115 protein-coding genes and 2 pseudogenes (1 of these 117 running past the window's edge) are annotated in these 111,698 nt (G+C 66.6%); 46 read left to right on the plus strand and 71 right to left on the minus strand.

Annotated features, from left to right (window positions below):
• Positions 1-93 (minus strand): GTP-binding protein (locus tag EV216_RS02250; RefSeq protein WP_132693438.1); only part of this gene is annotated, 93 nt, incomplete at its 3' end.
• A gap of 118 nt (positions 94-211) precedes the next feature.
• On the minus strand, positions 212-832 hold the full coding sequence (locus tag EV216_RS02255) for a hypothetical protein (RefSeq protein ID WP_132693439.1): 621 nt from the start codon (positions 830-832) through the stop codon (positions 212-214).
• A gap of 172 nt (positions 833-1,004) precedes the next feature.
• Between EV216_RS02255 and EV216_RS02260 the strand changes: the two genes are divergently transcribed.
• Positions 1,005-1,364 carry a hypothetical protein gene (locus EV216_RS02260; protein WP_132693440.1) on the plus strand — a complete coding sequence of 120 codons (360 nt, stop codon included), beginning with the start codon at positions 1,005-1,007 and terminating at the stop codon, positions 1,362-1,364.
• A complete protein-coding gene (locus tag EV216_RS02265; RefSeq protein WP_132693441.1) occupies positions 1,351-1,689 on the plus strand; it encodes a type II toxin-antitoxin system PemK/MazF family toxin in 339 nt (112 codons plus the stop codon). Before EV216_RS02260 ends, EV216_RS02265 begins: the two co-directional genes overlap by 14 nt.
• 6 nt (positions 1,690-1,695) lie before the next feature.
• On the opposite strand, the gene EV216_RS02270 is transcribed toward EV216_RS02265, so the two are convergent.
• On the minus strand, positions 1,696-4,005 hold the full coding sequence (locus EV216_RS02270; protein ID WP_132693442.1) for a DNA topoisomerase IV subunit A: 2,310 nt from the start codon (positions 4,003-4,005) through the stop codon (positions 1,696-1,698).
• A gap of 53 nt (positions 4,006-4,058) precedes the next feature.
• On the opposite strand from EV216_RS02270, the gene EV216_RS02275 reads away from it, so the two are divergent.
• The 4 genes from EV216_RS02275 (at position 4,059) to EV216_RS02290 (ending at position 7,388) form a co-directional block, all read left to right on the plus strand.
• On the plus strand, positions 4,059-4,889 hold the full coding sequence (locus EV216_RS02275; protein WP_132693443.1) for an SDR family oxidoreductase: 831 nt from the start codon (positions 4,059-4,061) through the stop codon (positions 4,887-4,889).
• Between the two features lie 78 nt (positions 4,890-4,967).
• On the plus strand, positions 4,968-5,540 hold the full coding sequence (locus EV216_RS02280; RefSeq protein ID WP_132693653.1) for a cob(I)yrinic acid a,c-diamide adenosyltransferase: 573 nt from the start codon (positions 4,968-4,970) through the stop codon (positions 5,538-5,540).
• A gap of 158 nt (positions 5,541-5,698) precedes the next feature.
• On the plus strand, positions 5,699-6,460 hold the full coding sequence (locus EV216_RS02285; RefSeq protein ID WP_132693444.1) for an electron transfer flavoprotein subunit beta/FixA family protein: 762 nt from the start codon (positions 5,699-5,701) through the stop codon (positions 6,458-6,460).
• A 1-nt stretch (position 6,461) separates the two neighbouring features.
• Entirely contained in the window at positions 6,462-7,388 is a 927-nt protein-coding gene (locus tag EV216_RS02290; protein ID WP_132693445.1) for an electron transfer flavoprotein subunit alpha/FixB family protein, read from the plus strand.
• Positions 7,389-7,445: 57 nt separating this feature from the next.
• Here EV216_RS02290 and EV216_RS02295 read toward each other — a convergent pair whose 3' ends face one another.
• A complete protein-coding gene (locus EV216_RS02295; RefSeq protein WP_132693446.1) occupies positions 7,446-8,279 on the minus strand; it encodes a DUF6473 family protein in 834 nt (277 codons plus the stop codon).
• A 150-nt stretch (positions 8,280-8,429) separates the two neighbouring features.
• On the opposite strand from EV216_RS02295, the gene EV216_RS02300 reads away from it, so the two are divergent.
• The gene (locus EV216_RS02300) at positions 8,430-9,305 is read left to right on the plus strand and encodes a 3-hydroxybutyryl-CoA dehydrogenase (protein WP_132693447.1); all 876 of its coding nucleotides are present in this window, start codon (positions 8,430-8,432) and stop codon (positions 9,303-9,305) included.
• A gap of 100 nt (positions 9,306-9,405) precedes the next feature.
• Here the strand turns inward: EV216_RS02300 and EV216_RS02305 are convergent, their stop codons facing one another.
• The 7 genes from EV216_RS02305 to EV216_RS02335 all read right to left on the minus strand — a co-directional run bounded on the left by EV216_RS02305 (position 9,406) and on the right by EV216_RS02335 (position 14,816).
• Positions 9,406-10,266 (minus strand): lysophospholipid acyltransferase family protein, encoded by an 861-nt coding sequence (locus tag EV216_RS02305; protein ID WP_132693448.1) that lies wholly within the window; start codon positions 10,264-10,266, stop codon positions 9,406-9,408.
• A gap of 71 nt (positions 10,267-10,337) precedes the next feature.
• The gene (locus EV216_RS02310; protein WP_132693449.1) at positions 10,338-10,616 is read right to left on the minus strand and encodes an HPr family phosphocarrier protein; all 279 of its coding nucleotides are present in this window, start codon (positions 10,614-10,616) and stop codon (positions 10,338-10,340) included.
• 9 nt (positions 10,617-10,625) lie between these two features.
• Positions 10,626-11,018, minus strand: a complete 393-nt coding sequence (locus EV216_RS02315) for a PTS sugar transporter subunit IIA (protein ID WP_132693450.1) — start codon at positions 11,016-11,018, stop codon at positions 10,626-10,628.
• A complete protein-coding gene (rapZ, locus tag EV216_RS02320) occupies positions 11,015-11,941 on the minus strand; it encodes an RNase adapter RapZ (RefSeq protein ID WP_132693451.1) in 927 nt (308 codons plus the stop codon). The genes EV216_RS02315 and rapZ overlap by 4 nt, the downstream gene beginning before the upstream one ends.
• On the minus strand, positions 11,941-12,372 hold the full coding sequence (locus EV216_RS02325; RefSeq protein ID WP_132693452.1) for an HPr kinase/phosphorylase: 432 nt from the start codon (positions 12,370-12,372) through the stop codon (positions 11,941-11,943). The genes rapZ and EV216_RS02325 overlap by 1 nt, the downstream gene beginning before the upstream one ends.
• A 9-nt stretch (positions 12,373-12,381) precedes the next feature.
• Entirely contained in the window at positions 12,382-14,085 is a 1,704-nt protein-coding gene (locus EV216_RS02330; RefSeq protein WP_132693453.1) for a sensor histidine kinase, read from the minus strand.
• Positions 14,086-14,114: 29 nt separating this feature from the next.
• A complete protein-coding gene (locus tag EV216_RS02335) occupies positions 14,115-14,816 on the minus strand; it encodes a response regulator transcription factor (protein WP_132693454.1) in 702 nt (233 codons plus the stop codon).
• A 335-nt stretch (positions 14,817-15,151) separates the two neighbouring features.
• Here EV216_RS02335 and EV216_RS02340 point away from each other — a divergent pair, with 335 nt between their 5' ends.
• Positions 15,152-16,750: a phosphoenolpyruvate carboxykinase gene (locus tag EV216_RS02340; protein WP_132693455.1), complete on the plus strand. Its 1,599-nt coding sequence runs from the start codon at positions 15,152-15,154 to the stop codon at positions 16,748-16,750.
• A gap of 66 nt (positions 16,751-16,816) precedes the next feature.
• On the opposite strand, the gene EV216_RS02345 is transcribed toward EV216_RS02340, so the two are convergent.
• The gene (locus EV216_RS02345; RefSeq protein ID WP_132693456.1) at positions 16,817-17,578 is read right to left on the minus strand and encodes a sulfite exporter TauE/SafE family protein; all 762 of its coding nucleotides are present in this window, start codon (positions 17,576-17,578) and stop codon (positions 16,817-16,819) included.
• 166 nt (positions 17,579-17,744) lie between these two features.
• Between EV216_RS02345 and EV216_RS02350 the strand changes: the two genes are divergently transcribed.
• Positions 17,745-19,430, plus strand: coding sequence for an acyl-CoA dehydrogenase family protein (locus EV216_RS02350; protein WP_132693457.1), 1,686 nt, complete (start codon positions 17,745-17,747; stop codon positions 19,428-19,430).
• Positions 19,431-19,489: 59 nt separating this feature from the next.
• On the opposite strand, the gene recO is transcribed toward EV216_RS02350, so the two are convergent.
• Both recO and EV216_RS02360 read right to left on the minus strand, forming a co-directional pair.
• Positions 19,490-20,215 (minus strand): DNA repair protein RecO, encoded by a 726-nt coding sequence (recO, locus tag EV216_RS02355; RefSeq protein ID WP_132693654.1) that lies wholly within the window; start codon positions 20,213-20,215, stop codon positions 19,490-19,492.
• 58 nt (positions 20,216-20,273) lie between these two features.
• A complete protein-coding gene (locus tag EV216_RS02360; RefSeq protein ID WP_132693458.1) occupies positions 20,274-20,606 on the minus strand; it encodes a DUF1491 family protein in 333 nt (110 codons plus the stop codon).
• Between the two features lie 69 nt (positions 20,607-20,675).
• Between EV216_RS02360 and EV216_RS02365 the strand changes: the two genes are divergently transcribed.
• Positions 20,676-20,909, plus strand: coding sequence for a hypothetical protein (locus tag EV216_RS02365; protein ID WP_132693459.1), 234 nt, complete (start codon positions 20,676-20,678; stop codon positions 20,907-20,909).
• On the opposite strand, the gene era is transcribed toward EV216_RS02365, so the two are convergent.
• Complete coding sequence (gene era, locus EV216_RS02370) at positions 20,870-21,778, minus strand: GTPase Era (RefSeq protein ID WP_132693460.1); 909 nt, start codon at positions 21,776-21,778, stop codon at positions 20,870-20,872. The genes EV216_RS02365 and era overlap by 40 nt on opposite strands.
• A gap of 220 nt (positions 21,779-21,998) precedes the next feature.
• On the opposite strand from era, the gene EV216_RS02375 reads away from it, so the two are divergent.
• Positions 21,999-23,447, plus strand: coding sequence for a tryptophanase (locus EV216_RS02375; RefSeq protein WP_132693461.1), 1,449 nt, complete (start codon positions 21,999-22,001; stop codon positions 23,445-23,447).
• Positions 23,448-23,499: 52 nt separating this feature from the next.
• On the opposite strand, the gene rnc is transcribed toward EV216_RS02375, so the two are convergent.
• The 9 genes from rnc to folK form a co-directional block, all read right to left on the minus strand.
• Positions 23,500-24,189, minus strand: a complete 690-nt coding sequence (rnc, locus tag EV216_RS02380; RefSeq protein ID WP_132693655.1) for a ribonuclease III — start codon at positions 24,187-24,189, stop codon at positions 23,500-23,502.
• Between the two features lie 5 nt (positions 24,190-24,194).
• Positions 24,195-24,986 (minus strand): signal peptidase I, encoded by a 792-nt coding sequence (gene lepB / locus EV216_RS02385; protein WP_132693462.1) that lies wholly within the window; start codon positions 24,984-24,986, stop codon positions 24,195-24,197.
• An 87-nt stretch (positions 24,987-25,073) separates the two neighbouring features.
• Positions 25,074-25,475 carry a holo-ACP synthase gene (gene acpS / locus EV216_RS02390; RefSeq protein WP_132693463.1) on the minus strand — a complete coding sequence of 134 codons (402 nt, stop codon included), beginning with the start codon at positions 25,473-25,475 and terminating at the stop codon, positions 25,074-25,076.
• Positions 25,472-26,164: a hypothetical protein gene (locus EV216_RS02395; RefSeq protein ID WP_132693464.1), complete on the minus strand. Its 693-nt coding sequence runs from the start codon at positions 26,162-26,164 to the stop codon at positions 25,472-25,474. Before EV216_RS02395 ends, acpS begins: the two co-directional genes overlap by 4 nt.
• 10 nt (positions 26,165-26,174) lie before the next feature.
• A complete protein-coding gene (locus tag EV216_RS02400; protein ID WP_132693465.1) occupies positions 26,175-26,936 on the minus strand; it encodes a pyridoxine 5'-phosphate synthase in 762 nt (253 codons plus the stop codon).
• Between the two features lie 29 nt (positions 26,937-26,965).
• Positions 26,966-27,607: a DUF2062 domain-containing protein gene (locus EV216_RS02405; protein WP_341539352.1), complete on the minus strand. Its 642-nt coding sequence runs from the start codon at positions 27,605-27,607 to the stop codon at positions 26,966-26,968.
• Between the two features lie 31 nt (positions 27,608-27,638).
• The gene (locus EV216_RS02410; RefSeq protein WP_132693467.1) at positions 27,639-29,759 is read right to left on the minus strand and encodes a RelA/SpoT family protein; all 2,121 of its coding nucleotides are present in this window, start codon (positions 29,757-29,759) and stop codon (positions 27,639-27,641) included.
• Positions 29,760-29,805: 46 nt separating this feature from the next.
• Positions 29,806-30,162: a DNA-directed RNA polymerase subunit omega gene (rpoZ, locus tag EV216_RS02415; protein WP_132693468.1), complete on the minus strand. Its 357-nt coding sequence runs from the start codon at positions 30,160-30,162 to the stop codon at positions 29,806-29,808.
• 36 nt (positions 30,163-30,198) lie between these two features.
• Complete coding sequence (gene folK / locus EV216_RS02420) at positions 30,199-30,786, minus strand: 2-amino-4-hydroxy-6-hydroxymethyldihydropteridine diphosphokinase (RefSeq protein ID WP_243641940.1); 588 nt, start codon at positions 30,784-30,786, stop codon at positions 30,199-30,201.
• 164 nt (positions 30,787-30,950) lie between these two features.
• On the opposite strand from folK, the gene EV216_RS02425 reads away from it, so the two are divergent.
• The 5 genes from EV216_RS02425 to rnhA all read left to right on the plus strand — a co-directional run bounded on the left by EV216_RS02425 (position 30,951) and on the right by rnhA (position 34,047).
• Positions 30,951-31,526 (plus strand): LabA-like NYN domain-containing protein, encoded by a 576-nt coding sequence (locus EV216_RS02425; RefSeq protein ID WP_132693470.1) that lies wholly within the window; start codon positions 30,951-30,953, stop codon positions 31,524-31,526.
• A 68-nt stretch (positions 31,527-31,594) separates the two neighbouring features.
• Positions 31,595-32,041, plus strand: coding sequence for a YqaA family protein (locus EV216_RS02430; protein ID WP_132693471.1), 447 nt, complete (start codon positions 31,595-31,597; stop codon positions 32,039-32,041).
• Between the two features lie 61 nt (positions 32,042-32,102).
• Positions 32,103-33,053 (plus strand): 4-hydroxy-3-methylbut-2-enyl diphosphate reductase, encoded by a 951-nt coding sequence (ispH, locus tag EV216_RS02435; RefSeq protein ID WP_132693472.1) that lies wholly within the window; start codon positions 32,103-32,105, stop codon positions 33,051-33,053.
• 25 nt (positions 33,054-33,078) lie between these two features.
• Positions 33,079-33,528 carry a DUF3429 domain-containing protein gene (locus EV216_RS02440; RefSeq protein WP_132693473.1) on the plus strand — a complete coding sequence of 150 codons (450 nt, stop codon included), beginning with the start codon at positions 33,079-33,081 and terminating at the stop codon, positions 33,526-33,528.
• Between the two features lie 66 nt (positions 33,529-33,594).
• Positions 33,595-34,047: a ribonuclease HI gene (gene rnhA / locus EV216_RS02445; RefSeq protein ID WP_132693474.1), complete on the plus strand. Its 453-nt coding sequence runs from the start codon at positions 33,595-33,597 to the stop codon at positions 34,045-34,047.
• A gap of 46 nt (positions 34,048-34,093) precedes the next feature.
• Here the strand turns inward: rnhA and EV216_RS02450 are convergent, their stop codons facing one another.
• Together EV216_RS02450 and EV216_RS02455 are read right to left on the minus strand one after the other, a co-directional pair.
• On the minus strand, positions 34,094-34,912 hold the full coding sequence (locus EV216_RS02450) for an HTD2 family dehydratase (RefSeq protein ID WP_132693475.1): 819 nt from the start codon (positions 34,910-34,912) through the stop codon (positions 34,094-34,096).
• 45 nt (positions 34,913-34,957) lie between these two features.
• Positions 34,958-35,500: an NADPH-dependent FMN reductase gene (locus EV216_RS02455; RefSeq protein ID WP_132693476.1), complete on the minus strand. Its 543-nt coding sequence runs from the start codon at positions 35,498-35,500 to the stop codon at positions 34,958-34,960.
• Between the two features lie 118 nt (positions 35,501-35,618).
• On the opposite strand from EV216_RS02455, the gene EV216_RS02460 reads away from it, so the two are divergent.
• Positions 35,619-37,274: a thiamine pyrophosphate-binding protein gene (locus EV216_RS02460; RefSeq protein ID WP_132693477.1), complete on the plus strand. Its 1,656-nt coding sequence runs from the start codon at positions 35,619-35,621 to the stop codon at positions 37,272-37,274.
• A gap of 20 nt (positions 37,275-37,294) precedes the next feature.
• On the opposite strand, the gene EV216_RS02465 is transcribed toward EV216_RS02460, so the two are convergent.
• From EV216_RS02465 to EV216_RS02475, 4 genes and pseudogenes are all read right to left on the minus strand, one after another.
• Entirely contained in the window at positions 37,295-37,768 is a 474-nt protein-coding gene (locus EV216_RS02465) for a PAN domain-containing protein (RefSeq protein WP_132693478.1), read from the minus strand.
• Positions 37,765-38,862: a GMC oxidoreductase gene (locus EV216_RS02470; RefSeq protein ID WP_243641941.1), complete on the minus strand. Its 1,098-nt coding sequence runs from the start codon at positions 38,860-38,862 to the stop codon at positions 37,765-37,767. The genes EV216_RS02465 and EV216_RS02470 overlap by 4 nt, the downstream gene beginning before the upstream one ends.
• A gap of 153 nt (positions 38,863-39,015) precedes the next feature.
• A pseudogene (locus tag EV216_RS18850) lies at positions 39,016-39,150 on the minus strand (FAD-dependent oxidoreductase); the annotation flags it as partial.
• Between the two features lie 86 nt (positions 39,151-39,236).
• Positions 39,237-39,929, minus strand: coding sequence for an aspartate/glutamate racemase family protein (locus EV216_RS02475; RefSeq protein WP_132693480.1), 693 nt, complete (start codon positions 39,927-39,929; stop codon positions 39,237-39,239).
• 143 nt (positions 39,930-40,072) lie between these two features.
• Here EV216_RS02475 and EV216_RS02480 point away from each other — a divergent pair, with 143 nt between their 5' ends.
• On the plus strand, positions 40,073-40,366 hold the full coding sequence (locus EV216_RS02480; protein ID WP_165899118.1) for a hypothetical protein: 294 nt from the start codon (positions 40,073-40,075) through the stop codon (positions 40,364-40,366).
• Here the strand turns inward: EV216_RS02480 and EV216_RS02485 are convergent.
• Complete coding sequence (locus EV216_RS02485; protein ID WP_132693482.1) at positions 40,336-40,836, minus strand: GNAT family N-acetyltransferase; 501 nt, start codon at positions 40,834-40,836, stop codon at positions 40,336-40,338. The two genes, EV216_RS02480 and EV216_RS02485, sit on opposite strands and share 31 nt — an antisense overlap.
• Positions 40,837-41,062: 226 nt before the next feature.
• Between EV216_RS02485 and smc the strand changes: the two genes are divergently transcribed.
• A complete protein-coding gene (gene smc, locus EV216_RS02490) occupies positions 41,063-44,521 on the plus strand; it encodes a chromosome segregation protein SMC (RefSeq protein ID WP_132693483.1) in 3,459 nt (1,152 codons plus the stop codon).
• Between the two features lie 6 nt (positions 44,522-44,527).
• Here smc and EV216_RS02495 read toward each other — a convergent pair whose 3' ends face one another.
• The 3 genes from EV216_RS02495 to EV216_RS02505 form a co-directional block, all read right to left on the minus strand.
• Complete coding sequence (locus EV216_RS02495) at positions 44,528-45,517, minus strand: glutathione S-transferase family protein (RefSeq protein ID WP_132693484.1); 990 nt, start codon at positions 45,515-45,517, stop codon at positions 44,528-44,530.
• A gap of 86 nt (positions 45,518-45,603) precedes the next feature.
• Positions 45,604-46,143, minus strand: a complete 540-nt coding sequence (locus tag EV216_RS02500; protein ID WP_132693485.1) for a L,D-transpeptidase family protein — start codon at positions 46,141-46,143, stop codon at positions 45,604-45,606.
• Entirely contained in the window at positions 46,140-47,309 is a 1,170-nt protein-coding gene (locus EV216_RS02505) for a MalY/PatB family protein (protein WP_132693486.1), read from the minus strand. The genes EV216_RS02500 and EV216_RS02505 overlap by 4 nt, the downstream gene beginning before the upstream one ends.
• A 102-nt stretch (positions 47,310-47,411) precedes the next feature.
• Here EV216_RS02505 and def (EV216_RS02510) point away from each other — a divergent pair, with 102 nt between their 5' ends.
• The 5 genes from def (EV216_RS02510) to EV216_RS02530 all read left to right on the plus strand — a co-directional run bounded on the left by def (EV216_RS02510) (position 47,412) and on the right by EV216_RS02530 (position 50,462).
• A complete protein-coding gene (def, locus tag EV216_RS02510; protein ID WP_132693487.1) occupies positions 47,412-47,933 on the plus strand; it encodes a peptide deformylase in 522 nt (173 codons plus the stop codon).
• Entirely contained in the window at positions 47,930-48,424 is a 495-nt protein-coding gene (gene def, locus EV216_RS02515) for a peptide deformylase (RefSeq protein WP_132693488.1), read from the plus strand. The genes def (EV216_RS02510) and def (EV216_RS02515) overlap by 4 nt, the downstream gene beginning before the upstream one ends.
• The gene (def, locus tag EV216_RS02520) at positions 48,421-48,924 is read left to right on the plus strand and encodes a peptide deformylase (protein ID WP_132693489.1); all 504 of its coding nucleotides are present in this window, start codon (positions 48,421-48,423) and stop codon (positions 48,922-48,924) included. Before def (EV216_RS02515) ends, def (EV216_RS02520) begins: the two co-directional genes overlap by 4 nt.
• On the plus strand, positions 48,924-49,823 hold the full coding sequence (gene fmt, locus EV216_RS02525; RefSeq protein WP_132693490.1) for a methionyl-tRNA formyltransferase: 900 nt from the start codon (positions 48,924-48,926) through the stop codon (positions 49,821-49,823). Before def (EV216_RS02520) ends, fmt begins: the two co-directional genes overlap by 1 nt.
• A gap of 111 nt (positions 49,824-49,934) precedes the next feature.
• On the plus strand, positions 49,935-50,462 hold the full coding sequence (locus EV216_RS02530; protein ID WP_132693491.1) for a DUF2478 domain-containing protein: 528 nt from the start codon (positions 49,935-49,937) through the stop codon (positions 50,460-50,462).
• A 23-nt stretch (positions 50,463-50,485) separates the two neighbouring features.
• On the opposite strand, the gene EV216_RS02535 is transcribed toward EV216_RS02530, so the two are convergent.
• Positions 50,486-51,241, minus strand: a complete 756-nt coding sequence (locus EV216_RS02535; RefSeq protein WP_132693492.1) for a M48 family metallopeptidase — start codon at positions 51,239-51,241, stop codon at positions 50,486-50,488.
• Positions 51,242-52,046: 805 nt separating this feature from the next.
• Here EV216_RS02535 and EV216_RS02540 point away from each other — a divergent pair.
• The gene (locus tag EV216_RS02540; protein WP_132693493.1) at positions 52,047-52,949 is read left to right on the plus strand and encodes a UTP--glucose-1-phosphate uridylyltransferase; all 903 of its coding nucleotides are present in this window, start codon (positions 52,047-52,049) and stop codon (positions 52,947-52,949) included.
• Positions 52,950-53,620: 671 nt separating this feature from the next.
• Here EV216_RS02540 and EV216_RS02545 read toward each other — a convergent pair.
• From EV216_RS02545 to serB, 9 genes are all read right to left on the minus strand, one after another.
• Positions 53,621-54,085 carry a PTS sugar transporter subunit IIA gene (locus EV216_RS02545; RefSeq protein ID WP_132693494.1) on the minus strand — a complete coding sequence of 155 codons (465 nt, stop codon included), beginning with the start codon at positions 54,083-54,085 and terminating at the stop codon, positions 53,621-53,623.
• Positions 54,086-54,143: 58 nt separating this feature from the next.
• Positions 54,144-54,707: a ribosome hibernation-promoting factor, HPF/YfiA family gene (hpf, locus tag EV216_RS02550; RefSeq protein ID WP_132693495.1), complete on the minus strand. Its 564-nt coding sequence runs from the start codon at positions 54,705-54,707 to the stop codon at positions 54,144-54,146.
• A gap of 86 nt (positions 54,708-54,793) precedes the next feature.
• Positions 54,794-56,056 (minus strand): RNA polymerase factor sigma-54, encoded by a 1,263-nt coding sequence (locus EV216_RS02555; protein ID WP_165899119.1) that lies wholly within the window; start codon positions 56,054-56,056, stop codon positions 54,794-54,796.
• A 10-nt stretch (positions 56,057-56,066) separates the two neighbouring features.
• A complete protein-coding gene (gene lptB / locus EV216_RS02560; RefSeq protein ID WP_132693497.1) occupies positions 56,067-56,828 on the minus strand; it encodes an LPS export ABC transporter ATP-binding protein in 762 nt (253 codons plus the stop codon).
• Positions 56,825-57,298, minus strand: a complete 474-nt coding sequence (gene lptA, locus EV216_RS02565; RefSeq protein ID WP_243641942.1) for a lipopolysaccharide transport periplasmic protein LptA — start codon at positions 57,296-57,298, stop codon at positions 56,825-56,827. Before lptA ends, lptB begins: the two co-directional genes overlap by 4 nt.
• Positions 57,299-57,341: 43 nt before the next feature.
• Positions 57,342-57,950 carry a hypothetical protein gene (locus EV216_RS02570; protein WP_132693499.1) on the minus strand — a complete coding sequence of 203 codons (609 nt, stop codon included), beginning with the start codon at positions 57,948-57,950 and terminating at the stop codon, positions 57,342-57,344.
• A 3-nt stretch (positions 57,951-57,953) separates the two neighbouring features.
• Complete coding sequence (locus EV216_RS02575; protein ID WP_132693500.1) at positions 57,954-58,913, minus strand: KpsF/GutQ family sugar-phosphate isomerase; 960 nt, start codon at positions 58,911-58,913, stop codon at positions 57,954-57,956.
• 9 nt (positions 58,914-58,922) lie between these two features.
• Positions 58,923-59,534: a ribonuclease D gene (locus tag EV216_RS02580; protein ID WP_132693501.1), complete on the minus strand. Its 612-nt coding sequence runs from the start codon at positions 59,532-59,534 to the stop codon at positions 58,923-58,925.
• A 196-nt stretch (positions 59,535-59,730) separates the two neighbouring features.
• A complete protein-coding gene (gene serB / locus EV216_RS02585; RefSeq protein ID WP_132693502.1) occupies positions 59,731-60,606 on the minus strand; it encodes a phosphoserine phosphatase SerB in 876 nt (291 codons plus the stop codon).
• A 153-nt stretch (positions 60,607-60,759) separates the two neighbouring features.
• Between serB and EV216_RS02590 the strand changes: the two genes are divergently transcribed.
• The 11 genes from EV216_RS02590 to EV216_RS02640 all read left to right on the plus strand — a co-directional run bounded on the left by EV216_RS02590 (position 60,760) and on the right by EV216_RS02640 (position 72,497).
• Positions 60,760-61,602 (plus strand): CPBP family intramembrane glutamic endopeptidase, encoded by an 843-nt coding sequence (locus tag EV216_RS02590; protein WP_132693503.1) that lies wholly within the window; start codon positions 60,760-60,762, stop codon positions 61,600-61,602.
• 130 nt (positions 61,603-61,732) lie between these two features.
• Entirely contained in the window at positions 61,733-62,884 is a 1,152-nt protein-coding gene (locus EV216_RS02595) for a phosphoserine transaminase (protein ID WP_132693504.1), read from the plus strand.
• A gap of 96 nt (positions 62,885-62,980) precedes the next feature.
• Positions 62,981-64,576, plus strand: a complete 1,596-nt coding sequence (gene serA / locus EV216_RS02600; protein ID WP_132693505.1) for a phosphoglycerate dehydrogenase — start codon at positions 62,981-62,983, stop codon at positions 64,574-64,576.
• Between the two features lie 79 nt (positions 64,577-64,655).
• A complete protein-coding gene (locus EV216_RS02605) occupies positions 64,656-65,399 on the plus strand; it encodes a metallophosphoesterase (protein ID WP_132693656.1) in 744 nt (247 codons plus the stop codon).
• A complete protein-coding gene (locus tag EV216_RS02610) occupies positions 65,396-65,902 on the plus strand; it encodes a DUF1643 domain-containing protein (protein ID WP_132693506.1) in 507 nt (168 codons plus the stop codon). The genes EV216_RS02605 and EV216_RS02610 overlap by 4 nt, the downstream gene beginning before the upstream one ends.
• A 39-nt stretch (positions 65,903-65,941) precedes the next feature.
• Positions 65,942-66,841, plus strand: a complete 900-nt coding sequence (locus EV216_RS02615) for an alpha/beta fold hydrolase (protein WP_132693507.1) — start codon at positions 65,942-65,944, stop codon at positions 66,839-66,841.
• A gap of 255 nt (positions 66,842-67,096) precedes the next feature.
• Positions 67,097-67,669, plus strand: coding sequence for a hypothetical protein (locus EV216_RS02620; protein WP_132693508.1), 573 nt, complete (start codon positions 67,097-67,099; stop codon positions 67,667-67,669).
• Between the two features lie 73 nt (positions 67,670-67,742).
• Positions 67,743-68,042: a DUF5665 domain-containing protein gene (locus EV216_RS02625; protein ID WP_132693509.1), complete on the plus strand. Its 300-nt coding sequence runs from the start codon at positions 67,743-67,745 to the stop codon at positions 68,040-68,042.
• A gap of 135 nt (positions 68,043-68,177) precedes the next feature.
• Entirely contained in the window at positions 68,178-68,447 is a 270-nt protein-coding gene (gene rpsO, locus EV216_RS02630) for a 30S ribosomal protein S15 (protein ID WP_132693510.1), read from the plus strand.
• 286 nt (positions 68,448-68,733) lie between these two features.
• Complete coding sequence (gene pnp / locus EV216_RS02635) at positions 68,734-70,872, plus strand: polyribonucleotide nucleotidyltransferase (RefSeq protein ID WP_132693511.1); 2,139 nt, start codon at positions 68,734-68,736, stop codon at positions 70,870-70,872.
• Between the two features lie 143 nt (positions 70,873-71,015).
• Entirely contained in the window at positions 71,016-72,497 is a 1,482-nt protein-coding gene (locus tag EV216_RS02640) for an aldehyde dehydrogenase family protein (RefSeq protein WP_132693512.1), read from the plus strand.
• Positions 72,498-72,641: 144 nt separating this feature from the next.
• On the opposite strand, the gene EV216_RS02645 is transcribed toward EV216_RS02640, so the two are convergent.
• The 5 genes from EV216_RS02645 to EV216_RS02665 are packed head-to-tail and all read right to left on the minus strand — an operon-like array spanning position 72,642 to position 76,939.
• Positions 72,642-73,289 carry a pseudouridine synthase gene (locus tag EV216_RS02645; RefSeq protein WP_132693513.1) on the minus strand — a complete coding sequence of 216 codons (648 nt, stop codon included), beginning with the start codon at positions 73,287-73,289 and terminating at the stop codon, positions 72,642-72,644.
• Positions 73,290-73,331: 42 nt separating this feature from the next.
• A complete protein-coding gene (locus EV216_RS02650; protein WP_132693514.1) occupies positions 73,332-73,784 on the minus strand; it encodes a GAF domain-containing protein in 453 nt (150 codons plus the stop codon).
• A 38-nt stretch (positions 73,785-73,822) separates the two neighbouring features.
• Positions 73,823-74,308, minus strand: a complete 486-nt coding sequence (tspO, locus tag EV216_RS02655) for a tryptophan-rich sensory protein TspO (protein WP_243641943.1) — start codon at positions 74,306-74,308, stop codon at positions 73,823-73,825.
• 5 nt (positions 74,309-74,313) lie between these two features.
• On the minus strand, positions 74,314-75,369 hold the full coding sequence (gene crtB, locus EV216_RS02660) for a 15-cis-phytoene synthase (protein ID WP_132693515.1): 1,056 nt from the start codon (positions 75,367-75,369) through the stop codon (positions 74,314-74,316).
• Position 75,370: 1 nt separating this feature from the next.
• On the minus strand, positions 75,371-76,939 hold the full coding sequence (locus EV216_RS02665) for a phytoene desaturase (protein ID WP_132693516.1): 1,569 nt from the start codon (positions 76,937-76,939) through the stop codon (positions 75,371-75,373).
• Between the two features lie 129 nt (positions 76,940-77,068).
• On the opposite strand from EV216_RS02665, the gene EV216_RS02670 reads away from it, so the two are divergent.
• Genes EV216_RS02670 through bchO form a run of 4 tightly spaced genes read left to right on the plus strand, consistent with a single transcriptional unit; the run spans position 77,069 to position 81,457 of the window.
• Entirely contained in the window at positions 77,069-77,878 is an 810-nt protein-coding gene (locus EV216_RS02670; protein WP_132693517.1) for a spheroidene monooxygenase, read from the plus strand.
• Complete coding sequence (gene bchI / locus EV216_RS02675; protein ID WP_132693518.1) at positions 77,875-78,888, plus strand: magnesium chelatase ATPase subunit I; 1,014 nt, start codon at positions 77,875-77,877, stop codon at positions 78,886-78,888. The genes EV216_RS02670 and bchI overlap by 4 nt, the downstream gene beginning before the upstream one ends.
• Positions 78,875-80,581 (plus strand): magnesium chelatase subunit D, encoded by a 1,707-nt coding sequence (locus tag EV216_RS02680; protein ID WP_165899117.1) that lies wholly within the window; start codon positions 78,875-78,877, stop codon positions 80,579-80,581. The genes bchI and EV216_RS02680 overlap by 14 nt, the downstream gene beginning before the upstream one ends.
• A gap of 9 nt (positions 80,582-80,590) precedes the next feature.
• Complete coding sequence (gene bchO, locus EV216_RS02685) at positions 80,591-81,457, plus strand: alpha/beta fold hydrolase BchO (RefSeq protein WP_132693520.1); 867 nt, start codon at positions 80,591-80,593, stop codon at positions 81,455-81,457.
• Positions 81,458-81,530: 73 nt separating this feature from the next.
• Here bchO and EV216_RS02690 read toward each other — a convergent pair whose 3' ends face one another.
• The 14 genes from EV216_RS02690 to bchF all read right to left on the minus strand — a co-directional run bounded on the left by EV216_RS02690 (position 81,531) and on the right by bchF (position 96,381).
• On the minus strand, positions 81,531-81,968 hold the full coding sequence (locus EV216_RS02690) for a c-type cytochrome (RefSeq protein ID WP_132693521.1): 438 nt from the start codon (positions 81,966-81,968) through the stop codon (positions 81,531-81,533).
• Between the two features lie 269 nt (positions 81,969-82,237).
• Positions 82,238-83,059: a putative photosynthetic complex assembly protein PuhE gene (puhE, locus tag EV216_RS02695; RefSeq protein ID WP_341539351.1), complete on the minus strand. Its 822-nt coding sequence runs from the start codon at positions 83,057-83,059 to the stop codon at positions 82,238-82,240.
• Positions 83,056-84,171, minus strand: coding sequence for a magnesium-protoporphyrin IX monomethyl ester (oxidative) cyclase (acsF, locus tag EV216_RS02700; protein WP_132693523.1), 1,116 nt, complete (start codon positions 84,169-84,171; stop codon positions 83,056-83,058). Before acsF ends, puhE begins: the two co-directional genes overlap by 4 nt.
• Positions 84,168-84,464 carry a hypothetical protein gene (locus EV216_RS02705; protein ID WP_132693524.1) on the minus strand — a complete coding sequence of 99 codons (297 nt, stop codon included), beginning with the start codon at positions 84,462-84,464 and terminating at the stop codon, positions 84,168-84,170. The genes acsF and EV216_RS02705 overlap by 4 nt, the downstream gene beginning before the upstream one ends.
• Positions 84,465-84,515: 51 nt before the next feature.
• Entirely contained in the window at positions 84,516-84,986 is a 471-nt protein-coding gene (puhC, locus tag EV216_RS02710) for a photosynthetic complex assembly protein PuhC (RefSeq protein ID WP_132693525.1), read from the minus strand.
• A gap of 3 nt (positions 84,987-84,989) precedes the next feature.
• Positions 84,990-85,622, minus strand: coding sequence for a photosynthetic complex putative assembly protein PuhB (puhB, locus tag EV216_RS02715; protein ID WP_132693526.1), 633 nt, complete (start codon positions 85,620-85,622; stop codon positions 84,990-84,992).
• A 15-nt stretch (positions 85,623-85,637) separates the two neighbouring features.
• Entirely contained in the window at positions 85,638-86,417 is a 780-nt protein-coding gene (gene puhA / locus EV216_RS02720) for a photosynthetic reaction center subunit H (RefSeq protein WP_132693527.1), read from the minus strand.
• 17 nt (positions 86,418-86,434) lie between these two features.
• Positions 86,435-87,874 carry a PucC family protein gene (locus tag EV216_RS02725; protein WP_424511164.1) on the minus strand — a complete coding sequence of 480 codons (1,440 nt, stop codon included), beginning with the start codon at positions 87,872-87,874 and terminating at the stop codon, positions 86,435-86,437.
• Positions 87,871-88,554 (minus strand): magnesium protoporphyrin IX methyltransferase, encoded by a 684-nt coding sequence (gene bchM / locus EV216_RS02730; protein ID WP_132693529.1) that lies wholly within the window; start codon positions 88,552-88,554, stop codon positions 87,871-87,873. Before bchM ends, EV216_RS02725 begins: the two co-directional genes overlap by 4 nt.
• Before the next feature lie 13 nt (positions 88,555-88,567).
• The gene (gene bchL, locus EV216_RS02735; protein ID WP_132693530.1) at positions 88,568-89,464 is read right to left on the minus strand and encodes a ferredoxin:protochlorophyllide reductase (ATP-dependent) iron-sulfur ATP-binding protein; all 897 of its coding nucleotides are present in this window, start codon (positions 89,462-89,464) and stop codon (positions 88,568-88,570) included.
• A 21-nt stretch (positions 89,465-89,485) separates the two neighbouring features.
• Positions 89,486-93,058, minus strand: coding sequence for a magnesium chelatase subunit H (locus EV216_RS02740; RefSeq protein WP_132693531.1), 3,573 nt, complete (start codon positions 93,056-93,058; stop codon positions 89,486-89,488).
• Positions 93,048-94,595 carry a ferredoxin:protochlorophyllide reductase (ATP-dependent) subunit B gene (gene bchB, locus EV216_RS02745; RefSeq protein ID WP_132693532.1) on the minus strand — a complete coding sequence of 516 codons (1,548 nt, stop codon included), beginning with the start codon at positions 94,593-94,595 and terminating at the stop codon, positions 93,048-93,050. Before bchB ends, EV216_RS02740 begins: the two co-directional genes overlap by 11 nt.
• Positions 94,592-95,881 carry a ferredoxin:protochlorophyllide reductase (ATP-dependent) subunit N gene (locus EV216_RS02750; protein WP_132693533.1) on the minus strand — a complete coding sequence of 430 codons (1,290 nt, stop codon included), beginning with the start codon at positions 95,879-95,881 and terminating at the stop codon, positions 94,592-94,594. The genes bchB and EV216_RS02750 overlap by 4 nt, the downstream gene beginning before the upstream one ends.
• On the minus strand, positions 95,878-96,381 hold the full coding sequence (bchF, locus tag EV216_RS02755; RefSeq protein WP_132693534.1) for a 2-vinyl bacteriochlorophyllide hydratase: 504 nt from the start codon (positions 96,379-96,381) through the stop codon (positions 95,878-95,880). Before bchF ends, EV216_RS02750 begins: the two co-directional genes overlap by 4 nt.
• Before the next feature lie 297 nt (positions 96,382-96,678).
• On the opposite strand from bchF, the gene EV216_RS02760 reads away from it, so the two are divergent.
• The 6 genes and pseudogenes from EV216_RS02760 to idi all read left to right on the plus strand — a co-directional run bounded on the left by EV216_RS02760 (position 96,679) and on the right by idi (position 102,902).
• Positions 96,679-97,476 (plus strand): cobalamin B12-binding domain-containing protein, encoded by a 798-nt coding sequence (locus tag EV216_RS02760; RefSeq protein ID WP_132693535.1) that lies wholly within the window; start codon positions 96,679-96,681, stop codon positions 97,474-97,476.
• A 37-nt stretch (positions 97,477-97,513) separates the two neighbouring features.
• Positions 97,514-98,938 (plus strand): transcriptional regulator PpsR, encoded by a 1,425-nt coding sequence (gene ppsR / locus EV216_RS02765; protein WP_132693536.1) that lies wholly within the window; start codon positions 97,514-97,516, stop codon positions 98,936-98,938.
• Between the two features lie 52 nt (positions 98,939-98,990).
• A pseudogene (gene chlG / locus EV216_RS02770) lies at positions 98,991-99,902 on the plus strand (chlorophyll synthase ChlG); the annotation flags it as partial.
• Entirely contained in the window at positions 99,899-101,188 is a 1,290-nt protein-coding gene (locus tag EV216_RS02775; protein WP_132693538.1) for a BCD family MFS transporter, read from the plus strand. The pseudogene chlG and the gene EV216_RS02775, both read left to right, overlap by 4 nt.
• A gap of 5 nt (positions 101,189-101,193) precedes the next feature.
• Positions 101,194-102,375: a geranylgeranyl diphosphate reductase gene (locus EV216_RS02780; RefSeq protein WP_132693539.1), complete on the plus strand. Its 1,182-nt coding sequence runs from the start codon at positions 101,194-101,196 to the stop codon at positions 102,373-102,375.
• A complete protein-coding gene (idi, locus tag EV216_RS02785; protein ID WP_132693540.1) occupies positions 102,372-102,902 on the plus strand; it encodes an isopentenyl-diphosphate Delta-isomerase in 531 nt (176 codons plus the stop codon). The genes EV216_RS02780 and idi overlap by 4 nt, the downstream gene beginning before the upstream one ends.
• Before the next feature lie 53 nt (positions 102,903-102,955).
• Here the strand turns inward: idi and EV216_RS02790 are convergent, their stop codons facing one another.
• The 8 genes from EV216_RS02790 to dnaA all read right to left on the minus strand — a co-directional run.
• Positions 102,956-103,381, minus strand: a complete 426-nt coding sequence (locus tag EV216_RS02790; RefSeq protein WP_243641944.1) for an NUDIX hydrolase — start codon at positions 103,379-103,381, stop codon at positions 102,956-102,958.
• A 196-nt stretch (positions 103,382-103,577) separates the two neighbouring features.
• Entirely contained in the window at positions 103,578-104,540 is a 963-nt protein-coding gene (locus EV216_RS02795) for a DUF808 domain-containing protein (protein ID WP_132693542.1), read from the minus strand.
• Between the two features lie 66 nt (positions 104,541-104,606).
• Positions 104,607-104,885, minus strand: coding sequence for a hypothetical protein (locus EV216_RS02800; protein ID WP_207893962.1), 279 nt, complete (start codon positions 104,883-104,885; stop codon positions 104,607-104,609).
• Positions 104,886-105,031: 146 nt separating this feature from the next.
• The gene (gene gyrB, locus EV216_RS02805) at positions 105,032-107,449 is read right to left on the minus strand and encodes a DNA topoisomerase (ATP-hydrolyzing) subunit B (RefSeq protein WP_132693543.1); all 2,418 of its coding nucleotides are present in this window, start codon (positions 107,447-107,449) and stop codon (positions 105,032-105,034) included.
• 78 nt (positions 107,450-107,527) lie between these two features.
• Positions 107,528-108,106 (minus strand): LysE family translocator, encoded by a 579-nt coding sequence (locus EV216_RS02810; RefSeq protein ID WP_424511165.1) that lies wholly within the window; start codon positions 108,104-108,106, stop codon positions 107,528-107,530.
• A 38-nt stretch (positions 108,107-108,144) separates the two neighbouring features.
• Positions 108,145-109,257 carry a DNA replication/repair protein RecF gene (gene recF, locus EV216_RS02815; protein ID WP_132693545.1) on the minus strand — a complete coding sequence of 371 codons (1,113 nt, stop codon included), beginning with the start codon at positions 109,255-109,257 and terminating at the stop codon, positions 108,145-108,147.
• Positions 109,258-109,315: 58 nt separating this feature from the next.
• Positions 109,316-110,434, minus strand: coding sequence for a DNA polymerase III subunit beta (gene dnaN / locus EV216_RS02820; RefSeq protein ID WP_132693546.1), 1,119 nt, complete (start codon positions 110,432-110,434; stop codon positions 109,316-109,318).
• Positions 110,435-110,550: 116 nt separating this feature from the next.
• Positions 110,551-111,698, minus strand: the 3' portion of a protein-coding gene (gene dnaA, locus EV216_RS02825; RefSeq protein ID WP_132693547.1) for a chromosomal replication initiator protein DnaA. It continues 199 nt past the right edge of the window; 1,148 of the gene's 1,347 nt are visible here — the last part of the coding sequence; its start codon lies beyond the right edge, outside the window; it ends in the stop codon at positions 110,551-110,553.

Genomic DNA, 111,698 nt, shown 5'->3' on the forward strand with positions numbered 1-111,698 from the left:
CGCCGCCGTCAGCGTCGTCTTGCCGTGGTCAACGTGACCAATCGTCCCGATGTTCACATGCGGTTTCGTACGTTCGAACTTTGCCTTACCCATGGCCGGGCGCCTCATTGATTAGGGGGCCGCCAACGGCCCGATTCAACATCGCGCGCTCTCTAGTCGCTGGCTTGCGAGAAATCAAGCGCCACTTGCCTTGCAGCCGGGTGCGCAGCGGTCACTCGAGGACCGCGGCCGACACCTCGTCGAGCGGGGCGGCGGCAGCTGTGGGCGCCTCGGCGGCCGGGTCGTAGCCGAACCAGGCCTCGCGGTTCTCGACCAGCCAGCGTTCGATCCGCCAGGCGGCGTTCGCGGCCAGAACCTGCATCTGCTGGTCCTTGCTGCGGGTCAGCCCGGAGCCGACGACGGTCTCGCCCGACATGCCCTCGAAGATGGTCATCTGCTCGGCCTCTTCGTTCAGCTTGGCCTTGGCCGCATCGTCCCAGACATTGGCCGAGATCACCAGCGCCGATTTCGGCGCGGCAACCACCGGCACGCCGGGCACGGCCAGCGCATAGCCGTCCACATTGATGCCGAAATGATAGAGCTTGTCGCCCTCGTAGCGCAAGAAGCGCCGTTCCAGCGCCTGTTTCAGCGCAGCCTGCCATTCCTCGGGGGTAGCGGAACGGCTGGGCGGCACCAGTTTGGCATTGTCGGCGACGACGATGGTGTAGCCGAGACTGAAATCGCCGAGCGGTTCGGCGGGGCTGTCCATCGGATCCTTGGCGGCACAGGCGGAAAGGACCCAAAGCCCACCGATCAGCAGCGCGGGACGGAAAACGGAAGCGGCGCGGAACATGATCCCCCCAATGTCGCAAACCCCGCCCGGGATAGCGCAGCGCAGGACGGCGCGCAACGCCCGGCTCAGCTGAAGCGGTTGTCGCGCGGGAAGCAAGCCAGCTTAAGCCGATGTTGACCTGTGGAGAGAGGGGGTCCACATAGGGTCTACATCATATCATGGAGACCCCATAATGACCCATATCGCACACACCAAAGTCGAAGATGTAACGATGTGGTTCAAGCACGTCGACAGTGCCGCCCTTCGCGCCCGGCTCGAAGCCCTCGACAGCGAGGAAGAGATCGCGCTCGAAGTCCAAAATGTGGTCGGACGCTGGCGCCGGATGCGGACCGGCCGGGACGGTCGCATGGTCAACGGTCTGAGGCCCGTCGGACCAATGAAGGACGTTTGGCTCGGATGGTTCGAGACAGAGAAGGGAAAAGTGGTCACTGTCCGCACGGTCACCATGGCGGACGACCTTTCGGGCGCCGCCTCGGCCTTGATGGTCGAGTGGACCAGCCCCGAGGACGAGGCCGCCTTTGCCGGTCTTTGAACGATTCGACACCGCCGTCGTCCCGTTCCCCTTCGCCGAAATCCCGGTCCTGAAACGGCGACCCGTCACCGTGTTGTCCGCCGCCTCGTTCAATTCCGAAAACGGCGCGACCCTGGTGGCCATGATCACCACCGCGAAGGCGACGGTGTGGCCCTCGGATATCGAGATTTCCGATCTTCAGTCGGCGGGGCTCGACACGCCCTGCATCCTCCGCTTCCGCCTCGTCACGATCCCGAACGATCTTTTCGTTCGGCCACTCGGGCGGCTCGCTGCTCTGGACCGGCTCAAGGCGGAGGGTCAGCTTGCCAGGATGCTGCTCGGCTGACCGCGCTCAGGTGAAACGGTTGTCGCGCGGGAAGCCGCGCGGGGCCATTCGGCCGGTTCCGGCGCGCTTGCCCAGCCATTCGGACAGGTCCGCCTCGGTGCGGGTGCGCCCGGCCGGGTCGCGCCAGGACAGGCCGTCGGCCAGCGTGAAGGTGGTGGCATCCGACAGGCCGCCATCCTTGTATTTCTGCAACCGCACACCCTTGCCGCGCGCCATTTCGGGCAGTTCGTCCAGCGCGAAGACCAGAACCTTTCGGTTCTCGCCGACGCAGGCGACGTGATCGCCCGCCACGATGCGGCAGATCCGTGCCGTTTCGGGCGCCTTGACGTTCAGCACCTGCTTGCCCGCGCGGGTCTGGGCCAGCACCTCGTCGGCAGGCACAAGGAATCCGTCGCCCGCGCTGGAGGCGACCAGCAGACGCTCGCCGGGGCGGTGGATCATCAGCGCGACGATCTCGGACTCGTTGGGCAGATCGACCATCAGGCGCACCGGTTCGCCCATGCCGCGCCCGCCGGGCAGTTGCGCCACCGGCAAGGTGTAGAACCGCCCGTTCGCGCCGAACAGGATCAGCTTGTCGGTGGTCTCGGCCGCGATCAGGAACCGGCCTTCGTCGCCATCCTTGAATTTCAGCGAGGTTCCATCCGCCAGATGCCCCTTCATCGCGCGGATCCAGCCCATCTTCGAGCAGACGACCGTCACCGGTTCGCGCTCGATCATCGCCTCGATGGGCATCTCGGGAGCCTCGGCGGCCTCGGACAGACGGGTGCGCCGCGCGCCGCCCGGGGATTTGCGACCGAATTTCTCGCGCACCTCGCGCAGTTCATCCGAGATCTTCGCCCATTGGACGGACTCGTTGCCAAGCAGATCCTGAAGCCCGGCGCGTTCGGCCATCAGCGCGTCGCGCTCGGCGTTCAGTTCCATTTCCTCCAGCCGCCGCAGCGAGCGCAGCCGCATGTTCAGGATCGCCTCGGCCTGCACCTCGGTCAGTTGCCCCGGACCCGTCGCGGGCAGCGGCGAGACGTAATCGCGCTCGTTGGTGGCGCGGGGGCGGCGCAGCGACCAGTCCTCGGCCATCAGGGCGGGCTTGGGCTCGTCGTCGTAGCGGATGATGTCGATCACCCGGTCAAGGTTGAGGAAGGCGATCAGCAGCCCTTCCAGCACCTCAAGCCGGTGGTCGATCCTTTCCAGCCGGTGCTGGCTGCGCCGGATCAGCACGTCGCGGCGGTGATCGAGGAAGGCGCGCAGCACCTCCTTGAGCGAACAGACCTTGGGCGTGCGCCCGTCGATCAGCACGTTCATGTTCAGGCTGAAGCGGATCTCCAGGTCCGAGCTGCGGAACAGCATCCCCATCAGAACCTCGGGGTCCACATTGCGCGACCGCGGCTCCAGGATCAGGCGCACGTCCTCGGCGCTTTCGTCGCGGATATCGGCCAGGATCGGCAGCTTCCGGGTCTGGATCAGGTCGGCGATCCGCTCGATCAGGCGGGATTTCTGCACCTGATAGGGGATCTCGGTCACGACGATCTGCCAGGTGCCGCGGCCCAGATCCTCGACCTGCCAATGCGCGCGCAGCCGGAACGACCCGCGCCCGGTCAGATAGGCCTGGGCGATGTTCTCCTTCGGCTCGACGATCACGCCGCCAGTGGGGAAATCGGGACCGGGGATGTAGGTCAGAAGCGTCTCGTCGCGGGCATCCGGCGTCTTGATCAGATGCAGGCAGGCGCCGACCAGTTCGTCGATATTGTGCGGCGGGATATTGGTGGCCATGCCGACCGCGATGCCCGACGATCCATTCGCCAGCAGGTTCGGGAAGGCCGCGGGCAGGACCACGGGCTCTTCGAGAGTGCCGTCATAGTTGGGGCGGAAATCGACCGCGTTCTCGGCCAGCCCCTCCATCAACGCCTCGGCGGCGGCGGTCAGGCGGGCCTCGGTATAGCGGGCGGCGGCGGCGTTGTCGCCGTCGATATTCCCGAAATTCCCCTGCCCGTCCACCAGCGGATAGCGGACGTTGAACTCCTGCGCGAGGCGCACCATTGCGTCGTAGATCGCGGCATCGCCATGGGGGTGATAGTTGCCCATCACATCGCCCGAAATCTTGGCCGACTTGCGGAAGCCCCCGGTCGCGCTGAGGCGCAATTCGCGCATCGCGTAAAGGATCCGCCGATGCACCGGCTTCAGCCCGTCGCGGGCGTCGGGCAGCGCCCGGTCCATGATGGTGGAGAGCGCATAGGTCAGGTAACGCTCGCCGATCGCGCGGCGCAGCGGCTCGGCCAAGGGCGGCACGTCCATCTTGGGGTCGTCGGTGGAATCCGTCATGGATGTTGTGTAAAGCGGCGCATAGGCGTGGTCCAGAGGCGAGTGGTTAACGCATGGCGCAGAGATCGGTCCTGATCACGGGATGCTCGTCGGGCATCGGGTATGACGCGGCTTACGCCCTGCACGCGCGCGGCTGGCGGGTCTTTGCCACCTGTCGGGCCGAAGCCGATTGCGACAGGCTGCGCGCCGAGGGGCTGGAAAGCTTCCGCCTCGATTATGCCGACGAGGCCAGCATCGCCGCGGCGGTGGACGAGGCGCTGGGGCGCACCGGCGGCACGCTTGACGCGCTGTTCAACAACGGGGCCTTCGCCTGCCCCGGCGCGGTCGAGGATCTGCCGCGCGGCGCGCTGCGCGAGATCTTCGAGGTGAACCTGTTCGGCGTGCATGACCTGACGCGGCGGGTGATTCCCGCGATGCGGGCGCAAGGCCATGGCCGGATCGTCAATTGTTCCTCGGTGCTGGGCTTCGTGCCGATGAAATGGCGCGGCGCCTATGTGGCGACGAAATTCGCGCTGGAAGGGCTGACCGACACGCTGCGGCTGGAGATGCGGGATACGGGCGTCAAGGTGATCCTGATCGAGCCGGGGCCGATCGCGACGCGCATCCGCGCCAATTCCATCCCGCATTTCGAACGCTGGGTGGACTGGCAGGCCAGCGCGCGCGCCGAGCAGTACCGCGCAACCCTGCTGAAGCGGCTTTACGAGAAACGCCCCCCCGACCGGTTCGAACTGCCGCCCGCAGCGGTCAGCGCCCGCCTGATCCACGCACTGGAACACCCCCGCCCCCGCGCGCGCTATTTCGTGACCACGCCGACCTGGATCATGGCCGCGCTGCGCCGGGCGCTGCCCACCGCGGCGCTGGACTGGATCGTGGCGAAAGGCTGACAGGGCGGGTTCGCTTTGCGGTCGGAACCCGCTATGTCGCGGGGGGCAAGAGACGGATGCATGAAGAAGGGGGGCGCGATGGTCGTTCTGAACAAGATCTATACCAAGACGGGCGATGACGGGGAAACCGCGCTGGGCGATGGCAGCCGGGTGGCCAAGCACGGGATGCGGGTGACCGCCTATGGCACCGTGGACGAGGCCAACGCGACCGTGGGTCTGGCGCGGATGCATGCGACAGGCGAGATGGATGCCCGCCTCGCCGCGATCCAGAACGATCTGTTCGATCTCGGCGCCGATCTCTGCCGACCCGACCTGCACAAGGACGCCGAAGCCACGCATCCGCCGCTGCGCATGATCGAAAGCCAGGTGGCCCGGCTGGAAGCCGAGATTGACGCGATGAACGCCGACCTCGCACCGCTGCGCAGCTTCATCCTGCCCGGCGGGTCGGCGCTGTCTGCGCATCTGCACCTGTGCCGGACGGTGGTCCGCCGGGCCGAACGCGAGACGGTGGAACTGGCCACGATGGAATCGGTGAACCCGATGGCAGTGAAATATCTGAACCGACTGTCGGACTGGTTCTTCGTCGCCGCACGCGTGGCAAACGACAAGGGGAGCGCCGACGTTCTCTGGGTGCCGGGGGCCAACCGCTGAACCCTGTGCAACAATCGAAAAGCCGGGGGACGCGACGTCGAAACATCCTGTCGCGTCGATTTTGGTCTGTTGTCCCGGTTTCAGACTCGCTAACACGTCGCGAAACGATTGAGCCGCCCCGGTTCCGGGGCCTGCGATAGCCAAGGAGACACACGCCGATGAAGGTACTCGTGCCTGTCAAGCGGGTGATCGACTACAACGTGAAGGTCCGCGTCAAGGCGGACGGCACGGGCGTCGATCTCGCCAACGTCAAGATGTCGATGAACCCCTTCGACGAAATCGCCGTCGAAGAGGCGATCCGGCTGAAGGAAAAGGGCCAGGCCGAAGAGATCGTTGCGGTCTCGATCGGCGTGAAGCAGGCGCAGGAAACGCTGCGCACCGCGCTGGCGATGGGCGCGGACCGCGCGATTCTGATCGTCGTCTCCGACGACATCCATCAGGACATCGAACCTCTCGCAGTCGCCAAGCTGCTGAAGGCGGTGGTCGACGAGGAACAGCCGGGCCTCGTGCTGGCCGGCAAGCAGGCGATCGACAACGACATGAACGCGACGGGCCAGATGCTGGCCGCGCTTCTGGGCTGGGCGCAGGGCACCTTTGCCTCGAAGCTGGAGATCGAGGGCGATCATGCCGTCGTCACCCGCGAGGTGGATGGCGGCCTGCAGACGATCAAGGTGAAGATGCCCGCCATCGTCACCGTCGACCTGCGCCTGAACGAGCCGCGCTATGCGAGCCTTCCCAACATCATGAAGGCCAAGAAGAAGCCGCTGGATGAAAAGACGCCCGCCGATTACGGCGTCGACATCACGCCGCGCCTGACCGTGGTCAAGACCGTCGAGCCGCGCGAGCGGCAGGCGGGCATCAAGGTGGGCTCGGTCGACGAGCTGATCGCGAAACTGAAAGACGAAGCGGGGGTGCTCTGACATGGCCGTTCTTCTTCTTGCCGAAGTGACCAATGGCGAGTTGCAGCGCGACGCGACCGCCAAGGCCGTGACCGCCGTCAAGGGCCTGGGCGAGGTGACCGTACTTTGCGTCGGGGCCCACGCCAAGGCCGCCGCCGAGGCCGCCGCGACCATCGACGGCGTGGCCAAGGTGCTCTGCGCCGAGGATCCGCGCTACGGCCACCGGCTGGCGGAACCCACCGCGGCGCTGATCGTCTCGCTGGCGGATGGCTACGAGCATATCGCGGCGCCCGCGACGACCGATGCCAAGAACGTCATGCCGCGGGTCGCCGCGCTGCTGGACGCGATGGTGATCACCGATGTCGTGGGCGTGGTCGATGCCGTCACCTTCGAGCGGCCGATCTATGCGGGCAACGCGATCCAGACCGTGCAGACGACGGATGCCAGGAAGGTGATGACGATCCGCACCTCGACCTTCGAGGCCGCAGGCGACGGCGCCGCCGCCCCGGTCGAGGCGGTGGCACCGGCGGACGATCCGGGCCTGTCGTCCTGGGTCGAGGACAGCGCGGCGGCCAGCGACCGGCCGGAGCTGACCTCGGCCGGGGTGATCGTGTCGGGCGGGCGCGGCGTCGGCTCGGAAGAGAATTTCCGCATGATCGAAAGCCTCGCCGACAAGCTGGGCGCCGCGGTCGGCGCCTCGCGCGCGGCGGTCGATTCGGGCTATGCGCCGAACGACTGGCAGGTCGGCCAGACCGGCAAGGTCGTGGCGCCCGAGCTTTACATCGCGGTGGGCATCTCGGGCGCGATCCAGCACCTTGCGGGGATGAAGGACAGCAAGGTGATCGTGGCGATCAACAAGGACGAAGAGGCGCCGATCTTCCAGGTCGCCGATTACGGCCTTGTCGCCGATCTGTTCGACGCGGTGCCGGAACTGATCGAAAAGCTCTGATCCCGCCATCCCGGCAGCAAAGGCCCGCCCCAGGCGGGCCTTTTCGCTGTCCGGGGGTCAGTCGGCAAGCAGGTCGCGCAGCACCGGCTGCAGCGCCTCGGCAACTTCGCCATGAACGGCAGGACCGGGCAGCATGGCGGCGGCCGGGGCGTCAAGCTCGCCGACCAACATGCCCGGCGCGCCGGAGGCCCGCGCCTCGGCGCAATCCGTGACCTCGACCACCTGGTTGAAATAAGGGCGCACCGTGTCCAGCATGTGCCGGGTCACGAAAAGCGGATCGTCGCCCAGCCCGCAGACATGCTGCTCGCCCTCGGGCGGGCGGGTCGAGAGCCACAGCAGCACCTTGGCCCCGGGAAGCCGCGTCGCCAGCATCCGCATCCGCGCCTGCCAGGCCATCTGCAATTCGGCAACGACGATCTCGAAGGCGGTGGGAGATTTCTCCCTCAGCGCGCCGAGAAGGTGGCGGGTGAAATGGTATTCGGTGAAGTCGATGCCGGGGTAGAGCGCCTTGAGCATCGCCGAGGCGCGCAGGAAGCGGTCGTTGCGGCGCGGATGCACAACGTAGAAGCGGTTCGACATGTTGTGCGCGCCCAGCGCCTGAATCACCGTCACCCGCGCCCCAGCCGCCACCTCCATCACTGTGGAATCGTTCACAAAGACGTCGAGGCCGGCATTCACGCAGCCCAGATTGACGACCGGCATCCCGACCGCCTGCTCGAGCAGCGTAGCGAAGGGCGTGGGGATGAACTTGCCATAGGTTTCGGTGCCGCCGATTACCGCGCAATAGGGTCGGTCGAGATCCTGCCTGGGGCCACGGAAAAGAAGCCTCGAACTGCCGTATCGGCATGTGTCGAAGGACATCGCCCCGTTGCCAGCCTTCTCGAAACTCATATCCCTGCCGCTCGCCTTTCCGACTCACCTGCACCGACAGTGGCCGCTCAGGGTTTCGAACTAGCTAAATCCTGCATTTTAAGCATCCCTCCACCTTGCGCGCGGATGCAGCCGCACCTTAAGGTCGCGCCAGCAGCGCGGGGGTCTTCCATGGAAATCAGGACGGTCGGGGTTGTCGGGGCGGGCCAGATGGGCAGCGGCATCGCCCATGTCTTTGCCCTCGCGGGCTTCGATGTCACGATCCACGACATCTCGCTGGATGCACTGGCCCGCGCGCGCGAGATGATCGGGTGCAATCTCGACCGCCAGATCGCGCGCGGCAAGATCGCCGAGGCCGACAAGGACGCAGCCATGGCGCGGATCGCGACGACAACGACGCTGAGCGAACTCGGCCCCTCGGACCTGATCATCGAGGCCGCGACCGAACGCGAAACCGTCAAGATCGCGATCTTCGAGGATCTGCAACCGCATCTGCGACCCGAAACGATCCTGACCTCGAACACCTCCTCGATCTCGATCACGCGGCTGGCCAGCCGCACCGACCGGCCGGAACGGTTCATGGGCCTGCATTTCATGAACCCGGTGCCGGTGATGCAGCTGGTGGAACTGATCCGCGGCATCGCCACCGACGAGGCGACCTACACCACGCTTCTGGCCGTGGTCGAACGGCTGGGCAAGACCGCGGCCCCGGCCGAGGACTTCCCCGCCTTCATCGTCAACCGCATCCTGATGCCGATGATCAACGAGGCGGTCTATACGCTCTACGAGGGCGTGGGCTCGGTCCAGTCGATCGACCAGTCGATGAAGCTGGGCGCGAACCACCCGATGGGGCCGCTGGAACTGGCCGATTTCATCGGGCTCGACACCTGCCTTGCGATCATGAACGTGCTGCATGACGGGCTTGCGGACACGAAATACCGCCCCTGCCCGCTGCTGACCAAGTATGTCGAAGCCGGATGGCTGGGCCGCAAGACCCAGCGCGGCTTCTACGACTATCGCGGCGAAATCCCGGTGCCGACCCGCTGATTGCCCCCCCGGCACGGCCTCTTCTTCTTGGGGAAAACACCCGAAAAACCGCACGAAGTGCCAGAAGGCGTGCGCCGCAGGCGCTCAACCGGATCACGCCTCATCCCAGCGCCAGCGTGCGCTCCCTGAGCCAGGCCATGAAGCCGCGCGGGTTGTCCGCCCAGGGCTCGATCTCGTCGCGCCCGATGGCCGGGCCGATCACCGGCGCCTGCGGCCGGTTCAGCGCATGGCAGACCTCGTGCAGCAACAGCCCCTGGCGCAGCGTCGGCGAGATCTGGGCAGCCATCTGGTACCAGCGCGAATTCGCCCCCGGAAAGCGGATCGGCACCACGCGCGCGCCGGAACGCTGGATCATCTTCGCGGTGAATGGGTTCCACTCGGCCTCGATCACGGGGCCGAACATCGTCTGCGACGAGGCGACCACGCCCGAGGGAAACAGCGCGATCGCACCGCCCCGGGCCAGATGCGCCATCGCCCGGCGGCGCATGTCGAGGTTGCGCTCCAGCGCATCGGTCTCGTGCGGAAAGGGCACCGGGATCAAGAATTCCGCGACCTCGCTCACCCCGGTCAGAAGCGAGCGGGTCAGGATCTTGTAATCGGTCCTCACCCGACCGATCAGTTCGGCCAGAACCATGCCGTCGACCAGACCATGCGGGTGGTTGGCCACGACGACCAGCGGCCCCTCGGGCGGGATGTTGGCGATCTGCGCGGGCGGCGTGCGCAATTCGATCCCCATCACGTCAAGCGCCTGTTTCCAGAACAGCTGCCCCTCGGGCAGGCCCATCGCCTCGAACCGCCGGATCAGGCGCAGCAGGCGCAGCTTGCCGGTCATGAATTCCATCGTCCGGATCGTGCGGATCTGCACCGGATTCGTGAAGGAATTGGCATAGGACAGCCGCCGCGACTCGTAGGGACCGCCGTCAACCGGTTGCGCGTCGTCGCCCCGGCCGATATCACGCATGACAGCCCCGGCGGGACGCGCGGCGGTTGCCATTCGCCGGGCCGCGGCGGCCTTTTGGGGATTTGGCCGGGTCACATGTCTTCGCCGAAGCGATCCGCGACGAGGCGGGCAAGTGCATCGGCCAGCCGGTCGGCCTCGGGGCCGCTGGTCGTCACCTCGATCGACGTGCCCTTGGAGGCGGCCAGCATCAGAAGGCCCATGATCGAGTCGCCCGAGGCGCTCATCCCGTCGCGGCGGACCTCGGCCTGGGCATCGTGCTGTTCGACGCATTCGACGAACCTGGCAGAGGCGCGGGCATGCAGACCCTTCTCGTTGACGATCTCCAGCCGCCGACTCACGCTTCCACCCATATGCACCCCTCAGAACCCGCCCGCGTCGAAACTGTCGATGTATTTCCGTCCTGCCGCCAGCGCCGAGGCGGTGGCCTCGCCCACGCTCAGCCGCCGCGACTTCGCCAGCTTGATCAGCATGGGCAGGTTGGCGCCGTAAAGGATGCGCCGGTCCGAGGGCACGCAGGCGCGGATCGACAGGTTAGAGGGCGAGCCGCCGAACATGTCTGTCACCACCACCACCCCGTCGCCGGTATCGACCTCGTCGGCGGCACGGCAGATCTCGTCCTGCTTCGAGGCGCGGTCGTCATCGGGCTCTATCGAGATGGCGCGCATGCCCGGCTGGTGGCCGACGACATGCTCGACCGCCGCCAGGTATTCGCGGGCCAGCCCGCCATGCGCGACGATGACGATTCCGATCACGCGCCCCTTCCCGTTGCCTGGGCGGACACGCCCTGCACCCGCCGCTCCAGCTCTCTATGCCTTATAGACACTTGCCATCCGGTTGCCGCAAGCCTCTTTGCCAGCGCTTCGGCCACCGCGACCGAGCGATGCTGCCCGCCGGTGCAGCCGAGCCCGATCGAGATATGGCTGCGTCCCTCCTCTCGATGTGCGGGCAGCACGAATCCGGCCAGTTCAGTCAGCCGCTCGACAAAGGGGGTATAGCGGGCATCCGTAGCGATATAGGCGCGCACCTCCGGGTCGCGGCCGTCGCGGGCACGCAACGCGGCCTCCCAGTACGGATTCTTCAGGAAGCGGCAGTCGAAGGTCATGTCGAGGCCATGCGGCATGCCCCGCTTGTAGGAAAAGGAATGCAGGGACACCGCAAGCGGTGCTGCGCCCCCCACGGCAAACCGTGCGGCCATCTCGGCGCGGAACTCGTGGATGGTCAGGTCCGAGGTGTCGATCAGGATCGTCGCGAGGTCGCGGATCGGCCCCAGCAGGTCAAGCTCGCGCGCGACACCCTCGGCGGGGCTTTCGGCGGGCGCCATCGGGTGACGGCGGCGCGTTTCGGAAAAGCGGCGCAGCAGCACGTCGGGGCGGCAGTCGAGATAGACCACATCCGCCTCTATCGCGGGCGCGGCCGCAAGATGGCCGATCAGGTCGGCCAACGCGCGCGCGGAAAAGTCGCGGGTCCGGATATCCACGCCCAGCGCCAGTGGCGGACGCGGCGGCTGCCCTTCCAGCAGCCGCGGGATCAGCGAGATAGGCAGGTTGTCGATCGCCTCGAAGCCCAGATCCTCGAGCACGTTCAGGGCCGTCGAACGGCCCGCGCCAGAGGCGCCGGTCACCAGCACGACGCGCTGCACGGCGGGGCCTTGGTCTTTCAGGAGGGCATCGGGCATCACTCGGCGCGGCCGTGGGTCAGGTGGATCAGGATCGCTGAAGCGAAATATGGCCGATCGACCCGGTGAAGCAAGGGCACGGGATGTTCAAGAAACCGCGTTTCGCGCCGGGTGGGCAGGCGCTCGGTCTCGGCCTGGTCCAGATCGACGGCCAGCGCGACGGGGGCCGCGTCGCAGGGATCGGCGCGCAGCAGGCCGACGAAGCGCGCCTCGATCAGGCCGCGGATCGTCTCGGGCGCGGTCGCGATCAGGCCTTCGGGCACGGCGGTCAGGATCGTGCGGTCGTCTGCGACAAGGCGGGCGCCCAGCGCGATCATTTGCAGCGCCAGCGCCGACTTGCCCGCGCCCGAACGGCCGAGGATGAGCACCGCCCGCGCGCCGATGGCGACGCAGCTTGCATGCAGGGTGATCGTGGGCGGCGGGGTGTTCATCGTCGCCCCCTAGAGCGGCAGGCCAACGACGAAGCGGGCGCCGAGCGGTTCCGAGGTGAGATCGGCGGCGGTGGGACGGATGTTCTCGGCCCAGATCACGCCGCCATGGGCCTCGACGATCTGCTTGGAAATCGCAAGGCCGAGGCCGGAATGATTGCCGAACTGACCCGCGGGCCGTTCGGAATAGAAGCGGTTGAAGATCTTGGCCAGCGCTTGGTCGGGGATGCCCGGTCCGGTATCCTCGACCACCACCAGCACACGGTTGTCGCGGGTGCGTGCCCAGACCCGCACCGCATCGCCCGCCTCGCAGAACGAGACCGCGTTCGTGATGAGATTGACGAAGACCTGCGCCAGCCGCCCCTCAAGCCCGTTGATGGTGATCGTGTCGGTCGGCAGGTCGGCGATGAACTCGACCCCCTTCTCGCGTGCTTCCTTGCCCAGATGGCTGGTCAGCCGACGCAGCAGGCGCACAAGATCGAAGGTCTCCTCTTCCTCCTTGACGAGTTCGCTATCGAGCCGCGACGCGTTCGAGATGTCGCTGACCAACCGGTCGAGACGTCGCACGTCATGCTCGATCACGTCGAGTAGGCGGGCGCGCTGGTCGTCGCGCTTGGCCAGCCGCATCGTGCCTGTGGCCGAGCGCAGCGAGGCGAGCGGGTTCTTGATCTCGTGCGCGACATCGGCGGCGAACTGTTCGTTCGCGTCGATCCGGTCGTAAAGCGCGGTGATCATGCCGCGCAGCGCGCCCGACAGGCGGCCGATCTCGTCGGGCCGGGCCGTCAGGTCGGGGATGCGCACGCGCCCTGGGTTCACCTTGCGGGCATTGCGGTCGCGCCCCATCTCGGCCGCGGCGGCAAGCTCGGCCAGCGGGTTGGCGATGGTCGAGGCCAGCACGAGGCTGAGGCCGATCGAGACCACGATGGCAATCACGAAGACCTGCAGGACCTGCTCGCGCTCGATCCGCAGCAACCGGTCGATCTCGCCGGAGGCCGAGGTCAGGGCGACGACCCCGACGGTCAGATCGTCATGGACGATCGGCATCGTGACGGTAAAGGTGGTGAGGCCGCGCTCGTCCATCCCGGTCTCGACCTGGGCGCCCGCCTCAAGGGTCCGGTCGACCTGGGAACGCAGCCGGTCCTGCGGATCGACAAGGCCCGGCGCGGTGCGATCCGACCCGGTGATGCGGGCCAACCCCTCCCAGACGATATTGAGGAAATCGGTCAGTCGGGTGATCGGCTGCTTGTCATCGTAAGGGGTTACCGGCCAGCCAGGGCTGAAGGCGCCCCGGGCATGGCCGAGGAAAGCGGCGGTCGCGTCGTAGACGAACACGTCCGCGCCGGCTGCGAGGTCAAGTGCGGCAAGCGTCGCGGCAACGTCCACCCCGTCGCCCGAGACCAGGTCGACTGGCGCGCCGGGGGTCATCTGCAACTCGAACACATCGGCCACCAATGCGGCCTCGGCGACCATGCCGCTTTCGCGCTGGCCAAGCAGGCTGTCACGGGCGGGATTGAGGTAGAGCACACCCGAGACGAGGACTATCTGGGCGATCAGGTTGAACGCGATGATCTTGCGCGCCAGCGGCGAGCGTTTCAGCAGGACGAAGCCGCGGCCCTGGCGCCGGGCGCGGCCTGCACGCTCAGGCCCGACGCCTTGGACGTTCCATCGCTCGGCAAGCGCGACGTCTCCGTCGGAAGTTCGACTGGTGTCCCGCAAGGCCGCCCCCGGGCTATGGGTTTCTCAAGTCACTCTTCGTTGTAACGATAGCCGATGCCGTAAAGCGTTTCGATGGCCGAGAAATCCGGATCGCCCTGGCGCATCTTCTTGCGCAGCCGCTTGATGTGGCTGTCGATGGTCCGGTCATCGACATAGACCTGATCGTCATAGGCCACATCCATCAGCTGGTCGCGGCTCTTGACGAAACCGGGGCGCTGGGCGAGCGCCTGCAACAGCAGGAATTCGGTCACCGTCAGCGAGACGTTCTGACCCTTCCAGGTCACGGCATGGCGCAGCGGGTCCATGGTAAGCTTACCGCGCACCAGCACCTTGTTCTCTTCGGGCGAGGGACCGGAATCCGAGGCGATCACCTCCTGGCGGCGCAGCAGCGCGCGGATCCGTTCGACCAGAAGGCGCTGGGAAAACGGCTTCTTCACATAGTCGTCGGCCCCCATCCGGAGGCCCAGAACCTCGTCGATCTCGTCATCCTTGGACGTCAGGAAGATCACAGGCATGCTGGATTTCTGGCGGACGCGCTGCAACAGGTCCATCCCGTCCATGCGGGGCATCTTGATGTCGAACACCGCCATGTCGGGCAGGCGCTTGTTGAACGCGTCCAGCGCGGCCTGGCCGTCATTGTAGGTTTCCACCTCGAAGCCCTCGGCCTCAAGCGTCATGGAGACGGAGGTCAGGATGTTCCTGTCATCGTCAACGAGCGCAATCCTCGACATGGGGTATTCCTTGTTCTTCTCAGGGTCAGATATGCCTGATTGTCGGCGCTGTTCTTTCCGGATCGGCGCCGCCGACCCGGTGGCTACCTCCGAATCACGGCGATCTCGTGGCACTACTGAACGCGGAAAACCCTGACAGAATGCTAATCCGTCCGATCCTGCCCCGATCCTGCCGCGCATTCCGGGGACAATCCGGGCGGCGCGCAGGATGATTGCGCTAACGACGCGCTCAATGTCATATGATTGCGCTAACGTCCTTTCCCCGCCTGTTGCTTCATGGAAACGTCATGATATAGCCGCGCCACCGACCAACGCGGCGTCATGGAGTGTGCGAGATGGAAATCGGACGGGTGAACCCGGCTCATCGCCTTGAGGATCAAGGCATCACCGGGCTCGGCAAGGTGCATTACAACCTGCTGGAACCGGCGCTTGTCGAAGCGGCACTGACCCGCGGCGAGGGGCATCTGGGCCAGGGCGGCGCCTTCCTCGTGACCACCGGCGAACATACCGGCCGCTCGCCCAAGGACAAGCATGTGGTCCGCACCGCGGATGTCGAGGATACGATCTGGTGGGACAACAACCGGCCCATGGAACCCGAGGCCTTCGACCGCCTGCATGCCGACATGCTGGCGCATCTGAAGGGCCGCGAGGTCTTCGTCGAGGACCTTTATGCCGGCGCCGACCCCGCCCACCGGCTCGACGTGCGCGTGATCACCGAGATGGCCTGGCACGGTCTGTTCTCGCGCCACCTGCTGCGCCGCCCCGCGCTCGAGGAACTCGACAGCTTCGTGCCCGAGTTCACCATCGTCAACTGCCCCTCCTTCAAGGCCGACCCCGAACACCATGGCTGCCGCACCCGGACCGTGGTCGCGATGAACTTTGCCAAGAAGTTGATCCTGATCGCCGACACCGAATATGCGGGTGAAATCAAGAAGTCGGTCTTCACGCTGCTGAACTACATCCTGCCCGCCAGGGGCATCATGCCGATGCATTGCTCGGCCAACCACGCCACCGGCAACCCGGTCGATACCGCGGTGTTCTTCGGGCTGTCGGGCACCGGCAAGACCACGCTTTCGGCCGACCCCTCGCGCACGCTGATCGGCGATGACGAGCATGGCTGGTCGGACAAGGGCACCTTCAATTTCGAGGGCGGCTGCTATGCCAAGACCATCAGCCTGAGCGCCGAGGCCGAGCCCGAGATCTTCGCCACCACGACCAAGTTCGCGACCGTGATCGAGAACATGGTCTTCGATCCGCACACGCTGGCGCTGGATTACGAGGATGACAGCCTGACGGCGAACATGCGCTGCGCCTACCCGCTGCACTACATCTCGAACGCGTCCGACACGGCGCTGGGCGGGCATCCCAAGAACATCATCATGCTGACCTGCGACGCCTTCGGGGTGCTGCCGCCGATCGCCCGGCTGACCCCGGCGCAGGCGATGTATCACTTCCTGTCGGGCTTCACCTCGAAAGTGGCGGGGACCGAAAAGGGCGTGACCGAGCCCGAGCCCACCTTCTCGACCTGCTTCGGCGCGCCTTTCATGCCGCGTCGGCCAGAGGTTTACGGCCAGCTTCTGCGCGAGAAGATCGCGACCCATGGCGCGACCTGCTGGCTGGTGAATACCGGCTGGACCGGCGGCGCCTATGGCACCGGCTCGCGCATGCCGATCAAGGCGACGCGCGCCCTGCTGGCCGCCGCGCTGGACGGCACGCTCAACGATGCCGAGTTCCGCAAGGATCCGAATTTCGGCTTCGAGGTCCCGCTGTCGGTGCCGGGCGTGGACGACGCGCTTCTGGACCCGCGCCGCACCTGGGCCGATGGCGCGGCCTATGATGCGCAGGCACGGAAACTGGTGGGCATGTTCTCGGAAAACTTCGCCAAGTACCTGCCCTTCATCGACCAGGACGTGAAGGAAGCCGCGATCGGCTGATCCCGGTTCCGCCGTGGAAGCACATGGCCCGGTCCCCGCGACCGGGCCTTTTTCCTGCGCCCTGCGTCAGCCCATCAGCCCCTTGCGGATCAGGTTCAGCGCCGCGACCGTCAGCACCACCAGCGTCGCCTTGCGGAACTTGTCGGGGTTCAGCCGGTCCTGCAACCGGAACCCCAGCATCGTGCCCAGCATCGCCGGAACCACCAGCGCGGCCGAGAAGGGCAAGGTCGTGCCGTTCAGCACGCCCGAGCCCAGATGCGCGGCCAGAAGCATCGCCGCGCCCAGCAGATAGACCACCCCCTGCACGCGCACCATCTCGGCCTTGGCGGTGTCGAAGCTCAGCAGATAGGCGATCACCGGCGGCCCCCAGACCCCCGAAATCCCGCCGAAGAACCCCCCGGCCAGCCCCGTCATCACCTCGGCCCGCGCCCGGTGGCGGGCGGACAGGATCAGCTGTCGGCCAAGCAGCTGCGAGATCGTGAAGGCCGCAATCGGCACGCCCAGCAGCAGAAGCATCGCCCGGGCGGGGATCACGTTGACCAGGGGCGCGCTGGCCGCGATCGCAAGCACCACGCAGCCGATCAGCAGTCGGTATTGCACGACCGACGCCCATGCCGCCCGCGCCCCCTGCCGGAACGCCTGCGCCACATTCGTCACAAGGGTCGAAAGGATCAGCCCCGCCAGCGCCAGCTCGGTGGACAGAAAGCTCGACAGCCCCGAGATCAGGATCAGCGGCATGGCAAAGCCCACCGCCCCCTTGACCAGCCCCGCAAAGAGCGCGACGCCGAAAGCGGCGGCGAAAAGATGGGGATCTAGACCGAAGACCATGGCATTTCCCTGCCTGTTGTCCGGCCTATAACGTGGATCGCGGGGCGCTGCAGCGGCAAAATCCGGCAGACATTATCCTTCACCAGACCCATGGAAATTGAATTTTTGTTGCGCTGCACCTGCGAAGGCCCTATGTCACCCCAAGCCCGATTGAAGGAGACGATTCATGCCCCATGACGGACAGGACATGCCCATGTCGGACAGCGCCATCCTTGCCGATCTGACGATCCTGACCCGCGCAGCGCTTGCCTCGGTCGAGGCGGTGACAGAGGCCGCGCGCGCCGCGCTGTTGCCCCGCGTCACCGAAGGCGACCGCATCTCGGGCAGCCTGGTCGAGACGCATCAGCACGCCGCCCATGGTCTTGCCTGGCTTGCGACCTACGAACAGGCGCTGAAGCAGATGCAGGGCTGGGCCGAGCGGCTGGCCGAGCAGGGCCGGTTCGGCGAGGTCGAGCAACTGATCCTTCAGATCGCCTTTGGCGAATACCTCGCCCAGATCGCCGGCGGCATCCCGATGAGCCAGGGCGAGATCGTGCGTCTGGGCGATATCGGCGTATCGGCCGAGGATCGCCATGCCTTCCACACGCCCGAGGTGACGGCGCTGATCGAGGGCGCCAACAGCCCCGCTGCCCGCGCACGGCTGGTCGTGCTGATGCAGGAACAGGCGGCGAATGTGACCGTGGGGGCCACCGGCCTCGACGAGGAACTGGAAATGATCCGCGAACAGTTCCGCCGCTTTGCCGTCGACCGGGTGGAACCCTTCGCCCATGAATGGCACCTCAAGGACGAGCTGATCCCGATGGAGATCATCGAGGAGATGGCCGAACTGGGCGTGTTCGGGCTGACCATCCCCGAGGAATTCGGCGGTCTTGGCCTGTCCAAGGCGTCGATGTGCGTCGTCTCCGAGGAACTCTCGCGCGGCTATATCGGCGTCGGCTCGCTGGGCACCCGTTCGGAAATCGCGGCCGAACTGATCCTGTGCGGCGGCACCGAGGAACAGAAACAGCACTGGCTGCCGAAACTCGCCAGCGCCGAGATCCTGCCCACCGCCGTCTTCACCGAACCCAATACCGGCTCGGATCTTGGCTCCCTGCGCACCCGCGCGGTCAAGGTGGGCGAGGATTACGAGATCACCGGCAACAAGACCTGGATCACGCATGCCGCGCGCACCCATGTGATGACGCTTCTGGCCCGCACCGACCCGGCGACCAGCGACTATCGCGGCTTGTCGATGTTCCTGGCCGAAAAGACCCCGGGCACCGACGAAGCCCCCTTCCCGACCGAGGGCATGACCGGCGGCGAGATCGAGGTGCTGGGCTATCGCGGCATGAAGGAATACGAGCTCGGCTTCGACCGCTTCAAGGTCAAGGGCGAGAACCTTCTGGGCGGGGTCGAGGGACAGGGCTTCAAGCAGCTGATGCAGACCTTCGAATCGGCCCGCATCCAGACCGCCGCCCGCGCCATCGGCGTCGCGCAATCGGCGCTGGATGTCTCGATGCGCTATGCCCAGGACCGCAAGCAGTTCGGCAAGGCGCTGATCGCTTTCCCGCGGGTGTCCGACAAGCTGGCCATGATGGCGGTCGAGATCATGGTGGCCCGCCAGCTGACCTATTTCGCGGCCTGGGAAAAGGACCACGACCAGCGCTGCGATCTCGAGGCCGGGATGGCGAAGCTGCTGGGCGCCCGCGTGGCCTGGGCCTGTGCCGATAACGGCTTGCAGATCCATGGCGGCAACGGCTTCGCGCTGGAATACACGATCAGCCGCATCCTGTGCGACGCGCGCATCCTGAACATCTTCGAGGGGGCCGCCGAGATCCAGGCACAGGTGATCGCGCGCCGCCTGCTGGGCTGACGCCCCGCCGCAACAAGGGACCGGTCCCGGCCACAGCGCCGGGGCCTTTTCTTTTGGAGCTATACCTCCCGGCCCAGCATCCCGACCAGCCGCGCCCGGGCGCCGGGCAGAGGCTTGTCGCCCATCGCGGGCGCCAGCCATTTCTCCAGGAAATGCCCGGTCAGGCGCAGGCCCTCGGCAATCTCATGCGCCCGCACCGGACCCTGCCCCAACAGGCAGGGCGGCAGCGGCAGCAGACGATCCGCCCATTCGCCCGCCCCCGTGGCACTGACCGCGCGGCCCGTTTTCGGCGAGACATGAACCAGATCGTCGCGATCGCCCGTGACCGCGCAGCGCGTGAGATCCAGCCCGAAGCCCATCTCGTCCAGCAGCGCAAGTTCCCAGCGCAGATAGGCAAGCGGCCAGGCATCGGCATGGCCAAGCAGGTCCAGCAACGTCACCGAGCGGGCGTAAAGCCCGGGATGCGGCGCCCGTTCGGGCAGGGCAAAGGACAACAGCGCGGTGATCGCGTTCAGCCCCGCCAGCGCGCGCGCATCCCCCATCACATGCGCCGCACGGCTGCGGACCGGCTCGACGGTGAAGGCGCCGATATGATCCTCAAGCCGCGCCTTCCAGTTCACGGACAGTTGCGTGCCGGGCTGCAACACGGGCGCCAGCCGCCGCCCCGCACCGCCCCGCACCACGCCCAGATGGCGGCCATGCCGGGCGGTGAACAGCTCGACGATGGCTGCGCTTTCGCCATGGGGCCGTACCCCCAGCACCGCGCCCTCGTCCTGCCACTCGATCATCCGCGCGCGCCCTTCCCCTTCTTCTTGGAAAAAAATACCCAGATCCCGCGGCCCGTCACGAAAAACCCGGCTCGTCCAGAAGATGCCGGCCGTCCCGATCCTCGACCTCGATCACCCACAGATCGGGATCGAAGCCGCGTTGGCGGGCCACGGCCGCATCCACCGCGCGTTCGTCGCCCTCGGCCAGCACGATCCAGACCCGGTCGCCGCTGGACAGATCGAAGGAACGCTGAAACACCCGCGCCTGGCCGTCCAGCGTGTTCAGCTTGACCAGAACCGCGCCTGCCGTGTCGTCGCCATGGGCCACGACGAAAGCCGGAATACCCGCAAGCCGCAGCCGGGCCAGATAGGCATGCACCCAGAACTCGGCGCTCAGGCGGGGCGACATGCTGGCCTCTGGCCCCTGCCGCCACGCACGCTAGGTTGACGCCGACACGCCCTCAGACGAAAGCCCCCCATGCTGGTCCTGCCGCGCTTCTCGAAACCGATCATCGCCGCCGCCATCGTGCTTGATATCATGGTGTTCGCCATGGGCCTGCGCGCCCTTCCGCTGCTGGTGCTGATGCTGCTGGCCAATCTTGCGGTCTGCCTGGTGATCTACTGGGCGATCCTTGGCCATTACTTCACCCCCAAACCGGCGCCGGACGCGGATCAGTCGCCGTCGCGGAAATCGAGCCCCATTTCGGAGTAACGCTCGGCCTCGTCCAGCCAGCCGGGGCGCACCTTGACGGTCAGGAACAGGTGCACCGGGCGGCCGATGAACTCGGCGATCTCGGCGCGGGCGGCCTGGCTGACGGATTTGATCGTCTCGCCCTTGTGGCCCAGCACGATACCCTTGTGCCCGTCGCGGGCGACATAGACGATCTGGTCGATCCGGGTCGAGCCGTCCTTGCGATCCTCCCAGGCCTCGGTCTCGACGGTCAGTTCGTAGGGCAGTTCCTGATGCAGCCGCAGCGTCAGCTTTTCGCGCGTCATCTCGGCCGCGATCATGCGCATCGGCAGATCGGCGATCTGGTCCTCGGGGTAAAGCCACGGACCTTCGGGCAGGGTTTCGGCCAGCCAGCGGCGCAGATCGTCCACGCCATGCCCCCGCTCGGCCGAGATCATGAAGCTGCGCGCAAAGGGATAGGCCTCGTTCAGATCGGCCGACAGCGCCAGCAGCGCCTCGGCCTTGACCCGGTCGATCTTGTTGATGGCCAGCGCCACGGTCCGCCCCTCGGCCACCCGCTCGCGCAGCGTTTCGATTATCGCGTCAACGCCCGCCGTTCGGCCGCGATGCGCCTCGACCAGAAGCACCACGATATCGGCATCCGCAGCCCCGCCCCAGGCGGCGGCCACCATGGCGCGGTCCAGCCTGCGGCGCGGACGGAACAGGCCCGGCGTGTCGACAAAGACGATCTGCGCCTCGCCCTCGATCGCCACGCCGCGGATGCGGGCGCGGGTGGTCTGAACCTTGTGGGTCACGATCGAGACCTTCGCCCCCACCATCCGGTTCAGAAGCGTGGACTTGCCCGCATTGGGCTCTCCGATCAGGGCAACGAAGCCCGCGCGTTGGTTCATGGGATCCTCTTGATGATTCCCGACGCAATACCCCGTTTCCACCCGTCGGGCCATATGCCGCGCGCGTGTTCCCGCCAGGGCTAGCCCGCGGGGGCCTGTGCACTCGACGGTCCGTGCTACCCATGGCAGGCCAGTTTGACGCAGTGCCAAGAGCGGCCCGGGGGGTGACAAGTCTGCGGGTCGCTCAAGCGATGCAAATCCGGCAAGGGAGGAATCCGCCATGCCCAACGTCCGTTTCTTCAGCGGCGAGACCGTGCCTCTCGAGATGCACAAGGTCCGCGTCGTCCAGAAGCTGAACCTGCCGCCGATCGAGGCGCGTCTGGCTGCTGCCTCCGAGGCCGGCAACAACACGTTCCTGTTGCAGAACAAGGACGTATTCATGGACATGCTGACCGACAGCGGCGTGAACGCGATGAGCGATCAGCAGGTCGCAGCGATGATGGTGGCCGATGACAGCTATGCCGGCTCGGCCACCTATACACGGCTCGAGGCCAAGCTGCGCGATCTGTTCGGCATGCACTGGATCCTGCCCACCCACCAGGGCCGTGCCTGCGAGAACATCCTGGCGCAGGTGCTGGTCACGCCGGGCTCGATCGTGCCGATGAACTATCACTTCACCACCACCAAGGCTCATATCGTGCTGAACGGCGGTTCGGTCGAGGAAATCATCTGCGAAAAGGGCTTGCAGGTGACATCCTCGGAACCCTTCAAGGGCGACATGGATGTGGCCGCGCTGGAACGGCTGGTGGCGGCGCATGGCGCGGAAAAGATCGCCTTTGTCCGGATCGAGGCGGGCACCAACCTGATCGGCGGCCAGCCGGTCTCGCTGGCGAACATGCAGGAAGTGCGCGCGGTCTGCGACCGGCACGGGCTGACGCTGGTCTATGACGCCAGCCTGATGGCCGACAACCTCTACTTCCTCAAGGAGCGCGAGGCGGCCTGCAAGGACCTGTCGATCCGCGAGATCACCCGCAAGATCGCCGATCTGTGCGACATCATCTATTTCTCGGCACGCAAGCTGGGCTGTGCCCGGGGCGGCGCGATCTGCATCCGCGACGAGAAGATGTTCCAGAAGATGCGCGGGCTGGTGCCGCTTTACGAAGGCTTCCTGACCTATGGCGGCATGTCGGTGCGCGAGATCGAGGCGCTGACCGTCGGCCTGGAAGAGACCATGGACGAGGACATGATCTCGCAGGGGCCGATCTTCATCGAATACATGGTCAACGAACTGGACCGCCGCGGCATCCCGGTCATCACGCCCGCGGGCGGGCTGGGCTGCCATATCGACGTGATGCGCTTCCTCGACCATGTGCCGCAGGCGCAATATTCCGCGGGCGCGCTGGCCTCGGCGCTTTACATCGTGTCGGGCATCCGCGGGATGGAACGCGGCACGCTGTCGGAACAGCGCAACCCCGACGGCACCGAGCCCTTGGCCAATATGGAACTGGTGCGTCTGGCGCTGCCGCGGCGGGTGTTCACGCTGTCCCAGGTGAAATACGCCATCGACCGGATCGACTGGCTTTACCAGAACCGCGCGCTGGTAGGCGGGCTGAAATTCGTCGATGAGCCAGAGATCCTGCGCTTCTTCTACGGGCGTCTGGCGCCGGTGTCGGACTGGCAGGAAAAGCTGGTGGCAAAGTTCAAGGCCGATTTCGGCAACAGCCTCTGAGGAGCGGCGCTTGCCGGGGGGAACCCCCGGCATGGGGGCGGGCCGGGCGTTATCAGCCTTCGCCCCCGCCCATCCGATCAAGCAGCGCCTTTGCGGCAGCCTGTTCGGCCTGTCGCTTGGCGCCCGCGGTGGCCAGCGCCTCCTCGCCGGTCGAAAGCCGCACGGCGATGGTGAAGACCGGGGCGTGGTCAGGGCCTTCACGGGCGATCTCGACATAATGCGGCGGGGTCAGGCCGCGGGCCTGGGCCCATTCCTGCAACGCGGTCTTGGCATCGCGGGCGTCGGGCTCGACCGCGCCGATCCGCGTCCCCCATAGCCGCAGGACCAGATCGCGCGCCGCCTCGAAGCCCGCGTCGCGATAGACCGCGGCGATCACCGCCTCCATCGCATCGGCCAGCAGCGCCTCCTTGCGCCGTCCGCCCGACATCATCTCGGACCGGCCGAGTTTCAGCACGTCGCCCAACCCGATCTCGCGGGCTACATCAGCGCAGGTCTCGCGCCGAACCAGCGCATTGAACCGCGGCGCAAGCTGGCCTTCGGTCGCGCCCTTGTCGGCCAGCAACAGCGCCTCGGCCATCACCAGGCCCAGAATCCGGTCGCCCAGGAATTCCAACCGCTGGTTGTCCGGCCGGGTGGCGCTGGACAGCGAGGAATGGGTCAGCGCGCGCAGCAGCAGTTCGGGCCGGGCAAAGCTGTGGCCCAAGCGTCCGCTGAACGCGACAAGATCGGCCGACAGCTTCACGCGACTCACTCGATCTTCTTGAAGAACCGGTCGGGTCGCCAGGTCCAGACGAAGAACAGCGACCGCCCCGCGGACGAGAACATCACCCGGTCCGCGCGCCCGATCAGGTTCTCGGCCGGCACGAAGCCGACCCCGCCATTGGCGCGCGCATAGCGGCTGTCCTGGCTGTTGTCGCGGTTGTCGCCCATGAAGAAGTAATGGCCCTCGGGCACGGTAAAGAGCGGCGTGTTGTCCGAGAAAAACCCGTCGCGGATGTTCAGGATGTTGTGCGACGCCCCGCCGGGCAGCGTTTCGCGATAGCGCGACTTGGTGCAGGTGCCGCCCTCGCCCACCGGCGCGTTCTCGCATTGCGGATAATAGCCCATCGGCCCCTGGCGGTCATAGACCTCCTCGAACTGGCCTGCGGGTTTCACATCGACCGGGGCGCCGTTGAGATAGAGCAAACCCTCACGCATCTGCACCGTGTCGCCGGGCATCCCGATCAGCCGCTTGATGAAATCCGATCCGTTCACCGGATGGCGGAACACCACGACATCGCCGCGTTCGGGTTCCGAGGAGAGGAGCCGACCATCGAAGGGGCACATCGAGAACGGGCAGGAATAGCGCGAATAGCCATAGGCCATCTTGTTGACGAACAGGAAATCGCCGATCAGCAGCGTGTCCTTCATGCTGCCCGAGGGGATCCAGAACGGCTGGAAGAACAGGGTGCGGAAGATGCCCGCGATCAGCAGCGCCCAGAAGATGGTCTTGATCGTCTCGACCAGACCGCCATCCTTCTTGTCGCCCGCTTTCGCCATCTGCTTGGTCCTGCCCCTTGTGTCAGCACCCGCTTCATGCGCGGGCGGGCCGGGGGTGTCAAGGCGACGGCCCGACCCCAGCCGCCGTCACGGGCAGGGACGCGCCTCGATCACCACGAAGGCCTGCGCCCAGGGGTGATCGTCGGTCAGCGAGACATGGACGATCGCCTCATGGCCCTCGGGCGTCATTGCGGCCAGCCGCTCGGCCGCCCAGCCGGTCAGCCGCATCACCGGCTGGCCGGTCTCGAGATTGGCCACCGACATGTCCTTCCAGGCGATGCCCATGCGCAGCCCGGTGCCAAGCGCCTTGGAACAGGCCTCCTTGGCGGCCCAGCGCTTGGCATAGGTGCCCGCCACATCGGCGCGGCGCTCGGCCTTCTGCTGTTCGGCCTCGGTGAAGACGCGGTTGCGGAAACGGTCGCCGAAGCGCTCCAGCGTCTGCTGGACCCGCTCGATATTGGCCAGATCGGTGCCGATGCCGAGGATCATTCTACGGTTTCCGGCTTGTCCATGATCGAGTGGCCGACCCCTTCCAGCCATCGGAGCATCGAGTCATTCACCCGACCAGCCCAACCGGACCAGTCCACCTCGGTGACGGCGATTCCCGCGCTTCGCGCGGCGTCGTATGCTTTTCCAGGTGCCTTCCGCATTTCCGCCCAAATAACCTCGCTCGTCGGAACATTGTCGAAATCGGGGATTATGGCACTGCAATCAAAGGAATCCTCTGCATCCACCCTTGCGGCTTCGGGATCGTCATCGGCCGTTAGGGCTGCCTCGAGTTCAGACATGTTCCTGGCGGTTTCACAGGCATCGTGCACCTCCCAGACGAGGCCGCCCGCAATTACCCCTACACCGATGAAGGGAATTGCCTCTCCTGCCGCCGAGGCCATGCTGCGGGCGGCACCCCGCTTCACACGACGCGTCACCCTTTGCGACGTTTCACGAACAATCTCTCGCTGCGCCGCCTGTCGGGACGCCCGGCTGGCAGCCTCGCGCACCGCCTTGGTGCCAATTCCTGCCCCGGCAAGTGCACCCGCCGCCGCTGTATAAAGCCCTTGAACCGAGAAGAGAGCGACGTTGAAAGCCAGTGACGCGACTAGAAGCACCGGTACCATCACGCGCCACGAAGCAACCAGCAATCGGACCGACAAGAGCAACAGAAACAGGATTGCCTGCATGTTATCGGCCCTATAGCAGGTCCCCCCGCCGCGCCTCGTCCATGCACCGGCGCATCTCGGCGATGGCGGGGCCAAGGCCGAGGAAGATCGCCTCGCCGATCAGGAAATGGCCGATATTCAGTTCGCGCACCTGCGGCAGGGCCGCGACCGGTCCGACGGTGTCATAGGTCAGACCGTGGCCGGCATGGACCTCCAGCCCCAGGCTGTCGGCATGGGCCGCCATGGCGCGCAGCCGCGCGAGATCGGCATCGCGCTCGGCAAACCGGGTTTCGGCATGCAGATCGCAATAGGCGCCGGTATGCAGTTCCACCACCGCCGCACCGATCCGCGCCGCGGCCTCGACCTGGACCGGATCGGCGGCAATGAAGATCGACACCCGGCAGCCCGCGTCCCTGAGCGGCGCGATGAACCGGGCCAGCCGGGCCTCGTCCTGCGCGACATCCAGCCCGCCTTCGGTCGTGCGCTCCTCGCGCTTCTCGGGGACGATGCAGACAGCGTGCGGCCGATGCCGCAGCGCGATCGCCTGCATCTCGTCGGTGGCGGCCATTTCCAGGTTCAGCGGCACCTTCAGCGCCGCCATCAGCCCGTCGATATCGGCATCCGAGATATGCCTACGATCCTCGCGCAGATGGGCGGTGATGCCGTCCGCCCCCGCCGCTTCGGCCAGAAGCGCCGCCCGGATCGGATCGGGATAGGCCGACCCGCGGGCGTTCCTGACGGTCGCCACATGATCGATGTTCACGCCCAGCCTAAGACGCGTACCGTCCGCCATGTCCTTGCCCCCTTGTTCCCTGTCCGGCCTCAAGGCCGGTCGTCGGCCTTGCCCGTCTTTTGGCGCAACTCGGCCAGTTTCTCCTTCAGCCGCCCGCGGCGACGGTTTTGGTATGCGGTGATCACCGGAACGCTGAGGTAGTAGGCCACCAGACCCGCGGCAATCCCCGGCGCGATCCCGCCGATCAGATAGGGCAGGAACAGTTCGTGATAGAACTGGCCCAGCTTGGCCCAGTTCGCCTCGGCCCCGGAGAAGACCGCAAGAAGATTGTCGAGAAGATCCTCGCCCGCGCCCCGGAACTTCGCAATGAGCGTGCTCTCGGTCGGTTCATCAAACCGGCTGCCCAGAAGGAAATGCCCGGTCTTCAGCGAGACCATCGCGATCGGTAGAAAGGTTAGCGGGTTGCCGAACAGCGTCGCCAGCAACGCAGCAAGGATGTTGCCGCGAACCGCCCAGGCGACTAGACCGGCAACGAAGAAATGCAGCCCGAAGAGCGGCGTGAAGGAGGCGAAGACGCCTGCGGCGATACCCCGCGCGACCTTGTGCGGCGAGTCGGGCAGGCGCCGCAGCCGATGGGTGACGTAATGGAACGCGCGCGCCCATCCGCCGCGCGGATAGACGCTGTCCAGCATGACCCGGCCGAATCTTCGCTTGTCGCGGCGCTTGAACACCAAGCCGGTCGTCCTCGTGTGCAGGCGGCCGTCACTCGGCGCGCTCGGGGTTCCGATACCGTTCTATCTCGGCGACATCGCTCTCCGCCTCAAGGGCGGTCATCACGGTGTGAAGATGTTCGACGTCCCGCAGGTCAACCTGAATCAGCAAACGGTAAAAATCCGGCTTCTTGTCGACAAATTCCATGTCGGAAATATTGGCCTTCTGCTCTCCGATCAGGGTGCAGATGCGTCCCAGCACGCCCGCATCGTTTCGGATCGTGATGTAAAGCCCGACGCTGTGCACCGCCGGATGCTTGCCCGAATGCCAGTGCAGGTCGATCCAGCGGTCGGGCTGGTCCTCGAACCTTTCCAGCACCGGGCAATCGATGGCATGCACCACTACGCCGCGCCCGCGCCAGGTGATGCCCACGATCCGCTCGCCCGGCACCGGCTGGCAGCACGGCGCGCGGGCGAAGGTCTCGTCGGGCGACAGGCCCACCACCGCGCGGCTTGCGTCGATCTCGTCGCCGCGGGAGGTGGCAAGCTCGGGATAGAGCGCCTCGACCACGTCCTGGGCGCGCAACTCGGCCGAGCCGAGGCGTGCCAGAAGCTCGGCCCCGGAGTGCAGGCCGAAACTCCTGGCCGCAGTCCTCAGCGCCTTGTCGGTCGCCTTCTTGCCGACATGTTCGAAGGCCACGCGGGCAAGCTCGCGGCCGAGCTTGATATAGCGTTCGCGATCCTCCTCGCGCAGCGACTTGCGGATCGCGGCCTTGGCTCGTCCCGTCACCACGATATCGATCCAGGTGGCCTGCGGGCGCTGGCCTTCGGCGGTGATGATCTCGACCGACTGGCCATTCTTGAGCCTTGTCCAGAGCGGCACGCGGATGCCGTCCACCTTGGCGCCGACACAGGAATCCCCGATCCGCGTATGGATCGAATAGGCGTAGTCCAGCGGCGTGGCACCCCGGGGCAGCTTCACCACATCACCTTTGGGCGTGAAGCAGAACACCTGGTCGGTATACATCTCGAGCTTGACATGCTCGAGGAACTCGTCGTGATCCTCGGCACTCTCGAACCGCTCGGTCAGGGACGCCAGCCACTTGGCCGGATCGACGGCAAACGGGTTCTCGGCCCGCACCCCGTCGCGATAGGACCAATGCGCGGCAACACCCGCCTCCGCCACCTCGTGCATCTGGCGGGTGCGGATCTGCACCTCGACGCGCTTGCCGTCGCGCCCCGAGACGGTGGTCTGGATCGAGCGGTAGCCATTCGACTTGGGCTGACTGATATAATCCTTGAAGCGGCCCGGCACCGCGCGCCAACGGCGGTGGATCGCGCCCAGCACCCGGTAGCAATCGCCCTCGGTCTCGGTGATGACGCGGAAACCGTAGATATCGGACAGCCGTGAGAAGCCCTGCTGCTTCTCTTCCATCTTGCGCCAGATCGAGTAGGGCTTCTTGGCGCGACCAAAGACATCGGCCTCGACCTCCTCGCGTTCCAGTTCCTTGCGGATGTCCTGGGTGATCTTCTGAATCACGTCGCCCGATTCGCGTTGCAGCGTGATGAAGCGGCGCATGATCGAGTTGCGCGCCTCGGGGTTCAGGACGCGGAAGGCCAGATCCTCCAGTTCCTCGCGCATCCACTGCATGCCCATCCGGCCGGCGAGCGGCGCGAAGATGTCCATCGTCTCGTGGCTTTTGCGGACCTGCTTTTCATGCGGCAGCGACTTGATCGTGCGCATGTTGTGCAGCCGGTCGGCGAGTTTCACCAGGATCACCCGCAGATCCTTGGACATCGCCATGAAGAGCTTGCGGAAGTTCTCGGCCTGCTTGGTCTCGGAGGAGGACAGTTGCAGGTTGGTCAGCTTGGTCACGCCGTCCACCAGTTCCGCGACCTCGTGGCCGAACAGCCGCTCGACCTCGGAATAGGTGGATTTCGTGTCCTCGATCGTGTCGTGCAGAAGCGCGGTGATGATCGTGGCGTCGTCCAACCGTTGTTCGGTCAGGATCGCGGCAACCGAAACCGGGTGGATGAAATATTCCTCGCCCGATCGGCGATATTGTCCGGCGTGCATCTCGCGCCCATAGGCATAGGCACGCCGAATCAGAGCCTCGTCGGTTCTGGGGTTGTAGTTGCGCACCAGTGAGATCAGGTCTTCGACGTCGATCATCCGGCGGCAAATCCAGGGGGGCGCGTCATGGGCGCGCCCCGGGGGGTTATCGCTGCGCCTGCGCTTCCATCAGGGCGCGCAGGAGTTTCTCTTCGGACATGTCGTCATCGGCGGGCCGGTCGGGCATTCCGCTCCCCATCAGTAGCACCATCGAGTCCTCTTCGGGCTCGTCGACCTCGATCTGGGTCTGGTTCGCCTCGATCATCCGCTCGCGCAGTTCGTCCGCCGACTGGGTTTCCTCGGCGATCTCACGCAGCGCAACGACGGGGTTCTTGTCGTTGTCGCGGTCGATGGTTGGCGCGCCGCCGGACGCGATCTCGCGCGCCCGGTGCGCGGCGAGCAGGACAAGCTCGAACCGGTTCGGAACCTTATCGACGCAATCTTCTACCGTCACGCGGGCCATGGCGCACTCCGATCCCTGGGAGATTGAACCCCCTCTCTATTGAGTCTCAAAGGTCTTGACAAGGGCGGAAAGACTCTCCCAAGGCCCCGAAATCGGAACAATCGCGGCCTTCTCCGCCTCGGGAAGAGCCGCCAGCATCTGGCGCACGGTCCGCCCCAGAATCGGATGGCACCAATCGGGTGCGATCTCGGCCAACGGCACCAGCACGAAGGCGCGGTCCTGCAGGCGGGGATGGGGCAGGATCAGACCATCTGGGACCTCCGCTTGCTGCACCTCGGCTGGCAGCGTCCGCCAGCGCGTCTGGGTCGCGACATCGGGCAGCACCAGTTTGCCAAGCGCAAGCAGATCGAGATCGAGGGTCCGCGCCGCCCAGCGCACCCCGCGCGCACGTCCAAAGTCGGCCTCTACCGCGTGCAGCCGGGCCAAAATCGCTTCGGGTGCGAGGTCAGTCTCGATCTCGGCGGCCGCGTTCACGAAATCGGGACCGGCGCCCGGCGGCCAGCAGGGCGTGCGGTAAAATCGGCTGATCCGGTTCACTCGAACTGATTCGTTTTCGAGCGCGGCGATGGCTCTTGCCAGCCTTCCGGGCAGCGTCTCGCCGGAAGCCGCGACATTTGCGCCCAACGCAACTTGTCCTTTTAGAGTAGTTTTTGCATAATTTCTCGGTTGCGGCATCGGACTCCATCCTTAGATTTCAGGGGATGTCCCGCAGCGCTTTGTATTTCAGTGCGCATTGTTTCAACCACTCACGAACCCCAGCTGGCGGGCATATTACGGAAGGAGCCCGAATGTTTTACAGAGATGAACGCTTGGCGCTATTCATCGACGGCTCGAATCTCTACGCGGCCGCGAGGGCGCTGGAATTCGATATCGATTACAAGCTGTTACGCCAAGAATTCATGCGCCGCGGCAAGCTGTTGCGTGCATTCTACTATACGGCACTGCTGGACAACGATGACTACTCGCCGATCCGGCCGCTGGTCGACTGGCTGAACTACAACGGCTTCACCATGGTGACCAAGCCCGCGAAGGAATACACCGACAGTCAGGGGCGGCGGAAGGTCAAGGGCAACATGGATATTGAGTTGACGGTTGACGCCATGGAACTGGCCCCCCGAGTCGATCACATTGTCTTGTTCTCGGGCGATGGCGACTTCAAGCCTCTGGTCGAGAGCCTTCAGCGGCAGGGCGTGCGCGTGTCGGTCGTATCGACGATACGCAGCTCGCCGCCGATGATCGCCGACGAACTGCGCCGCCAGGCCGACAACTTCATCGAACTCGACGAGTTGAAAGAGGTGATCGGTCGCCCTCCGCGTGAGCCGCGCAACTTCGACCAGCGGGCCGAGGCCCAGCAGGAAAGTTGAACGGACGGGCCGACTTCACCGTCGGCCCGCGCCTAATGCCGGACCGCCAGCGCATGACGTGACGCCACATGACCGGCCTCGAGACCCTCGCCCAGCTTGGCTTGCTGTTCCTTGCCGCCTTCGGCGCGGCCACCATCCTGCCGTTCCAGTCCGAGGTGGTCTTTGTCGCCCTGCAACTGGCCGACCGGGTCGATCTCGGCTGGCTGCTGCTGGTCGCGAGCGTGGGCAACGTGCTCGGCTCGGTGGTGAACTATGTGCTCGGGATATGGATCGAACATTTTCGCGGCCGTCGCTGGTTTCCGGTCAGCGAGAGGCAGCTCGACCGTGCGCAGCACTGGTACAATCGGTGGGGCGTGTGGACGCTGCTGTTGAGCTGGGCACCGCTGGGCGACGGGTTCACCGTGGTCGCGGGCATGATGCGCACGCCGCTCTGGCTGTTCCTGGCACTGGTCACGATCGCCAAGACCGGGCGATATGCCGCGCTTGCCTGGGCCACGGCGGCGGCCGCGGGATAGGGCCGGGACTGGACGAAAAACGCCCGCGGGGTTACCTCTTGGGCGGACAGGAGAAACGCCCATGACCAAGCCCAAGCTGACTCTTTACCTGGCCGCGCCCCGCGGCTTCTGCGCCGGTGTCGACCGCGCGATCAAGATCGTCGAGATGGCGCTGGAGAAATGGGGGCCGCCCGTCTATGTGCGCCACGAGATCGTGCACAACAAGTTCGTCGTGGACGGGCTGCGCGCCAAGGGTGCGGTCTTCGTCAAGGACCTGGACGAGTGCCCGGTGGATCGCCCCGTCATCTTCTCGGCCCATGGCGTGCCGAAATCGGTGCCCGCCGAGGCCGCGCGGCGCGAGATGATCTATGTCGACGCCACCTGCCCGCTGGTCTCCAAGGTGCATCTCGAGGCCGCACGCCATCACGAGAACGGCAAGCAGATCGTGATGATCGGCCATGCCGGCCACCCCGAAACCATCGGCACCATGGGCCAACTGCCCGAAGGCGAGGTTCTGCTGATCGAGACGCCCGAGGATGTGGCGGGGCTGATCGTGCGCGATCCCGATAACCTGGCCTTCATCACGCAAACGACGCTGTCGATCGACGACACCGCCGAGGTGGTCAAGGCGCTGGAAGCGCGCTTCCCGACCATCGAGGGGCCGCACAAGGAAGACATCTGCTACGCCACGACCAACCGTCAGGGCGCGGTCAAGGCGGTGGCGCCCCAGGTCGAGGCGCTGCTTGTGATCGGCGCGCCGAACTCGTCGAACTCGAAACGGCTGGTCGAGGTGGGCGCGGCGGCGGGCTGCGGCACGGCGTTTCTGGTCCAGCGCGCGGCCGATATCGACTGGACGGCGCTTGAGGGCATGTCGAAAGTGGGGCTGACGGCCGGTGCCTCGGCGCCCAATGTGCTGATCGAGGAGGTGGTGCAGGCATTCCGCGACCGCTACGACCTGGAAATCGAGCAGGTCGTCACCGCCACCGAGAAGATCGAGTTCCGCCTGCCGCGCATCGTGCGCGAACCGGCATGAGCCGCGCGGCGATTCTGGGGCACCCATGAATGCGATCCCGCGCTCTGCACTGATCCTTGGCCTTGCCGGGCTGATCCCCTTCCTGTGGGGCGCGGCCACGGTCTTCATGCCCGAGCTTGCAGGTTACGCGCCGCCAGAGATCGGCCCGCGCTTTCGTGGGGTCGAGGTGCTGACGACCTATGGCACGGTGATCCTGGCCTTCATGTCGGGCGTGTTGTGGGGCTTTGCCGCCAAGGCCACGGGGGCCAAGGCGGCGCTGGGCTACGGGCTGTCGGTGATCCCGGCGCTCTGGGCCTTTGCCGTGCTGGGCGGCGCGGCGGGCAAGCCCATCCTGCCACTGATGGCAGGCTTTGCCGGGCTTCTGCTGCTGGACGCGCTGTTCTGGATGATGAACATGACGCCGCGCTGGTGGATGCGGCTGCGGATCATCCTGACCGCAGTGGTTCTGGCCTGCCTCGCGGCGCCGCTGGTCTGAGCCTCGGGCGGTTGACGGCACCGGACCCGCCCCCTAAACCCGCGCCGGACCCTTCAGGAAATCGCCATGCCCGACCTTTTCGCCTATACCGACGGTGCCTGTAGCGGCAATCCCGGCCCCGGCGGCTGGGGCGTGCTGTTGCAGGCAAAGGAGGGCGCGCAGGTGGTGCGCGAGCGCGAGTTGTCGGGTGGCGAGGCGGCGACCACGAACAACCGCATGGAGTTGCTGGCCGCGATCAACGCGCTGGAAAGCCTGATCCGGCCCTCGCAGATCACGGTGGTCACCGACAGCGCCTATGTGAAGAACGGCGTGACCGGCTGGATCCATGGCTGGAAGCGCAATGGCTGGAAGACCGCCGACAGAAAACCCGTGAAGAATGTCGAGCTGTGGCAGCGGCTGGACGAGGCGCAGGCCCGCCATCAGGTGCGCTGGGAATGGGTGCGCGGCCATGCCGGCCACCCCGAGAACGAGCGCGCGGACGAACTGGCCCGGGCGGGGATGGCCCCCTACAAGCGGTAGCGCCTGGCCGCGCGGTCGGATTTGGGTATTTTTTCCAAGAAGAAGATCAGTAACGCTCCTGCCCGTGCTCGACCTCGGCTGACATGCAGAGCCGCCCGTCCGGCCCCCGCACCCAGAGCCGGTCGCCCGCCCGGCAGAGCGTGGCGGTTTCGTGGTCGATCAGCGCCGAGCGGGCGCGGAAGCTGAAGCGGCGCAACGGACCCTTCGCCGTGGCCTTCAGCATCAGCAGTTGCGCCAGAAGCGGGCCGTGGACGACAAGCCCGCCATAGCCTTCGGTGCCGGTGGCATAGTCGCGGTCGTAATGGATGCGGTGACCGTTGAAGGTGAGCGCCGAGTAGCGGAACAGAAGCGTGGGCGGAAAACGCGCTTCGGTCGCGTCCTCGGCCGTCTCTGGGGCGGGGGGCGGCGCTGGGCGGGGGGCGCCCGCGCGCGGATCCTCGCGATAGACGATGTCCTGACGTTCGCTGACCCGCAGCACACCCGCCTGCACGATGTCATGGCGCAGCGTGACGAAGGCCAGCGGCCCGGTACGCCCCTGCTTGCGGGTGATGCCCTCGATGGCGGTGGTCCGCTCTGCCGGGCTGCCGGCACGCAGCGGGCCGAAGAAAGCAAGTTCCCCCCCGGCCCACATCCGCCGCGGCAGGCCGAGATCGGGCAGGAAGGCACCGAGTCGGGGATGCCCGTCGCGGCCCAGGTCCGCGGGCGGGCGAGGATCCCAGAAATAGACCTGGTGGAAGAAAGGCGGCAGGATGGCCAGATGGCCCGGCGGCGGGCCGTCCAGCCCCAGCGCGGCATGCAGCGCCGCGGCCCGGACCGGGTCCATCGCGTCGCGGAGGATTTGCGTTCTGCCCAGCGCCTCGGTCATGGGCCGGACGCTAGCCGCAGGCCGCGGGGCGCGCAAGCGGGGTGGCTAGCGTCCGATCTCGGCCTTGAGCGCGGCCATCAGTTCGGTCAGAAGCTTCAGCCCGACCTCGTTGGTCAGCCGCCCCTCGGCATCGAATTGCTGGGCGGCATTGCCCACCATCACCTCGGGCCCCTGCAACAGCCGCGGGCGAAAGGCGACAAGGCAATGGCGGAGCGCGAATTGCGCGCGCGGCCCGCCCGCGATTCCCGCCGCTGCCGAGACGATCGCAACGGGTTTGTCCGCCCAGGGGTTCCCCTTGGTCCGGCTGACCCAGTCGAGCGCGTTCTTCAGCACGCCCGAGATTGACTTGTTGTATTCCGGCCCCGAGATCACCACCGCATCGGCCGCCGCGATCTGGTCGGCAAGGCGCAGGACGGGCGCCGGGATGCCTCCGGCCGCTTCCAGATCACCATCGTATAGCGGCAGGCGCAGGTCGGCCATCTCGAACCCCGCGGGGTCGAACAGCCGCGCGGCCTCGCGGACCAGCAGGGTGTTGAACGAGCCCGCCCTGAGCGCGCCGGAAATCCCCAGAAGCCTGTGTGCGGCCATGTCGCTGCCTCCGTCTGGTACAGCCCGAACCTAGGCCACAGGCGCCGGACTGCAAGCGGGTTGTGCCCTGTGCTCGCTTGGCGCAGGGTGCGGCCGAGGCAGGACGGAGGGCAAGCGGATGGAACGACATGGCGGGCGCATCCTGGCCGATCAACTGGCGCTTCAGGGGGTCAGGCGGGTCTTTTCGGTGCCGGGCGAAAGCTTTCTGGCCGCCCTCGACGGGCTTTACGATGTCGGCATCCCGAACATCACCTGCCGCCACGAGGGCGGCGCGGCGATGATGGCCGAGGCTTACGGAAAGATGACCGGCCAGCCCGGCGTTCTGTTCGTCACGCGCGGGCCGGGGGCGACGAATGCGGCCAGCGGGCTGCATGTCGCGCGGCAGGATTCGACGCCGATGGTCGTTTTCGTCGGGCAGATCGCGCGCAGCGACCGGGATCGCGAGGCGTTTCAGGAACTGAACTATCGCCGCTTCTTCGGCCCGCTGGTCAAATGGGTGGCCGAAATCGACCAGACCGAACGCCTGCCGGAATACATCGCGCGCGCCTTTCATGTGGCTGTCTCGGGCCGCCCCGGTCCGGTGGTGCTGGCGCTGCCCGAGGACATGCTGAGCGCGCGGGCCGACATCCCCGACCTGCCGCCCCCTGCCCGGCTTGCGCCCGAACCAAGCGCCGCGCAGGTCACCGCGGTGACCGAGGCGCTGGCGCAGGCCGAACGTCCGCTGGTTGTCGTCGGCGGGCCGCATTGGTCGACACAGGCGGCGGCGGATCTGGCGCGGTTTGCCGGGGCCTTCGATCTGCCGGTGGCGGCCAGCTTTCGCCGACAGGGGCATATGGACAACCGCCATCCCTGCTATGTGGGCGATCTGGGCGTGGGGATGAACCTCCGGCTGGGGGCGCGGCTGGCCGGGGCCGATCTGGTGCTGGCACTGGGCACGCGGCTGGGCGACACGGCGACCAATGGCTACACGCTGCTCGATCCCACAAGGCCGGGGCCGCGGATCGTGCATGTTCATGCCGATGCGGACGAGTTGGGCCGGGTCTGGCGCCCCGATCCCGGCATCGCGCTGCCCGCGCCCGCGATGGTTGCGGCGCTGGCGCGGCTGAACGGTCGGCTGGGGCCGTGGGGGGCCTGGCGGGCCGAGGCGCGGGCCGAATACGAGGCATGGACAACGCCCCGGCAGACGCCCGGCGCGGTCCGGATGGAAGCGGTGATCGCCTGGCTCTCGGCCCATCTGCCCGAGGATGCGATCGTCACCAATGGCGCAGGGAACTACGCCGCCTTCCTGCACCGCTATTTCGCCTTCAAGCGGCATGGCACCCAGCTTGCGCCGACGTCGGGGTCCATGGGCTATGGCTTTCCCGCCGCGATCTCGGCCGCGCTGGAACATCCAGGCCGGGCGGTGATCTGTCTGGCCGGGGATGGCTGTTTCCAGATGACCCTGAACGAGATGTCGACCGCCATTCAGCACGGGGCGAAGGTGGTGGTGATCGTGGCCAACAATGGCCGCTACGGCACGATCCGCATGCATCAGGAACGCCGTTTCCCGGGCCGGGTCAGCGGCACCGATCTGGTCAATCCCGACTACCCGGCACTGACGCGGGCCTATGGGGGCGACGGGGTGGTGGTGACGGATCAGGCCGAGTTTCCGGCCGCGATAGCGCGGGCCCTGGCCGCGACCGTGCCCTTCGTGGTCGAGTTGCAGCTTGACCCCGAGGCGCTGGCGACGGGTCTCACACTGTCGGAGGCTCGGGCGATGGGCTTTGCGGGCTGACGCTCCGGGGCCGCAGAACGCTACCAGTTGCCGCGCCGACCGGAAACATACGCGGGCAGATCGACCACGGGCGCGGCGGTTCCGGCTCCCTTCAACCAGCACATTCTGCGTTTGTTCGGCAGGGGATGCGACGACCGCGCAAACGTGAAGGCTGCGCATTGGCTGTCCGCCTCGCAGGCCCGCACGCAGTCCCCAAGACCGACAACGCGAAATGCCGCGTAATCGCCGCCGGGGATGTCGACCGCATCGCGAATTTGCAGCATGTCGCTGGACATCAGGTCGTCGCCCGCAAGAAATTCCTCGCGATCCTCGGCGGTCAGCAGCCAACCATCGTCGTCCAGCGTGGGCGGGTGGGCCGGGGCGGCGACTTGTTGCCGTGCGACCCGGTCTTTCCTTCGGTAGTCGCGATAGACCGATCCCGCCAGCGCGACCACGGCGCTGCCAAGCGCGAAACCCGCGATGCCGGACAGAAGCTCGCGCCGGGTCAGACTCATGCCGCATCCGCCAGATGGTCGCCAAGACGCGCCGCCAGCGCCATGATCGTCAGGGTAGGGTTCTCGTAACCGCCGGTAGCGAAGACCGAAGACCCCGCGACGAAGAGATTGCGATAGCCATGCACACGACAGTCGCGGTTTACCACGCTGCGTCGCGGGTCGTCGCCCATGCGCGTTGTTCCCATTATATGGCCTCCGCCGGTTACACCGCGGTAAAGCGCGTCATTGAGGATTCGCAGCCGCCCCGGTCCGTTGGCGACCAGCCGCCCGCCAAGCGCCTCGAGGCAAAGATCGATCGCCCGCAGGTCGTCCGCGCCGATGACACAACGGGCGCGCAGTCGTGGCAGGCCCGCGGGGTCACGGCCTTCGCCGATGGTGAGGCGGTTCACCGGATCTGCGGCCATTTCGGACCGGACGTTCAGGAAAAAGCTCCGGGCCGCGGGGCCGATGCGATCCAGCAGAAAAACCTCGTGCGGATCGTTCAGGTTGGGCGCGGTTTCGACCCATTCGACCGAGACATCGCGCCCGCCGATCTGCGCGTGAAGCGAGTCGTCTGGCACGAGCGCGGGCACCTGCGCCCCGAATGGCTCCGGCGCTTCGGGCAGCGCCAGTTCCGACGGCACGACGACCCGGCCGCAATGGTAGGAATGCGGATGCTCCATCAGATACCGGCCGACCTGATCTGCCTCGTTCCCGACCGCTGCACTTGTGCCATCGGTCGAGGCCAGCAGGATCTGGGCATTGCCCACCCCCCCGGCCGCGAGCACGATAGACTGGGTCTCGGCGACGCGGGCCTCGATCCTCCCTCCGCCCGGAGACCATATCGCGATGCCATCGACACCCTGCCGGTCCAGCCGCGGCCGCAGTCCGGCAAGCGTGGTGTTCAGGGCGATGTCGATCATGGGATCGTCCTCGGGCACACCGAATTCCGGATCGCCAAAATGGACCGGCGGCTCGGTCGAGAAAGGACGCAGCCGGAACCCGTCAAGGTGATCCTGCTGGAATGTCAAAAATGTCGGATCGCGGCCAAGGATGCGGGCAGCGATCCTATAATAGGGGTCAAGTTCGGCCCGACCGATCGGCCAGTGGGCCATGTTCCGGTCAAGAAGCGGAAGGCAGAAGCCCTGCCAAGCCCCCGAAGTGCCGCCAAGAGCCCGAATCCAGTGCGATGACCAGTGGATCCCGTCAAAATGTCCCCGGCCATACACCGACGAGAAGGCGGACTGAACCCCGGCGTCATAGTCGCGTCCACCGCTTTCGAGGATCAAAACACGCCTACCCCGCTGGGCAAGCTGAAGGGCAAGGGTCGTTCCCGCGGGACCGGAGCCGACGATGAACACATCGTAGCGTTCAAGATTGGCGTCCCGGATCTCGACGAACATGGCGGCGGGCCGTTTCTATGGGCAAGCGGGACGACACTACAGCCCATAGTTGCAATGGACAAGGGCGGCTCCCCTGTCGCCGGTCGCTAGGCCACCGCCGCCATTTCCAGCGCGGCGGCGCAATGCACCTGCACCGTGTCGAAGACCGGCATCGGCACATTGCCCGCATGCAGCAGCAGGCCGACCTCGGTGCAACCCAGGATCAGGCAATCGGCGCCGCGCTTGGCCAGCCGCATCGCGATGTCCTCATAGGCGGTGCGGCTGTCGTCGCGGATCACGTCGCGGCAAAGCTCGTCATAGATGATCCGGTGCGTGGTCGCGCGGTCCTCGGGGCCGGGCAGCATCGGCGACAGGCCCGCCGCGCGCAGCCGGTCGGTGTAGAAGCTTTGCTCCATCGTGTAGGCGGTGGCCATCAGGCCCGGCCGGGACAACCCCGCCGCCCGGATCGCCGCGGCGGTCGCGTCGGCGATATGCAGGAACGGGATCGTGACGCCCGCCATCATCGGCCCGGCCAGCTTGTGCATGGTGTTGGTGGCCAGGATCAGCAGCGAAGCACCCCCCGCCTGCAAGGCGCGCGCCTCGCGGTTCAGCAGACGGCCTGCCGCCTCCCAGTCGCCTGCGGCCTGCATCCGCTCGACCCCTGCGAAATCGAGCGAGCGGATCAGCAGTTCGGCCGAATGCAGCCCGCCCAGCCTTTCGCGCGCGCCGCGGTTCAGCGCGTCGTAATAAAGCGCGGTCGAGGCGGCGGACATACCGCCGAGAATGCCGATGGTCTTCATGCCTGTCTTCCCGATGTCAGCCCGGTGGTGAAACAGCGCGAATGCACGCGCAAGGCGACAAAGCGAAGCCGGCGGGCCTCCGCCGAAAGGTGCGGACGTGCCGCGTTAACCGCCGCTTAACCCGGTTCTGCCCCGATACCGGCATGGCGCGGATGCTGCCCCTTCTGATCGTCCTGAGCCTGGCGGGCTGCGATTCGCCCGGACCGGAATTCGGCGCCCTGCCCGGCACGCGGGTCGTGGTCGAGGGGTCGCATTTCGCGGTGCGCCGCAAGGACGGCACGGCACAGGCGATCCGGCTGAACGCCGAGCATCGCCCCGGCACGATGGCGCGCGGCGCGCGGGCGATCGAACTGGGCACGGGCTGCCGGATACGCCCCGGCTCGCTGTCCGGCGATCCGGCGGTGATCTATGCCCGCCTGAGCTGCGCGGCCCCCTGATCATCGCGCAGGCACAGCCCGATCCGCTTTTCCATGAACATGTTCGAGGAGATGTCAGGATAGCCGCCGAACGGCGCGCAATCCTGATAGCCCATCCGGCGGTATAGCTGCACCGCCGCCGCCAGCGCCGCACCGGTTTCCAACCGCAGAAGCCCCAGCCCGATATCGCGGGCGGCGGCCTCCAGATCCTCCATCAACGCGCGGCCGATGCCCTGCCCGCGCTGGGCCGTATCGACGTAAAGCCGCTTGATCTCGCCATAATGGCCCTGATCGACCAGCGCGACGCAGCCCACGGGCGCCCCGGCGCGGCGGGCAACAAGGAACTGGGTGGATTTCGTCGCCAGTTCATCGACCGAGAAGCTGAAGCATTCCTCGGGCGGATAGACGGCCAGCAGTGCCGCCTCGCTCGCCTCGATCAAGGCCCGTCCGCAGTCGGACAGGACGGATTCGGTTGCGATGGTCACAGGCATGGGGGACACCCTTTCGCAAAATCTTAACGGTGGTCGCCCGACCCGCGACAAAGGTCAAGGGGTGACGCCGCACCGCAGCGAAAGCCACCGGCGCCGCAGGAATCGTCAGTCAATATCTTGTGGAGAAACCCCCGAAGGCGCCCAGATGCTGGGGCGAACGCTTGACACCCGGGGCGACCCGGCAAAGGATCGAACAACCTCGCGGGAATCAGGACAGGACGGATCCGTGCGCTTCACCCGACTCAGGCTCAACGGTTTCAAGAGCTTCGTCGATCCCACCGATCTGGTGATCGCCGAGGGGCTGACCGGGGTTGTCGGGCCGAATGGCTGCGGCAAGTCGAACCTGCTTGAGGCGCTGCGCTGGGTGATGGGCGAGAACCGCCCGACCGCGATGCGCGGCGGCGGCATGGAAGACGTGATCTTTGCCGGTGCCGCCACGCGGCCCGCCCGCAACTTCGCCGAAGTCAGTTTGCTGATCGACAATTCCGACCGTCTGGCCCCCGCCGAGTTCAACGACAGCGACATCCTCGAGGTCGTGCGCCGGATCACCCGCGATGCGGGCTCGGCCTACAAGCTCGGCGGCAAGGAGGTGCGCGCGCGCGACGTGCAGATGCTGTTCGCCGATGCCTCGACCGGCGCACATTCCCCGGCGCTGGTCCGCCAGGGCCAGATCTCGGAACTGATCAACGCCAAACCGCGCAACCGCCGCCGCGTGCTGGAAGAGGCCGCGGGCATCTCGGGGCTTTACCAGCGTCGGCACGAGGCGGAATTGCGCCTGAACGCGGCCGAGCAGAACCTGTCCCGGGTGGATGACGTTCTGGACCAGCTTGCCCAGCAGCTTGCGCAACTGGCCCGGCAAGCCAAACAGGCAGCGCGCTATCGCGAGATCGCCGAGGAATTGCGCCGCGCCGAGGGGCTGTTGCTGTTCCGCCGCTGGCAGGAGGCCGACAGCACCCGCGCCACGACCGAGGCGCAACTGACCGAACGCACCCGCGCCGCCGCTGCCGCCGAGGTCGCGGCGCGCAAGGCCGGCACCGCGCGCGAGGCTGCCGAGACCGCCCTGCCGCCCTTGCGCGAGGAAGAGGCCATCGCCGCCGCGATCCTGCAACGGCTGGTCGTGCAACGCGACGCGCTGACCGAGCAGGAATCCCGCGCGCGCGCCGCGATCGAGACGCTGACAGGCCGGATCGTGCAGCTTGGCCGCGATATCGAGCGCGAGGCGGGGCTGAACCGCGATGCGGGCGAGACGCTGGCGCGGCTGGACGAGGAAAGCGCCGCGCTCGAAGCGGCACATCACGGGCACGAGGCCGCGATGGAGATTACCAGCGCGGCCGCGCAGGAGGCCGCGTCGGTGCTGCGCGACCGCGAGGATGTGCTGGGCCAGAAGACCGAGGACATGGCCCGTCTGTCGGCCCGCCACCATTCGGCCCAGCGCCTGCGCGAGGATGCCGCCCGGACGCTGGCGCGCAACGAGGCCGAGGCCGCCGAGGCCCGCGCCGCGGTGGGCGAGGCCCAGGGCGCGCTGTCGGCGGCACGCGCGGCGGTCGATACGGCAAGCGAGCGGCAGGACCGGACGGCCGAAGCCGCCGAGGCCGCCGAAGCCGCCCTGATAGCCGCGGACGAGGCGCGCGGCGATGCCCAGGCGCGCGAGGCCGACGCCCGGGCCGACAAGGCGCAGGCCGAGGGCGAGGCGAACGCCCTGCGCGCCGAGGCAGCCGCCCTTGCCCGGCTGGTCGAGCGCGACGCGGCCGAAGGCGGCCAGGTGCTGGACCTTCTGGGCGTCGAGAAGGGCTACGAAAAGGCGCTGGGCGCCGCGCTTGCCGACGATCTGCGCGCGCCCGAGGCGCGGGACCAGGCCGCCTCGGGCTGGGCCGCCCTGCCCCCCTATGACCGGCCGCAGCCGCTGCCCGAAGGCGCGCTGCCGCTGGCCGATCATGTGAGCGTGCCGCCGGTCCTGCTGCGCCGGATCGGGCAGATCGGGCTGGTGCCGGATCGGGCGACGGGGATGCGGCTGCACCCCGCGTTGAAACCCGGTCAGCGGCTGGTCAGCGCCGAGGGCGATCTGTGGCGCTGGGATGGCTTGCGCGCAGGCGCAGGCGATGCCCCCAGCGCCGCCACGCTGCGCCTGCAACAGCTCAACCGGCTGGCCGATCTGCGCCGCGATCTGGACACGGCGACGGCCCGGGCCGAGGCGGCGGCGCGCGCCCATCAGGGCGTGGCCGAGGCGCTGGCCGATGCGACCGAGGCCGACCGCGCCGCGCGCGAGGCCCGCCGCGCCGCCGACCGCGATCTGGCCGAGGCGGGAAGGGCGCTTTCGCGCGCCGAGGCCGACCGCGATATCGCGGCCAGTCGGCTGGAAACCGCGAAGATGGCGGTTTCGCGCCACGAGGACGAAGCCACCGCCGCGCGCACCCGCCTGCGCGAGGCCGAGGCGGCGCTGGCCGGGCTGGGTGACCTGGACGCGGCGCGGGCCGGGCTTGAGGATGTCCGCACCACGGTCGAGGCCGCGCGGATGACGATGATCACCCGCCGCGCCGCCCATGACGAACTGAAGCGCGACGCCGAGGCGCGGCAGCGCCGTCTGGTCGAGATCGCAAGGGAAGTGGCGACCTGGCGCAAGCGGCTGGACACCGCCGAGACGCGGATCGCGGAACTTGCCGAACGCAAGGCAGCGTCAGAGGCCGATCTGGAGGAAGCCGCCGCCGCGCCCGAGGAAATCGCCGCGAAGCGCGAGGAGTTGGACGCCGCGATCGGGCAGGCCGAGGACCGGCGACGGCGCGCGGCCGATGCGTTGGCCGAGGCCGAGACCGCCCTGCGCGAGGCCGACCGCGCCGCGCGCGAGGCCGAACGCGCCGCTGGCGAGGCCCGCGAGGCCCGCGCCGGAACCGAGGCCCGTGCCGAAGCCGCGCGCGAGGCCGCAGCCCAGGCCGCAGCCCGCATCGCCGAGGAAATGGAGGCGACCCCCGCCGCGCTGCTGGACCGGCTGGGCGCCGACCCCGAGCGGATGCCCTCTGCCGAACAGATCGAGCATGACGTCACCCGGCTGAAACGCCAGCGCGAGGCGCTGGGCGCGGTGAACCTGCGCGCCGAGGAAGATGCCCGCACCGTGCGCGTCGAGCACGAGACACTGGCCACCGAAAAGCGCGATCTGGAAGAGGCGATCCGCGCGCTGCGCTCTGGCATTGCCAGCCTCAATCGCGAGGGGCGCGAGCGGCTTCTGACCGCGTTCGAGCAGGTCAATTCCAACTTCGCGATGCTGTTCACGCATCTGTTCGGCGGCGGCGAGGCGCGGCTGGTGCTGGTGGAATCCGACGATCCGCTGGAGGCGGGGCTCGAGATCATGTGCCAGCCGCCGGGCAAGAAGCTCTCGACCCTGTCGCTTCTGTCGGGGGGCGAGCAGACGTTGACGGCGCTGGCGCTGATCTTCGGCGTGTTCCTTGCAAACCCGGCCCCGATCTGCGTTCTCGACGAGGTGGACGCGCCGCTGGACGACGCCAACGTCACGCGCTTCTGCGACATGCTCGACGAGATGACGCGCCGGGCCGATACGCGCTTTCTCATCATCACCCACCACGCGATCACCATGAGCCGGATGAACCGGCTGTTCGGTGTGACCATGGCCGAGCAGGGCGTCAGCCAGCTTGTTTCCGTCGATCTGAGCCGGGCCGAGGCGCTGGTCGCCTGACCGGCCTCACGCGGCTTTCAGCCGGTCCCGGCCATGCGGCGCCAGCCAGTCGATCCGCGGGCCCGTGGGCAGGATCCGGTGCGGATTGATGCTGTCATGGCTGTAATGGTAGTGGCGCACGATATGGCCGAAATCGGTCGTCGCGGCGACGCCGGGCCATTGATAGAGCTCGCGGGTATAGGCCCAGAGGTTCGGGAAATCGGCCAGCCGGTTCCGGTTGCACTTGAAATGCCCGTGATAGACCGGATCGAAGCGCACCAGCGTGGTGAACAGCCGCCAATCGGCCTCGGTGATCCGCACGCCCATCAGGTAGCGCCTTGTGGCAAGCCGATCCTCCAGCCAGTCGAGGCTGTCGAACAGCGCCGCAACGGCCTCGTCATAGGCGGCTTGCGTGGTGGCAAAGCCCGCCTTGTAGACGCCGTTGTTCACGCTGTCATAGATGCGCTCGTTCAGCGTCTCGATCTCGGCGCGCAGGGCCGCGGGCCAGTAATCGTCGCGGTTGCCGGTGATGCCGTCGAAGGCCGAATTGAACATCCGGATGATCTCGGCCGATTCGTTCGAGACGATGGTGCCGCGCGTCCTGTCCCACAGGACGGGCACCGTCACCCGGCCCGAAACGTCGGGTTTCGCGCGTGTATAGATGTCGCGCAGAAAGGGCAGTCCGTGCAGGCTGTCGCCTGTCGCGCCGGGGAAATCGGTGGCGAAGGTCCAGCCATCGTCCAGCATGTCGGGATGCACGACCGAAACGCCGATATGCTCCGTCAACCCCTTGAGCGCGCGGAAGATCAGCGTGCGATGCGCCCAGGGACAGGCAAGCGAGACGTAAAGGTGATAGCGCCCGCTTTCGGCCGGAAACCCGCCCTCGCCCGAGGGGCCTGGGGCGCCATCGGCCGTGATCCAGTTGCGAAACCCGGCGGTGGAACGCACGAAACGCCCGCCGCTTTCGGCGGTGTCATACCAGCCCGGATGCCATTTTCCGTCGATCAGTTGACCCATATCATCCTCCTTTGCAGGACCGAGATAGGGGCGCGGGCGGCGCGCTGCCTCCCCGCTCGACGCGCAAGAGCCCTGCGCAGACGCACCTAGGGCAGGATGTCGACCGGGGTTCCCAGCGGCACGACGCGCCAAAGCTCGTCCATTTCGGCATTGCTCAGCGCGATGCAACCCGCCGTCCAGTCATGGCCAAGGCGGCGGTCCTGGGGAATGCCCGGCGGCTGGCCGTGGATGAAGATGTCGCCGCCCGGGTTCACGCCGGCCCGCGCGGCGCGGGCGCGGTCCTCGGGGCGGGGATAGTTCAGGCCCAGCGACAGGTGATAGCCGCTTTGCGGATTGCGCCGGTCGATGTGAAACCGGCCCTCGGGCGTGCGGCCATCGCCCTGCGCCTGCTTGTGCCCCTCGGGGTCAAAGCCCAGGGCGATCGCGTAGCTGCGCACCGGCAGGTCGCCGACGAACAGGGTCATGCGGCGATCCGACTTCACCACTTCGATCCGGTCGACGGGGCCGGTCAGCGGCGGGGGTGGTGCAGGCATGCGCGGCGCGATCAGGCCCAGCGCCAGGACAACCGCGCCCGCCGCCAGAAGCGCCAGCGCCAGATGGCTGAAAAGCCCCGCGATCCGTTTCATTGCAGGTCGGCAAAGGACGCCTGCAACCGTTCGACCGCCTGCGCGACGCGGGCGCGGGACGTGGCGATGTTGAACCGCAGGAAGCATTCGCCCCCGGCCCCGAAGGTCGGCCCATGGTTCGCGGCGATCCTGGCGCCCTTCTCGACGCGCGCGGTAAACTCGGCCGCCGTCATGCCGGTGCCCGCGAAATCGACCCAGGCCAGATAGGTCGCCTCCAGCGGCATGGACGCAAGCCCCGGGATGGCGTTCACGCCCGCGTCGAACAGCCGCCGGTTGCCGTCGAGATAGACCATCAGCGCGTCGATCCATTCCGCGCCCTCGGGCGAATAGGCGGTGGTTGCCATCTCGATCCCGAAGGAATTGGCCGAGATCCCCAGCGCGGCCATGCGCCCGGCGAAACGGGCGCGCAGCGCCTGATCGGGGATGATGACATTGCCGCTATGGGCGCCCGCGATATTGAAGCTCTTGGTGGTGGCGGTCAGCATCACCAGCCGCTCGCGCAGCGTCGGGTCCACCAGGTCCATGACGATGTGCTTCTGCCCCGGATAGACCAGATCGTGATGGATCTCGTCCGATACGAGGATCAGGTCATGCCGCTTGGCGAAATCGGCCAAGCCCTGCAATTCCGCGCGGCTCCAGACCCGCCCGCCGGGATTGTGCGGCGAACACAGGATCACCATGCGCGCGCCCTCGGCCAGCCCGTCGCAGGCGGCGAAATCCATCTCGTAGCGGCCATCGCGCAGCACCAGCGGACATTCCACCACGCGCCGCCCCGCCGCCCGGATCACCCGCGCGAACGCATGATAGACCGGCGTGAACAGCACCACGCCATCGCCCGGCGCGGTGAAGGCATCGACGCACATCGCGGTGCCGTTCACCAGACCATGGGTGGTAAAGATCCAGTCGGGTTCGATCTGCCAGCCGTGGCGGCTGTGCATCCACCAGCCGATTGCCGCACGATAGGCGCCCTCGTCGCCGTAATAGCCGTAGATCCCGTGATCGACCATCTTCTGCACGGCGGCGCCGACACAGGCGGGCGGGCGGAAATCCATGTCGGCCACCCACATCGAAATGCCGTCGGCGGCGGGCACGCCATAGATCGGCTCCATCATGTCCCATTTCATCGAATGGGTGCCGCGGCGGTCGATGATCTCGTCGAAATCCATGGGGGCCTCCTGCTCGTGCCGCGCCAAGCTAGCGGCTGGCCCCGCAGGCGCAAGCGTTCGTCGCATTGCAAGGCGGCCTCGATTCGCCTAAATCCATGCGCCATGAGCATCCGACCGATCCTGATCCATCCCGATCCGCGCCTGAAAACGGTGGCCGACCCCGTGTCGGACATCACGGGCGAGTTGCAGCGTCTGGCAGAGGACATGCTGGCCACCATGTATGACGCGCCGGGCATCGGCCTTGCCGCGCCGCAGGTGGGCATCCTGTCCCGCCTCATCGTGATGGATTGCGCCAAGGACGTGGGTACGCGGCCCAAACCCTTTGCCATGTTCAACCCCGAAGTGGTCTGGAAATCGGACGAGCGCAACATCCACGAGGAAGGCTGCCTTTCGGTGCCCGAGACCTATGCCGAGGTGACGCGCCCCTCCGAGGTCGTGGTGCGCTGGACCGATCCCGCGGGCGACCAGAAGGAGGAACGGTTCTCGGGCCTCTGGGCGACCTGCGTCCAGCACGAGATCGACCACCTCGATGGCATCCTGTTCATCGACTACCTCAAGCCGCTGAAACGCCAGCTCATCACGCGCAAGATGCAGAAGATCAAGCGCGACCGGGCCAGGGCGTGAGCATCCTGCAGATCCTGCGCTGGCCGGACGAGCGGTTGCGCATGGTCTGCGCCCCGGTGGAAGAGATCACCGACGAGATCCGCCTGCTGGTCGCGAACATGCTGGACACGATGTATGACGCGCCGGGCCGGGGTCTGGCGGCACCGCAGGTGGGCGTTCTCAAGCGGCTGTTCGTCATGGATGTGAACGGAAGGGCGGGCCCGCGCGCGCCGCGCATCTTCCTCGACCCGGTGATCGAGGCGTGGTCAGACGAGACCGCCACCGGCCCCGAGGGCTGCCTGTCGATCCCCGGTATCGTGGCCGAGATCGAGCGGCCGGTGGAAATCGCGCTGCGCTGGCGCGATATCGACGGGACCGAGCGGCGCGAGACGCTGGCGGGGTTTCCCGCGATCTGCGCCCAGCACGAGATCGACCACCTGGACGGCATCGTCACCTTGGACCGCATGGCGCCCGCGTTGCGTGCCGGGCTGGAAGAGGCCTATCGCGCATGATCCGTCCGATCCTGCAATGGCCCGACCCAAGGCTTTCACGCCCCGCCGCCCCGGTCGAGACGATCACCGACGAGGTCCGCGCCCATTGGGCCGACATGATCGACACGATGGAGGCGATGCCGGGACAGGGCGTCGGCCTTGCCGCGCCGCAGATCGGGGTCATGCTGCGGTTGGCGGTCGTGGATTGCTCGGACAGCCGCGGCCAGGCCGTGCGCATGGCCAATCCCGAGATCGTCGCTTCCTCGTCCGCGCTGAACGCCCATGACGAGGCAAGTCCCTGCCTGCCGGGTGTCTGGGCCGAGATCACGCGCCCCGCGCGGGTGACGGTGCGCTTCCTGAACCAGGAGGACGAAACCGAGGAGCGCGAGTTTGCCGAGCTTTGGGCCACTTCGGTCCAGCACCAGATCGACCATCTGAATGGACGGATGTATTTCGACAACCTGTCACGCCTGAAACGCGATCGGCTTCTGAAAAAGGCCGCCAAGCTGGGGCGGGGCTGATGCGCGTCGTCTTCATGGGGACGCCCGATTTCTCGGTGCCGGTGCTGGATGCGCTGGTCGCCGCGGGCCACCAAATCGCCGCCGTCTATTGCCAGCCCCCCCGCCCCGCAGGCCGCGGCAAGAAGGATCGCCCCTCGCCCGTTCAGGCCCGGGCCGAGGCGCTGGGGCTGCCCGTTCGCCATCCGAAATCGCTGAAGGGCGCCGAGGCGCAGGCCGAGTTCGCCGCGCTGGCGGCCGATATCGCGGTCGTGGTCGCCTATGGGCTGATCCTGCCGCAGCCGGTGCTGGATGCGCCGCGGCTGGGCTGTCTGAACATCCACGCCTCGCTCCTGCCGCGCTGGCGGGGGGCGGCGCCGATCCACCGGGCGATCATGGCGGGCGACACCGAAACCGGCATCTGCATCATGCGGATGGAGGCGGGGCTGGATACCGGACCCGTCCTGCTGCGCGAGGCCACACCCATAGGGGCGCAGGAAACCACCGGCGAGTTGCACGACCGACTGTCCGCCATGGGCGCGCGGCTGATCGTGCAGGCGCTGGACCGGCTGCCCGAGTTGACGCCCGAGACCCAGCCCGAGGCGGGCGTCACCTATGCCGACAAGATCGACAAGGCCGAGGCGCGGGTGGACTGGACCCGCCCGGCCGCCGAAATCGCGCGCCAGATCAACGGACTCTCGCCCTTTCCCGGCGCATGGTGCATGGCGGGGGACGAACGGCTCAAGCTGTTGCGCGCCCGGGTGGCCGAGGGCGACGGCGCGCCCGGCCAGGTGCTGGATCGCCTGACCATCGCCTGCGGATCGGGCGCGGTCGCCATCCTCGAAGCCCAGCGCGAGGGCAAACGGCCCATGTCGGCGGACGAGATCCTGCGCGGATTGACGCTGCCCGAACGGCTGGATTGATCGCCCCGCGCCGGGGGCCTTCCGGACAGGGGCATTCTCGCGACAGTGCCGCCGGGCTATACAGGCAGGGTCAGGTCGAATGAGGCGCAGGTCGGGCAGGGGAGGCCGGGCATGACCGGAACGGAGGAGGGAACGGCCGAGCCGCGGATCGCCGCTTTTCCCATTGCCGCGGGGGTTCCGGTCGATACCCTTCTGGCGGGACTGGTGGCGGCGCTGCAGGCCGAGGGCTGGCGGCTGGCGGGGTTCCGGCAGACCGGGCTTGCGGATGGCGGCATGGCGGTCGTGGCCCTGTCGGATGGTGCGGTGTTCGGGATTTCGCAGGCCCTGGGGCCGGGCGCGACAGGCTGTCGCCTCGATCCCCGGGGTCTTGCCGCGGCGGCAGGCGCGGCACTTGTGGCGCTCGATGCGGGGGCCGATCTGGTCGTCCTGCCCCGCTTCGGCAAGGCCGAGGCCGAAGGCGGCGGCTTCCGCACGGTGATCGAGCGTGCCTGCGCTTGCGGCATCCCCGCGCTGGTCGCGGTGCGCCCTGACTACGCCGCCGCGTGGGAGGCATTCACCGGCGGGCTTGCGCAGAACCTGTCACCCGAGCCGCGGGCCCTGCTGGACTGGTGCCGCGCGACGCTGCCCGCCCGCGCCTGACCACACAGGGGCCGCGCGGGCTCTCAGGCCGGAAGGGTGGCAAGCAGGCGTTCCATCGCCCCGATCCGGGCCGCCGGTGCGGGATGGGTCGCCAGGAATTCCGGGGAGCGCGCGCCGCCGGCCAGTTCCATCTGCTGCCAGAGCGTGATCGCCTGCCGCCCCTCGTAGCCCGCGCCGACCATCGCCCGGACGCCGAACTCGTCGGCCTCAAGCTCCTGGTTGCGCGAATAGGGCAATAACAGCCCGACCTGCGCCCCCAGCCCCAGCGCGGCGGTGATCACATCGGCATTGCCCACATTGCTTGCGCCCAGCATCCCGCCGATAAGCCGCAATCCGGTTTCGGTCGCGACCTCGGCGCTGATGCGTTCCTCGGGGTGCTTGGCCAGAAGATGCCCGATCTCGTGACCGATCACGGCGGCAAGCTGGTCGGGCGTGCGGGCAACGCGGAACATGCCTTCGTAGACGCCGATCTTGCGCCCCGGCAAGGCAAAGGCGTTGATCTCGGGCGAGGAAAAGACCTGCACCTCCCACGCGCCGGTCGGCTCGCCCAGATGGGTCAGCAGCCGCCGCGAGACCTGCTGTGCCGAGGACTGGAACCCGGTATCGCGCGACAGCGGCTGTTGCGCGCGCAGCTCCGACCAGGCGCGCAGCCCCATCGCCTCGACCTCGGACGACGACACCAGCGCGGGCGGCGTCCCGACGCAGCCCGAAAGCGACATCACCGATCCGGCGGCGGTGGTGGCAAGAAAGCGGCGGCGGGTCAGACAGGAACAGGCCATGGCAATGTCCTCACGGGTTGCAGGGGGGGCGGCGAAGGCAAGCCGCGCCCGGGCCGACATGCGGGTGGGCCAGCGGCGCGGACGCGCCTTACGATCAGCCCGGTCTTCGCCGCTCGCGCATGCCCCACACTCACTCTGGATAGGGGATGGCACACCCGATCGTCCAGACCGGATCGCGATTGTGAACCGCCCTTTGTCGATCATAGGCCTAATGCGGAGGCGTCGGTGCCAAGCGTAGAACCGCGCCCGGTCCCTGTTGATCCAGACTCCGCCGATGATCCGGAAGGACAATCCGCAAGCCAAGTGCCCAGGCGGAAGCGATCGAGACCGCGCAGCCCTTTGTCGGTGTCGGCCTGCACCAGATCGGCGGCCATATGTGGCCGCGCGAGCAGGGCAGAAAGAAGAACGGCTCGGCCTGAACGAGTCCCGGGTGATCGCGCTGTGACGCTGGCTATTGTACCGATGCAAATGCAAGAGGCCGGGCGCTTTTTTGTCCTGGAGCGGATTGGGCGCGGACATGGCCTGAACTGCGCCAGCGTCGTGCAGAATCGGCGATCCGGGACCGGAATCGCCACCCTTGCGGGGTTTTGACACGGCTTCGGCCCAATCCTGACGCAAGCCGACGGGCCCTCAGCGATCTGCGAGAAATCCGCGCGGTTGCGCCGCTTTGTTGCCTTGGAGGGTAGTAGTATGTTCTTAACGCCTGCTTTACCTTTCTGATACGTTCCCGATGCATTAAGGTCACCCCGGAACTCATGGACCGGCGCGGTCCAGAAAACTGAAACAGAAAAGAGCGATTGAGCGAATGAAGCGCAAGGTTACCAAGGCCGTCTTTCCCGTCGCAGGGCTGGGGACGCGCTTCCTGCCTGCCACGAAGTCGATCCCGAAAGAGATCATGACCCTCGTGGATCGGCCCTTGATCCAGTACGCGATCGACGAGGCCCGTGCCGCCGGAATCAAGGAGTTCATCTTCGTCACATCGCGCGGCAAGGGTGCGCTTGAGGATTATTTCGATCACTCGCCTACCCTTGAGGAGGCGCTGCGCTCGGCCGGCAAGGACGAGTTGCTTGCGATCCTGAACAGAACCGACATGGAAAGCGGAGCGATCGCCTATATCCGGCAGCACAAGCCCATGGGGCTTGGCCATGCCGTCTGGTGTGCCCGCCGCCTGATCGCGAACGAGCCCTTTGCCGTTATCCTGCCGGACGATGTGATCGCCGCCGAAACCCCCTGCCTGCAGCAGATGGCTGAGGCGTATGAGGAAACCGGTGGGAACATGGTCGCGACGATGGAAGTGCCACACGAGAAGACCAAGGCCTATGGCATCCTCGATGTGGACCGCGACCTTGGCGACAGGGTTCTGATCAAGGGCATGGTCGAGAAACCCACGGTCGAGGAAGCACCATCGAATCTTGCGGTAATCGGCCGCTACATCCTGACACCGCGCGTGTTGCACAATCTCGACCAGAACCTGAAGCACAACCGGCTTGGTGCGGGTGGCGAGCTTCAACTGACCGACGCCATCGCCGAAGAAATCAATGGCCAAGGCGTCTACGGCTACCGCTTCAAGGGCCAGCGCTTCGACTGCGGGTCAAAGGCGGGCTTCCTGCAGGCGACGGTGTCCTTCGCCATGGCCCGCCCCGAACTTCGGGACGAGTTCATGGACTACCTCGTGGACCTCGTCGCGATGCGCGAGGCTGCGCAATAGCCGCGCCGGACCATACGTCTCGCCAAGGTCCACCTCGCTGCCGGGTAGATGCGGCGCGACCTGCCCGGCCCCTTGAACCGCGCCATATCTGCACGGCTTGACTGGTGGGCTGGGTCCGGTGCCGCATGTTTCTGGCGCAAATTTCCCCGGACACTCCGGCAACTGCGATGACTTTGCGGGGCAAGCACATTTTCGTCATTGGCTGCGGAGGGTTGTCGTTGTAATCTTCCACCAATCCGAGAACCGTTTGGACCTCTGGTGTCAGCGTCACCTGAATGCAGTCGCGCTTGGTCCTCGAGGTGCCATGGCTCGGCGGACTCTGAGCCGACACGAAGCGGAGTTTTCCGGCGATCCGCGCTACGCTAAATAGCGGCTAAGGTGTCGCGCAGCCGAAAGTGTGCATGGGCTGGATTGCGCCGCAGCGGCAGACCGGACGGCCTTTCCGATCTTCATGCGGTTTCTCGAAGTCGATCAGATCAGGCAAACCGGCTACAGGAGACGCCCGCCGGGCCTTGCAGACCGGCGTTCTGGAGGGAGCGACAGAAGTCTCCCTGCACAAGATGGCACCATACGCGGAATGGATTCAGGCATAGCTTGCAATGTTAGCCACGCAGATCAATGCGCCATCGCCCGGCAGATGGAGCGGATGCCCCCCAGGTGGCGGTCCGAGATCAGGCCGCCTGCGAGGCCTGCGCCTCGGTAAGCACCGCATGCAGGGTCGCGGGGTCGGAATTGGCGCGCAGCTTGCCGCAGACCGTCGCATCGCGCAACGTCCGGGAGACGAGCGCAAGCGCCTTGAGATGGTCGACGCCCGAATCCAGCGGCGCGAACAGCGCAAAGATCAGGTCCACCGGCATCCGGTCGACTGCGCCGAAGTCGATCGGCTTTTCGAGCCGGATAAAGGCGCCCTTCACCTTGTCCAGCCCGGCGAGGCGGGCATGGGGCAGGGCAACGCCATGCCCCACCCCGGTCGGACCCAGGCTTTCGCGCTCCTGCAGTGCGTCGACCACCTCGTTGGCCGACAGGCCATAGACGACATGCGCCACCTCGCCCAGTTCCTGGAACAGGCGTTTCTTGCTCGACATGGTGCCGAAAACCCGCACAGCTTCGGGTTTCAGGAGGCTGGAAAGCTGCATGTGCCTCTCGTCTCTGTCGTGCCGCACGCCGCGCGGTCTGCGTCAGGCGGCCTTCGGCTCATGTATCGATCCAGCCGACATTCCCGTCCTCGCGGGTATGCACGACGTTGATCTTGCCCGTCTTCTCGTTGCGGAACACTAGCATGTCCTTGCCCGCGAGTTCCATCTGCATCACCGCTTCGCCGACCGAGATCGATTGGATCCGCGTCTCCATCTCGGCTATGATCATCGGTTGCAGGGTCTCGGGCTCGGCTTCTTCCTCATGCTCGGCCGAAGCCAGGATGTAGGAGGAGGCCTGCATCAACTCGACCGGCTCCACGCGATCTCGGTGGTGATCCTTCAGCCGACGCTTGTAGCGGCGCAGCTGCTTTTCCATCTTGTTGCAGCAACTGTCGAAGGCGGCGTAGATTTCGGTGGCGTGGGCCTTGGCCTGAGCCGTCAGGCCCGTAGACAGGTGAACGGTGGTCTCGCAGACATATTCATGCGCGTTGCGCGAGAAAACGACATTCGCATCGGTCGGGCGTTCGGCATATTTCTTCACCGCCGCATTCAGCTCGTCCTTTACATGGATTTGCAGCGCCTCGCCGATATCGATCTGTTTGCCGCTGATCTGATACTGCATCTTGCCTCCTGGTACTTCCTGCCAGAGCAGGATCGCCTCCCGTTAAAGCGGGCGCGCTTCGGGGTCAACAGGGTTCGGGGCGGGTTTCAACCACATCCCCCCTTTCGCCTCCTGCGTTCGAAGGATGACGGAATGGTCAGGCAGTTCCTGTATTTGGCGACAGTTCGTCGGGCGATGTCAACGCCCTCGCGTCGCAGAAGTTCCGCAATTTCAGCGTCCGAGAGAATGCTGTCGAAGGTCTCGGTCTCGATCATCTTGCGGATTTGGTGCTGGGCGGCATAGGCGGTGACGCCGCGCCCCGCCGCCGCGGGCAGTGCGGGCGAGACGAAGAGCGATAACGGATGGACCGCGCCACGAAAGGCGAGGGCCTTGCCAGCCAGCGCGCGGCCAACCGTCGAGGGGTGCAGGCCCAGCCCGCGCGCCATTTCGGCCCGGGTCATCGGGAGAAGGTTCTCTTGGCCCTCGGCGAAGAAGCGGTGCTGGTGGGACAGGATCAGCCGCGCCACCGCCTCAAGCGTGCGCTCGCGAAAGTGCAGCGCCTTTATCAGCGCCTGGGCGCTTTCGCGCAACCGCGCGGCACCGCGGCCAAGCCCTTGCGCGAGGGCGACGTCGAAGTCGACCCGTGGCATGATACGGCGATCCAGGATCACGCTGAACTGGCCGCTCGGCCCGTCCTCGACCAGAATTTCCGGCATCGGCGGCAGAGGCTCGTCCCCGATCCCGTCGCCAGGTCGAGGGGTGAGTCCAGGCAGGGCATCGGCCATCGCCTGCAATGTCGGGGCGCCGATCCCTGACAGAGCAGCAAGGTCGGCCAGCCGCCCCTCGGCCAGCAGGTCGAGCCGGGCGCAGGCGGCGCGCGCCTCGTTCTCGTCGAAACCGCGCTCGCGTAATTGCAGGGCAAGGCATTCCTCCAGGCTGCGCGCTCCCACGCCCGCCGGGTCGCAGGATTGCAGCGCGGCGATTGCCGCCGCGGCCTGTTCGGGCGCGGCGCCCATCGCCTCGACATTGGCGGCGGCTTCGGAGTCGAGATAGCCGTGATCGTCGACATCCCCGGTCAGGAACCGCGCGATGGCGGCGATAGCCGGGTCCAGCGGCATCAGCGCGATCTGACGGCGCAGCCTTTCGCCCAGCGGGTCGGGGGCGGCAAGCGTGTCGGTCCCGCCCCAGCCGCCGGACCTGTCGGGCGCGTCCTCGGCCAGCCGGATCAGCGGGTTCTCGGCCGCGGCGCGGTGCAGTTCGGCGACCAGATCGGCCGCGGGCATCCGCAAAAGCGACAGGCTCGTGCGCAGCGCCGGGGTCAGGCGCAGGGTCTGTATCTGGCGCTGGGTGAGTGTGGTGCGGAGGTTCATTGTCCTGCCGTCACGAAATCCGGAAACTCTGGCCAAGATAGACGCGGCGCACATTCTCGTCGCGGACGACCTCCTGGGTGGTGCCGCTCATCAGCACCTTGCCATCATGCAGGATATAGGCACGGTCCACGATTTCCAGCGTTTCGCGGACGTTGTGATCGGTGATCAGCACGCCGATGCCGCGCGTCCTGAGATCGGCCACCAGCGCGCGGATCTCGCCCACCGCAATCGGATCAACACCCGCAAAGGGTTCGTCCAGCAACAGGTATTTCGGGTTCGCGGCCAGGCAGCGCGCGATCTCGACCCGCCGCCGTTCGCCGCCCGACAGCGACAGGGCCGAGGCCCGGCGCAGATGCTCGATCGAGAATTCCGACAGCAATTCCTCCAGCCGCTCGCGCTGCTTGTGGCGGTCGCTCTCGACCAGTTCGAGGATCGCGAGGATATTGTCCTCGACGCTGAGCCCGCGGAAGATCGACACTTCCTGCGGCAGATAGCCGATCCCCAGCCGCGCGCGGCGATACATCGGCAGCCCGGTGACATCGCGTCCGTCGATGGTGACGCGCCCGCCCTCGGGCATCACAAGCCCCGCGATGGCGTAAAAGCAGGTGGTCTTGCCCGAGCCGTTCGGCCCCAGAAGCGCCACCACCTCGCCGCGGTCGAGCGTCAGGCTGACATCGCGGATCACCGGGCGGCGGCGGTAGTTCTTGCGAAGGTCCCGAACGCGCAGCCCGGCCGCGCCTTCGGCAACGCTCAGATCGGTGCGCCCGATCATCGCGGGCTGCCGGGTTGCAGAACGGTGCGGACCCGACCCTCCATCGTGCCGGTGCCGCGGTCCAGATTGACCACCAGCCGCTCGCCCGAAATCGCGCTCTGCCCCTGGGTCAGCAGCACGCTGCCGGTCATCACGATTGTCCCCGCGTCAATGGTATAGACTGCCCGATCGGCCTCGGCGGCCTCGTCGCCCAGCGCCAGCACGACCTTGCCCTGCGCCTCCATCCGCGCGATGCGCCCCGATGCCTCGGCCTCGGTGTCGTAGACCACCAGCACCTCGTCGGCCGAAAGCCGCATTTCGCCCTGCCCCACAAGAACGCCGCCGGAAAAGATCGCGGTGCCATCGGTCTGATCGACGGTCAGCCGGTCGGCGGTGACCTCGACGGGCTGGGACTGGTCATGGGCAAGCGTGCCGAACGCGATCTCGGCGCCCTGGGACAGGGCCACCGACGCGCCACAGGCAAGGGCCATCGCGGCCAGGGCAACGCGAAACGACAAGAGCAAGACCTTTCCCCTAACGCTCCGGATCATATACCAGCCTGACGCCGTCCTTGAAAACCAGAACGTATCTGTCTTCGTTACCGGGATCGGTGCTCAGCTGCATCGCACCCGCCTCGATCCGGCCGGGCGGCCCCTCGGCGGTGACCGGCCCCTCGCCCAGCACATCGGTCCGTTCCAGCGCCGCGGTCAGGCGCGTTGCGCGCACTATGTAGCCGGTCGACGTGTCGATCTGCGCCGCGCCATCCAGCACCGCGACCCCCGCGCCGGTATCGACGATGCCGCGCCGGGCAGCGATGTCGGCATGGCTGCCATCGGGCATGTCGAGCCGGGCACGCATCGCCTCGGCCGAGGCGCGGCCAGAGATATCAGGATCGGGCCGCGCGGTTTCGGCCCGGAACGCGATGGCCGTGCCGTCCTGCGTGACGCCCGCATAGTTCGGCGTGCCGATCCGCTGTTCGCGGATCAGCTCGTCCACATCGACCTTCGAATAGGGCAGTTCGTCGCCCGATGGCGTATCGCGCGAGAACAGGAACAGTGTCGAGAGGATCCCCAGCGCGGCCAGCGGCAGCACGATCCGCGCCAGCGCGATGAACCGGGAATAGGCGTTGTCATACGAGGCCATGCCTCAGGCGATCCCGGCGCGCAGGCAGTCGTGGATATGCAGGATGCCCTGCGGCCGCCCCTCGGCGCCCACCACGAACAGGCAGGTGATCTTGCGCCCGTTCATCACGCCCAGCGCCTTTTCGGCCAGATCGTCGGGGCCGATGGTCAGCGGCGCGTGGGTCATCACCTGATCGACATTGCGATCGAGCAGCCCCGCCATGTTCCGGCGCAGGTCGCCATCGGTGACAATGCCCGCCAGTCGGCCATCGACATCGGTCACCCCCACCACGCCGAAGCTCTTGCCGCTCATGGTCAGAAGCGCCTCGGCCATCGGCGTGCCCAGCGGCACCAGCGGCAGATCGGCGCCGCCATGCATCAGATCGCCCACCTTCGACAGCCGCGCGCCCAGCTTGCCGCCCGGGTGAAAGGCGCGGAACGCCTCGGGGGTGAACTGGCGATGTTCCATCAGCGCCACGGCCAGCGCATCGCCCAGCGCCAGCGTCATCGTGGTCGAGGTGGTGGGCGCAAGGCCCATCGGACAGGCCTCGTCGGCGGGCGGCAGCACCAGCGCCACATCGGACTGGCGCAACAGCGTGCTGTCCGCGCGGCCCGCCACCCCGATCAGCGGGATCGCGAAGCGGCGGGTATGGGCGACGATATCGGCCAGTTCCGGGGTCTCGCCCGAATTCGACAGCACAAGGCAGACATCGCCCCGTGCCAGCATGCCCAGATCGCCGTGGCTGGCCTCGGCGGGGTGGACGAAATGCGCGGGCGTGCCGGTCGAGGCGAAGGTCGCCGCGATCTTGCGCGCGACATGGCCCGACTTGCCCATGCCCGAGACGATCACCCGGCCCTCGGCGGCCAGGATCAGTTCGACCGCTGCCGCGAAACTGTCATCCAGCGCCTCGGACAGACTGGCCAGCGCCCTGGCCTCGCTGGTCAGAACCCGGCGGCCGATGGCTATGTAGGTGTCGCGGTTCATGGCTTGGCCTCAATGGGCAAAGATGTCGATCTCGGGCCAGCCTTCAAGATCCAGCCGCGCGCGCATCGGCAGAAAGCCGAAACAGGCCCGCGCCATGTCCACCCGCCCCTCGCGTTCCAGCATCGCGTCCAGAATGGCCTTCAGCGCATGCAGGTGCAGCACGTCCGACGCGGCATAGTCAAGCTGCGCCGCACTCAGCTCGGCCGCACCCCAGTCCGAGCTTTGCTGCTGTTTCGAGATGTCGACGTTCAGCAATTCCTGAAGCAGGTATTTCAGCCCGTGCCGGTCGGTATAGGTGCGCACCAGTTTCGAGGCGATCTTGGTGCAATAGACCGGCGCCGTCACGACGCCAAAGGCATTGAACAGCGCGGCAATGTCGAACCGGCCGAAATGAAACAGCTTCAGCACCACCGGATCGGCCAGCATCCGGGTCAGGTTCGGCGCCTCGGTCTGGCCCCTGACGATCTGCACGATATGCGCATTGCCGTCCCCGCCCGAAAGCTGCACCACGCACAGCCGGTCGCGATGCGGGTTCAGCCCCATCGTCTCGCAGTCGATGGCGACCGTCGGCCCCAGATCGAGCCCTTCGGGCAGATCGTTTTTGTAGAGGAAATTCGCCACGTTGGCCTCTGATCCTGACAAATCCGTGTCCGGTAGACCCCGGCCTTCCAAGCGCCGCCTCCCGGAAGACGGCCCAATCCGAGGATGGCAGACCGGCGAGGCCAGCCCCCCCGTCCAGCGCGCGGACCATAGCGGCGGTGCCCGCGAGGGTCCAGAATATTTCGCCTCAAGGGATCACGGCTCGGACCGGGTCGGCTCACTCGGAGAACTCGCCCTGCGAGTAACCCTGAAGGTAAAGCAGCGCGGTCAGGTCGCCGTGATTGATGCGGATGTCGCATTGCGCGGCCACCGCGGGTTTGGCATGCAGCGCGACACCCGCCCCGGCAAGGCCCAGCATGCCCAGATCGTTCGCGCCGTCGCCGACCGCCATGGCCTGATCGGGGCCGATGCCGAGCCGGGCGGAGATCTCGGTCAGCGCGGCGACCTTGGCCTCGCGGCCCAGGATCGGCTCGGCGACCTTGCCGGTCAGCTTGCCATCCGCGACCAGCAGCGTATTTGCCCGGTGCTCGTCGAAGCCCAGATCGGCGGCGACGCGCGCGGCGAAGCTGGTGAAGCCGCCAGAGACCAGCACGCAATAGGCGCCGCTGGCCTTCATCGTGGCGATCAGTTCGCGCCCGCCGGGCGTATGGGTGATGCGCGTGGCCAGCACCTTGCCGATCACCTCGGCGGGCAGGCCCGCAAGCAGACCCACGCGTTCGCGCAGCGCGCCCTCGAAGTTCAGCTCGCCATTCATCGCCCGGGCGGTGATCTCGGCCACGTGCGGGCCCACGCCCGCCTCGTCGGCCAGTTCGTCGATGCATTCCTGCCCGATCATGGTCGAATCCATGTCGGCGATCAGCATGCGTTTCCTGCGCCCCTCGGCCGGTTGGGCGATCAGGTCAATGCCGAGGGCCTGCATTTCGGTCCACACCTCCCACAGGTTGGCGGGCAGGGCGGGCACCCCGAACTCGGCCGCGATGCCCGGCGCCAGCCAGCGCAGATCGCCCCCGCCCCAGGCATTGCGCAACGCCTCGACCGCCGCAGGGTCAAGCACCGGGCGGGCGGGATTGGTCAGCAGGGTGACGACATGCATGGGCGGGCTCCGGCCTCACAGGGATCGGGCGTCTTTAAGCACGCCCGCGCGGCAAGGGCCAGAGCAGCGGGCGGCGGTTTGTCCCCGATCAAGGACGGCGGCGGCCCGGTTGCACAGGCTCTCCCCGGAACGCGCCGCAACCGGAGAGCCTTGATGGCGACGCCACGATCCGAAAGCCCGGCACCGGCCGACCTGGGCACCGGTGCCATCCTGCCCTTCCTTGCCATCACCTTCGGCTTGTCCTGGGGCATCCTGGGGCTGTGGATGGCCGCGCCGGGGCCGATGGCCGCCCTCTTCGGCGAGATCTCGGGTTCCAACCCCAGCTTCCTGCTGGCGGTCTATGCCCCGGCCATCGCCGCCCTGATGCTGGTGCTGGCGCAGGGTGGCCGCGCTGGCCTGGCACGATTCCTCGGCCGGCTGCTGCTGTGGCGATGCGCCCCGGGCTGGTACCTTGTGCTGCTGGTCGGCATGCCTGCCGCCTTCGTGGCGGGGGCGCTGGTCAAGGGCGCGTCCCTGACCGAGCCGCTGGCGGTCGGGTGGGGGCCGCTGCTGGGCCTTGTCGCGCTGCGCAGCCTGACCGGCCCCGTCGAGGAACTCGGCTGGCGCGGGGTTCTGCAACCCCTGCTGCAACGGCACATGGCACCGCTCTGGGCCGGGCTTGCCGTGGGCACGGTCTGGGGCGTCTGGCACCTGCCGGCCTTCTTCCTGTCGGGCACGCCGCAAAGTGCCTGGGGGTTCCTGCCGTTTCTGGCGGGCTCGGTCGCGGTGGGCGTCATCGTTACCGGGATGGTCAACGCCGCCCGCGGCAGCCTGTTGCTGCCGGTGCTGGCCCATGCCCAGCTGAACAGCCCCCTCTGGCCCGACGCCCAGCCGAACGACACGGTGTTCTTCGTGGCGCTGGCGGCGCTGGTCGTGGCCTTGGACGCGCGCGCGATGTTCACCCGGACGGGCGCCGCGACCGCCGTGATCCCGCCGGTTTCCGATCCGCTACGCTGATGTCGCAAACGGCGGCGAAAGCGGCGCTTGCGCGCGGTTTTCCCCCTTGCGCCAGTGAGGGAACAGGCGTAATGGCGGCGGTGGGACACCCCTCCCCAACGAGGGGCGCTTATCTGGAAGGATAGCATCAATGGTCATCGAGACTCCGGCTGCGCGGCCGGCAAACCCGCGTTTCTCCTCTGGCCCCTGCGCCAAACTCCCCGGTTTTTCGCTCGACATGCTGGCTGACGCGCCCTTGGGGCGGTCGCACCGTGCCGCCATCGGCAAGGCCAGGCTGAAGGCCGCGATCGAGGAGACCCGCGCGATCCTCGGGATCCCCGCCGATTACCGCATCGGCATCGTGCCCGGCTCGGATACCGGCGCCGTGGAAATGGCGATGTGGTCGCTGCTGGGTGCGCGCGGGGTCGAGATGCTGGCCTGGGAAAGCTTCGGCGCGGGCTGGGTCACGGATGTCGTCAAGCAGCTGAAACTGGACGCCGTGGTGCGCGAGGCGCCCTATGGCGAGATCGTGGATTTCGCGCAGGTCGATTTCGACAAGGACGTGGTGTTCACCTGGAACGGCACCACCTCGGGCGTGCGCGTGCCGAATGGCGATGCGATCCCGGCCGACCGTCAGGGCCTGACGATCTGCGACGCGACCAGCGCGGCCTTTGCGATGGACCTGCCCTGGGACAAGCTGGATGTGACCACGTTCAGCTGGCAGAAGGTGATGGGCGGCGAGGGTGCGCATGGCATGCTGATCCTGTCCCCGCGCGCGGTCGAGCGGCTGGAAAGCTACAAGCCCGCCTGGCCGCTGCCGAAGATCTTTCGCATGACCAAGGGCGGCAAGCTGATCGAGGGCATTTTCGAGGGCGAGACGATCAACACGCCCTCGATGCTGGCGGTCGAGGATTACCTTGTGGCGCTCGCCTGGGGCAAATCCATCGGCGGGCTGCCCGCGCTGATCGCGCGGTCGAACGCGAATTTCGCCGCCGTGCAATCCTTTGTCGACAGCAAGCCCTGGATCGAGAATCTGGCGGTGGATCCGGCGACGCGGTCGAACACCAGCGTCTGCCTGAAATTCACCGACCCGCGCATCGCGGATGGCGCAGCCTTTGCCAGGGCCATCGCCAAGCGGCTGGAAAAAGAGGGCGTCGCGCTGGATATCGGCGCCTATCGCGATGCGCCCGCGGGCCTGCGGATCTGGTGCGGCGCCACCGTGGAAACGGCGGATGTCGCGGCCCTGATGCCCTGGATCGAATGGGCCTTCGAGGCCGAGATCGCCGCGCAGGCCGCCGCCTGAGCCGGGACGGTGGGTTTCACCCACCCTACAGACCGCATTGAAGGGTGGGGGCACCCCCACCCTCTTTCCCCAGACATTCTGCAAAGGACCACGAAAATGGCTCCCAAGGTTCTCGTTTCCGACGCGCTGTCCGAAACCGCTGTCCAGATCTTCCGTGACCACGGGATCGAGGTCGATTTCCGCCCCGAACTGGGCAAGGACAAGGATGCGCTGATCGCGGCCATCGGCCAGTATGACGGGCTGGCCATCCGCTCGGCCACCAAGGTCACCGAAAAGGTGCTGGAGGCCGCCACCAACCTCAAGGTCATCGGCCGCGCCGGGATCGGGGTGGACAACGTGGACATCCACGCCGCCTCCAAGAAGGGCGTGATCGTGATGAACACGCCCTTCGGCAACTCGATCACCACGGCCGAGCACGCGATTTCCATGATGATGGCGGTCGCCCGCCAGATCCCCGAGGCCAACGCCTCGACCCATGCGGGCAAGTGGGAAAAGTCCCGCTTCATGGGCGTGGAACTGACCGCCAAGACGCTGGGCCTGATCGGCTGCGGCAATATCGGCTCGATCGTGGCCGACCGCGCCATCGGGCTGAAGATGAAGGTGCTGGCCTATGACCCGTTCCTGTCCGAGGAACGCGCCGACAAGCTGGGCGTGCACAAGGTCGAGCTGGACGAGTTGCTGCACCGGGCGGATTTCATCACGCTGCACGTTCCGATGACCGAGAAGACGGCGAACATCCTGTCCCGCGAGAACCTGGCCAAGACCAAGAAGGGCGTGCGCATCGTCAACTGCGCCCGCGGCGGGCTGGTCGACGAGGCGGCGCTGGCCGAGATGCTAAAAACGGGCCATGTCGCGGGCGCGGCCTTCGACGTGTTCGCCGAGGAGCCGGCCAAGGAGAACGTGCTGTTCAACCTGCCCAACGTGGTCTGCACGCCGCATCTGGGCGCGTCCACGACCGAGGCGCAGGAAAACGTGGCGCTTCAGGTGGCCGAGCAGATGGCGGACTACCTGCTGACGGGTGCGGTGACCAACGCGATCAACATGCCGTCCATCACCGCCGAGGAAGCCAAGGTGATGGGGCCGTGGATCGCGCTGGCGGGCCATCTGGGCAGCTTTGCCGGGCAGATGACCGACGAGCCGATCAAGGCGATCAACATCCTGCATGACGGTCTTGCTGCCGGGATGAATATCGAGGCCCTGAACTGCGCCGCCATCGCCGGTGTGCTGAAAGAGGCGAATCCCGCGATCAACATGGTCTCGGCCCCCATCGTCGCCAAGGAACGCGGCATCGCCATGTCCACCACGACGCAGGGCAAGTCGGGGGCCTTTGACGGTTACATCAAGCTGACCGTGGTGACCGAGAAGCGCGAACGCTCGATCGCGGGCACCGTGTTCTCGGATGGCAAGCCGCGCTTCATCCAGATCAAGGGCATCAATATCGACGCCGAGATCGGCGAGCACATGCTTTACACCACCAACAAGGACGTGCCCGGCATCATCGGCGCGCTGGGGGCCACGATGGGCGCCCATGGCGTGAACATCGCGAACTTTACCTTGGGCCGCACCGGGCCGGGCGAGAACGCCATCGCGATCCTATACCTCGACGATCCGATCCCGCAGGTGGTGATCGACGAGTTGAAGGCCACGGGCCTGTTCCAGCAGGTCCGCCCGCTGGAATTCGAGGTCGGCTGACAGCGGCCGGTTTGACAAAGGGGGCCCGTCGCGGGATATGCGACGGGCCCCTTTTCCCTTTCCGGAAGGCCTCGACATGCTGCGCAGCTATGCCATCGGCGATATTCACGGCCAGCTTGTCCGGCTTGAGGCGGCCCATGCGCTGATCGCGGCGGACCGGGCGCGGGTGGGCGACAACGCGGCGCCGGTGGTGCATCTGGGCGATTATGTCGACCGCGGCCCCAATTGCCGCGGCGTGCTGGAGCATCTGGTGCAGGGGCTTGCGGCGGGCGCGCCATGGATCCTGTTGCGGGGCAATCACGACCGCTTCATGCAGTATTTCCTGCGCCCCGGCTGTCCGCCCGAACCGGCGCGGCCCGATCTGGACTGGCTCTTGCCCAGCGTCGGCGGGCGCGAGACGCTGACCTCCTACGGGGTCGAGACGGGGATGCATCCCGACCGCGCCGCCCTGCACGCCGCGGCGGTGCGCGCGGTGCCCGACAGTCACAAGGCGCTGCTGGACTCGCTCTTGCCCTTCCATCGGCGGGGCGAGGTGTTCTTCTGCCATGCGGGCATCCGTCCCGGCGTGCCGCTTGAGGATCAGGTCGAGGACGATCTGATCTGGATCCGGGGCGAGTTCCTGGACGACCCGCGCGACCATGGCGTTCTGGTCGTGCATGGCCATACCCCCGTCGACCGCGTCACGCATTACGGCAACCGCGTCGATCTGGATACCGGCGCGGGCTATGGCGGGCCGGTCTCGGCGGTGGTGATCGAGGGGCGTGAGGTCTTTCTGCTGACCCCCGAAGGCCGCGTGCCGGTCACGCCACGGGCCGGCCGGTGATAACCCGCACCCACCAGAAGGGCGATGCCGCCTCCGAGGCGGTCTATTCCCCCTGCGAGGCCTATCGCTACCTCCTGACCCGCATCTGGAATCCGGCCGGGCCGAGGGCGCTGTTCGTGATGCTGAACCCCTCGACCGCGACCGAGCTGCAGAACGATCCCACCGTGGAACGCTGCGAACGCCGCGCCCGCGCGCTGGGCTTCGGCGCGTTCCGGGTGACCAACATCTTTGCCTTCCGGGCCACCGACCCCAGGGTGATGCGCGCCGCCGCCGACCCCATCGGCCCGGCAAACGATGCCGCGATCCGCGACAGCGCGCCCTGGGCCGACCGGATCGTTTGCGCCTGGGGCGGTCATGGCGCACATCTGGACCGCGGCCGGGCGGTCGAGCGGTTGTTGCGCGCGACCGGGCGGCCGCTGTTCCATCTGGGGCTGACAAGGGACGGCCAGCCGAAACACCCGCTTTACATCGGGTATGCGCAGCAACCGGAGTTGTGGACGTGACGGCGGCCCGGTCCTAGGCTGCGCCCGGGAGGGCGCGCCATGACATCGGACCTGCCGGATTTCACATGCGAACGGATCGCCACCAACGGCATCACGCTGTCGGTGCATCGGGCGGGGCGGGGCGCGCCGCTGATCCTGCTGCATGGCTATCCGCAGAACCACATGTGCTGGCTGAACGTGGCGCCCGCGCTTGCCGAGCGGTTCCATGTGATCGTGCCCGACCTGCGCGGCTATGGCGACAGCGACGCGCCGCCAGATGACGTGGCCCACAATGTCTATTCCAAGCGCGAGATGGCGCGCGACATCACCGGGCTGATGGATGCGCTGGGGATCGGCCGGGCGCATCTGCTGGGCCATGACCGGGGTGCGCGGGTGGCCTATCGGCTGGCGCTGGACGCGCCGGAGCGGGTGGACCGGCTGGGGATCATAGAGATCGTGCCGACGGGCGATTTCTGGGCTGCGTGGAATGCCGATCTGGCGCTCAGGGCCTATCACTGGACCTTCCTTGCCCAGCCCGCGCCCTGGCCCGAGCGGATGATCGGCGCCGATCCCGTGGGCTATGTCGAGCACACGCTGGCAAGCTGGACGCTGGCGAAATCGCTGGCGGCGTTCCCGCCCGCCGCGCTGGCCGCCTATCGCAGACAGGCCGCCGACCCCGCCCGGATCGCCGCGATGTGCGCCGATTACCGCGCGGGTGCGACAACCGACCGTCGCATCGACGAAGCCGACCGAGCGGCGGGCGGACGCATCGCGGCGCCGGTGATGTTCCTCTGGGCCGAGACCGGCTTTCCCGCACGCACCGGACGGCCTGCCGAGATCTGGCGCGCCTGGGCGGACGACGTGCGCGGCGCCGCCTGCCGGTCGGGGCATTTTGCAATGGAAGAGAACCCGAGCGCGGTTCTGGACAGCTTCCTGCCCTTCTTCGAGGGGCAGGTCTAAAACGGGACTGCCCCGGCAGCGGCATTAACCACTACACGCAAAAGTTGCGGGCCGTAAAACCTTTAAACTTCAATCAGCTGAACATCATGTCGCGCGACGCAATGCAGCCGCAGGGCGAGAAGAGGCGGAAAATGGCTCCCGATCCGTTTACCAGTTAACCGCCCTGCCTTATTCTCGCCCCTTTACCAAGAGTATTCTTGTTCCGAATGGCGCTCCGTACGGGCGGCAAGCGGGAAACTGCGAAGGGTTCGGGCCATGATTACTCTTGCAAGCCTTCTGGGTCTGATGATGGTCAGTTCCACCGTGGACTTCAGCGACGCGCTGGATCGCATCGGAGGTTCGGACGATGACGACGTACCGGGCGACGAGCCCGAGGACTACCGCGGGGAAACGCTCGCCTTCGGCTTTGGGCTTGATGATCTGCTTGCCCATGCGGTCTCGACGGACGCGTTTGCAGAAACCGAGGTCGACCTTGCCCACTATCTCGCGAACGAGGCAGCATGCGACGCAATGGCAGAGGGCGCGCAAGCGGCCGACATGTCGGTCGGATCAAACCTCGACGACTGGCTGGCAATGACCAGTGGCGCACCGACGCTGATCGACGACTACGACGAATTGGAGGACGCGCTGTTCGTCGTCTACGACGCCGAGACGCATCCCGATCCGGTGCTGTCGGTCGGCCCCTCGGACACCGGCGCGGAAGATGCGACGATCCTGCTGGACGGGATGCCGCTTGCCGTGGTCAGCGGTGGGGCCGGTCTGGACCTGTCGATGGTCAGCCTTGTGCCGACGGCGCAGTTCCCCGCCGCGCTGGCCGCTGGCGCCTGACGGCGACGGGCTTGGCGCTGGCCGCGGCCTTGGCTAGGCTGGCCCCATCCGCCGAAGCCGCCTGCGAGCCCCGATGCCTGACCCGACCCCAGCGCCCCGCCCGGATACGGACCTTGCCAGCGAGGTGGCCGCCTTGCGGCACGAGGTGCGGGCCCTTAACGGCCAACGCTTCTTCGTGATCCACGGCTCGGTGCGCCGGATCCTGGCGGTGCAGTTCCTGCGCGGGCTTGCGATGGGCTTTGGCACGGTGGTCGGCGCGACCGCGCTGGTCTCGATCATCGCCTATTCGCTCAGCCAGATCGACTTCATCCCGGTCATTGGCGAATGGGCGGGCCAGATCGCCCGGGAAATCCAGGAAAGCGCCGCCCCCTGACACCCGGCCCTTTACAAGGCGAGGGGGAATCCCCTATACGCCCGCATCCGTTCCGCCCGCCGGACGGATTTCTCCAAGGGCCCTGCTGGACGACATCCCGGCTTGTGCCGTCAATCCCTTGCATAGGAGGCCCCGATGTCGATCACCGCCGAAGAAAAAACCCGTCTGGTCAAGGAATTCGCCACCAAGGAAGGCGACACCGGTTCGCCCGAAGTGCAGGTCGCGATCCTGACCAGCCGCATTGCCACGCTCACCGAGCATTTCAAGACCCACAAGAAGGACAACCACTCGCGTCGTGGCCTTCTGATGATGGTCGCCCAGCGCCGCAAGCTGCTGGACTATGTCAAGGGCAAGGACGAGGCCCGTTATCAGAACCTGATCCAGCGCCTCGGCATCCGCCGCTGATCCGGCCCGGACCGCATCGACCGAAACGCCCGCCCAATCGGCGGGCGTTTTTCGTTCCGACGGCGCGATTGCGGCAGGGCCATGCCGCGGGCGGGACCGGGCGAGCGAATCGTTAAGCTTTGAAAGCTTTCCAACAGGGTCAAAAACCTGTATGGCCCGCGCTATCTGAGACGTTGCGCCCGGACCCCGGCGCTCGGGATGGTGGAAGGGGTCGGCGGCAATGGGGCCGCCATTTCAACGGGAGACCCGGGATACGCCCGGGAGCGCTCCCACACAGGATACGATGATGTTCAACGTAACGACGAAAAGCATGCAGTGGGGGCAAGAGACCCTCACCCTCGAAACGGGCAAGGTTGCCCGTCAGGCCGACGGCTCGGTCATCGCCACTCTGGGCGAGACGAGCGTCATGGCCAACGTGACCTTCGCCAAGGCGGCGAAGCCGGGTCAGGATTTCTTTCCGCTGACCGTCCATTACCAGGAAAAATACTACGCGGCGGGCAAGGTGCCCGGCGGCTTCTTCAAGCGCGAGGCGCGTCCTTCGGAAAAGGAAACCCTGACCGCACGGCTGATCGACCGGCCGATCCGGCCGCTGTTCGCGCCGGGCTTCAAGAACGAAGTGCTGGTGATGTGCACGGTGCTGTCGCACGATCTGGTCAACGATCCCGACATCGTGGCGATGATCGCGACCTCGGCCGCGCTGACGATTTCGGGTGTGCCCTTCATGGGGCCGATCGCGGGCTGCCGGGTGGGTTTCGTGGATGGCGAATACATCCTGAACCCCGAAGTCGAGGACATGCAGAACCTGCGCAACAATCCCGACCAGCGGCTGGACCTCGTGGTGGTCGGCACCCGCGACGCGGTGATGATGGTCGAGTCCGAGGCCTATGAACTGACCGAGGCCGAGATGCTGGGCGCGGTGTCCTTCGCGCATGAGCAGATCAAGCCGGTGATCGACCTGATCGTGAGCCTTGCCGAGGATGCCGCGAAAGAGCCTTTCGACTTCCAGCCGCCGGATTACTCGGCGCTTTACGAGGTCGTGAAGGGGCTGGGCGAAGACAAGATGCGTGCCGCCTATGCGATCACCGACAAGCAGGAGCGTGTCACCGCCCTTGCCGCCGCCAAGGCGGATATCAAGGCGGGCCTGAGCGAAGAGCAGCTTGAGGATCCCAATCTCGACGCGGCGATCAAGAAGCTGGAATCGGCGGTGCTGCGCGGCGACGTGGTGAAACACGGCCGCCGGATCGACGGCCGCGCGCTGGACAAGGTGCGCCCGATCGAATGCGAGGTGGGCCTTCTGCCCCGGACCCATGGCTCGGCGCTGTTCACCCGCGGCGAGACGCAGGGCCTGGTCGTGACCACGCTGGGCACGGGCGACGATGAACAGATCATCGACGCGCTGCACGGCAATTCGCGCTCGAACTTCCTGCTGCATTACAACTTCCCGCCCTATTCGGTGGGCGAGGCCGGGCGCGTCGGTCCCCCCGGACGGCGCGAGATCGGCCATGGCAAGCTGGCCTGGCGCGCGCTGCAGGCGGTGCTGCCGGCGCCGACCGACTTCCCCTATACGATCCGCGTGGTCTCCGAGATCACCGAATCGAACGGTTCCTCATCGATGGCATCCGTCTGTGGCGGTTCGCTGTCGATGATGGATGCGGGCGTGCCGCTGAAGGCGCCGGTGGCGGGCGTGGCCATGGGCCTTGTGCTGGAGGAGGACGGGTCGTTCGCGATCCTGACCGACATTCTCGGCGACGAGGATCACCTAGGCGACATGGACTTCAAGGTCGCGGGCACCGAGAAGGGCATCACGTCCTTGCAGATGGACATCAAGGTGGCGGGCATCACGCCCGCGATCATGGAAAAGGCGCTGGCCCAGGCGAAAGAGGGCCGGTTGCACATCCTTGGCGAGATGGCCAAGGCGCTGACTTCGGCTGGCGAATTCTCGGTGCATGCGCCGCGGATCGAGACGATGACCATCCCCACCGACAAGATCCGCGAAGTGATCGGCTCGGGCGGCAAGGTTATCCGCGAGATCGTCGAGGTCTCGGGTGCCAAGGTCGACATCAACGACGACGGCGTGATCAAGATCGCCTCGCCCAATGGCGAGGCCATCAAGAAGGCCTATGACATGATCTATTCGATCGTGGCCGAGCCGGAAGAGGGCAAGATCTACAAGGGCAAGGTCGTCAAGCTGGTCGATTTCGGCGCCTTCGTGAACTTCTTCGGCAAGCGCGACGGCCTGGTGCATGTCAGCCAGATCTGCGGCAAGCGGCTGAATCATCCTTCGGACGAGTTGAAGGAAGGTCAGGAAGTCTGGGTCAAGCTTCTGGGCTTCGACGATCGCGGCAAGGTGCGGCTGTCGATGCGGATGGTCGATCAGGCCACCGGCGAGGAGCTGAAAAAGGAACAGGAAGAAGTCAGCGAGTAATCCGGCTTCCGGAATGTCATCGAAAGGCCCCGGTTTTCCGGGGCCTTTTTCGTTGGTCCTGACGGTCGGCAGGGAATGGCCCTTGCCATCCGGCCGGGGGCCGGAGAAGGTCCGGAAAACACTAGGACCAAAGGGGGGGAGACATGATCGAACGCAGGGATTTCTACATCGGCGGCGCGTGGGTCGCACCGCAGTCTGGCGCCGCTTGCGACGTGATCGACCCCTCGACCGAGGAGCCGTTCGCGGTGATCTCGCTGGGCGGGCAGGCCGATACCGACGCCGCCGTGGCCGCCGCCCGCGCCGCGCAGCCGGGCTGGGCCGCAACGTCCAAGGCCGAGCGTTCCGAACTGCTGGCGCGCATCCTCGGGCTCTACAAGGCGCGCGCCGAGGATCTGGCCCAGGCGATGAGCCGCGAGATGGGCGCGCCCATCGACTTTGCCCGCACCAGCCAGGTCGGGGCGGGGGCCTGGCATATCAAGAGCTTCATCCACGCGCTGGACATGTTCGAGTTCGACCGCCCGCTGGGATCGCATGCGCCCGGCGACCGCATCCTGATGGATCCGGTGGGGGTCGTGGGCATGATCACGCCCTGGAACTGGCCGATGAACCAGATCACGCTCAAGGTGATCCCGGCGCTGGCCACGGGCTGCACGATGGTTCTGAAACCGTCGGAAATCGCGCCGCTCTCGGCGATGATCTTTGCCGAGATCCTGCATGAGGCGGGCGTGCCGCCGGGTGTCTTCAACCTGGTGAACGGCGACGGGCCGGGGGTGGGCACGCAGCTGTCGGGCCATCCCGATATCGACATGATCTCGTTCACCGGCTCGACCCGGGCGGGCATCGCGATCTCGAAGAACGCCGCCGATACGCTGAAGCGGGTACATCTGGAACTGGGCGGCAAGGGTGCGAACCTGATCTTCGCCGATGCCGACGACACGGCGGTGAAACGCGGCGTGCTGCATTGCTTCCAGAATACCGGGCAATCCTGCAACGCGCCGACGCGGATGCTGGTCGAGCGGGCGGTCTATGACGCGGCCGTGGAAACCGCCCGCGCCGTCGCCGAAAAGATGGAGGTCGGCCCCGCCGACCGCGAGGGCCGCCATATTGGCCCGCTGGTCAGCGCGACGCAGTTCGACAAGGTGCAGGCGCTGATCCAGACCGGCATCGACGAGGGCGCGCGGCTGGTCGCGGGCGGGCCGGGACGGCCCGAGGGCGTCAACCGGGGGTATTTCGTGCGGCCCACGGTCTTTGCCGATGTGACCAACGCCATGACCATCGCGCGCGAGGAGATCTTCGGCCCCGTGCTGTCGATCATCCCCTTCGACAGCGAGGAGGAGGCGGTCACGATCGCCAATGACACCGAATACGGGCTGACCAACTATGTGCAGTCCCAGGACGGCGCGCGCTGCAACCGGCTGGCCCGGCGCCTGCGCGCAGGCATGGTCGAGATGAACGGCGCTTCGCGCGGCGTGGGCAGTCCGTTCGGCGGCGTGAAACGGTCGGGCAACGGGCGCGAGGGCGGCATCTGGGGGCTGGAGGAATTCTGCGAGGTCAAGGCCGTCAGCGGCTGGCACGAGGAAGCGGCTTGCCATACCCACGGGCATGGCGGCTGCGACTGCTGCTGAATCGAGCGCCTGCGGCGCACGCCGTTTCATTGGCGCCCTTGCGGGCGCGGTTCGGGTATTTGGACCAAGAAGAAGCCCATGGGTTTTCTTCCTGACAGAAATACCCGCCCGCCGCAGGCGCACCGGCCGGCAGGGTCGGCCCGGTCAGAACGGGCAGTCGGCGCGGAACGCCATGCCCTGTCCGCCCTCGGGATGGCGCAGGCGCAGTTCCTCGGCATGCAGCATCATCCTTGGCGCCTCGCGCGCCGGACCGTCGGCATAGAAGGGATCGCCGAGGATCGGGTGGCCGATCTCGCGCATGTGGACGCGAAGCTGGTGGCTGCGCCCGGTCCTGGGGAACAGGCGCACGCGGGTCGTTCCGCCCTCGTGGCGCAGCACGCGCCAGTCGGTGATCGCCTGCTTGCCCTTCGCGTGGTCGACCATCTGCAGCGGGCGGTTCGGCCAGTCGACGATCAGCGGCAGATCGACTGTTCCGGTCTTCGGTTCGAGCAGGCCCCAGAGCCGCGCGACATAGGTCTTCTTGGTCTGCCGCTTCTCGAATTGCAGGCCGAGATGGCGCTGGGCCTGGGGCGTCAGGGCAAAGATCATCACGCCCGAAGTGTCGCGGTCCAGCCGGTGGACCAGAAGCGCCTCGGGAAAGGCGGCCTGAACGCGCGAGAGCAGGCAATCGGCCAGATGTGCACCCTTGCCCGGCACCGACAACAGGCCATGCGGCTTGTTCACGACAAGCAGCGCGTGATCGAGGTGGATCACCTCGAGCGGGGTATCGGGGGGGGCGTAATCTTCGCTCATGCGCCGGGCGGTAGCGGGTTCAGGACCGCCGTGCAACCGGGCTTAGCGGGCGAAGGTCCGGGCCAGCAGCGCCGCAAGGCCCTCGGCATCGTCCTGATCGAAGGCGGCGGGCCGGTTGCTGTCGATGTCTAGCACGCCCAGAAGATCGCCACGCGCGTTCCAGACGGGCAGCACGATTTCCGACCGCGTTGTCGCCGCGCAGGCGATATGGCCGGGAAAGGCGTCGACATCGGGCACCAGCTGCACCTGGCCCGTGCGGGCCGCGGCCCCGCAGACGCCGCGCGAGAAGGGGATCGTCAGGCAGCCATGGCCGCCCTGGTAGGGGCCGATCTTCAGCGTTTCGTTCCCGACATGGCGGTAGAAGCCGGTCCAGTCGAATCGGTCATCGGCATGGTGCAATTCGCAGGCCATGGTCGCCATCAGCGCCACGGTATCGGTTTCGCCCTCGGTGAGTGCGGCAAGCCGGGCGGCCATTTCGGCATAGTCGATCCGCATGCGCCCTGCCCCGTTTGTTCGCGTTCAGGCCGGCGCCGTCATGCCCCGGCCATCTGCGCGGCATCCGGGTTGCGCCGCCAGATCGAGAAATTCAGCGCGAAGGCGACGCTTGTCCAGACCAGATAGGGCGCGACCAGAAGCCCGGCGAAGAGGTCGATCCGCCAGAAGGCGACGACCATTGCCAGGACCGAGGCCCACATGCCGAAGAGCACGATGAGCGCCGGGAACAGGCGGTGCAAGCCGAAGAAGATCGGCGACCAGAGAGTGTTGAACACGATCTGCAGGCCCCAGATCGCCAGTGCGAAGGCCATTTCCGGATGGCCTGACAGCGCGATCCGCATCGCCGCATAGGCCATGGAGATGTAGAGGACGAACCAGGCCAGCGGGAACAGCCAGTTGGGCGGCGTCCAGGGAGGTTTGGACAGCGCCTCGTACCAGCGGCCCGGCGAGAAGAATGCGCCCGTCGATCCCGCCGCGAAGGCGGTTGCGAGGAACACGGCGAAGAGCGGCCAGTCGATCATCATGCGTGTCAGATAGCGCGCTTTCGGTCCTCGGCCAATGCGGCACGGTGCCTTGCTGCCTCGCGCGCCTTGAGTTGGGCGAGCACCGCGATGACCTCGCCCGCGCGGCCCTCGCCCCAGGAGTTGCCGGAGGGCAGGCGGTCGGCGGCGGCCTCGACGAGATAGGCGCATTCGGGAAGCGGCTTGCCATACAGAACCGCCGAGCGCGGCATGGCCGAGGCGGCCACCGCCTGCATCGAGGAGAGGATCAGCCAGCCGATCTTCTGCCCCTTGGTGGTAAAGGCGCGGCGGGTGATGCTGTCGTAATCCGCCCGCGCGATCTCGCGCCCGATGCCGCAATAGATGTGGCGCGCGGCATAGATGCCGGGCCGACAGGCGAAGGGCAATTCGGCCACGCCCGGTTCGGACCGGAAATAAAGCCGGGTGGCGTCGGACAGCAGGTGCTTGACCATCCGGCGGATCGGCTTGATGGGCTGCGGATCGGCGAGGAATGCCTCGATGTCGATGCCAGCCTGATCCATCCACTCGGTCGGCAGGTAGAACCGCCCCTCGCGCGCATCCTCGCCCACATCGCGCGAGATGTTCGACAATTGCATCGCGACGCCCAGATCGCAGGCGCGCGCCAGCGCATGCGGGCAGCGCACGCGCATGAGCACCGTCATCATCACGCCGACCGCCGCCGCCACCCGCGCGGAATAGGCATAGACATCCGACAGCGTGGCATAGCGCTTTCCCATCGCGTCCCAGGCCATACCCTCAAGCAGCGCCTCGGGCAGGGTGCGGGGCATCTGGAATTCCTCGACCACGGCGGCAAAGGCGCGGTCGGCGGGCGCGTTGCGCGGCGTGCCGCGATAGATCAGTTCCAGCCGTTCGCCCAGGGTCAGCACCGCGGCGGCCTTGTCCTGCGTCAGGTCCACCGAATCGTCGGTCATCCGGCAAAAGGCATAGAGCGCGAGCGCAGGGTTGCGCACGCGGTCGGGCAAGAGCCGGGATGCGGCGTGGAAGGAATACGAGCCCGTCCGGATCGAGGCTTCGCAATGCGCAAGATCCGCGGGGTCGATCATCTCAGCCTGCCGTCACGGAGGCGGCATCCGGCACCAGCCTGGCCATCACCTCGGCCGAGGTGATCACGCTGGGCAGGCCCGCGCCGGGATGGGTTCCGGCACCGACCATGTATAGGCCGTCGACCTCCTCCGAGATGTTGTGGGGGCGGAAATTCGCGCTCTGGAAGATCCGCGGCTCCAGCGAGAAGCCCGCGCCATAGGGCGAGAGGTAGCGGTCGCGGAAATCCTCGGGCGTGAAGAACAGGCTGGTGGAGACATGCTTGCCCAGTCCCGGCATCAGCTTGTCTTCCATGAAATCCTGCACCGCCTGGCGATAGCGTTCGCCATTGGCCTTCCAGTCCACGGGGCTGTCTGTGTGCAGATTCGGCACCGGAGAGAGCGCATAGAAGGTGTCGTCGCCCTCGGGCGCGGCGCTGGGGTCGGTGACGCTGGGCCGGTGGATGTAAAGGCTCATGTCATCGCACAGCTTTTCCTGGTGGAAGAAGATGTCGTTGACGAGGCCCTTGTAGCGCGGGCCGTTCAGCACCGTGTGATGGCCCACGTCCTTCCACATCCCCCGCGTTCCCTTCGTCCCGAAATACCAGACGAACAGGCCCATCGACCAACGTTTCTTCGCCAGCGATTCGTCGGTCCAGCGCCAGCGGCGGTGGTTTCTGAGAAGCGTGTTGTAGGTAAAGCCCGAATCGGCGTTCGAGACCACGATATCGGCCTTGACCACCTCGCCCGAGGCAAGGCGGACGCCCGTGGCCTTGTGCGAATGGGGGAGCCGTTCGACGAGGATCTCGTCGACCTCGGTGCCCATGCGCATCACGCCGCCCTGCCCCTCGATCACGCCGGCCATGGCCTTGGCGATCGCGGCGACGCCGCCCATCGCGTAATGCACCCCGAATTCCTTTTCGAGGTAGCTGACGAGGATATACATCGAGGTCACGTTGAACGGATCGCCGCCGATGAACAGCGGGTGGAAGGACAGCGCCATGCGCAGGCGTTCGTCCTTTACCCGGCTGGCGGCATGGGCATAGACCGACTTGTCGGCGCGCAGCATCCCGAAGATGTGCAGCACCTTCACCAGGTCCATCCACTTGTGCATCGGTTTGCGGCCGAGATTCTCGAAGCCGAACCAGTAGCGTTTCTCGCTGTCCTTCAGGAACTGGTCATAGCCCGCAAGGTCCGAGGGCGACAGGCGGGCCACCTCGGCGCGCATGCCGTCGGTATCCTGCTGCGCGCGGAATCGTTCGCCGTCGGGGAAGACGATCTCGTAGAAAGGGTCCATCGGGACCAGCTTGACGTCCTTGTCGAAATCGCGCCCGCAGACCTCCCAGAGCGAGCGGAAGATCTGCGGGACCGTCACGATGGTCGGGCCAAGGTCGAAGCGGTGGCCGTCCTGCCAGATCGCCGAGCCGCGCCCGCCGGGCACGTCGAGCTTGTCGATCACGGTGACGCGATAGCCCTTGGCGCCAAGGCGCATGGCCGCGGCGAGACCGCCAAGCCCCGCCCCGATCACGACCGCATGCGGACCAGCGGCCCGGACTGCTTCCTCCGCCAGGGCGGGATCAACTCGTGTCATCATGTCGCTAGGTTAAACCTGTCTAGTTTAGTTTACAATGCTTCTACCGGATGCGCGCCGGGTGCGTCATGTCCCTTTCGGTCGCACCTCGAACTGACATAGACGAACGACAGCTGCGAAGGAGAATCGCCAATGCAAGTCGTCACCATCAGCTTCTTCCGTTACAACAACTGGGCGTCCCGACTCGAGGCGCTCAGCCAGATGGCGCGCGGCCGCTTCGCGCTGAAGAATGTGCCGGGGCTGGAATTTTTCAAGATGCTCGGCACCGGCTCGGACGCGGGTTTCAACCCCAAGCCCAATGTCGACGTCAACGCGATCCTGTGCGTCTGGCCGGACATGGCGACCGCGAAGAAGGGGCTGAAGGAAAGCATCACCCATCGCATGCTGCGCGACCATTCCTGCGAGACCTACACGATCTACCTGACGCCGATCTCGGCCAAGGGGCTGTGGTCCGGCGTCGAGCCGCTGCGGGTCAGCGAAAAGCCCGACGCAAACGGCAAGATGGCGGTGCTGACGCGCGCCACCGTCAAGCTGCCCATCGCGCTGAAATTCTGGGCCGAGGTGCCGCAGATCCAGTCGCTGGTGGCCGAACACCCGAACTGCGCCTTCCATATCGGCATGGCCGAGGTGCCCTGGGTGCAGCAGGTGACCTTCTCGCTGTGGAACGACAAGCGCGAGATGACGACCTTTGCCCATGGCGATTGTCCGCATGGCCGCGCGGTGCAGCATGTCCGCGAAGGCAACTGGTTCAAGGAAGAGCTGTATGCGCGCTTCAACATCCTCGAAGAAGAGGGTAGTTGGGAAGGCGGGAGCCCGCTGAAGCGGCTGGATGCACCGAAGTCGGCGCCCGAGACCAAGGCCCAACCCAAGGCCGAGACATCGACGGACAAGGCGGCGCCGGGCAAGTCCAAGGCGCCCAGGAAATCGAAAGAGACTGCATGAGACAACCCTTTCCCTTCTCCGCCATCGTCGGGCAGGAGGAGATGAAGCAGGCGATGATCCTCACGGCAATCGACCCGGGGATCGGCGGCGTTCTTGTGTTCGGCGACCGCGGCACCGGCAAGTCGACCGCCGTCCGCGCGCTGGCAGCCCTTCTGCCGCCGATCCAGGCGGTGGAAAGCTGTCCGGTGAATTCGCCCTCGCGCGATCAGTGCCCGGAATGGGCGCACCTGACCTCGACCGCGATCATCACGCGGCCCACGCCCGTCGTGGACCTGCCGCTGGGCGTGACCGAGGACCGGGTGGTGGGGGCGCTCGACATCGAGAAGGCCCTGTCCTCGGGCGTCAAGGCGTTCGAGCCGGGCCTTCTGGCGCGGGCCAACAGGGGCTACCTCTATATCGACGAGGTGAACCTGCTGGAGGATCACATCGTCGACCTGCTTCTTGACGTCGCCCAGTCGGGCGAGAACGTGGTGGAACGGGAAGGGCTGTCGATCCGGCACCCGGCGCGCTTCGTGCTCGTCGGGTCCGGCAACCCCGAGGAGGGCGAGTTGCGCCCGCAATTGCTGGACCGCTTCGGCCTGTCGGTCGAGGTGGTCTCGCCCAAGGATGTCGACACGCGGATCGAGGTGATCCGCCGCCGCGACACCTACGAGACCGATTTCGATGCGTTCATGGAGAAGTGGCGCCCGGCCGATGCCGAACTGCGCGACCGGATCCTTGCCGCGCGAGCGCATCTGAAGACCATGGAAAGTTCGGACGACGTGCTGCGCGACTGCGCGGAACTGTGCCTTGCGCTGGGCTCGGACGGGCTTCGGGGCGAACTCACGCTGCTCAAGGCCGCGCGCGCGCTGGCTGCCTTCGAGGGGGCCGACAAGGTCAACCGCGAGCATGTGCGCAAGGTCGCGCCTTCGGCGCTGCGCCACCGGCTGCGGCGCGATCCGCTGGACGAGGCGGGCTCTACCACGCGCGTTGCCCGTGTCGTCGACGAGGTGCTGGGTGAGCCTGCCTGACAATTCCGTCTGGACCCGGGTCGAGGTCGGCCTGAACGCGCTGGCCGTCGATCCGGTGGGGCTGGGGGGGCTGTGGCTGCGCGCGCGGTCCGGCCCCGTCCGCGACCGCGTGACCGAGGCGCTGGGGGGCCTTCCCCTGCCGCTGAAACGGCTGCATCCGTCCATCGGCGACGACCAGCTTTTCGGCAGCATCGACCTGACCGCCACGCTGTCCTCGGGCAAGCTGGTGGAACGGGCGGGCATCCTGGCCCAGCCCGCCGTTCTGGTCCTGCCGATGGCAGAACGCACCCAGCCGGGCCTGGCCGCACGGCTGGCGGGCGCGCTGGACCAGGGGACCGGGCATTGCCTGATCGCGCTGGACGAGGGCGCCGAGCCCGGCGAGACCCTGCCCGAGGCGCTGACCGACCGGCTGGCGCTGCATGTCGATCTGGACGCCCTGCCCTGGGGCGAGACCGACCGGATCGTGCTGGACCAGGCCGCACTGGCCGAGGCGCGCGACCGGCTGCCCGGTATCCGCGCCTCGGGCAAGGTGCTCGAAGACCTGACGCTGCTGGCCGTCCGGCTGGGCGTTCACAGCCTGCGCGCGCCGATGCTGACGCTGCGCACCGCGCGCGCCCTGGCCGCCATCGCGGGTAGTGACGAGGTGGGCGTGGACGACCTGAAAGCGGCGGTGGAACTGGTGCTGGCGCCCCGGGCGACCCAGTTTCCCGAGGCCGAAGACGACCAGCCCCCCGAGCAACCGCCCGACCAGCCCCCGCCCGAGCCGGAACCCGAAAAGGGCGAGCAAGACGAGGGCGAGGGCCAGTCGCTGGACGATCTGCCCTTGCAGGACATCCTGCTGGAGGCCGCCAGGGCCACCCTGCCCGCCGACCTGCTGGCCATGCTGGCGGCGAAACGGGCCAACCGGGGCGGCGGCGGCAATTCCGGCGCGGGAGCCAAGCGCAAGGGCAACCGACGCGGACGGCCGATCCCCTCGCGGCGCGGGCGGCTGGAAACCGGCGCGCGGCTGGACGTGATCTCGACCCTGCGCGCGGCCGCGCCGTGGCAGACCATCCGCAAGCAGGAAAGCCGGTTCGAGCGGTCGCTGCACATCCGGTCCGACGATTTCCGCATCAAGCGGTTCGAGGAGAAATCCGACCGTCTGCTGATCTTCGTGGTGGACGCCTCGGGCTCGGCGGCGATGACCCGGCTGGCCGAGGCCAAGGGCGCGGTCGAACTCTTGCTGGCCGAAGCCTATGCGCGGCGCGACCATGTCGCGCTGGTGGCTTTCCGGGGCGAGGGGGCGGAACTGCTGCTGCCGCCCACGCGATCGCTGGTGCAGACCAAGCGGCGGCTGGCGGCCCTGCCCGGCGGGGGCGGCACGCCGCTGGCCGCGGGGCTGAAGGTGGCGCTGGAGGTCGCGATCCAGTCCAAGGGGCGCGGCATGACGCCCACCGTGGCGCTGCTGACCGACGGGCGGGCCAATATCGCGCTGGACGGGTCGGCCAACCGGACGCTGGCAGGCGAGGATGCCGAGCGCATGGCCACCGCGATCCGGTTGCAGGGCTTCCCCTCGATGGTGATCGACATGGGCCAGCGGCCCGAACGCTCGCTCAAGGCGCTGGCCGACACGCTGGGCGCCCCCTACATTCCGTTGCCAAGGGCCGATGCGAACCGGCTGTCCTCTGCCGTGTCGGCCGCCCTCGACGCCTAGAGGTGCCCTATGGACTGGACCCGGGACGGAAGCGACTGGCCGAACCGGGAGCATTCCCGCTTCGTCCGCCACCGCCCGCATTACTGGCATATCCAGGAGGCTGGCGTGGGGCCGGTCGTGCTGCTGCTGCATGGCACGGGCGGGGCCAGCCATAGCTGGCGCGACGTCTTCCCGATCCTCGCGCGGCATTACCATGTCGTCGCGCTGGACCTGCCCGGGCAGGGCTTTACCCGGATGGGCGCACGGCAGCGCTGCGGACTCGATTCTATGAGCCAGGACATCGCGGCGCTTCTGGATGGCGAGGGGCTGTTGCCGGACGCGATCGTGGGCCATTCGGCGGGGGCGGCGCTGGCGCTGCGGCTGGTGCGCGACCTGAAGCGCCCGCCCAAGGCCATCGTCGGGATCAATGCCGCGGTAGAGAATTTCAAGGGCATGGCCGGATGGCTGTTTCCGATGATGGCGCGGATGATGGCGCTCAACCCGTTCTCGGCCTCGGAGATCTCGCGCTGGCTGGGGAACGCCACGGGCGTCGAATACATGATCGCCGGGATCGGCAGCCATATCTCGCCCGAAGGGCTGGCGCTTTACCGGCGGCTGGTGGCCGACCGCAACCACACCGACGCGACGCTGGCCATGGTGGCGCAGTGGACGCTGGACGGTCTTTGGCACGATCTGCCGGGGATCGAGGTTCCGACGCTGCTGCTGGTTGGCGAGACCGACCGCGCCGTACCGCCCGCATCCTCGGCCCGAGCCGCCGCGCGACTGCCGCGGACCGAGATCGTCCGGATGCCCGGGCTGGGCCACCTCGCCCACGAGGAGGCCCCCGAAGACGTCACCGCGCTGATTTCAGCCTTTCTGACGGCGCATCTCGGATGAACAGGCGGAGAGCAAAGGAAAGGGCCACCGGGATTGCCCTGGCGGCCCTTTCACTCTGTCCTTTATTTCCGGCTCAGTCGTGCACGCCCATGCTGACGAGATAGGCGTAGATATCCACCGCCTCATCTTCCTTGCGGACCTTGTGAGTCATCGCGCCGCGCGCGCTGCTATCGCCGAGATATTCGCGCAGATAGCCCGTGGGGTCCAAGGCGTATTTGACGAATTCCTCTTCGGTCCAGACAAGTCCCTTCTCGCCCGCGGCCAGCAGGGACGCGGAATACTTGAAGTCCTCGACCTCGCCGGCGTGGCGACCGGGCACCTTGTAGAGGTTCGGGCCGACCCGGGCGTTGCGGCCGGCAAGAGTCTCACCTTCGTCGTTCACGACGACATGGCAGGTGATACACTGGCGGAACGCCTTCTCGCCGGCCTCGGCATTGCCCGACGCCTCCTGGGCCAATACCGGGCCCGCGACCAGGGCGGCGGCCGCGACAAGAGCGAACTGGTTCTTCATTAGTCTCTCCCTAGACTCGAATGGTCGCTGCATACCATGGGGTGCGGTTTTTTCAAGGTCAAAGCAAATGCCTGCCAACCCGCGAAGGTCCGGGAAAGACACAGAAGTGAACGGTCTGCCCAAGGATCGACACACCATCTCCTTAGATTTGTTCTAATCACCCTCTGGCGAGGCCTTGACACCGGCCTACTGAACCAGAAGGGGCGCATCCGCTCTAGGCTGCGGCATTGTGTCGCATTTCCATAATTGCCCCAACGACTCGCCCCAAACTAGATCTCCCGAAGATCCTCGCGCCTCCGTTCGGACTTCTCGGACGAGACCTTGCGCGCGGGCAGCATCCAGCGCCAGAGCTTTTCATCGGGCAGCGGAAGCACCATCAGCCAATGTTCGAGCAGCGCCAGCGCCGTGATCGCGGACAGCAGCGCGAAGCCCACGACCTCATGCGGGGCGGACACCGATACCAGCCGCTCGAGCCAGCAATAGACAGCGAAGGTCAGGAACGAGACCGAAAACGGAAAAAGCCAGTTCAGGCGCGAGATGCGGAAATGGCTGGGCAGATGCGCAAGCGGTGTGGGCAGGAATTCGACATTGATTTTGGGCACGCCGAGAAACAGGTTCAGCTTGGCCGAGATGCGCGCGAAGAACAGCACGATGAAGGTCCACAGGCCCACCGTGTTCGGCGAATCGTATGTCGTCACGAGCATCACGAACAGGATCATCACCAGCAGCGTCTCGTGATACGCGATCGTGCCATAGGCCCGCATGAAGCGTTCCCAGCCGCGCGCCTCTTCGTGGCAATGGGTGGTGTTCGGGCCCGTGATCACCCCGGTCAGGAAGGCAAGCTCGACCCAGCCCCAGATCGCGAGGGCCGCGAGGAACGCCAGATAGGAGGCGCCCGCCGTTTCCATGTACCGGGTCAACTCGTAGAGCAGGACCCCGCCCCCAAGAAGGGGCAGGGCCACGATCGTGGCGCGCAGATGCGCCAGGCGTCCGCGATGCTCGGCCCGGCGCACGACCACGAGGATCGCTCCGGTGGAGAACCACCAGATGAAAAGCGCCGCGAGCGCCGCGAACCAGGCCGACTCGATCAATAGACGGGCTCCAGTCTGGTCTTCACGGGGACCTGATGTTTCTTCGCCGGGATCGTGAAGAGCATGGCAAAGGCCCATGCCGCCCGGGCGCTGCCGACCCATTGCGAGAGCTTGCCGCCCACGCCGCCCGCCTTTTTCGCCCGGTCGACCTGGACCGAGGCCACCTGAAGGGCCTTGAGCCCCTTCATCCAGCGCGGGTGGTCGATGTCGAGGGTGATCGGGAAGACCTGTTTCGACAGTTCCGAGGTCTTGCGGAACACCTCCTGTCCGTACCAGTCGGTATCGACGTCAAGCGCCTTGTGGAAGGCCGGGCGCTGGTGGTCGCGGACATACATCGTGGCATAGACCGCGGTCAGGAAGAACTTGATCCACCAGACATTGATGCCCGAGGTCAGTTTCGGATCGGTCTTCATCAGCAGGGCGAAGGCCTCGCCATGGCGGAACTCGTCATTGCACCACTCGCGGAACCACTTGAAGATCGGGTGGAACCGCTTGTCGGGATGTGCCTCGAGATGGCGGTAGATCGTGATGTAACGGGCGTAGCCGATCTTTTCGCTCAGGTAGGTGGCGTAGTAGATGAACTTGGGGCGGAAATGGGTGTATTTCTTCTTCTGCGTGAGAAAGCCCAGGTTCACCGCGATCCCCGCCTCGCGCAGCGCGTCGTTGATGAAGCCCGCATGCCGCGCCTCGTCGCGCGCCATCAGCTGGAACAGCTCGGTGATGTCCTGGTTCTTGCCGCGCCGCTTCATCTCCTTGTAGAGCACGCAGCCCGAGAACTCGGCCGTGCAGGAGGAGATCAGGAAGTCGATGAATTCCTTGCGCAATTCGGGGTCCATGCCGTCCCAGTCGACATGGTCCCAGTTCTCGTCCTTCTTGAAGTGGCCCTTGTTCGGGTCGGCCTTCATTTCCTCAATGAGCTGGTCCCAGTCCTTGCGGACGGGGGTGACGTCGATCGCGTCAAGCTCGTCGAAATCGGTGGTGTAGAAGCGCGGGGTCAGCAGGGTGTCCTGCATGGCGACCGCGGTTGCGCTTTCGGAGTCGAGGACGGCCTGGGCCTCCTGGATGGCAAGGCCCTCTTCGACGGTAGCGGCATCGGCGGTATGAACGTTCACAGCGTGGCCTCCTCGGAAAAGGAGAACTCGCAGAGTTCCATGACTTCCAGATCGCCGGTCAGCCGCGTCCACAGACGCTCGACGGCCGAGGCGCGGGTGATGGTGGCCACGCGATCCTCTGTCACGACCTCGCCATAGGGGGCCATGATCTCGGGGCCGTGCACGAGAACCTCGTCGCCCGGGTGGACGACGGCCCCGTTGTTGAACCGCACATGAGCGTGGAGGCTCTCGAACTTGTGGGAAACCTCAACCGTGCAGGGTGCGGTCTCCTTCTCTCGTGTAAAAAGTCCCATTTCCTGGTTCCCTGTTTTTTGTGGGAGGACCCATGTTCCCAATCCTCCCGGTCAATCCAGCAGCCGCGCGAAAGCTGCCGCGTTATCGGCACCGAAGCCGATCAGTTCCGCACGCCAACCGGTCAGGTCGTCGTACAGAGAGAGCCGCCCGCTTTCAAAGCGAACGAGCCTTACGGGCGCATCAAGGGGGGCGTCGATCTTGCCCCGCTCGTGTCTCAGCACCCGCCATACACCGGAAATGAACCCCCCCTCCAGAGGACCGAATTCCCGTATGATGTTCCCCTCGATGTCATAGACAATGGCCCGGCCGGAATTGCTGCCTTCGATCACAATCTGGCGCTCGACCGCGATGGGCGCATCGTGATCCGGCAAAGCCGAAAGGGGCTGGTCCGTCAGCCGCGCCCAAGCAACCACAACAAGGGCGAACAGCACGAGGCCAAACATTGCCCTGATCAGGATCGGAGGAATTTTCTCCATTCCGTCCTGCTGCCGGGGTTGCTTGTGGGGATCAGTGGCGGCCATCTTTTACTCCGCTGCCAGCGCGTCCTCGTCGGGAACGCGCGCGAGCCTAGGTTCGGAAACCCGCGTTTCCGCGGCTTCGGCGATCAGCCTTGCGACCTTCGCCGCGTCAGGGATGCAGCGGAACGCGGGTTCCGTGCGGGCCATCCGCCAAGGACGGACATGTGGCCAGCACAACAGATAGGAAAATTGCGTCGTCCCCATCAGTTCGAAAGCGATGGTTCCTACGCCGGATTTCCGCAGGTCGAGATTCGCGTTGCCGATCCAAGTATAGGGCAGGTTCAGCGTCATCGTGAGCGCCGCCCCGATCCGCAGCGCAACGCGCTTGTTGGTGACAGTGTAGACCGTCGCCTTTGCTTGGACAAAGGCCGTGATCATGAGCAAGGCACAGACCACGCCCCCCAGGATCAGGTAGAACGAGGAGGCGACCGCCGCCTGGGCCAGAGACATCGTCTCGGTAGCGACGATCACCCTCCAGAGGAAGAGCACGACGAAATAACCCGCGACCCAATACAGCGAGAGGCTTTCCCGGGCCAGCACCCACCAATCAGGCGAACCCTGCCAGAGGATTTCCTCCCCCTCGGGCAGGTGCGTGGGCAGGCCCCTGATGGGCTCGATGGAAAAATCGTCGTGGGACATGCGTCATCTCGCTCCTTACAGTTGCGACTCCTGACGCGCGGGATCGGCGTAGAGCATACCGCCGCCGTAGTAGGCGCAGATCTTCTCTTCCTCGAGCTTGGTCACCTTGGTCGACGACTTGATAGTCGGCACGTCGGCAAAGTGCTTGCCATAGATCAGGCGCACGTTCACCTCGGGCCGGAACCAGCTGATCTTGGACACTTGCATGGGGATCAGCCGACGCCCGCCGCCATGATCGGCGTCCAGTTCGACTTCGAGATAGCGCACAAGCTGCTCGGGCTCATCGACCCACATGTCGACGATCTTGCCGACCACCTCACCGTCACCGGCGACAACGTTCATGCCACGCGGGTCACGCCCGGCCGACACCTTGAAACCGGCCAGCGCTGCCATCGGCTGGATCTTGGGATGGCCGCGGCCGTCGAGTTCGGGCTCGTCCTTGCGGGCGCACCACGCGGCCGGCCCCACACCGTCCAGCATCGGATCGCCGGTCGGAATCAGCGGATAGCCGTTGTTGGGCGTCCCCTTCTTCAGCGGCAGATCAACGTTGCGCGGGTCGGTCTGCAAGTCGGGAACGGTCTTGTCGCCCTGGCCATGCGGCAGCTTGTAGGTCTTCTTTTCAGGAACCCAGAACAGGCCTTGGTTGGGTGCGGGTTTGCCCATCTCGTCCTCTAGCGGGAAGCCCTCGTGCATGTTTGCGCGCTGAAGGTAGAAGATCAGCCCGGCGAAGAAGAGCCAGAACGCCCAGATGGACAGACTGGCAAGATCGAAATTTCCGAAAAATGCGTTGACCATGGGTTCGGTCCTCCGGGTCAGGTTGGGAAGTCGGCCAGCCCGATCTTGGCCGATGAATCCCTGTTGGGATGGTTGCCGTCCTGTGGCCGCACCAGCGGCCCCAGAACCATGAGTGTCACGAACAGCAGGACGATCTCAATGTGGTAGACCGCCGCGTATCCGGTGGCCGGGGTTTCGAGCCCCGCGCCGAACGCGCCCGAAAGCGCAAAGTGATTCACGACATCGCGCAGCGTGCCGCCCGCCGCCACGGCAAGCCCCGCGGCCGTCGCCTGCGCCGCGCCCCAGGCGCCCAGCGCAAGCCCGCGCCCCGCCTTGGCATCGGCGGGCAGAGACATAGCGGCCGTCAGTGTCGCCACGGCGAAAAGACCGCCGCCGAAACCGATCGCGCCCGCGCCCAGGAAGAACAGAGGCACCGAGCCGAGCGGCCCCGACAGGATCACCAGCGTGAAGGCGCCGATCCCCGACAGGATCCCGGTCGCGCCCATGCGGTAGAGGTTCATGCCCTGGCTGAGCCAGCGCGCGGCCAACCCGAAGCCCAGAAGCGCCCCCGCCGCCCAGGTGCCGGTCAGAAGCGTGGTCGTGCCGACCGGCAGGCCGAGAACCTGACCGCCATAGGGTTCAAGCAGCACGTCCTGCATGTTGAAGGCCAGCGTGCCCAGGGCCACCACCGCCAGCAACCGGCCGGCCCGTCCACCGCGCAGGAAATCCGCCCAGGCATCGCCGAAGCTGGGCGGGCGGGTGGACCGCTCTTCCCTGCTCATGGGGTTCATCGGCTCCTGTTTCCAGAGCGCGATGAGGTTCAGAACGACGGTTGCAACGGCGGCACCCTGCACGACCCGGATCAGGGTCAACTGGCTGAAATCCCGAAGCAACCAGCCGATCACCACGGCCGACACGCCCATGCCCACGAGGAACATGACGTAGAGCAGCGCCACCACCCGCGGGCGGGTCTCGTCGGTGGCCCGGTCGGACGCCAGCGCAAGGCCCACGGTCTGGGTCATGTGGATGCCAAGCCCGGTCATCAGGAAGGCAATGCCCGCCAGAACCTCGCCCGCCCAGGCCGGTCCCAGCGTCTGGTCCCCCGACAGCACGATCAGCGCGAAGGGCATGATCGCCAGCCCGCCCATCTGCCAGAGCGTGCCGAACCACATGTAGGGAATGCGTTTCCAGCCGATGGCCGAGCGGTAATTATCCGACTTGAAGCCCAGCAGCGCCCGGAACGGCGCCGTCATGACCGGCAGCGCGATCATGATCGCGACCATCGTGGCCGGGATCGACAGCTCGACGATCATCACCCGGTTCAGCGTGCCCAGCAGCATGACCGTGGCCATGCCGACCGAGACCTGGAACAGCGACAGCCGCAGGATCTGGCGCAGCGGGAAATCGTCGGACACCGCGTCCGCGAAGGGCAGGTAGCGCAGGCTCAGCTGAGCCATTCTGCGGGCGCCGATGATCAAGGGTCCAGCTCCATCGCCTGGCTGATATAGAAGCCCCGTGCGACCCGATGCACCGGCCGCAGATGGCCCTTGACGCCCGCCTTGCGCAGCGCGTTCGCGATCCGGGCCTCGGAATGGGGAATGATCCGCGGCGAGCGGTCGGAGCGCGGGAACAGCTTGCCGGTCACATGCATGACCGACAGAAGCGGGGTCTTGGGCGCGACGGTGAAGACGATCTTGCCGCGGGTCCGGGGCGCAAGGCGGCCCAGCGCCGCCGCGATATCGGCCGCCTTGTAGTGGATCAGGCTGTCCATCGCCATGACGTAGTCGAAACTGCCCAGCCGGTCGGACAGCATGTCGCCGGCGACAAAGGTGATCTGCCGGTGGTATTTCTCCGGGATGCGGCTTTTCGCAACATCAAGAAGGCTTTGCGAGATGTCGCAGGCGACGACCTCGGCCCCCTTCTTGACCAGTTCCAGCGTCATCGGACCGGCGCCGCAACCGGCATCGAGCACGCGCCTGCCGCTCAGGTCATCGGGCAGGCGCGCGAGCATCGCCGCGCGCATCTGGTCGCGTCCCTCGCGCACCGTCTGGCGAATGCGTGAAACGGGCGCGTCCGAGGTCAGCCTTTCCCAGGTCTTCGACGCCGTGCGATCGAAGTAGTGTTCCAGCCGTTCTCGGGTCTTGGCGTAGCTGTCCATCTGCGGCCGTTCCTCAATCGAACCCGAGCAATTCGAAGATCTCGCGGTCCGGCAGCGGCGCGGGCGCAAGCGGTTCGGTGCCGTTCCACAGCGTCTCTGCCACCCGGATATACTCGGCGCGGCACATCACGATGTCCTCGTCATCGGGCATCTCGAACAGCGTCTTCTTCATCAGGCGCGAGCGCCGGATCGCGTCGACCAGCGGCATATGCGCGATCCGCTTGAACCCGACGCGGCTGCAATACTTGTCGACCTGGTCTGTATCCTCGGACCGGTTCGCGATGCAGCCCGCGAGCCGCACGTTGTAATTCTTGGACTTGGCCTGAACGGCGGCGATGATGCGGTTCATCGCGTAGATCGAGTCGAAATCGTTCGCCGTCACGATCACCGCGCGGTCGGCATGCTGCAACGGGGCCGCGAAGCCCCCGCAGACCACGTCGCCCAGCACGTCGAAGATCACCACGTCGGTATCTTCGAGCATGTGGTGCTGTTTGAGGAGTTTCACCGTCTGGCCCACGACATAGCCGCCGCAGCCGGTGCCCGCGGGCGGGCCGCCGGCCTCGACGCACATCACGCCGTTGAAGCCCACGGTCACGAAATCCTCGGGGCGCAGCTCCTCGGGGTGGAAATCGACCTCCTTCAGGACGTCGATCACCGTGGGTTGCAGGTGGCCCGTCAGGGTGAAGGTCGAATCATGCTTGGGGTCGCAGCCGATCTGAAGCACGCGCTTGCCCAGCATGGAAAAGGCCGCGGACAGGTTCGACGATGTCGTCGACTTGCCGATGCCGCCCTTGCCGTAGACCGAGAAGACCTTGGCCCCCTCGATCTTCATCGTCTCGTCCTGATGGACCTGGACGGAGCCTTCGCCGTCCTCGCCTCTCAGCAGCGGAATTTCGTCTCTGGGGCTCATTGGTTCCCTCCGTTCACGGCTCTATTCGGCCGCCACTATGCCTTCGAGCCGGTCTTCCAACTCGTCGGCGGCCGCCTGAAGCGCGGCCAGGGTTTCGGCGTCGGGTTGCCAGTAGTTGCGGTCATGCGCTTCCAGAAGCCGGTTTGCCAGCTTGGCCGAAGCCGCCGGGTTCAGGCTGGACAGCCGTTTGCGCATCTCTTCGTCCAGGACGAAGGTTTCCGACAGCCGTTGATACACCCAGGGCTCCACTTGGCCAGTCGTTGCCGACCATCCCAGGGTGTTGGTGACCTGCGCCTCGATCTGGCGCACGCCTTCGTGCCCGTGCTTCAGCATGCCCTCGAACCATTTGGGGTTCAGGCTGCGGGACCGGGTTTCCAGGGCGACCTGCTCCTTGAGCGTGCGCACCTTGCCTTCGCCGCGGGTCGTGTCGCCGATATAGACGGCGGCCTCTTCGCCCTTGGCCCGTTTCACCGCGCGGGAGATCCCGCCCAGCGTATCGAAATAGTGATCGACCGTGGTCACGCCCAGTTCCACGCTTTCGAGGTTCTGATAGGCGATGTCCACATCCTTCAGCGTCTGCTGCAGCAGCGCGGCATTGGCCTTGGACTTGCCGTCGCGGCCATAGGCAAAGCTCTTGCGCGCCTCGTAGGCGTCGGCCAGTTCGTCCTCTTCGCCCCAGGCGCCCGAGTCGATCAGTCCGTTGACATTCGCGCCATAGGCGCCCTCAGCGTTCGAGAAGACCCGCAGGCTGGCGGTGTCCATGTCCACGCCCATCTTTTCGGCATGGGCAAGCGAATGGGCGCGGATGAAGTTCATCTCCAGCGGCTCGCCCTCGGCCATCGCGGCCTTCCAGGCGGCTTCGGCCAGCATCTTGGTCTGCAGGGGCAGCAGATCGCGGAAGATGCCCGAAAGCGTCATCACCACGTCGATCCGCGGGCGTCCCAGTTCCGCGAGCGGCACCAGGTCGGCCCCGCACAGACGGCCATAGCTGTCAAAGCGCGGCTTCGCCCCCATCAGCGCCATCGCCTGCGCGATCGGCCCGCCGTCCGACTTGATGTTGTCCGACCCCCACAGCACCATCGCGACGGACCGGGGCAGGGTCGGGTGCGCCTCCAGAATCTTCTGCGCCTGTTTCGCGCCTTCCTGCATGGCGAACATCGTCGGCATGCGGAACGGGTCGAAGGCGTGGATGTTGCGCCCCGTCGGCAGCACCTCGGCCGACCGGATCAGGTCGCCGCCGGGCACCGGCTGGATGTAGCGGCCGCCCAGCGCGCGCAGCAGCGCGGGGATTTCCACGTCCTGTTGCAGCCAGTGATCGACGCGCGCGCGGGTGTCGTCATCGACCTCGCACATTACGCGCAGGTGTTCGTTACGCTCGGCATCGGTGACCGGACGGCCCAGAACGTGCAGCCCGTCCGGGATCAGCGCATCCTCGGTTTCCAGCAGTTTCAGCCACAGCTTTTCGGGCGGGGTGCCGCCCATGTCGACCGCCTCGGCCTGCATCCGGATCAGTTCTTCCAGATCGGCTTGCTCGGGCGAGCCGGGCTCCATCTGGCGCCAGCGGGTCAGACTGTCCTTGAGTTCCTGCAGCCCCTTGTAGAGGCCCGAGGCCGCCAGCGGGGGCGTCAGGTGGGTGATCGTCACCGCGTTCGACCGCCGCTTGGCCAGCGTCGCCTCGGAGGGGTTGTTGGAGGCATAGAGATAGACGTTCGGCATGTCGCCGATCAGCCGGTCGGGCCAGTCGCGCGCGCCCATGCCCGCCTGCTTGCCCGGCATGAATTCCAGCGCGCCATGCATCCCGAAATGCAACAGCACATCCGCGCGGAAGCTGTTCTTGAGCCACAGGTAGAAGGCACTGAAGGCATGCGTCGGCGCGAACCCCTTTTCGAACAGCAGGCGCATCGGGTCGCCCTCGTAGCCGAAGGTCGGCTGCACACCCACGAAGACGTTGCCGAACTCGCGCCCCAGCACGAAGACGCCGCGCCCGTCCGAGCGGATCTTGCCCGGCGCAGGCCCCCAGACCGCCTCGATCTCATTAAGCCACGGCGTGCCGCGCACCAGGTCGTCGGCGGGCACATGGGCGGCGACATTCGCCTCCTGGCCGTATTGCTTGGCGTTGCCGTCGAGGATCGCCTTGCGCAGGTCGTCCACGCTGGCGGGCAGCTCGCCGACCTGATAGCCCTCGGCCTTCATCCGGTGCAGCGTGTTGAACAGGCTTTCGAAAACCGACAGATAGGCGGCGGTGCCGACCGCGCCGGCGTTCGGCGGGAAGCCGAACAGGATGACGCCGACCTTGCGTTCGGCGACCTCGGATCGGCGCAGGCGTGCCAGTTTCTCGACACGGGCAGCCAGGATCGCCACCCGTTCCGAACAGGCGGCCATTTCCTTGGTTTCGGCGATGCAGGCGCAGCCCTTGGGGCAGCCCTGGCAACCCTCGGGGCCGTGGCGGCCGCCGAAGACGGTGGGCGAAATGGCCCCGTCCAGTTCGGGCAGCGCGATCAGCATGGTGGTTTCCACCGGGCCGAGACCGCCCGAGGACGCCCCCCACTGGCCCAGCGTCTGGAATTCCAGCGGATGTGCGGCGACGTAAGGAACGTCAAGTTCGCTCAGCACCTCGACAGCGGCATCGCTGTCGTTATAGGCGGGTCCGCCGATCAGACTGAACCCGGTCAGTGAAACCAGCGTGTCGACATGAACACCCTCCCCGCCCTTGAAGTAGGCGTCGATCGCGGGACGCGCGTCCAGACCGCCGGCGAAGGCCGCGATCACCCGGATCCCGCGCTCCTCGAGCGCGCGGATCACCGCGTCGTAATGCGCGGTGTCGGATGCCAGGATATAGGATCGCATCAGCAGGATGCCGACGGTGGCCACGGGCTGCGCAGGGCGCGGCAGGTCGGCGGGATCGGTGGTGATGCCATGCGGCAGGCCGGGGTGGTAAAGGCCGACCTCGGGGTACTCGACCGGAGCCTCGGAATGTGCGCCGCGCCACGCCTTTTCATGGGCATAGCGCGAAATCAGGAAGCGGATCATCTGCTCGACGTTGTCGTCCGAGCCGCCCAGCCAGTATTGCATGGTCAGGAACCACGCGCGCAGGTCCTGCGCCTTGCCGGGGACGTATTTCAGCATCTTCGGCAGGCGGCGCAGCATGGCCATCTGCTTTTCGCCGCCGCCCTTAGGGGCGCCGCCCTCCTTGGAGCCGCGCAGCTTCTTCAGCAGCTTCATCGGCCCCGAGGCGGGTTTCATCATGTCCAGATCGCCCATGCGGGTCAGTTGGACGACCTGCTTGTCGGCGATGACACCGATCATCGCGTCACAAGCGTCGCGCCGGGCCTGAAGCTCGGGCAGGATCGCGGTGATATGTTCCTCGATGAAAAGCAGGTTGGCGATGATGATGTCGCCATGAGCCACGTCGTCCTTGGCGCGGGCCAGCGCCTCGGGGTTCTCGGCCCAGGTCGCGGCGGCGTGGACGGAAACGGTCAACCCCGGAAAGTCGTCGCGCAGCCGCTCGGTGACGCGGGCGGCGGGGCCGGCCGAATGCGAATCCAGCGTGACGATGACGACTCGGTAGCCGGGGATGTGGCGATCATCGCGCATAATGTGCCTTAGCCTCATACAAGGTTTCGACGCTGATCTGGGTGACGCCCTTTTCGAGCGCGAATTTCTCGGTGTTCCGCTTGGCCTTGCCGCGCACGAAGAAGGGGATCTTCTTCAACTCGCGCTCGGCGTCCGACAGCCAGACGATGTTGCCCTCGGCGGGCGCTGCCGCAGCCATTGCAGGCTCGGGCTCGGCCACGGGCGCCTCGTCCAGCGACCGCAGCTTGGCCGCGGCGCCGTGATGCGAGGCACCGGCCTCGTCATGGAACTCGAAATCCTCGCGGAACATGTGCAGAAGGTGCTCTTCGAGGCCCATCACCAGCGGGTGGACCAGGGTGTCGAAGATGACATTGGCCCCCTCCCAGCCCATGACGGGGGAGTAGCGGGCGGGGAAATCCTGCACATGGACCGGTGCCGAGATCACCGCGCAGGGGATGCCCAGCCGCTTGCCGATATGCCGCTCCATCTGGGTGCCGAGGATCATCTCGGGCGCCAGATCCTCGATCGCCTTCTCGACTTCGAGATAGTCGTCGGTGATCAGCGCCTCGACGCCGTAATCCTTGGCCAACGCCCGGATATCGCGGGCGAATTCCCGGTTGTAGCAGCCAAGGCCAACGACCTCGAACCCCATCTCGTCGCGGGCCATGCGGGCCATGCATTTCACATGGGTCGCATCGCCGAACAGGAAGACGCGCTTGCCGGTCAGGTAGGTCGAGTCGACCGATTGCGAATACCAGGGCATGCGCAACCGGCTGTCGTCGTATTTCGGCGCCACGCCCGCCAGCGCCGCGACCTCCGCGATGAAATCGCGGGTCGCGCCGACGCCGATGGGCACCACCTTGGTATAGGGCTGGCCCAGGGTCTTTTCGGCCCAGCGCGCCGCGGCCTCGGCATGTTCGGGATACATCAGCACGTTGAAATGGGCCACACCCATCCGGGCGATGTCGGCGGGTGTCGCGCCCATCGGGGCGACCACGTTCACCCCGATCCCCATCTCCTCCAGCAGCGCGGTCACCTCGACGATGTCGTCGCGGTGGCGAAAGCCGAGACCGGTAGGCCCGATCAGGTTGGCCGAGACATGCGCGGTGCGCTCCATCGGGCGGGCCAGGGCCTTGACGATCTGGAAGAACGTCTCGTCGGTGCCGAAATTCTCTTTCCGCTGGTAGCTGGGCAGTTCCAGCGGGATCACCGGCACGGGCAGGCCCATGGTTTCCGCCATGCCGCCCGGATCGTCCTGGATCAGTTCCGCCGTGCAGGACGACCCCACGATCAGCGCCTGGGGCTTGAACCGGTCATAGGCATCCTGCAGCGCGGTCTTGAACAGGTTCGCGGTATCCGCGCCCAGATCGCGGGCCTGGAAGGTCGTATAGCTGACCGGCGGGCGATGGTTGCGCCGCTCGATCATGGTGAACAGCAGGTCGGCATAGGTGTCGCCCTGGGGCGCATGCAGGACGTAGTGCAGGCCCTTCATGCCCGTGGCGACGCGCATGGCTCCCACATGGGGCGGGCCCTCGTAGGTCCAGACCGTCAGCTTCATGCCGCGCCCTCCAGACCGCTCAGCAGCGCGCGGCGGCGCAGCGGGCGGGCGAACAGGCCGGCAAGGTCGCCCGCCTGTTCATAAAGATGAACGGGGGTGAAGACGAGCTCAATTGCCCATTTCGTCGCCATGCCTTCGGACTCCAGCGGGTTGGCAAGGCCCAGCCCGCAGACCGTCAGGTCGGGCCGCGCGGCGCGGCAACGGTCAAGCTGCAGGTCGACATCCTGCCCCTCGGCGATGACCGGCCCCTCGGCCAGAAGATCGAGATCGGGTCCGACGATCTGCTTGTTGATGAAGGGCGCGCCCACCTCGACGGCCGTCATGCCGCATTCGCGGGTCAGGAACCGGGCCAGCGGGATTTCCAACTGGCTGTCGGGGAAGAAGAAGAGCGACTTGCCGCGCAGCGTCTCGGCGGCTGCGGCGATCGCCTTGCGGGCCCGGGCGCGGGGGGCGTCGGTGACGCGGGCAAACGTGTCGGCATCGACGCCGAATTCCTGCGCGATGGTCCAGAGCCAGGCAGTGGTGCCCTCTTCGCCGAAGGGGAAGGGCGCGGCCAGAATGCGCGCGCCGCGGCGCTCCAGGAAAGCGGCGGTCTCGTTCAGGAAGGGCTGGGTCAGCGCGACGACGGTGTTGGCGCCGATGCCCGGCGTCTCGGCCGCGCGGTGGGCGGGCAGGCAGCGCACCGGCGCCACGCCCATGTCGCGCAGGAGGCCCAGCGCCTGATCCTCGACCACATCGGGCAGCGCACCCACCAGCAGAAGCTGGCGCTCGTCGGTATCGGGCAGGGTCGGAACCATAGCGGCAAGGCAGGCATCCTCGCCCTCGGTAAAGGTCGTCTCGATGCCCGAGCCGGAATAGTTCAGCACCCGCACATGCGGCGCGTGCCGCTGGGTCAGCCGCTCGGCCGCGCGGTGCAGGTCGAGCTTGATGACCTCGGACGGGCAGGAGCCGACAAGGAAAAGCTGGCGGATGTCGGGACGGCGCGCGAGCAGACGATCGACCTCGCGATCCAGTTCCTCGTTCGCGCAGGCAAGCCCGGCCAGATCCTTCTCTTCCAGGATGGCGGTGCCGAAGCGCGGCTCGGCGAAGATCATCACGCCGGCGGCCGATTGCAGCAGATGGGCGCAGGTGCGCGAGCCCACGACCAGGAAGAACGCGTCCTGCATCTTGCGGTGCAGCCAGATGATGCCGGTCAGACCGCAGAACACCTCGCGCTGGCCGCGCTCCTTCAGGACGGGGGTGTTGCGGCATCCCGCGGCGGGCAATTGGGGCGCGAAGTCCTTCATGCCATCGCCTCCGACCGGTCGGACTGGCCCTGCAGGCGCGCCATGCGCAGTTTCCACAGGAACTGCGCGGCATTGATGACATAGGCCGCATAGGCCGCCAGCGCGACATACATCTGCCCTTCGGGACCGAAATTGCCGGTGAACAGCGCCCACAGGTAAAGCGTGTGCAGGAAGATCACCAGCATCGAGAAGACGTCTTCCCAGAAGAATGCCTTGGCGAACAGATACTTGCCGAACACGACCTTTTCCCAGATCGCGCCTGTGACCATGATGGTGTAAAGCACCAGCGTCTTGACCACGATCGAGATCGTCGCTGCCTCGTAGCCCGCCCCGACCCAGAGATAGCGGACCACCAGAGCCAGCGAGACGAGGAACACCAGGAACTGCAACGGCGCGAGCACACCCTGAACGACCGTCCAGACGGTTTCATCTCGTCTCTGGCGCTCTTCCGGCGTATAGAGTTGGACCACCTTGTCGGCGGCTCCGCGTGTCTTCGACATCCTCCGACTCCCTGACAGACGGTGGCGGGATCAAGGTAGACCCCGAGAGCGGAAAGTGTCAATTGTAATTTACACTCTTTCCGTCTACACTCTCCCCGTGAGGAGAGGTTTCCCCCTGCGGGGGTCAGCGGCCAAAGCCACTTAAAATCATAAGGCTAGACCGTTTTGACTTGATTCCTCTCCACAGGGCGGCGAGGAAGTGTCAATTGGTTTTGACAATGCTGGACAGTGGCAGGACGGGGGCCGCGGCCGGGTGGCGGCGAATCCGCTCCGAAGACGATCGGGAGGGTCCGCAGGATGCATGACACGCGCAAGAACCCGGCATCCGGGGATCATGACCGGCATGGCGATGTCGAGTCCCTTGCCGCGCAGGTGCTTTCGGCCCTGGCCCAGCGCTCGGGGCAACCCGGGCATGCGCTGGACGAGACGATCCTGGCGCGTTTCTGCAGCGACATCCTGAAGAGCGGCAAGTCGATCCAGACGGATTCGGTGACCGAACTGCAGCGCCATGGGGCCGATGTCGCGACGATCCTCGATGGCTATATCCCCGCGGCGGCGCGCGAACTGGGCGAACGCTGGTGTCGGGATGAACTCAGCTTTGCGGATGTCACCATCGGCGCAGCGCGGTTGCAGGCCATCCTGCGCGAACTCAGCGCGCCCTGGGTCACCGACGCGATGACACCGACGGATGCACCGAATGTCATGCTGATCGTGCCGCTCGAGGAATTCCATACGCTTGGCGGCATGAGCGCGACAAGCCAGTTGCGCCGGATGGGCATCTCGGTCTGCCTCTGTCTCGGCCAGTCCGAGGAAGAGATCCTGCAGAAGGTCGCGGCGCGCCGCTTCGACATGATCGCGATTTCCGTCTCTTGCCGCCATAAGCTTGACGCGGCGCGTCGCCTGATCGGCGAGATCCGCTCGGCGGCAAGCGGTGCGGTGCCGATCGTGATCGGCGGGCGGGTGGTCGAGACATCGGATGATGTCTGCGCGCTGACCGGGGCGGATCACGCCACGGCCGACCCGCGCGAAGCCTTGAACCTGTGCGGGGTCCGGGCGCCGGTTCCGGCGCCGCATGATCGCCTAGCGAGGATCTGAACATGTGGGGGCGGCCGGAATGGCCGTGTGAGTCAGGGTGACGTCACGGGGCACGAAATACTGGAGCAGTGGCGCAGTGCCGCTGATCGCCCCCGAGATGCTGGGCGAGATCATCGCCACGGCGTCCGACCTTGCGATCGTCATCTCGCTGGAGGGCCGGATTCTCTCGGTGCTGGTGAATGCCGGGCATCGCGCCCATGGCCATCTGGACCATTGGGAAGGCCGTGACATCCGCGACGTGCTGACCGAGGACAGCCAGCCCAAGCTGGAGGCCAAGCTGAGGCTGTTCTCCGAGGGCGGCGACAGCGCCCGGCCGGTCGAGCTCAACCACACCGACGGCAAGAGCTGGGATTTCCCGGTGCGCTACTCCTTCCACCGCATCGGCCCGAACGGCAGCGTCCTGTTGATGATGGGTCGCGACCTGCGCCCCATCGCCGAGATGCAGATGCAGCTGATCGAGGCGCAGATGGCGCTGGAGCGGGATTACGAGACCCAGCGCGAATACGATACCCGCTATCGCGTGCTCAGCGAGGCGACGCGGGACGCCTTCGTCTTCGTGGGAACAAGATCCGGCCGGGTGGTCGACGCCAACCCTGCGGCCTGCGCATTGCTTGGTGCGTCACGAAATGACCTTATCGGCGCTGCCTTCGCCCAGGAATTCGATGGCCGACGGCGGGCCGAGTTCGTCGAAGCGCTGAACCTGCGCGCGATGGACAATGCAGCCGGACCGCTGGAAGCCGAAGCCCGGCGCAGCAAAACCCCGGTCCGGATCGTTCCCACGGCCTTCCGTGCGGCGGGCGAGCCGCTTGTCCTCTGCCGGATCGAACTCGCCGACGGCGCGGGCACCGGCGCGACCGAGATGGCCGAAACGCTGCGCGCCTTCTTCGAGGAAGGGGTGGACGCGATCGTCTTCACCGATCCCGACGGCACGATCCTGACCGCGAACGAAAGCTTCCTGGGGCTGGCCGACGCCCCGCAGGTCGCCTCGGTCAAGGGGCGTTCGCTTGGCGATTACCTGGTGCGCGGCAGCGTCGATCTGCGGGTTCTGGTCGAGAACGCGATCCGCTCGGGCCAGATGCGGATGTTCGCGACCAAGCTGGCCGGGGAATATGGCGCGCAGATCTCGGTCGAGATCTCGGCCACCTACCTGTCGGATCAGTCCCATCCCTGCATCGTCTTCGTGATCCGCGACGCAAGCCGACTGGAAGGCGTCCGCAAGCCCGGTGTCGCCGTGTCGGACGACGCGATGCGCAGCGTGATGGAACTGGTGGGTTCTGCCACGCTGAAGGATATTGTCGCCGAGACGACCGATGTGGTGGAAAAGATGTGCATCGAGACCGCGGTGGAACTGACCCGCAACAACCGGGTGGCCGCCGCCGAAATGCTGGGTCTGTCGCGACAGAGCCTTTATGTGAAGCTCCGCAAATACGGGCTTCTGAGCCGAGACGGGGGCCACGACTGAGCCCCGACATGAGGATTTTCAGCCCCGAGCGGGTCAGGGAGAGCATGCGCAAGACATGACCGACATATCCAACGCCCAGCCCCGGCGCCTGCCGGAGCCCGCCGCCATGGTGACGCTGATCAAGCCGATCACCTGGTTCCCGCCGATGTGGGCCTATCTCTGCGGCACCGTCTCGTCGGGGGTCTCGCCGCTGTCCAGCCCCGGCCTTGTGCTTCTGGGCATGTTCCTTGCGGGCCCCGTGGTCTGCGGCATGAGTCAGGCGGCGAATGACTGGTGCGACCGGCATGTGGACGCGATCAACGAGCCCTATCGCCCGATCCCTTCGGGGCGCATCCCGGGCCGCTGGGGGCTGTGGATCGCGCTGGCGATGTCGGCGCTGTCGCTGGTGATCGGCTGGCAGCTTGGCCCTTGGGGCTTTGGCGCGACCGTGCTGGGCGTGGCCGCGGCCTGGGCCTATTCGGCGGAACCCGTGCGGCTGAAGAAATCGGGCTGGTGGGGTCCGGGTCTGGTCGGCCTGTCCTACGAATCCCTGCCCTGGTTCACCGGGGCCGCGGTGCTCGCGGCGGGGGCGCCGTCGATCTATGTCGTGGTGATCGCGCTGCTTTACGGGATCGGTGCGCATGGGATCATGACGCTGAACGATTTCAAGGCGCTGGAAGGCGACCGCAAGATGGGCGTCAACTCGCTGCCCGTGACGCTGGGCCCAGAAAAGGCGGCCTGGGTGGCCAGTATCGTGATGGCGGTGCCGCAGGTCGTGGTGATCGCGCTGCTCTGGCTCTGGGATCGGCCGTTCCATGCCGCGGGCGTCGGCGCCGTTCTGCTGGTGCAGTTCTGGGCGATGTCGGTGATGATGAAGGATCCCAAGGGCAAGGCGCCCTGGTATAACGGCGTCGGCGTCGTGCTGTACGTCTCGGGCATGATGATCTCGGCCTTCGCGATCCGCACGCTGGGGGCCGGTGCATGACGCTTTCCTGGCTCCAGATCGTCCGGCTGGGCCTGGTGCAGATGTGCATCGGGGCGGTCGTGGTGCTGACCACCACGACCTTCAACCGGCTGATGGTGGTCGAGTTGGCACTGCCGGCGATGCTGCCGGGCTTTCTGGTGGGCCTGCATTACGCGATCCAGATCACGCGGCCGAACTGGGGTTTCCTGTCCGACACCAAGGGCCAGCGCACGCGGTTCATCATCGGCGGCATGGCGGTTCTGGCGCTGGGCGGGTTCGGGGCGGCGGCGGGCGTCGTCGTTCTGGAACAGGACTATGTCTGGGGCCTTGTGGTTTCGCTGCTGGCCTATGTGCTGATCGGCATCGGGGTGGCGGCGTCCGGCACCTGCCTTCTGGCGCTGCTGGCGACCGCCACCGCGCCCGAACGGCGGGCGGCGGCGGCGACGATCACCTGGCTGATGATGATTGGCGGCATCGCTTTGACGGCGGGCGTGGTCGGCCAGTTCCTCGACCCCTACAGCCCCGAGCGGCTGTTGCGCGTGGTGGGCACCGTGGTGATTGCGGCGTTGATGGTCACGACGCTGGCGATCTGGGGCGTCGAGCGGGGCGTCGTCACCCGGCGCGAGCCCGAATCCACCCCCTTCCTGCAAGGCTTCCGCGAGATCTGGGCAGAGCGGCGCGCGCGCATCTTCACCTTCTTCGTGTTCCTGTCGATGACCGCCTTCTTCATGCAGGAACTCATCATCGAGCCCTATGCCGGCCTTGTCTTCGGCTATACGCCGGGGCAGTCCACCTCGCTTTCGGGGCTGCAACATGCGGGCGCCTTTGTCGGCATGGTGGTCGTGGGCATCGCCTGCTCGGCGCTTCGGATCGGCCCGTTGCGCAACTGGGTGGTGCTGGGCTGCATCGGCTCGGCGCTGGGGCTGTCCTCGGTCGCGGCGCTGGGCAATTACGCGCCGCATCTGCCGCTGGCGCCTGCGGTGATCGCAACGGGCTTCTTCAACGGCGTGTTCACCGTGGCCGCGATCAGCGCGATGATGGCCATGGCGGGCGAAGGCCGCAATGCGCGCGAGGGCACCCGCATGGGAATGTGGGGCGCGGCGCAGGCGATCGCGGCGGGCTTCGGCGGCTTCCTCGGCACTGCTGCGGCGGACCTGATGCGAAGCTTCATTGATGACGCACCGGCCTTCGGCACGGTGTTCATGACCCAGGCGGTGCTGTTCCTGCTCGCGGCCTGGATGGCAGCGAGAATCATCGACTCGAACCGACCCACAACAGAAAACGCGGGCCTTGTCCCGGGGGAGTGAAACACATGATCTTTGACGTTGTCGTTGTTGGTGGCGGCCCTGCCGGGGCCACGGCCGCAGAGGATCTTGCCCGGTCGGGCAAGAAGGTCGCCCTGCTCGACCGCGAGGGGCGGATCAAGCCCTGCGGCGGCGCGATCCCGCCCCGCCTGATGAAGGATTTCGACATCTCCGACGAGCAGCTCGTGGCCAAGATCGACACCGCGCGAATGGTCTCGCCCTCGGGCCGCTTTGTCGACATCCCCATCGAGAACGGTTTCGTCGGCATGGTCGACCGCAAGGATTTCGACCCCTTCCTGCGGGCGCGTGCCGAACGCGCCGGGGCCACGCGGTTCACGGGCACCTTCCTGCGCGTCGAGCGCGAGGAGGAAAAGACCTTCCTCGTCTTCCGCGACAAGGAAAGCCGCGAGGAGATCCGGCTTCAGACGAAATACGTCATCGGTGCGGACGGGGCGCGCTCGGACGTGGCCCGCGCCGAGGTGCCGGGCGGCGACAAGATCCCCTATGTCATCGCCTATCACGAGATCATCGACGCCCCGATGGCGGTGGGCAACTACCAGCCCAACCGCTGCGACGTGATCTATGACGGGCGCATCAGCCCCGATTTCTACGGCTGGGTCTTCCCGCACGGGCATACCTGCTCGGTCGGCATGGGCACCGGCGTCGACGGGTTCGACCTGAAGCAGGCCACCGCCGACCTGCGCCGGATGGCCGGGCTGGAGCAGGCCGAGACGCTGCGGAAAGAGGGCGCGCCGATCCCGCTGCGCCCGATGGATCGCTGGGACAATGGCCGCGACGTGGTCGTGGTGGGCGATGCCGCGGGCACCGTGGCGCCATCCTCGGGCGAGGGCATCTATTACGCCATGTATGGCGGGCGGATCGGCGCGATGGCGGTGTCCGCGGCGCTGGCCTCGGGACGGGCGTCGGATCTGAAACTGGCGCGCCAGATGTTCATGAAGGATCACAAGATGACCTTCCGCGCCCTGCAAAGCATGCAGGATGCCTATTACCACAGCGACGAACGGCGCGAGCGGTTTGTCTCGCTCTGCCATGACGTGGACGTGCAAAGGCTGACCTTCGAAAGCTACATGAACAAGAAGCTGACGAAGAAGCGCCCGCTGGCCCATATCAAGATCGGCATCAAGAACGTCGCCCACCTGACCGGCCTCGTCTCGCCGCAATACACATGAGCGAGATGATCCCGGCCTGGGTGAATGGCGAACTGACCCCCGTCGAGAAGCTGGAGGCCCACAGACAGGGCCTTCGGCACAAGGCGATCTCGGTCTTCGTGATGGATGGCGACCGGGTGCTGTTGCAGCGCCGGGCGCTGGGCAAGTATCACACGCCCGGTTTCTGGACGAATACCTGCTGCACCCATCCCGCATGGGACGAAAGCGCCGAGGATTGTGCAAGACGTCGGCTGCGCGAGGAATTGGGGATCACCGGCCTGCCGCTCGATTTCCGCCAGCGGGTGGAATACCGCGCCGATGTGGGCAACGGGCTGATCGAGCATGAGGTGGTCGATATCTTCGTCGCGCCCGCCGGGCCTGACCTGCGGATCGAGATGAACCCCGACGAGGTGATGGATGTCAGGTGGATCGACCTGCGCGACCTCGACCGTGCGGTAAGGGACGAGCCCGACGCCTACACGCCCTGGCTGAGGATCTATCTCGACCAGCACCGCGAGAGCATCTTCGGTTCCCTGTCGCCCGCCTAGGCGGCCTGGCCGCCGGTCGGCCGGATCATCATCCGGTCGGCCGACGGGGCCTGTCAGTCGAACCAGGAAAACAGGCTGCCAAGCGCGGTGCGCTGCGGTGGCTTGCAGGAGAGCTTGCGCAAGAACTCGGCGAGTTCGGCCTCCTCGACCTGAGTTGCGGCCACGGCCACTTCGAACCAGCGCCGCCGCCGGGTCCGGCGATACTTCCAGTCGCGCCGCAATCGTTCGACCAGCATCGGAAACAACTCGACCTCGCAGGAGATCGCCGCGCCATCCGGCATGATCCTATCGTAACGGTAACGGCCGATAGGGTTGATGCCGACATGGCCAACGGCACCGGCGCGATCCAGAGCCTGGATTTCGGCGGATTTCCATGGGATCGCTCCGTTGATGCGCCATCCCTTGGGCATGACCCAGCGCCCCGAACCGCGCGCGGCGACCATCAGCACGAAAAGCGTTCCGTCCGAACTCCAGCGCATCGGGATTGCGGCGATTTCGGTTCCGTTTCGGGATCTGTCGCGATGGGCCATCATGTCCTGAGCACCTCTCGCCGGCTTGAACCCTCACATCTTTCGCGGATTGACCGGCGACGGACCGAAAACCGCAGGAAAACAACAACAGTCCACACTGTAGTCGGCGAAGGACAAGGGAACGTTGCCGGGGCGCGCGCTGGTCTCAGACGTTGCGCGAGAACAACCCCATCACCGGCATGACCGCGAATTTCACCAGCGGGATCATCAGCGCACCCAGCAGAAGGCCGATCATTCCGTCAAGCCCGGCGGTCACCGCCCATTCGGTAGCCGCACGGACCTGATCGGGAACGGCCTGGGCCGCAGCGGACGCAAGATGGTGGATGCCGAGATAGGGCGCCTTTACCCCCAGTTCGTAAAGGCCGTGGACGATGATCGAGCCTCCGACCCAGATCATGGCCGCAGTGCCGACAATAACCAGAAGCCGCATGAAATGCGGCATGCCGCGCACGATACCGACGCCCAGCGCCCGGATTGCCGCCAGCCGCCCCCTTGCGGCCATGGCAAGCCCCGCGTCGTCGGCCTTCACGATCAGCCCGACAACGCCATAGACCGCAACCGTGATGATCAGCCCCGCCACCGCCAGGGCACCGGCCACCTGCCACAACGCCATCCCGTCGGGCAGTGCGGCCAGGGTGATCGTCATGATCTCGGCCGACAGGATGAAATCGGTCTTGATCGCCCCTTTCACCTTTTTCGCTTCCAGGTGGGGGTCGGCCTCTTTCCGGTGGACCAGCGCCTGCCCGTCATGGCCGGGGTGCAGCGCGTGCCAGATCTTTTCTGCCCCCTCGAAGCACAGATAGGCGCCCCCCAGCATCAGCAGCGGCGCAATCGCCCATGGCGCAAAGACCGACAACAACAGCGCCAGCGGCAACAGGATCACCAGCTTGTTGAAGGCCGACCCCCTGGCGATGCTCCAGACGATCGGCAATTCGCGGTCGGCGGAAAAGCCATGGACGTATTTCGGCGTTACGGCGGCATCGTCGATCACCGCCCCTGCGGCCTTGGAGGATGCCTTGACGGCCTGCCCCACGACATCGTCCACCGAGGCCGCCGCCACCTTGGCGATGGCCGCCACGTCGTCGAGAAGCGCCAGCAGCCCGCTCATCCACCCGCCCCGCGGCAGCAACACCGATTTCAAGCATAATCGCCGTCAGTCGGCAAACAAGCCCGTTCAGACAGGCTGCGCTCCGGCGTGCGAGGCGTTGCGCATCGCCGCAAGGACCGCCCAAAGCACGCAGATCGGCAGGGTCAGCAGCACCCCGAAACCCAGCGTCGGCAGCGCGACAAGAACGGTCAGCACGATCATCACGATGGCGCCGACCCTCGTGGCATAGAACATGCCGAAGGGGCCGAGCAGCAGCGCCGCGAGTGCGGCGACGGCGACATTGTCGCCGCAACAAAGGCAGGTGTCGTCGTCGAGCGGGCGGGCGTCACCGAAGCTTCGGGCCATGTCTGTCCTCGCATGTTGCCTGAAGGCCCGGCGCCGTGCTGCGCCGGGCGTCCATGCCCAGATTCTAAGTTCGGAATGAGGCCAAAACCGTGCACGTCCAAGGGCAGCACGGGGCGCTTCGGAACAAATCGAACGGTCAGACCGGATCAGAAATCCAGATTGGCCACGCTCAGCGCGTTCTGCTGGATGAACTCGCGCCGGGGCTCCACGACATCGCCCATCAGCTTGGTAAAGATGTCGTCCGCCTCGGCCAGATCCTCGATGCGCACCTGAAGCAAGGTGCGCGCCTCGGGATCGAGCGTCGTCTCCCACAACTGGTCGGGGTTCATTTCGCCCAACCCCTTGTAGCGCTGCAATGTCAGGCCCTTTTCGCCCTCGGCAAGGATCGCGTCCAGCAGCCCGCTGGGCGCGTGAATCGGCTGGTCCCGGTCCTTGCGTACTAGCGCCGCGGTTGCCCCGTAGACCTCCTGCAGCTTTTCGGTGAACCCGCCAAGCCGCCGCGCCTCGGCCGAGCGCAGCACCTGCCCGTCCAGCACGCGGACCTCCTCGACACCGCGCACCACCCGGGCAAAACGCAGACCGTGGTCCTGGGTCGGCCGCCCCTGCCAGCCGCGCTCGTATTCCAAAGCGATCAGGTCCAGCCGCTGCGCCACGCGGTCGGCTACCCCCTGAAGGTCCATGTCGATCTGGCCCGCCAGAAAGGCACCGGCGATCGCGGCCTGTTCCAGGATATGCGACGGGTAATGCGTCGGGAACGCCTGAAGGATGCGCCGCACCTGCCGCGCCTCCTCGACCACGCGGGCGAGGTCCTGCCCCACGATTTCTTCACCAGAGCCCAGCCGCAGAACCGCGCCCTCGATGCCCATGGCGATCAGGTAATCCTCAAGCGCGGCCTGATCCTTCAGATAGACCTCGGACTTGCCGCGGCTGACCTTGAACAACGGCGGCTGCGCGATGTAGAGAAAGCCCCCCTCGATCACCTGCGGCATCTGCCGGAAGAAGAACGTCAAGAGAAGCGTGCGGATATGCGCGCCGTCCACATCGGCGTCGGTCATGATGACGATCTTGTGGTAGCGCAGCTTGGAAATGTCGAACTCGTCGCGCCCGATGCCGGTGCCGAGTGCGGTGATCAGCGTGCCGATCTCCTGGCTCGACAGCATCCGGTCGAAGCGCGCGCGTTCCACGTTCAGGATCTTGCCGCGCAGCGGCAGAACCGCCTGATTGGCCCGCGACCGCCCCTGTTTCGCCGACCCGCCCGCGCTGTCGCCCTCGACCAGGAAGATTTCGGACTTGGCCGGATCGCGTTCCTGGCAATCGGCAAGCTTGCCGGGCAGGCTGGCCACATCCATCGCCGTCTTGCGCCGGGTCAGTTCGCGGGCCTTGCGCGCCGCCTCGCGCGCCAGCGCCGCCTCGATGATCTTGCCGACGATCTGGCGTGCCTGCTGCGGGTTCTCCTCGAACCATTCGGCCAGCTTCTCGTTCACAAGGCTCTCGACCGCGGGCCGCACCTCGGAACTGACCAGCTTGTCCTTGGTCTGGCTCGAGAATTTCGGATCTGGCACCTTGACCGACAGCACGCAGGTCAGCCCTTCGCGCGCGTCATCGCCGGTGAAATTCACCTTCTCGCGCTTGGCGATGCCGCTCGACATCGCGTAATTGTTGATCGTCCGGGTCAGCGCCCCGCGAAAGCCCGCAAGGTGGGTGCCCCCATCGCGCTGGGGGATATTGTTGGTAAAGGGCAGCACCGTCTCGTGGTAGCTGTCGTTCCACCACATCGCGATTTCCACGCCGATCCCGTCCCGCTCGCCGGTCATGAAGATCGGGTCAGGCATGACCGCCGTCTTGTGACGGTCGAGATAGCGCACGAATTCTCGCACGCCCCCTTCGTAGAACAGCTCGGCCCGCAGCGGTTCGGCCGGGCGCTCGTCCTCCAGAACGATGCGCACGCCCGAATTCAGGAAGGCCAGTTCCCGCAGCCGGTTTTCCAGCGTCTTGAAGACATAGTCGAGGTTCGAGAACGTGTCGAGCGAGGCCAGGAACCGCACCTCGGTCCCCTTGCGTCCCTCGGACGGCCCGACCACGCGCAGATGCTCGACCGTGTCGCCACGCTCGAACCGGGCGTAATGCTCCTTGCCGTCGCGCCAGATCCGCAGATCAAGCCAGTCCGACAGCGCGTTCACGACCGACACGCCCACGCCATGCAACCCGCCCGAGACCTTGTAGGAATTCTGGTCGAATTTGCCGCCCGCATGCAGCTGGGTCATGATGACCTCGGCCGCCGAGACGCCTTCTTCCTCGTGGATGCCCACGGGAATCCCGCGGCCGTTATCGCTGACCGAGACACTGGAATCGGCGTGGATCCTGACGCTCACATGATCGGCATGACCCGCCAGCGCCTCGTCGATGCCGTTATCCACCACCTCGTAGACCATGTGGTGCAGGCCCGACCCGTCATCGGTATCGCCGATATACATGCCGGGGCGCTTGCGCACCGCCTCCAGGCCCTTGAGAACCTTGATGGAATCGGCGCCGTATTCCTCGGCCTGCCGCGCGTTTTCCGCCATGTCAGCGTTCCTTTTTCTTCTGCGCGATTTATACGGTCTCGTGGTGGGAATGTCACGCGCCACCCACAATATTTGGTGTCAGGTGAACGGGATCACCAGCCCCACAAGGATCAGCAGCCCGCCCGCAATGCGGTTCGTCCGCCTCAGCGCCGTGGGCGAGGTCAGCGTCCGCCGCGCCCGGTCCACGAACAGCGCAAAGACCAGGTTCCCGGCGAACGGAACCGCCATCGAGATCGCCACGATCGCCGCAATATCCGGCGCGCCCACCCGGCTGAGATCGAAGAAGCCCGGTAGAACCCCCATGTAGAACAGGATCGCCTTGGGATTGCCCAGGATCGCCAGAAGCCCCGCCAGGAACCCCGGCCAGAGCCCCGGGCGCGTGAGTCGGCTGTCGGTCGAGATCGCGGCCCCGGCATGGCGGATCAGAAGGACGCCCATGACCAGGAACACAAGGCTTGCCACATAGCGCAGCACCACGAGGATCTCGCCGTAGGACGAGACCACCCAGCTGACCCCCAGGATCGCCAGCAGCGGCCAGAGTGCATCGCCGATCACCACGCCCAGCGCCAGCGGCCAGGCCGCCCGGAACCCGCCCGACAGCGCCCGCGCCGCCAGTGCCACCCAGACCGGACCGGGCGTCAGGAACAGAACGAACATCGTTCCCGCATAGAGTAACAGTTCCGAACCCGTCACATTCACCGCATTTCCCTTTCCGCCACATGGCTTGTGCCATCGGTTTCCATGACTTCCAGATATTGCGCCCGGCCGCCCAGCGTCTCGAACAGCTCCGCCCCGGTGCCCGTCATCCAGGCTTGCGCGCCCAGCGCGCAGATCTCGTCGTAAAGCGCCGCCCGCCGCCCCGCATCCAGATGCGCCGCCACCTCGTCCAGCAACACCAGGGGCGGCGCCCCGAAATCCGCCGCCAGCGCGCGCGCATTGGCCAGGATCAGCGCGATCAACAGCGCCTTCTGCTCGCCGGTCGAACAATGCCGCGCGGGAACGCCCTTGGCGGTGAACACCGCCTCAAGATCGGCGCGGTGCGGCCCGGTCAGCGTGCGCCCCGCCGCCATGTCGCGCCCCCGCCCCGCCGCCAGCGCGCCCCCCAGCGCCTCGGCCGTTTCGGGATCGGCCCCGTCAGGTCCCGACAGCGCCAGGTCCGCCGCAGGAAACGCCGTCTCGGCGCCCTCCTGCGCCGCCGCCAGACGCGCCAGAGCCGCGCGCCGATTCATCCCGATCGCCGCGCCCGCCTCGGCCATCTGCCCTTCGAGCGCGGCGAACCAATGGGCATCCCGCACCTCGTCCCGCAGCAGCCGGTTGCGCTCGCGCATGGCCTTGTCATAGGCCAGCACGGCCTCGGCATGGGCGGGCTCGAAACTCAGCGCGATCCGGTCCAGGAACCGCCGCCGCCCCTCGGCCCCCTCGATCCACAGCCGGTCCATCGCGGGCACCAGCCACAACACCCGCGCGATCCGCCCAAGCGCCACCTGCGCCGCCGCCTTGCCGTCGATCCGGACCTGCCGCGTTCCGCCCGGCTCGGCCCAGGTCTCGACCTCATGGACCTGACCGGGAACGTCCAGAACCGCGCCGACCTTCCAGCCCAGCGCCCCCGGCGCCCGCGCCAGATCCTCGGCCGCCGCCCGGCGCAGGCCCCGACCCGGCGACAACAGCGACACCGCCTCCAGAAGATTGGTCTTGCCCGCCCCGTTCGGTCCGAAGATCGCCACCGGCCGTCCGTCCAGCGCCAGCCGCGCCCGCGAATGCGAGCGGAACTGGGCCAGCGTCAAGCCTGTCACCGCGAGCCTGAGCACGCCCTGTCCTTCTTCTGGCCGGAAATATCCCCGCCGGAGGCAATCCGGCGAAGAAGGGCTAGACCCGCATCGGCATCACGACATAGACCGCAGAGCTGTCATTGCCCTCGCGCATCAGCGTCGGATCGCCCGCCGAGTTGAACAGGAACACCGCGTTCTCGCGGTCCACCTGGCTGGCGATTTCCAGCAGGTATTTCGCGTTGAACCCGATCTCCAGCCGCTCGTCGCCATAGGCAACGGCCAGTTCCTCCTCGGCGGCGCCGCTGTCGGGGGCATTGACCGACAGCGTCAGCCGGTCCTCCTCGAGCGCCAGCTTGACCGCGCGCGACCGTTCCGAACTGACCGTCGCCACGCGATCGACCGCCTGGGCGAATTCGGCGGCATCAACCTCAAGACGGCGGGTGTTCCCGGTCGGGATCACCCGGCTGTAATCGGGGAAGGTGCCATCAATCACCTTGGAGGTCAGCGTGATCTCGGGCGTGGCAAAGCGCACCTTGGTCTCGCTGACCGAGACCGCGATCTGCGCCTCGTCATCGTCCAGCAACTTGCGCAGCTCGCCCACCGTCTTGCGCGGGACGATCACGCCCGGCATCGTCTCGGCGCCTTCGGGCAGGGCCGCATCGATCCGCGCCAGCCGGTGGCCGTCGGTCGCCACGCAGCGCAGCACCCGGCCACCCTCGCCATCGGCCACATGCATGTAGACGCCGTTCAGGTAATAGCGGGTCTCCTCGGTCGAGATCGCGAATTTCGACTTGTCGAACAACCGCCGCAGAACCGGGGCGGGGGCCGCGAAATTCGACGAATACTCGGCCGAGGCCATCACCGGGAAATCCTCGCGCGGCAGCGTGGCCAGCGTGAAATGCGATCGCCCGGCCCGCACCGTCATCCGCCCCGCGGCCCCGTCATCGGCCAGCTCGACCAGCGCGCCGTCGGGCAGCTTGCGCACGATCTCGTGCAGGGTCACCGCGGGCACCGTGGTCGCGCCCGCCCGCTCGACCTGGGCGGGCACCTTGTCGACCACCTCGATATCCAGATCGGTGGCGCGAAAGCTGACCTTGTCCCCCTCGGCCTCTATCAGCACATTGGCCAGGATCGGGATCGTGTTGCGCCGCTCGACCACAGATTGCGCCTGACCGACCGCCCTCAGAAGGGTGCCGCGTTCGATGCTGAATTTCATGCCCTCGCTCCTCATGCCGACGGGAGGCGAACCGTAGCGGTTCCGCCCCCCGGCTCAAGCGTTTTCTGGACTGTCCGAGACTTTCGCAAGGGCGTCAAGGCCGTAGCCGAGCGCCCTCAGCCTTCCAACGTGCGGCGCAGCATTTCCAGATCCTCGGCAATCTGCGAGTCCGTCGCGCGCAATTCCTCGATGCGCTTGACGGCGTGCATCACCGTGGTGTGGTCGCGCCCGCCGAAACGGCGCCCGATCTCTGGAAGGCTGCGCTGGGTCAGTTGCTTGGCCAGCCACATCGCGATCTGGCGCGGCCGCGCGATGGTGCGGTGCCGCTTCGGCCCGACCATGTCGGCAAGCCGCATGTTGAAATGCTCGCTGACCTTGCGCTGGATTTCCTCGACCGTGACCTTGCGCTCGGACGCCCGCAGGATATCGGCCAGACAATCCTGCGCCAGATCCAGCGTGATTTCCTTGCCCACCAGCGAGGCAAAGGCAAAGAGCCGGGTCAACGCGCCCTCCAGCACGCGGACATTGGTCGTGATCCGGTGCGCCAGGAATTCCAGCACCCCGTCGGAAATCACCAGACCGGGATATTGCTGGCGATACATGTCCACCTTCTGCTGCAGAATCCCGAGGCGCAGTTCGTAATCGGTGGGGTGCAGGTCCACCACCAGCCCGCATTGCAGGCGGCTCTTGATCCGGTCCTCGAGATCCTTGATCTCGCCCGGCGCGCGGTCGGCCGAGATGACGATCTGCTTGCCCTGATCGACTAGCGCATTGAACGTATGGAAGAACTCCTCTTGCGTGGAATCCTTGCCCGCGATGAACTGCACATCGTCCACCATCAGCACATCGACCGAGCGGAACAGCGACTTGAAGCCCATCATGTCGCGCTCGCGCAGCGCCTGCACGAAGCGGTACATGAACTGCTCGGCCGACAGGTAGACCACCTTGGCCTCGGGCACGCGTTCGCGCAATTCCCAGGCAATGGCATGCATCAGGTGGGTCTTGCCGAGCCCGACGCCGCCATACAGGAACAGCGGGTTGAATGTTACCGCCCCGCCCTCGGCCACGCGGCGCGCCGCGGCGTGGGCCAGTTCGTTCGGCTTGCCGGTCACGAAGGTCTCGAAGGTGAAGCGCGCGTCCAGGGTTGCACCGGGCAGGTCGACATCGCTGCGCGCTTCGGGCTGGGGCGCGGGCCGCGTCGCCGCGGCAACGGACGCTTTCGCACCGGACACGGCGAATTCCAGCCGATCGACCACCACGCCGT

It is taken from the genome of Rhodovulum steppense (assembly GCF_004339675.1).
GTDB classification, from domain to species: domain Bacteria; phylum Pseudomonadota; class Alphaproteobacteria; order Rhodobacterales; family Rhodobacteraceae; genus Rhodovulum; species Rhodovulum steppense.

Bases quoted from the DNA above. Each gene is read 5' to 3' on its own strand.
- EV216_RS02255 (WP_132693439.1), bottom strand. From the start codon at position 832: ATGTTCCGCGCCGCTTCCGTTTTCCGTCCCGCGCTGCTGATCGGTGGG.
- EV216_RS02260 (WP_132693440.1), top strand. From the start codon at position 1,005: ATGACCCATATCGCACACACCAAAGTCGAAGATGTAACGATGTGGTTC.
- EV216_RS02270 (WP_132693442.1), bottom strand. From the start codon at position 4,005: ATGACGGATTCCACCGACGACCCCAAGATGGACGTGCCGCCCTTGGCC.
- EV216_RS02275 (WP_132693443.1), top strand. From the start codon at position 4,059: ATGGCGCAGAGATCGGTCCTGATCACGGGATGCTCGTCGGGCATCGGG.
- EV216_RS02280 (WP_132693653.1), top strand. From the start codon at position 4,968: ATGGTCGTTCTGAACAAGATCTATACCAAGACGGGCGATGACGGGGAA.
- EV216_RS02285 (WP_132693444.1), top strand. From the start codon at position 5,699: ATGAAGGTACTCGTGCCTGTCAAGCGGGTGATCGACTACAACGTGAAG.
- EV216_RS02290 (WP_132693445.1), top strand. From the start codon at position 6,462: ATGGCCGTTCTTCTTCTTGCCGAAGTGACCAATGGCGAGTTGCAGCGC.
- EV216_RS02295 (WP_132693446.1), bottom strand. From the start codon at position 8,279: ATGAGTTTCGAGAAGGCTGGCAACGGGGCGATGTCCTTCGACACATGC.
- EV216_RS02300 (WP_132693447.1), top strand. From the start codon at position 8,430: ATGGAAATCAGGACGGTCGGGGTTGTCGGGGCGGGCCAGATGGGCAGC.
- EV216_RS02305 (WP_132693448.1), bottom strand. From the start codon at position 10,266: ATGCGTGATATCGGCCGGGGCGACGACGCGCAACCGGTTGACGGCGGT.
- EV216_RS02310 (WP_132693449.1), bottom strand. From the start codon at position 10,616: ATGGGTGGAAGCGTGAGTCGGCGGCTGGAGATCGTCAACGAGAAGGGT.
- rapZ (WP_132693451.1), bottom strand. From the start codon at position 11,941: ATGCCCGATGCCCTCCTGAAAGACCAAGGCCCCGCCGTGCAGCGCGTC.
- EV216_RS02325 (WP_132693452.1), bottom strand. From the start codon at position 12,372: ATGAACACCCCGCCGCCCACGATCACCCTGCATGCAAGCTGCGTCGCC.
- EV216_RS02335 (WP_132693454.1), bottom strand. From the start codon at position 14,816: ATGTCGAGGATTGCGCTCGTTGACGATGACAGGAACATCCTGACCTCC.
- EV216_RS02340 (WP_132693455.1), top strand. From the start codon at position 15,152: ATGGAAATCGGACGGGTGAACCCGGCTCATCGCCTTGAGGATCAAGGC.
- EV216_RS02345 (WP_132693456.1), bottom strand. From the start codon at position 17,578: ATGGTCTTCGGTCTAGATCCCCATCTTTTCGCCGCCGCTTTCGGCGTC.
- EV216_RS02350 (WP_132693457.1), top strand. From the start codon at position 17,745: ATGCCCCATGACGGACAGGACATGCCCATGTCGGACAGCGCCATCCTT.
- EV216_RS02360 (WP_132693458.1), bottom strand. From the start codon at position 20,606: ATGTCGCCCCGCCTGAGCGCCGAGTTCTGGGTGCATGCCTATCTGGCC.
- EV216_RS02365 (WP_132693459.1), top strand. From the start codon at position 20,676: ATGCTGGTCCTGCCGCGCTTCTCGAAACCGATCATCGCCGCCGCCATC.
- era (WP_132693460.1), bottom strand. From the start codon at position 21,778: ATGAACCAACGCGCGGGCTTCGTTGCCCTGATCGGAGAGCCCAATGCG.
- EV216_RS02375 (WP_132693461.1), top strand. From the start codon at position 21,999: ATGCCCAACGTCCGTTTCTTCAGCGGCGAGACCGTGCCTCTCGAGATG.
- lepB (WP_132693462.1), bottom strand. From the start codon at position 24,986: ATGGCGAAAGCGGGCGACAAGAAGGATGGCGGTCTGGTCGAGACGATC.
- acpS (WP_132693463.1), bottom strand. From the start codon at position 25,475: ATGATCCTCGGCATCGGCACCGATCTGGCCAATATCGAGCGGGTCCAG.
- EV216_RS02395 (WP_132693464.1), bottom strand. From the start codon at position 26,164: ATGCAGGCAATCCTGTTTCTGTTGCTCTTGTCGGTCCGATTGCTGGTT.
- EV216_RS02400 (WP_132693465.1), bottom strand. From the start codon at position 26,936: ATGGCGGACGGTACGCGTCTTAGGCTGGGCGTGAACATCGATCATGTG.
- EV216_RS02410 (WP_132693467.1), bottom strand. From the start codon at position 29,759: ATGATCGACGTCGAAGACCTGATCTCACTGGTGCGCAACTACAACCCC.
- rpoZ (WP_132693468.1), bottom strand. From the start codon at position 30,162: ATGGCCCGCGTGACGGTAGAAGATTGCGTCGATAAGGTTCCGAACCGG.
- EV216_RS02425 (WP_132693470.1), top strand. From the start codon at position 30,951: ATGTTTTACAGAGATGAACGCTTGGCGCTATTCATCGACGGCTCGAAT.
- EV216_RS02430 (WP_132693471.1), top strand. From the start codon at position 31,595: ATGACCGGCCTCGAGACCCTCGCCCAGCTTGGCTTGCTGTTCCTTGCC.
- ispH (WP_132693472.1), top strand. From the start codon at position 32,103: ATGACCAAGCCCAAGCTGACTCTTTACCTGGCCGCGCCCCGCGGCTTC.
- EV216_RS02440 (WP_132693473.1), top strand. From the start codon at position 33,079: ATGAATGCGATCCCGCGCTCTGCACTGATCCTTGGCCTTGCCGGGCTG.
- rnhA (WP_132693474.1), top strand. From the start codon at position 33,595: ATGCCCGACCTTTTCGCCTATACCGACGGTGCCTGTAGCGGCAATCCC.
- EV216_RS02450 (WP_132693475.1), bottom strand. From the start codon at position 34,912: ATGACCGAGGCGCTGGGCAGAACGCAAATCCTCCGCGACGCGATGGAC.
- EV216_RS02455 (WP_132693476.1), bottom strand. From the start codon at position 35,500: ATGGCCGCACACAGGCTTCTGGGGATTTCCGGCGCGCTCAGGGCGGGC.
- EV216_RS02460 (WP_132693477.1), top strand. From the start codon at position 35,619: ATGGAACGACATGGCGGGCGCATCCTGGCCGATCAACTGGCGCTTCAG.
- EV216_RS02465 (WP_132693478.1), bottom strand. From the start codon at position 37,768: ATGAGTCTGACCCGGCGCGAGCTTCTGTCCGGCATCGCGGGTTTCGCG.
- EV216_RS02470 (WP_243641941.1), bottom strand. From the start codon at position 38,862: ATGGCCCACTGGCCGATCGGTCGGGCCGAACTTGACCCCTATTATAGG.
- EV216_RS02475 (WP_132693480.1), bottom strand. From the start codon at position 39,929: ATGAAGACCATCGGCATTCTCGGCGGTATGTCCGCCGCCTCGACCGCG.
- EV216_RS02480 (WP_165899118.1), top strand. From the start codon at position 40,073: ATGGCGCGGATGCTGCCCCTTCTGATCGTCCTGAGCCTGGCGGGCTGC.
- EV216_RS02485 (WP_132693482.1), bottom strand. From the start codon at position 40,836: ATGCCTGTGACCATCGCAACCGAATCCGTCCTGTCCGACTGCGGACGG.
- EV216_RS02495 (WP_132693484.1), bottom strand. From the start codon at position 45,517: ATGGGTCAACTGATCGACGGAAAATGGCATCCGGGCTGGTATGACACC.
- EV216_RS02500 (WP_132693485.1), bottom strand. From the start codon at position 46,143: ATGAAACGGATCGCGGGGCTTTTCAGCCATCTGGCGCTGGCGCTTCTG.
- EV216_RS02505 (WP_132693486.1), bottom strand. From the start codon at position 47,309: ATGGATTTCGACGAGATCATCGACCGCCGCGGCACCCATTCGATGAAA.
- def (WP_132693487.1), top strand. From the start codon at position 47,412: ATGAGCATCCGACCGATCCTGATCCATCCCGATCCGCGCCTGAAAACG.
- def (WP_132693489.1), top strand. From the start codon at position 48,421: ATGATCCGTCCGATCCTGCAATGGCCCGACCCAAGGCTTTCACGCCCC.
- fmt (WP_132693490.1), top strand. From the start codon at position 48,924: ATGCGCGTCGTCTTCATGGGGACGCCCGATTTCTCGGTGCCGGTGCTG.
- EV216_RS02530 (WP_132693491.1), top strand. From the start codon at position 49,935: ATGACCGGAACGGAGGAGGGAACGGCCGAGCCGCGGATCGCCGCTTTT.
- EV216_RS02535 (WP_132693492.1), bottom strand. From the start codon at position 51,241: ATGGCCTGTTCCTGTCTGACCCGCCGCCGCTTTCTTGCCACCACCGCC.
- EV216_RS02540 (WP_132693493.1), top strand. From the start codon at position 52,047: ATGAAGCGCAAGGTTACCAAGGCCGTCTTTCCCGTCGCAGGGCTGGGG.
- EV216_RS02545 (WP_132693494.1), bottom strand. From the start codon at position 54,085: ATGCAGCTTTCCAGCCTCCTGAAACCCGAAGCTGTGCGGGTTTTCGGC.
- hpf (WP_132693495.1), bottom strand. From the start codon at position 54,707: ATGCAGTATCAGATCAGCGGCAAACAGATCGATATCGGCGAGGCGCTG.
- EV216_RS02555 (WP_165899119.1), bottom strand. From the start codon at position 56,056: ATGAACCTCCGCACCACACTCACCCAGCGCCAGATACAGACCCTGCGC.
- lptB (WP_132693497.1), bottom strand. From the start codon at position 56,828: ATGATCGGGCGCACCGATCTGAGCGTTGCCGAAGGCGCGGCCGGGCTG.
- lptA (WP_243641942.1), bottom strand. From the start codon at position 57,298: ATGGCCCTTGCCTGTGGCGCGTCGGTGGCCCTGTCCCAGGGCGCCGAG.
- EV216_RS02570 (WP_132693499.1), bottom strand. From the start codon at position 57,950: ATGGCCTCGTATGACAACGCCTATTCCCGGTTCATCGCGCTGGCGCGG.
- EV216_RS02575 (WP_132693500.1), bottom strand. From the start codon at position 58,913: ATGAACCGCGACACCTACATAGCCATCGGCCGCCGGGTTCTGACCAGC.
- serB (WP_132693502.1), bottom strand. From the start codon at position 60,606: ATGCATGTCGTCACCCTGCTGACCAATCCCGCCCGCCCGGTGCTTGAC.
- EV216_RS02590 (WP_132693503.1), top strand. From the start codon at position 60,760: ATGGCGACGCCACGATCCGAAAGCCCGGCACCGGCCGACCTGGGCACC.
- EV216_RS02595 (WP_132693504.1), top strand. From the start codon at position 61,733: ATGGTCATCGAGACTCCGGCTGCGCGGCCGGCAAACCCGCGTTTCTCC.
- serA (WP_132693505.1), top strand. From the start codon at position 62,981: ATGGCTCCCAAGGTTCTCGTTTCCGACGCGCTGTCCGAAACCGCTGTC.
- EV216_RS02615 (WP_132693507.1), top strand. From the start codon at position 65,942: ATGACATCGGACCTGCCGGATTTCACATGCGAACGGATCGCCACCAAC.
- EV216_RS02620 (WP_132693508.1), top strand. From the start codon at position 67,097: ATGATTACTCTTGCAAGCCTTCTGGGTCTGATGATGGTCAGTTCCACC.
- EV216_RS02625 (WP_132693509.1), top strand. From the start codon at position 67,743: ATGCCTGACCCGACCCCAGCGCCCCGCCCGGATACGGACCTTGCCAGC.
- rpsO (WP_132693510.1), top strand. From the start codon at position 68,178: ATGTCGATCACCGCCGAAGAAAAAACCCGTCTGGTCAAGGAATTCGCC.
- pnp (WP_132693511.1), top strand. From the start codon at position 68,734: ATGTTCAACGTAACGACGAAAAGCATGCAGTGGGGGCAAGAGACCCTC.
- EV216_RS02640 (WP_132693512.1), top strand. From the start codon at position 71,016: ATGATCGAACGCAGGGATTTCTACATCGGCGGCGCGTGGGTCGCACCG.
- EV216_RS02645 (WP_132693513.1), bottom strand. From the start codon at position 73,289: ATGAGCGAAGATTACGCCCCCCCCGATACCCCGCTCGAGGTGATCCAC.
- EV216_RS02650 (WP_132693514.1), bottom strand. From the start codon at position 73,784: ATGCGGATCGACTATGCCGAAATGGCCGCCCGGCTTGCCGCACTCACC.
- tspO (WP_243641943.1), bottom strand. From the start codon at position 74,308: ATGATGATCGACTGGCCGCTCTTCGCCGTGTTCCTCGCAACCGCCTTC.
- crtB (WP_132693515.1), bottom strand. From the start codon at position 75,369: ATGATCGACCCCGCGGATCTTGCGCATTGCGAAGCCTCGATCCGGACG.
- EV216_RS02665 (WP_132693516.1), bottom strand. From the start codon at position 76,939: ATGATGACACGAGTTGATCCCGCCCTGGCGGAGGAAGCAGTCCGGGCC.
- EV216_RS02670 (WP_132693517.1), top strand. From the start codon at position 77,069: ATGCAAGTCGTCACCATCAGCTTCTTCCGTTACAACAACTGGGCGTCC.
- bchI (WP_132693518.1), top strand. From the start codon at position 77,875: ATGAGACAACCCTTTCCCTTCTCCGCCATCGTCGGGCAGGAGGAGATG.
- bchO (WP_132693520.1), top strand. From the start codon at position 80,591: ATGGACTGGACCCGGGACGGAAGCGACTGGCCGAACCGGGAGCATTCC.
- EV216_RS02690 (WP_132693521.1), bottom strand. From the start codon at position 81,968: ATGAAGAACCAGTTCGCTCTTGTCGCGGCCGCCGCCCTGGTCGCGGGC.
- EV216_RS02705 (WP_132693524.1), bottom strand. From the start codon at position 84,464: ATGGGACTTTTTACACGAGAGAAGGAGACCGCACCCTGCACGGTTGAG.
- puhC (WP_132693525.1), bottom strand. From the start codon at position 84,986: ATGGCCGCCACTGATCCCCACAAGCAACCCCGGCAGCAGGACGGAATG.
- puhB (WP_132693526.1), bottom strand. From the start codon at position 85,622: ATGTCCCACGACGATTTTTCCATCGAGCCCATCAGGGGCCTGCCCACG.
- puhA (WP_132693527.1), bottom strand. From the start codon at position 86,417: ATGGTCAACGCATTTTTCGGAAATTTCGATCTTGCCAGTCTGTCCATC.
- bchM (WP_132693529.1), bottom strand. From the start codon at position 88,554: ATGGACAGCTACGCCAAGACCCGAGAACGGCTGGAACACTACTTCGAT.
- bchL (WP_132693530.1), bottom strand. From the start codon at position 89,464: ATGAGCCCCAGAGACGAAATTCCGCTGCTGAGAGGCGAGGACGGCGAA.
- EV216_RS02740 (WP_132693531.1), bottom strand. From the start codon at position 93,058: ATGCGCGATGATCGCCACATCCCCGGCTACCGAGTCGTCATCGTCACG.
- bchB (WP_132693532.1), bottom strand. From the start codon at position 94,595: ATGAAGCTGACGGTCTGGACCTACGAGGGCCCGCCCCATGTGGGAGCC.
- EV216_RS02750 (WP_132693533.1), bottom strand. From the start codon at position 95,881: ATGAAGGACTTCGCGCCCCAATTGCCCGCCGCGGGATGCCGCAACACC.
- bchF (WP_132693534.1), bottom strand. From the start codon at position 96,381: ATGTCGAAGACACGCGGAGCCGCCGACAAGGTGGTCCAACTCTATACG.
- EV216_RS02760 (WP_132693535.1), top strand. From the start codon at position 96,679: ATGCATGACACGCGCAAGAACCCGGCATCCGGGGATCATGACCGGCAT.
- EV216_RS02775 (WP_132693538.1), top strand. From the start codon at position 99,899: ATGACGCTTTCCTGGCTCCAGATCGTCCGGCTGGGCCTGGTGCAGATG.
- EV216_RS02780 (WP_132693539.1), top strand. From the start codon at position 101,194: ATGATCTTTGACGTTGTCGTTGTTGGTGGCGGCCCTGCCGGGGCCACG.
- idi (WP_132693540.1), top strand. From the start codon at position 102,372: ATGAGCGAGATGATCCCGGCCTGGGTGAATGGCGAACTGACCCCCGTC.
- EV216_RS02790 (WP_243641944.1), bottom strand. From the start codon at position 103,381: ATGCGCTGGAGTTCGGACGGAACGCTTTTCGTGCTGATGGTCGCCGCG.
- EV216_RS02795 (WP_132693542.1), bottom strand. From the start codon at position 104,540: ATGAGCGGGCTGCTGGCGCTTCTCGACGACGTGGCGGCCATCGCCAAG.
- EV216_RS02800 (WP_207893962.1), bottom strand. From the start codon at position 104,885: ATGGCCCGAAGCTTCGGTGACGCCCGCCCGCTCGACGACGACACCTGC.
- gyrB (WP_132693543.1), bottom strand. From the start codon at position 107,449: ATGGCGGAAAACGCGCGGCAGGCCGAGGAATACGGCGCCGATTCCATC.
- EV216_RS02810 (WP_424511165.1), bottom strand. From the start codon at position 108,106: ATGTTCGTTCTGTTCCTGACGCCCGGTCCGGTCTGGGTGGCACTGGCG.
- dnaN (WP_132693546.1), bottom strand. From the start codon at position 110,434: ATGAAATTCAGCATCGAACGCGGCACCCTTCTGAGGGCGGTCGGTCAG.